Raw genomic sequence first — 112,810 nt, 5'->3', positions numbered from 1 at the left:
GCCTGAACAATGGCCTTGGCGCGCTTGGCCGGGTCGCCGGATTTGAAGATGCCGGAGCCCACGAACACGCCGTCGCAGCCCAGGTGCATCATCATGGCGGCGTCGGCCGGGGTGGCGATGCCGCCGGCGGCGAAGTTGACCACAGGCAGGCGGCCTTCCTTGCGCACGGCGTAACAGACTTCCAGGGGCGCGCCGATCTCTTTGGCGAAGTTGGCCACTTCAGCCTCGGGCAGGGCACACAGGGCGCGGATTTCATCCATAACCTGGCGGCAGTGGCGCACGGCCTCCACCACATTGCCGGTGCCGGGCTCGCCCTTGGTGCGGATCATGGCCGCGCCTTCGGCGATGCGGCGCAGGGCTTCGCCCAGGTTGCGGCAGCCGCAGACAAAGGGCACGGTAAAGTCGCGCTTGTCGATGTGGTATTTGTCGTCGGCGGGGGTGAGCACTTCGCTTTCGTCGATGTAGTCCACGCCCAGGGCCTCAAGGATGCGGGCCTCCACAAAGTGGCCGATGCGGGCCTTGGCCATGACGGGGATGCTCACCACTTCCATGATTTTTTTGACGATGGTGGGATCAGCCATACGGGCCACGCCGCCCGCGGCGCGGATGTCGGCGGGCACGCGCTCCAGGGCCATGACGGCGCAGGCGCCCGCGTCTTCGGCGATCTTGGCCTGTTCGGGCGTAGTGACGTCCATGATCACACCGCCTTTGAGCATTTCCGCAAGGCCTGTCTTCAGGCGGATGGTGCCCTGTTCCATGATGCTTACTCCTTGTTGTGCCGGAAACCGGCCGGGCTTGCCCCGCCTGCCGGAACGGCAACGGGGCTGGCGTGTATATATGCAAATACGCCGCGCCTGACAATACTGCGCCTTGCGCTTCCTGCCGCCTCCGGCTATGCTGCGGTACAAAGGGGGAAGGATGCACGCCGAAGATGCAGCTTTGCGCCATACTGCCCGCCGCATGCGGCGGGGTTTTGAGGCCGGGTCATGAGCGCCCGGCTTTTTCCGCACGGGCTCGCCGGGGTCATTTTTGACTGCGACGGCGTGCTGCTGGATTCGCGCGAATCCAACGCCATCTTTTACAATAAGGTACTCTCTGTCTTCGGGCTGCCGCCCATGACGCCGGAGCAGGAAGAATACTGCTTCATGGCCACGGCGGGGCAGGCTCTGCGGCACATTGTGCCGCCCGATCTGCACCACCGCATTGAAGAGGTCGTTAGCCGCGATGTGGTTTATGACCGCGATATCGTGCCCTTACTGCGGCTGCAGGAGGGCTTCCGCCCTTTTGCGGATGACCTGCGCGCCCGCGGGGTGCGCATGGCCGTGCACACCAACCGCCGCCTGCACGGCATCCAAAGGGTTCTGGACATTTTTGCCCTGCCCTCCTATTTTGATCCTGTGGTCGCGGCGGATACAGCCGCGCCCAAGCCCTCGCCGGAAGGGGCGCAACGCATCTGCGCCGCCTGGGGCTGCAATCCGGCGGACGTGCTTTTTGTGGGCGACAGCGAGCACGACAAAACCACCGCGGAAGGGGCCGGGGTGGTTTTTGCCGCCTTTACCACCGGCCCCCTGCGCGGACGGATTACGGCGGCGGACTTTGCCGCGCTGCACGCCGCCCTCGCCGATGCCCTGCCCCGCAAGGCCGGGCGCTGAACGGACCGCCGCCCCGGGGCCGCGGCCCCGTGTTGTTTGCGGCTACACAAGACAACTACGCTGGAGGGCGCATGATTGTTCTTGCCAATACCCTGAGCGCCGTTGCCCTGGTGCTGGGGGGGCTTCTGAACCTCTATTTCTGGATTGTCATCATTGCGGCCGTGCTCACCTGGGTGCGGCCCGACCCGTACAATCCCATTGTACGCACCTTGCGCGCGCTGACAGAACCGGTCTTTTACCGGGTGCGCAAGTGGCTGCCCTTTACCTATACGGGCGGCATGGATTTTTCCCCGGTAGTGGTGCTGCTGGCCATTGAGCTTTTTAACCGCATTGTGGTTGCCTCGCTCGCCCAGTACGCCATGACCCTCAACTAGCCGCCGCGGCGGCCGAACCACGGTTTCACGCGCGGGGCAACCCGCGCACGAACACTATAACACGGGAGCGTTCGTATGGATCAGCACGAACTGGAAATGCTAGAAACCTATGCGGCTACTGATCCGGAGCTGAAATCCCTTTGGGAAGACCACGTACTCTACGAAAAGCAGGTGGAAAAACTGGAACACAAGGCTTTTCGTACCCCCACCGAGGAACAAACCCTCAAGCAGCTCAAAAAGCAGAAACTTGAGGGCAAAACCCAGCTTATGGCCATCCTTGACCGTCTGAAAAAGCAAGGATAGCCGGGCTGCTGTAAGGAGCCGGTTATGGAATGTACAGGTGCGCAGATTCTCCTCGAGTCCCTGAAGAGAGAAGGCGTGGACGTGCTGTTCGGGTATCCCGGCGGCGCGGTCATTGACATTTACGACGAGCTGCCGCGGCACCCTGAACTGCACCATGTGCTGGTACGGCACGAACAGGGTGCCGTACATGCGGCCGATGGCTACGCCCGCGCCTCCGGCAAGGCAGGCGTGTGTCTGGTGACCTCCGGCCCCGGAGCCACCAACACGGTAACGGGCATTGCCACGGCCTATGCCGACTCCATCCCGCTAGTGGTATTCACCGGCCAGGTACCCACGCAGCTCATCGGCAATGACGCCTTTCAGGAAGTGGACATCGTAGGCATTACGCGCCCCTGCACCAAGCATAACTTCCTGGTCAAGGACGTGCGCAAGCTGGCCGCGACCATCCGCCAGGCCTTCTTCCTGGCGCGGTCGGGCCGCCCCGGCCCCGTCCTGGTAGATCTGCCCAAGGACGTCATGCAGGCCAGGGCGGACTTCGTCTGGCCTGAAGCCGTCTCCATGCGCAGCTACAACCCCACCTACAAGCCCAACCTGAACCAGTTGCGCCGCACGGTGGAAGAGCTGGCCCGCGCGGAGCGCCCGGTCATCCTGGCCGGCGGCGGCGTGGTTATGGCCAATGCCGGCCAGGCCCTGACCAGCCTCGCCCGCAAGCTGCAGATTCCCGTCACCTGCACGCTTATGGGGCTGGGCTCCTTCCCCGCCACCGATCCCCTCTGGCTCGGTATGGTGGGCATGCACGGCACCTACGCGGCCAACCTGGCCATCAACAACGCCGACGTGCTCATGTGCGTGGGCGCGCGCTTTGACGACCGCGTTACCGGCAAACTGGCGGCTTTTGCGCCCAAGGCCCGCATTGTTCATATTGATATAGACCCCACCTCCATCCGCAAAAACGTGGAAGTGGAAGTGCCCGTGGTGGGCGACTGCCGCCTGGCCCTGGAAGGCATTGCCGAAATCTGCGAGGCCAAACAGCAGGGCCGGGACTGGGCCGGGCAGCACGCCGCCTGGCTTGCCGCCGTGGACCGCTGGAAGGAAAGCAAGCCCCTGGGCTACCAGAAAAACGGCCACCTCAAACCCCAGGAAGTGATCGAAACCCTCTACGATCTCACCGGGGGCGACGCCATTATTACGACCGAAGTGGGCCAGCACCAGATGTGGGTGGCCCAGTTCTATACCTTTACCAAGCCCCGCACCCTGCTCACCAGCGGCGGCCTGGGCACCATGGGCTACGGCTTCCCCGCCGCGGTGGGGGCGCAGTTCGCCTTCCCGCAAAAAAAAGTCATTACTGTGGCGGGCGACGCCTCGCTGCAGATGAATATCCAGGAGCTGGCCACCGTGGTGGCCAACAGGCTGCCCATCAAGGTCATCATCCTTAACAACCGCTACCTCGGCATGGTGCGCCAATGGCAGGACCTCTTTTACAACCACAACTACAGCTCCACCAACATGGAGGCCCAGCCGGACTTTGTAAAACTGGCCGAAGCCTACGGAGCTGAAGGCTACCGCATCACCAGCACGGCGGACCTGCGCCCCGTGCTGGAAAAGGCCCTGGGCACGCCCAACCCCGCCTTCATCGACGTGGTGGTGGAGCGGGAGGAAAACGTGTACCCCATCGTGCCCGCAGGCGCGGCGCTCGACGAAATGTTGCTGGTGTAAGGGAGGCGGCTATGCAACGACATGTGCTTTCCGTGCTGGTGGAGAACGAACCCGGCGTGCTCTCGCGCGTGGTGGGGCTGTTCAGCGGGCGCGGCTTCAATATCCATTCGCTCAATGTGGCCCCTTCCCTTGAAGAGGGCGTTTCACACATGACCATCACTACCGACAGCGACAGCCTGATTCTGGAGCAGATCATGAAGCAGCTCCACAAAATCGTCTCTGTCATCAAGGTGGTGGACTTTGCGGACATCCCCGCCGTGACGCGCGAAATGATGTTCGTCAAGGTTCAGGCCGAAGGCCCGGCCCGCGGCGAAATCCTGCGCACGGTGGAAATCTTCCGCTGCAAGGTGGTGGACGTAAGCCACAATGAGATGACCATCGAGGCTACGGGCGACCAGGAAAAACTGGACGCCATCCTGGGCCTGCTGCAACGCTTCGGCATTAAGGAAGTGGCCCGCACCGGGGCCGTGGCCATGCGCCGCTCCAAAAAAACCGATTGACGTTGCCCCCCTTCCGGGGGCATGCCCAAAAGACGCGCACACGGTCCCCCCCCCCACGGGGGGGGACTTACGGCCCCGGCTTTGGGCGTCGGGTTTCAAGCCGCTGCTCCTCCACGCGCGGGCGGGGAGGAACCCTTTTTTAACCGTGAGTACTCAGAGGAAGTTCAGATGAAAGTTTACTACGATCAGGATGCGGACCTCAGTTGCCTCAAAAACAAGACCGTGGCCATCATCGGCTACGGCAGCCAGGGCCATGCCCACGCCCAGAACCTGCGCGACTCCGGCGTCAAGGTTGTGGTGGGCCAGCGCCCCGGCGGCCCCAACTACGCGCTGGCCAAAGAACACGGCTTTACCCCCGTCTCCGCCGCCGAAGCCGCCGCCCAGGCCGACCTGATCATGATCCTCCTGCCTGACGAAGTGCAGGCCGCCGTGTACGAAAGCGACATCAAGCCCCACCTGACCAAGGGCAAGGCCCTGCTCTTCGCCCACGGCTTCAACATCCACTTCAGCCAGATCCTGCCGCCCAAGGACGTGGACGTCTTCCTCATCGCGCCCAAAGGCCCCGGCCACCTGGTGCGCCGCACCTTCACCGAAGGCGGGGGCGTGCCCTGCCTGGTGGCCATTGAGCAGGACGCCACCGGCTCCGCCCTCAAGACGGCCCTGGCCTATGCCAAAGGCATCGGCGGCACCCGCTCCGGCGTCATCGAAACCACCTTCCGCGAAGAAACCGAAACCGACCTCTTCGGCGAGCAGGCCGTGCTCTGCGGCGGCCTCTCCGCCCTGATCAAGGCCGGCTTTGAAACCCTGGTGGAAGCCGGCTACCAGCCGGAAATGGCCTTCTTTGAATGCATGCACGAAATGAAGCTCATCGTGGACCTCATCTACGAGGGCGGCCTCTCCCGCATGCGCTACTCCATCAGCAATACCGCTGAATACGGCGACTACGTCTCCGGCCCGCGCCTGATCAACGAAAATGTGAAGAAGGAAATGAAGGCCGTGCTCAAAGACATCCAGTCCGGCGTTTTCGCCCGCGACTTCATCCTCGAAGCCCGCGCCCGCTACCCCATGTTCCTCACCACCCGCCGCAACGAATCCGAGCACCAGATCGAAAAGGTGGGCAAAGAACTGCGCGGCATGATGTCCTGGCTCAAAAAAGACAAGGTTGACTAGCCTTCCGGATAAAGCCCACAGCTGCAAATGCTGCCTTCAGCGGCCCCTGTCCACGGACAGGGGCCGCTTTGTTGCAGAAAAAGCAAAGCGCGCCGCCGTCACATCCCCCACGCCGGACTGCTCCCCTCCGATGCATGCAACCGCAGTCCCCTTTTATCCACAACAGCAAAGCGGCGGTCCAGTTTCCCGAACCCACCGCTTCTGTTGCGCCTTTGCGGCGGGCAGCCGCATGTGCGGGCGTCAATGCAATTTATTGGGGCTGTTAAATGCCGGAACGAGTCTGCCGTAAACTTTGAAATGCCTCTTCGCAGCGGCAGTCTGCGCTACAAAAAAACTACCCTCGCAGCAGGAGCAGGCCGTCCAGGATAGTCCAGGGATTGGGCGGACAGCCGGGGATGAAAAGGTCCACAGGCAGCAGCTCCGAGACGCCGTTGCAGCACTGCGGCGCGTCGCGAAACAGGCCTCCGGAAATGGCGCACGCGCCCACGGCCAGCACCAGGCGCGGCTCCGGCACGGCATGGTAGGCATCCAGCAGGGCCAGGCGCATGTTTTCCGTCACCGGGCCCGTGACGGCAAGGCCGTCCGCATGCCGCGGCGAAGCCACAAAGTCGATGCCGAAGCGGCCCAGGTCATAGACCAGGGTGGTGAGCACGTTGCAGTCCGCCTCGCAGGCGTTGCAGCCTCCGGCGCTGACCTGGCGCAGCTTGAGGGAGCGGCGAAAAAGGGCGAACTTCTCCCGCGCGGCCTGCGGCGCGGTCCGGGCTTTTTCCGTCGGCGCCGCCAGCGGTCCGGGGCGCACCAGCAGGTCTTCGCGGGCAAAGACGGCCAGGCGGTGTTCGCCCGTGAAGGCAATGGCCCCCTTGGGGCAGACGGCGCGGCAGGCCCCGCAAAAGGTGCAGCGCCCCATATCCAGGGTGGGGGTGCCGTCTTCGGCCCCCGGCGTGGGCAGCAACGCGCCTGTGGGGCAGGCGTCCAGGCAGGCCCGGCACGCGCCGCAGGCCACCTGCGCGAGCTCGGGCCGCCCCAGAAAGCGGGGCGAAAGCGCGGGCTGCCGCCGGGGGTAGTCCAGCGTGCGGTATTTCTGGTGCAGACGTTCCCGAATGATGCGCAACATGGCAAGGCCTCACAAATCGTGGCCGCAGTAAGAAAGGTTGAAGCTCTTATTGCAGAGCGGAAAGTCCGAAATCTGATTGCCGCGCAGGGCCACGGCCAGCCCCGGCCAGTTGCGGAAGGAAGGATCCACGACCTTGTAGACCAGCAGCCCGCCCTCCGGATCGGTCACGGCCAGGTGACAGATCTCGCCCCGCCAGCCCTCCACCTGCGCCACGCCCAGCGTGTCGGGCGGCAAAGGGGCGCAGTCCTCCGCTTCGGGCGCGGCCGCATTGCCGGGCATGGCCGCCAGGGCGGCCAGGTCCAGCTCCAGCAGGCGCAAGGCGTCGTCCAGCTCCGCGCTGCGCGTCAGGGTGCGGGCCAGCACGTCGCCGCCCTCCGCAACGCGCACTGCGCAGCCGACGCTGGGCAGATCCGCCAGGGGAAAGTGGAAGCGCGCGTCCAGCGCAAGCCCGCAGGCCCGCGCCGCCGGGCCCACCAGGCCCAGCGCCCGCGCCGTTGCCGCGTCCACCGCCCCGGTACCCGCAAGGCGCTCCAGCACGCTCTGGCTGTGCAGCATAACGTCCACGGCCCCGCGCGCGTCGCGCCCGGCTTCCCGCACGCGCGCCAGCAGGTCGGCGCACTGCTCCGGGGCAAGGTCGCAGGCCACGCCGCCGGGGCGCAGCAGTCCGCGCCCGAAACGATTGCCGCACAGGCTGGCCGTAAGGTTGAGAAAATCGCCGCGGATGCGTCCGTTCCAGGAGGACGTGGGCAGAAAGCCCGTGTCGCCCGCAATGGCCCCCAGGTCGCCCACATGGTTGGCCAGGCGCTCCAGCTCCAGGCCGATGCGCCGCAGCCTCTGGGCGCGCGGGGCGGCCACCCGGCCCGCCAGGCGCTCCAGCAGCACGCAGTGGGCCGTGGCGTGGCCCACGGTCGTGTCGCCCGCCGCGCACTCCAGCAGCGGCAGGCGGCGGCGCGCCGCCCCCTCCAGCAGCAGCTTCTCCAGACCCCGGTGCTGATAACCCAGGGCTATTTCCAGATGGAGCACGTTTTCGCCGTAGCACTGAAAGCGGAAGTGCCCCGGCTCAATGACCCCGGCGTGCACCGGCCCCACGGCCACCTCGTGGATTTCTTCGCCCCGCACCCGATAGAAGGGATAGGGGGCGGCACGGCCGGCGGCGGATGCGGCATCGGGGCCGCCTGCCGCCCTGGTCCTGGCCTGGGCCTGGGCTGCGTCGGGAATGCGGCGCACGGGCTTGAGCCAGGGATGGCCCAAGGGCTCCACACCCCACTGCTCAAAAATTTCGCGCTCAAAGAGCTGCGCTTGCGGACAGGCGGCGGCAAGGGAAGGAAAGCCGCGCAGCGGCGGCGTGCGCAGGGCCTCCAGGTAGTGCGAGCTGTCCTGGGCCAGCACGCAGCACAGGCCGATGTTGCCGCTCAAATCTCTGGGGGCGTCCGCCTCCGGCAGGCCGAACAAAGCCAGCAGCCGCCAGCCTTCGGCCAGGCGGGCGCGGATATGGTCGCGCAGATCCTCCACGGAAACCGGCGGCATGCCCGCCAGGGGCACGGTATCGCGGTAGTCGAACAGCATACGTCTCACCTGCGCGCCGGGGGCGCAAAAAGCGGTTAGGCCGCGCCGTCAGCCGCCGATGAGGGCGGCGGCGCGGGTCAGAAAATCCCAAAGCCCGTCGGGCACCCACAGGCCCAGGGTCAGCACGGCCAGGCCCAGGGCCAGGGGCGGCAGCACGCTGCACAGCGCCTCCCGGCGGACGGCGGGCATATCCGTAGGCCGGTTGCCCTGCACCATGCGCAGCACCGCCACGGAAAGCCCCACAAAAATCACGGCCAGCAACAGCAGGTAGGCGGCGGCAATCCAGGGCCGGTCCGCCGCCAGCATGCCCTTAAAGATGAGCAGCTCGCTGACGAAGATCCCAAAAGGCGGCGAGCCCGCCACGGCCAGGAAGCCCGCGGTCCAGAGGGCGGCGGTAAAGGGCATGGTCCAGCGCATGCCGCGCACGTCGTAGCTGGAATAGGTGTGGTAGCGGGCCAGAATGTTGCCGGAAAGCAAAAAAAGCATGCACTTGACCAGGGAATGACAGACAGCGTGCAGCATGGCCCCGGAAACGGCCAGGCCGCCCACGCCCACCCCCAGGGCCAGAATGCCCATGTGCTCCACGCTGGAATAGGCCAGCATGCGCTTGTAGTGCCCCTGCCCCACGATGAAGACGGCGGCTGTCAGAAGCGAAAGCAGCCCCAGAACCGTGAGCATACCGCCGGAAAGCCCGCCCAGCCCCGCGGCCAGCATAATCTGGTGGCCGCGCAGCATGCCCAGCATGGCGCAGTTGAGCAGGGCCCCCGAGAGCAGGGCCGAAACCAGCGAAGGGGCCTGGCTGTGGGCGTCGGGCAGCCAGTTGTGCAAGGGGGCGAGGCCCATCTTGGTGCCGTAGCCCACCAGCAAAAAAACAAAGGCCGCCTTGAGCCAGGTGGGTTCCGCCTGGGCGGCGTGGCGCACAAACCAGCCCGCCTGGTCCAGGCCCGCGGCGTCCCCCGCCGCTGACGCGCCGTGAAAGGCCACGGCCAGCAGAATGTTGCCCAGCAGGGCCAGGGCAATGCCCACGGAGCAGATGATCAAATACTTCCAGGTGGCTTCCAGCGAGCTTTTGTGGCGGTGAAAATAGATCAGCGGCGCGCTGGAAAGGGTGGTGGCTTCAATGCCCACCCACTGCGCGCCCAGATGCGGGGTGACGGTCACCAGGGTCATGGAGGCCAGAAAAAAGCACAGGCAGGCCGTAAAGCGGCGTTCGGGCGCGTTGGTGAAGCGCCCGTGGTCCAGGATATTGGTGTGCTCGCCGATGCGTTCTTCTTCGCGCAGGTAGTGCACGGCGTAGACCGAGGCCGCCAGAAAAAGCAGGCTGGCCAGGGCCAGAAAAAGCGCGCCCAGGGCGTCCGGGGCCAGCAGGCCGCCCAGGGCCGTGGGCGTCTCCCCTTGCGCCACGCGCGCGGCCACGGCGCAGGCCAGCACGGCATGGATCAGGGCCGTAAGGGGCAACCCCGCCCGGCAAACCCCGGCGCGGCCCCAGAGCAGCATGGCGCAGCCCACGGCCAAGGGCAGAAAAAGCAGGGTCGTCAGCATGGGCGCGTTCCACGGAGCGCGGCTCCGGCAAAGAGGTGTCGTGTCTTCATGCCGTATGCCTTCTGCACGGGCTAATCCCGCAGGCTGCGGAACCCCGCCACGTCAATGGAGGCGAAGGAATCGCTGATGTGGTTGATGGCAATGCCCATAACAAATACGGCCACAAACACGTCCAGAAGCAAGGCCAGCTCAAACCAGACCGTGCCTGCAGTCATAAGGGGCATGCCCAGCAGAAAAATGCCGTTTTCCGCCACCAGGTAGCCCATAACCTGGGTGATGGCCTTGATGCGGCCCACAATGAGGATAAGCCCGCAGAACAGGGTGGTCAGCCCAGCGGGCAGGAGCATGGGCGGAAACAGCCCCGGCGGCATGACCAGCCTGCCGTCCAGCCAGATGGCAAAGGCCAGCCCGGCCATGCCCGCCAGCGCGCCCAGGCCCACGCGGCGGGCCGGACAGATCAGCGCGGCCGCAGGCAGCCGACGCTGGGTGCGCCAGAGCAGACCGGGCAGCAGCGCGCCTTTGATGCACAGCACGGCCCCGGCCAGCAGCCCGTGGTCCAGGCTGAGCAGCAACGCCGCCAGCAGCAGGCCCTGCAGGGCCGTGAGGCGGGTCATGCCGGCCACGCGCCGCGTGCCCAGCAAAAGGACGTCGCTGAGGACCAGCAAAAAAAGACAGGATTGCAGCAGCGTGGTCATCATCACCTCGCCTGAAGCAGGATAAGAGCCAGGGTGGCCATGATCCCCGCGCCGCCCAGCAGCCAGGGCACCCGCTCCAGGCGCAGGCGGGCCATGACCGATTCCACCACGCCCACGGCCACGGCCAGCAGCAGCACCAGCAGGAGCCGCAGCCCGGCCTGCTGCCACACGGGCAGGGCCGGGGCCAGCAGGCCCGCCGTGAGCGCGGCAAAAAACCAGAGCTTAAGGGCCGCGCCGTACACGATGCAGGCCAGATTAGGGCCCGAGTGGTCCAGAACCATGACCTCATGGATCATGGTCAGTTCCAGATGGGTATTGGGATCGTCCACCGGGATGCGGCAGTTCTCCACCAGCAGCAGGATGAAGAAGATGACGGGCAGCAGAAGCAGCGCCCCGTTGCCGCGCAGCCACGCCCCGGCCGTCTGGCCGCCGAACATGGCGGAGAGCGTGAAGGCCGTGTCCGTGCCCCGGCCCAGATCCAGACAAAGACTGGTCAAGGCCATGAGCGCCAGAAAAAGGACCGGCTCCGCCAGAGCGGAAAACGCGGCTTCACGGCTGGCCCCCATGCCTTCAAAGGCGGAGCCCGTGTCCAGGGCCGCCAGCATGAGGGCAAAGCGCCCCAGGCCCAGCAGGTAGGCCGCCAGCACCGCATCGCCCGTAAATGCCAGGGGCGAGACCGCGCCGCCCAGCGGCAGCAGCGCCAGGGCGCAGAGCGCGCCCGCCAGGCCTATGGCGGGCGCAACGGCAAAAACCCAGGTGGTGGTGCGGCTGCGCGCCTCGCCCTTGCGCAGCAGCTTGGCCAGGTCGTAGTAGGTCTGCAGCAGGGGCTTGCCGTGGCGTCCGGCAAATTTGGCCTTGACCCTGTTGATGATTCCGGGCAGGAGCGGAGCCAGAATCAGGGCCAGGGCGAACTGGAAAAGATAGACCGCGGAGGCCCCGTTCATGACCGCAGCCCCCAGACCAGCAGCCCCACAAGCGCGGCCAGAATATACAGGATATAGAGATGGATTTTGCCGTGCTGGATGACCTTGCAGGCATTGCAGAGGCGTTCCACGGCCGCGAACAGGGGGGCGAACAGGCCGCTGCGCAGGCGGTCCGGCGCGCTGACGTGCAGCTCCCCCGGCTGCGGGAACAGGCCGGAGTCCAGCTCCAGCCGGACTTTCAGGCCCATGACCGGCGCGAAAATTCTGGCCGTGGGCTCGGTAAAGCCCGCGTCAGTGTACTGAATGCGCGGCGAAGCGTCCTGAAAGCCGCACCCCCAGGTGGGCACGGAAGCCGTGACGCGCTTTTTGAGCAGCAGGCGGCGCGTCAGCAGCAAAAGCAGAACCAGAACCAGCCCCGCGCCGCCCACCTGCGCCACGGCAACCAGGCTTTGGCGCGCCTGAGCCAGATCGGCCCGGCCGGCGTCCGCCAGGTGCGGCGGCAGGGGCAAGGCCGCCTGGGCGGCTGCGGCGGCCAGGTCCAACAGCCAGGGCCCGGCCAGGCCACCGCCGCAACAGACTGCGGCGGGCAGGGCCAGGGGCCAGAGCGTCCGCCAGGAGGCCGGATGCGCCGCGGCCGCAAAGGGGGAACGCGGCTCCCCCAGAAACGTGATGCCGTAGGCCTTGGCATAAAGGGCCGCCGCCAGGCCGCTGATGGCCGCCAGCCCGGCCAGGGCCAGAAGCAGGCCCATCTGCCGCTCCACGCCGTTCAGGGCCGGAGCGTCCAGCAGGGAAAGGGCCAGGGCAAGCTCGCCCGTAAAGCCGTTGAACGGCGGCAGACAGGCGATGGCCGCCGCGCCCGCGGCAAAGGCCGCGCCCAGCAGGGGCAGCCGCCGCTGCAGACCGCCCAGCAGGGGCATGCGCACCGTGCCCGCGGCGTGCAGCACTTCGCCTGCGCAGAGAAAAAGCAGCCCCTTGAAGGCCGCATGGTTGCTCATGTGCAGCAGCGCGCCCGCGCAGCCCAGCACGGCGATCCAGGCGTTGCCGTTGGCCTGCCCCACCAGCCCCGCGCCCAGGCCCAGGACCATGAGGCCCATATTCTCCACGCTGGAATAGGCCAGCAGGCGTTTGAGGTTGCTCTGCGCGGCGGCCTTGAGAATGCTCATAAGCCCGGTGGTCAGGCCCAGGAGCAAGAGCGTCCAGCCCCACCACTCCGGGGCCGCGCCCGCTGGGGCCAGCAGGCCGGGCACGCGCATCAGCCCATATAGCCCGGCATTGATCATGGCTCCGGAAAGCAGGGCGGAAACATGGCTCGGCGCGGCGGGGTGCGCCTCAGGCAGCCAGATGTGCAGCGGCGCAAGCCCGGCCTTGGCGCCGAAGCCCAGCACGGCGAGGACAAAAAGGGCCGTGAGCGTGCCGGGCCCGGCCTGGCCCGGAGTCAGGGGCAGCCCCTCCCCCGGCAGCAGCAGGGTGCTGCCTGAGACCTGCCAGAGCAGGGCAAAAAAGGCCAGCAGAGCCACGGCCCCCAGGTGGGCCGCCACCAGGTAGATCCAGGAGGCGTCGCGCACCTGGCTGTCGCCGTCATTGAAATCAATGAGAAAAAAGGGCGCAAGGGACATGAGCTCCCAGGCCAGCAGAAAAAGCACGGCGTCCCGCGCGGCCATGACCAGGGCCAGCCCCAGCAGAAGCATGAGGAAGAAAAACCAGTGCGCCCCCAGGTTGTGGTGTTTGGGGTTCTCGTGCCGCAAGGCCAGGCCCCCGGCGGCAGCGCAGGCCAGCCCCAGGCCGAAGACGGGCAGCAGGAACAGACGGCTCAGGGCGTCCAGCCCCAGAACGCATGCGCCCACGGGCAGGCCCAGGGGCAGCTGCAGGCTGAGCGCGGCGGACCACGGCCCTGCGCCCACGGCGCACAAGCCCGTAAGACAGGCGGCCCCGGCCCCGCACGCGCCCGCCAGATTGGCCGCGCGGCCCACAGCCCTGGAGGGCCGGCGCACGGCCATCAGGGCGCAGAAGGCGGCGGCCGCCGCAAGCAGGCAGAGAGCCAGAATAAAAAGAAACATAGCGGCGCGCCTAGACCGGCACGCGGCGGGCGATAAGGCGCGCGCCGGGGCGGAACGGCCCGTTCAGGGCCGGAACACAATTGCGGACAGACATGCTTCCCCCAGAGAAAGGCGGTTGCCGCCGGGCAACCGCAAGCCGAGGCACCATAGCCCTAATGCGCGGCCAAAGCAATGGCGTTACGGTAAACTTTGACTGTGGGCCTGTGTCCCTGCGGGCACGGCGGCGTATCTTTTAGGGCATTTCAAAGTTGAAATGCCCTAATTCCAGATATGGTGCAGCAGCTTATAGGCAATGTAGCCCACGCTGCCGGCGGCGGGGAGGGTGAGCACCCAGGCGGTGATGAGGTCGCAGGCCACGTTCCAGCGCACGGCGGAAAGGCGCTTGGTGGAGCCCACGCCGAAGATGCAGGCGGTGATGGTGTGGGTGGTGCTGACGGGCGCGCCCAGAAGAGAAGCGCTGGTGATGACCAGCGCGGCGGAGCTTTCCGCGGCGAAGCCGTGGACGGGTTCCAGTTTGAAGATGCGGTGGCCCATGGTGCGGACGATTTTCCAGCCGCCCACGGCGGTGCCCAGGGCCATGGCCCCGGCGCAGCCCAGCTTGACCCAAAGGGGCACCTCCAGGGAATCGGACTTGCCGAAGATGTAAAGGGCCAGGGCGATGATGCCCATGGTTTTCTGGGCGTCGTTGAGGCCGTGGCTGGTGGCCATGAAGGCGGCGGAGAGGAGCTGCAGCCGCCTGAAGGCGGCGTTGACCTTGCGGCGGTGGATGTGCCCGCAAATCCAGTAGATGATCCACATGCTCACAAAGCCCACGGCGTAGCCGGCCAGGGGGGAGCCCACCAGGGGGATGAGCACCTTGTCCACAATGCCGCGGCCGTTAAGGGCGTCAAAGCCCACGTCGGCCACAGCCGCGCCTATAAGGCCGCCGATAAGGGCGTGGGAGGAGGAGGACGGAATGCCGAAATACCAGGTGATGCAGTTCCAGCTGATGGCCCCCACCAGGGCGGCCAGCACCAGCACATGGCTGCCCTCCACCACTTCGGGCAGCACGATGCCGCTGCCCAGGGTTCTGGCTACCTCCGTGCCCAGCAGCGCGCCGCCCAGGTTGAGCAAGGCGGCCGCGCCCACGGCAAAGCGGGGGGTCACCACCTTGGTGGAGACTACGGTGGCGATGGCGTTGGCGCAGTCGTGCGCGCCGTTGGTGAAATCAAAGAGCAGGGCCACCAGCACGATGAGGGCCAGCAGCACGGGGATGTCAAACATTTTTCAGCACCGCTTCCTCAATGGTTTCGGCCAGGGCGTTGACCTGCTCCAGCAGCATGCCCGTGCGTTCGTAGGCCTGGCTCCACTTGAGCACCTGCATGAGGGTGGAAGGGGAAAGCTCCTGATGCTCGTCCATAAGCTCAGCCAGACCCACGGCCAGCAGCATGTCGCATTCGCCGCGCAGGTTGCGGAAGGCGCGGGTTTTGTGGCAGTCGCGCCGGTTGGCCAGGCCTTCCAGCATGAGGCGGGTGAGGTCGATCATGGAGCCGATGGTGCGCACCATCTGCAGCGCGGGGAAGCGGATGCGGGTGAATTCAAAGATGTGCAGGCGCGTGCTCAGGCTGTGCAGGCAGTCCATGCACTCCTCCTGCTCCTGATTGATGCGCAGAATGTCCTCACGATCGATGGGCGTGATAAAGGTCTGGGAAAGCGCGCGGATAATTTTGCCGTGCAGGATGTCCGCCGCTTCTTCCTGAAAAGCGATCTCCTTGTGGATGTCGTCCATGCGGGAGACGTCCTCCAGCATTTCCACCAGCATGCCGGCCATGCGGCGCAGGAGGCCGTTCTGCTCTTCCAGCATGGCGAAAAACGGTGCGGATTTGGGCAATAGTGCGGGAAACATTGATACTCCCTGACCCTGCGCGGGCAAAAGGCCGCCCTGGGGCGGCATTCACTGTTTTTGCCTGCCGAATGTATCCGGCGCGGCGGGCTGTGCCAAGGGGGAGACCCCCCGAAGAACCAAACTTTTTCCGACGGTTCAAAAAACTTCTGTGGTTGCGGGCGGGTGAAAAAAATCTTTTTCCGGCCGGAACCAGGCCTCCACGGCCGCTGCCGCCTGGGGGGGCAAAGGCCAGGGCGGCGGCAGGGCGCAGGCCGCAGCGGGCAGGATCAGCCCCCCGTGGTGGAGCCAGAAGACGCCTTCCCCCGTGCCGCCGTAAAGGCTGTCCCCCCACAGGGGGTGGCCCAGAAAGGCCGCGTGGGCGCGGATCTGGTGTCGGGCCCCGCAATGGATGCGGCAGGCGGCCAGGGTCAGCCCCCGGGGCGCGGCTGGCGGCGCGGCCAGGGCCTGCGCCTTCCCTGTTGCGGCTGGAGCGGATGCGGCCAGACCAGCTGCAGCCAGGACGCCGGGGGCAAAAAAAGCCGCCGTCAGGGCAAAAACCCTGTCCGGCGGCCAATAGCGCAAAGGGAAAAACTCCGTGCCGCGCACCTGGTCCTGGCAGCCGGGCAGTACCCGGCTGCGGCGGCGGTCGGCCGTGTCCAGGGCCGCCTGGGTTGCTGCAGGCGCGGCGAGATGCCCTTCCAGCAAGGCTACATAACGCTTGTCGCAGCGGCCGTGCGCCTCGGCCTGGCGAAAGGCCTGGGCCGCCTCCGGGCGCAGGGCCGCGCAGACCAGGCCGGAGGTTCCGCAGTCCAGACGCTGGAGCAATTGACAGAAACCAACTGGCTCGGCGTGCCAATGGACGCGGGGGAGGCCTTCGGGCGCGGCGGCCGCAGTGGGGTCCGCCAGAGCTGCCGTAAGCCTGGGCAGCAGGCTTTCCAGGCTTGGTGCGGCGTCGCCCGCCAGGGCCGCCGTGTGCAGCCCGGCCGGTTTGAAGAAAAAGCAGTAATCCCCCTGGCGGGAAACCAGCCGTGCCCCCTCAGCCTCCGGGCCGGGCAGCGCAGGCTCCGGCCGCGGCGTCAGGCCGAGCACATCGCCGGGGACAAGCCTGCGGGCCGGGGAGGCGGGCCGCCCGTTGAGCAATGCGCCGCCACGCTCCAGGCAGCGGCGACGGCCGCGCAGCCCCATGCCGGGCAAGAGCGCGGCCAGGGCCTGGTCGCAGCGCAGGCCCACCAGCCCGGCGGCCGCGGCATCCACAGCGGCGACGGCCGCGGAGGGGCCAGGGGCCGCCGCAGCGCCCGCCGGGGAAGCAAGAGCGGCAAGCGCGCCGGGGCTGGCCTGGCCAGTCATACGCCCACCGCCGCCTGCTGCGGCACCAGGGCCAGAAGCGCCGCGGCCGTGCGCTCCGGGTCGTGCCGCGCGGGGTCGTCGGCGCAGACCATGTCCGCGTCCACCACCTCCAGGCCAAGGCCAGTCAGGGCCGCGAGTTCCTTGCGGTCCAGCCCGCCGGCGTACCGGCCGTGGCGGCTGTCCACCAGCACATAGCGCAACAGATCCTGGGCGGCCGCGTCCGGGGCGTCCTCGCGCAGCTGGCGCAGCAGAACAGCGGCCTGGCCGGAGAGGGTCAACCCGCGGGCCTCGGCGTCCCGGCCGGAATTGGGGATGTAGATCTTGGGGCAAGGCGCGGCGGCCACGGCCCGGCCCACGCCCTGGGGCAACAGGTTGGCCAGCACGCTGGTGTAGAAGCTGCCCATGGGGTAGCAGATGGCCCCGGCCGCGCGCAGATAGCTGGCGGCCGTAGGCGAAAGGGGCGGTCGGCAGGGCGTGCGGGGCGAGGCCGTTGCGCCTGCCGCGCGGTCCGGCTCGTGGACCGTGAGGAACAGACGGCGCACCGGCGCGGGCAGGCATTTGAACAAATGCTGCCCCACCAGGGCCGTACCGTCCGTAAGCTCCGCCGCCAGGTGCAGGCTTTCGCTGACAATGGGCAAGACCACGCCCCGCACCTGCAAAAGACGGCTGAAAAAGGCCAGCACCGGCCCGAAGGAGCGTTTGTGCTGCAAATACCCCCCGGCCAGCACCAGATTGCCCAGACAGGCGTGGAAAGGATCAAAATCCTCAGGCATGCGCTGGAGAAAAAAATTGAGGTGCAGGCGCAGGGCGTCGCTGAAAAGCGTGGGCATGCCCAGCCAGACAGGATGTTCCGGACGCCCCAGGGCCGTCAGCTCGCGGCGCAGGGCCGGGGCGTCCCCCTGGGCGGGCAGCCGGCGCGCGCAGAATTCCAGCACCGCGGCGGGCACCACCGTGCCGTCGGCCAGGGCCAGCAGCCGGTTGCGCAGGTCGCCCACGGCGGGCATGGCAAAGGCCCGACGCAGGGCGGCGGAACTGCCGCCCGAATCAAAGGTGGTGACCAAGTGGACGGAATTGTGGGTGCAGTCGGCAAGGCAGCGGCTCAGGTCGCGCAGGGCCGTGCCGCCGGTAAAAAAAACCAGGCGGGGCCCCAGGGAGGGAAACTGCGGGGGCGTGGGCTTCAAACCGCGCCCCCCTCCGCCGCCGGATTCAGGTAAAAGGGCATGCGGGAAGACGGAATGAGCCCCAGCTCGCGCATGCGCAAAAAAATCAGCCGTCCTATCCAGGCGTCGGTGGCGGCGTAAACGATCTGGCGCGAGCTCAGTTCCTTAAGGCTCCAGTTGGAGCACTGCGAACCCTTGGAGATGCGCCAGCCAAAAAAATTGGCCGCCAGGGTGCGCAGGCCCTGGCTGGAAAGACGGTGCGCGCGGGCCACGCCCCCCAGGTCCACCAGTCCGGCCGGTTCAAAGGCGTGCAGCCGGGCCAGGTCGCGCATGTCGTCGCCTATGCCCACCCCGGCTTTGACCTGGGAGGGATTGGCGAGAATTTCCACCACCGGCGCGCCAAAGGGCAGCTTGGCAAGCTGCACCAGGTACACGGCCTGGGCCGTGGCCAGCTGGATGAGTGCCGGGGCGTTGCGCCGCCCTTTGCGGAACGAAGGGCGCGTCTCCGTATCAAAGCCCAGCAGGCCCTCGTCCCGCAGGTCCGGCAGGGCCTGCTCCCAATCCTCCAGGCAGCGGATAACGTGCACGGGCCCTGTATAGTGGTACAGGGGCATGGCGTTGATTTCATCGCTGCTCAGTCGGCGACGCAGAAAATCCATATCCATAACAGCTACTTGCCAATGCAGAATTGGTCAAAAATGGCGTTCAGCACCTGGGCGGGGGTGGAAAGGCCCGTCACTTCCCCCAGGCGGGCGGCGGCCGTATCCAGGCGCGCCGCGCAGCAATCGTAAGGAGCGGCGGCCAGGATGTCCTGCGCAAGCAGATCCAGCTCCTCCAGGGCCGCTTCCAGGGCCAGGGCCTGCCGCCGGTTGGGCGCAAGCTCCCCGGCGTCGGCGGCCGCAGCCGTCCCCAACAGCAGGGAGCGCAGGGCGGCGGCCAGCGCCTCCATATGTGTACCGGAAAGGGCGCTCACTGCGCAACAGGGGCGTTGCCCCAGCCAGCGGGGCGGGAAAACGCGGGGCAGGCACAGATCACACTTGTTCCAGACCGCCAGCAGCGGCGTTGCCCCCACAGCGGCCAGCACCTCCGCCGCGGCCGGGTCAGGGCACGCGGCAGCGGCGGCCCCGGCTTCGCCCAGGCGCGCGCCGTCCAGCACCAGCACCACGGCGTCGGCCTCGGCCAGCTTTTCCCGGCTGCGGGCCACGCCCAGGGCCTCCACGGCTCCGGCCGCCTCCCGCAGGCCCGCCGTATCCGTCAGGCGCACGGGCAGGCCCTCCAGGTCGCAGCTTTCTTCCAGAAAATCGCGGGTGGTGCCGGGGATATCCGTAACCAAGGCCCGATTGCGGCCCAACAGAGCGTTGAGCAGGCTGGACTTGCCCGCATTGACGGCCCCGGCCAGCACCACCAGCGCCCCTTGCTGCATAAGCCGCGCGCGGCGCTGCCCGGCCAGCAGGGCCCGCACGGCCGCGGCCACCTGCGCCACGGAGGCGGCAAAGTTCCCGCGCGGCAGATCTTCCACCTCGTCTTCAGGGAAATCCACGGCCAGACAGACCTGGGCGCGCAGGGCCTCAAGCTCCCGGCGCAGGTCGGCCGTACGGCGGCCCAGCAGGCCGTCCAGGCGGTTCAGGCCGTAGCGCAGGGCCTCGCGCGAGGGCGCGGCAATGAGCTCGGCCACGGCCTCGGCCTGGCTCAGGTCCATGCGGCCATTGCAGAAGGCCCGGCGGGAAAACTCCCCCCGCGCCGCCTGGCGCGCGCCGTGGCGCAGCGCGCTCTCCAGCAGGGCCTGCACCACCAGGGGGCCGCCGTGGCACTGAATTTCGGCCATGTCCTCGCCCGTAAAGGTGCGCGGGCCGGGCATGAACACGGCCAGAACGTCGTCCAGGGGCGCACCCTCGGCGTCCAGCGCCCGGCCCCGGTGCAGCACCCAGGGCTGAAAATCTTTGAATGACGCCGCAGCGGGGCGGAACAGCCGCCCCAGCACTGCCCTGGCTTCGGGACCGGACAAGCGCACAATGCCGATGGCCCCCGCGCCGGAGGCCGTAGCTATGGCCGCAATGGTTGCCCCTTGCGCCGCCGCTTCGGCGGACGGCGCGCCCGCGGCAGCGCTGGCCGGATCGGCGGCGGCAGCGCCGCCTTGGGCCGCAGAGTTCATGACCGCGGGGTTCATGGCGTCTTCAGGCCTTTTCACCCTTCCTGCGCATGATGACTACCCGCTTCAGGGGGCCATCGCCGCTGCTGCGGGTCTGCACGTCGCTCAGCTCCTGCAGGCAGACGTGCACCACCCGGCGGTGGTAGGAAGACAGGGGACGGGTGGAAAGCGAACGGCCGGTCTGGCGCACTTTTTCCGCCAGGGCCAGGGCCATTTCGCGCAGTTTTTCTTCCTGCCGCTGGCGGTACGCGCCCGCGTCCAGCTGCACGCGCACAGCGGCATTCATGCCGCGGGAAACAATGCGCGAAACCATGTACTGCAAAGCCGCCAGGGTCTGGCCTTCCCGCCCGATGAGCAGGCCGGGATCCGCATCGCAGTCCACGCCCACAAAAACGCGGCCGTCGTCCACGCGCACGTCTATCCGGGCCTCGCCGCCCACAATGGGGCGCACCAGGTTGCCCACGGCCTCGCGGGCAAGGGCCTCCAGCCGGGCCAGATCCAACTGCTCCAGCGGGGTCAGGGGCAGGCCTGCGTCGGCAAAATCCTCTTCCAGGCTCTCGCCGGAGGCAGAGGCCTCGGCAGCCGCGCCTGCGGCGGGAGCAGGCCGGGATGCCGCCGCAGCGGCCTGGCCGCGCCTGCGGCTCTGGCAGGCGGCGCGGCCGTCGCCCGACGCGGATTCCGCTGCGGCGCAAGCCTCTTTGCCGGGTTGCACGCCCCGGCGACGCCGTCCCTCAGGGGCGGGCTGCGGGGCGTCGGAACCTTCCGGCGCGGGCCTGACAGGGGCCGCAATTTTGTCCTGAGTCTGTTCCGGCGCGGCGGCTGCGGGGGCCTGGGCCGCGCTCCGGCACGCGGGGCGCGCCGCAGGGCGCGCCTGGGGCGCAGCTGCGGCGGGGGGCTCTGCCTCGCCCGGCCGTGGCGCGGGTTTATCGCCATGCCGTGAGGCCGCCTCCGCCGTTTCGCGGGGTTCCCGCGGCGCGTCGCGCCCGGCCTCGCGCGGGGCACGGCCCGCGGCCGCCCCGTTTTTGCCCAGGATGCTGGCCACGGCCTCGCGCAGCTCCACGCGCCGGGCGCGGACCTTGGCCTTACGCGCGCCCACGATGCCGAAGATGCCGGACTTGGCGTCCTGCACAATTTCGATTTCCAGTTTTTCGCGCGCCGTATTGAAGTACTCGCAGGCTTCCCGGATGGCGTCGTCCAGATCCTTGCCCTGGAATTCTTTGAACCCTTCCATGTCTACCTCTATGGGTCCCCAGGGTCGCTGGCTTATTTGCCGTCGGCCAGGGTCTTGAATTTTTTGGCCATCATCTTCTGCTGCGCAATGGACAGAATGTTGTTGACCAGCCAGTAGACCACCAGGCCCGCGGGAAAGCCCAAAAAGAGCACGGTAAAGATCAGCGGCAGGAACATCATGATTTTCTGCTGCGTGGGGTCGGTGGCCGGGGGGCTCAGCCTTTGCTGCACGAACATGGTCACGCCCATGATGATGGGGGTGATGTAATACGGATCTTTGGCGGAAAGGTCCGCCAGCCAGATGAGGTCTGTGCCCGGCAGAGTGCTGATAAAGGAGGCGTGCCGCAGCTCAATGGAGGTGAGCAGCGCCTGGTACAGACCGAAGAAGACGGGCATCTGGATGAGGATGGGCACGCAGCCGCTGGCGGGGTTGACGCCGTAGGTCTTATACAGCGCCATGACCTCCTTGTTCATCATTTCCTTGTCGTTCTTATACTTCTCACGGATATTGCCCATCAGGGGCTGGAGCTTCTTCATCTTTTCCATGGAAGCGTAGCTCTTGGCCGTGAGCGGCCAGAACACGGCCTTGATGAGCACCGTCAGCAGAATGATGGCCACGCCCCAGTTGTGGACGTATTTCTGGAAGAATTCCAGCAGCCAGAGCAAGCCCTTGGCAATGAGGTGGAACATGCCGAGGTCGATGCTTTTGACCAGCTCGCCGGAGACGGCGGCCAGATCGCTGCGCACCTTGGGCCCCAGCCAGTAGGAGACGCGCAGCTCCCGCTGTTCGCCGGGGGCGAGCACGGTTTCGGGCTCCTCCACGGCGGCGCGGTAGGTGCCCTGCTGCAGGCGGCCCTTAACCGTCAGGTTAGCCGCCTCGCCGGGCAGCACGGCCGAGAGAAAATAAGTGCTCATGGCCCCGGCCCAGTAGATCTTGCCCGTGGCCTGCACGCCCGATTCCTCCAGGGTCTTGGCGGAGGATTCCTCGCTCAGGCTGCCGTCGTTGTCCCAGGCCACGCGCATGAGGTCGTAGCGGCTGCCTGAGGAGTTGCTGCCGTCGGCGGCCACGGTGTAGCTCAGGCGCACGCTGCGGGCCTGATCCGTCTGGTTGGCCAGGCGCACGGTTTCGCGGATAAGATAGGTGTCCGCGCTGAAGGTGAGCTCGCGCACCACGGTAAGGCCGTCCACCTGTCCCACCAGGCGCAGCACGCCCTGCTGGCCTTTCTCCAGGCTGAGGCCCTCCTTGCCGGCGTCCACGCTCCATTGGCCCGTGCTCCAGGAGGGCTGGCTGTTGATGACCAGGCCCAGGGGCGCCACCCGCGCGGTCTGGGGATCCACCATATTGACCTGGGGCGCGTCCCTGGCGATGGTGGTGTGATAATTGTGGAGTTTGAAGGAGCGCAACGCGCCGCCGCCGCTGTAGAGCACCGCCTCATAGAGCGGCGAACGCACCGTGATGTCCTGCCCCGAAGAAGGCGTGAAAGCAGGCACGGCCAGGGTTTCCTGCCGGGCCGCCTCCTGGGCCTGCCGCTGCGCCTCCGCCTGCTGGGCCTGCTGCTCGCGGGCCAGTTGCTGCTGGGCCACGACGGCCGGATCCGGCTTCTGCACCCAGCCCATATATTCGGCCAGATAACTCCAGCCCACGATGACGACCAAGCAGAGAACAATGGCAATGACCAGATTTTTTCCGTCTTGCATGGGGGCCTTTACTCCTGGGACAATGGCGGCGTATGGCGGCGACGCCGCGGTGGTGGTACGGGATCATAGCCCGATCCGCCCCAGGGGTGACAGCGGGCCAGGCGCTTGAGCGCCAGCCAGCCGCCCCGCAGCACGCCGTGGGTCATGACGGCCTCTACGGCATAGGCGGAACAGGTGGGGGTAAAACGGCAGGCGGGGGGAAGTACCGGCGAAATGCAATACTGGTAGATGCGGATGGGAAAAACGCACAACTGGCGCAGTATGCGGCTCATGGCTGTCCTTCCGGCGCCGGCCGGCCCGGCGCGCGCCGGGCCAGACGCCGGAGCGGCGGCAAAAGCTCGGCGGTCACGCCGGTCAGATCCAGTGCGACCTGTCCGGCGTGCTTTTTGGCAACGGCAACAATGTGGACGCCCACAGGCAGTTCCTCACGGTGCAGGCGAAAAAACTCCCGCAGCAGCCGTTTGACGCGGTTGCGCGTCACAGCCTTGCCCACTTTGCGGGAAACGGCCATGCCCGTGCGCGCGCTGGCTTCAGGCTGCGCGCCCGACAGCACGAAAACGAGGAAATGTTCCGTATGGAAGCGCCTGCCCCGCTCGTAACAGGCCGTATATTCCGCCCGACGGCGGATCCGGAGCTGCCGGGGCAGCGCGTGGGGGCGCATGGATGCTTCCGACAGGACGGGCTGCCCCGCCCCGTCAGCCTCAGGCGCTGAGACGCTTGCGGCCCTTGGCGCGACGGCGGCGCAGCACGGCGCGGCCCGCGGGCGTGGCCATGCGGGCACGGAAGCCGTGGGTGCGCGCCCTTCTGATCTTGCTCGGCTGGTAGGTTCTTTTCATGACGCTCTCCTTAAAATTTCCGGCGGGCAACCCGCCTGGCGGCACGCCGGGCGACGCGGTTTCCGGGGCCGCCCAGGTCTTTGAGACGCGGGAATGACGGCCAGGCCCTGGCGTTGAATATGGAAGAAGCTACATACACGCCCGTCCGCTCCGCGTCAAGCGTCCGCGGCGGAGCAAAAGCCCGACGCCCCGGCTCCTGCCCCCGCCAGGGGGCCGTTGCGGCCCGGCCTCAGCGCGCGCCGAAGCCGGGCACATGGCAGCGGCGCTCCAGCCAGCGCAGCAGAAAGGTGGCCAGGGTGACCAGGGCCAGATAATACGCGCCCACGGTCAAAAAAACTTCCGTAAACCGAAAGGTGTCCGAGGCCACCACCTTGCCCTCGCCCATAAGCTCCATACAGGTGACCAGGTAGGCCAGGGAGCTGTATTTGATGAGGTAGACGACCTCGTTGCCGCAGCCGGGCAGGGCGCGCCGCGCCGCCTGGGGCACCACAATCCAGGCCACGGTCTGCCAGGTGCTGAAGCCCAGGGCCTGGGCCGCCCTGATCTGCCCCTGCCGGATGGAGAGCAGCGCCCCCCGGATGTATTCCGACTGGTAGGCCGCCGTGCAGAGAATAAAACTGGTCAGGGCTGCCCCATACGGCGGGAAAAAGATGCCCAGCTTGGGCAGGGCGTAGTAAATGAGCATAAGCTGCACGGCCAGCGGCACGCCCCGCACCAGAGAGGTGTAGCCGTTGCCCAGGCGGCGCAGCCAGCGCGGCCCGAAAGCCCGCGCGCAGCCCAGCAGCACCCCGCCCGCAAAGCCCAGGCTGGCCGCCGGCACGATGAGCGCCAGAGAGACCATAAGCCCCCGGTTGAGAGCGGGCAAAAGGTCGTGGGCAAAAAAGGCCGTGTCCAGCACCTAGGCCCCCATCTCCAGCAGGCGCTGGCAAAAATCCCGCGTGCGGGTATTGGCCCCTGCGGCCAGAAGGTCCTGGGGCGCGCCCTGCTCAATAAGCCTGCCGTGCTCCATAAAGACGATTTCCGTGGCCAGGGCGCGGGCAAAATCCATCTGGTGGGTGGCCATGACCATGGTCATGCCGCCGTCGGCAAGATCGCGGATCACGGCCAGCACCTCGCCCACCAGCTCCGGGTCCAGGGCTGAGGTGGGCTCGTCCAGCAGAATAACCTTGGGGTCCATAGCCAGAGCACGGGCAATGGCCACCCGCTGCTTCTGCCCGCCGGAAAGCTGGGCCGGATAGAGCAGCGCCCGCCGGGCCAGGCCCACGCGGGCCAGCTCTTCCTGGGCCCGCGCCTTGGCCGCCGCGGCGGACATGCCGCGCACCTTGCGCAGGGCTATGGCCACGTTGTCCTCAGCGGTAAGGTGGTCAAAGAGGTTGAAATCCTGAAAAATCATGCCCACCTGCGCGCGAAAGGCGCAGAGCGCGGGCTTGCTGGCGCGGTTCAGCGGCTTTCCCTCCAGGCGGATCTCGCCCGCGTCCGGCGGGATAAGGCAGTTGATGCACTGCAAAAACGTGCTCTTGCCCGCGCCCGAAGGCCCGATGAGCACCTTAAGCTCGCCCCGGCGCACGGCGAGGGAACAATCGTCCAGAATGGTCTTGCCGCCCAGGGCCTTGGAGATATGCTCCACCTGCAGCACAGCCTGAGAATCCGCGTTCATCTTACCCCATCTCCATGCCGTCCAGGCCCGAGCCCGCAGCGTAGCCCGGCACCTGAACTTTTTCTTCCAGACGGCGCAAAAAGCGCAGCACCACCAGGGTCAGCAGGCAGTACAGGGCGCCCGCCGCCGCGTACAGGGCCAGATGTTCGTGCGTGCGGGCCGCGGCAAAGGACGTGCGGGCCATGATGTCCTGGGTGCCCAGCACATAGCAGATGGCCGAATCCTTCAGCAGGATGGAAAATTCGTTGGCCCAGCCGGGGATGGAAAGGCGCAGGGCCTGCGGCAGCACAATGCAGCAGATGCCCGTGCGCTCGCCCATGCCCAGAGCCAGGGCGGCGTTGAGCTGCCCGCGCGGCAGGCTTTCCATGGCCCCGCGGAAAATCTGGGACTGGTAGGCCGTGCTGGTGCAGCCCAGCACCAGACAGCAGGCAATGAATGGATCCACGGGCAGGCCCAGGCTCATGAACAGGCCGTAGCACAAAAACAGCAGCACCAAGATGGGCACGCCGCGGAAAAACCAGACGTAGAGCGCGGCCAGCCGCCGCAGCCAGGGCCCGCCATAGACCTGCCCCACGGCCAGCGGCACGCCCAGCGCAAGCCCCATGCCCAGCGACACGGCCACGTTGCCCATGGTAACCAGGCTGCCCGCCAGCATGGAGGGCAGGGCATTATAAACAACCAGCAGTGCGTGCATAGGCAATGGGGCGGAAAGGTGGGGGCGCGGGCCGCCCTTGCGACGGTCCGCGCCCGTAAAAAGGCCGCCGGAGCGGCTTACTTGTTCAGATACTTCTTCTGGAGTTCTTTCCAGTAGGGATCGGCCATGAGCTTTTTGTAGCCCTCGTTGACCAGTTTGTGGAGCTCTTTGTCGTCCTTGCGCATGGCCACGCCGAACTGATCCGGCACGCCGTGGGTTCCGGCCTTTTTCACGGCGCGGCCGTGGGCGATGGCGTCGTCCGCGGGCAGCTCGTCCATGAGGGCGGCCTGGATGCGGCCGTTAAGCAGGTCTTCCACAGCCAGCGGGGCGGAGTCGTAGAAGCGCAGCTCAAAGGGATAGCCCTTGGCTTCCTGCTCCTTTTTGATGGCGTTGGCTTCAGAGGTGCCGCGCTGCACGCCCAGTTTGATCTTCTGGCTCAGAATGTCCTTGGGGGTCAGCTTGGAATCGGCGGGCACCACAAAGACGCGCGAAACCGTCCAGTACGGCTCGGAAAACTGCACCATCTTGGCCCGTTCCGGGGTGATGCTCATGCCGGAATCCACCATGTCGATCTGCTTGGCCAGCAGCGCGGGGATGATGCCGTCCCAGGCCAGGGGCTTGTGGGTCACTTCAAAGCCCATGTGCTTGGCAATCCAGGTCATGGAGTCCACGTCAAAGCCGGCGGGCTGACCGGTTTTTTCATCCACATAGGCAAAGGGCGGATAGTTGGGGTCAATGCCGTTAACATAGGTTTTTTTGGCAAAGGCGGGCACGGCGGCCAGCACGGCGGCCAGCGCCACGCAGACAAAAAATCTCTTCATACTCGGTTCCCCCTGGCAAAAAATATGGACGAACACGGCGGCGCACGCCCGCCGTCATACCCCGTGCCGCACAAACGGCGGCAAAACAAGGAATCAGCCTACCAGAAGCCAGCGACAGTGGCAAGGACTCTGGCTTCGGGCGAGGCCCCGCGCCCCCGGCGGCGCGCAAGGCGTTCCGCAGGGCTGTCCGCATCCGCAGGCCTTTTGCCCGCAAGGGCCTGCAAGGGGCCGCACAAGGGGATAACAGGCGGCGGCCCGGCGGCGCGCAAGGCGGCGCGTCCGCGGCCCGGGCGGACGTTGCCGTCACGCCCTGTTCAGTGTATGCTGGAAGGCGTTGTCGCGCCTGCGCGCCCTGCACCAACCAACCAACAAGCCGTCCCGTCATGCACTATCCGCCTTTCTGGGTCCGCGCCCTGCGCTTTTTGGGCTTCGCGCCGCAAAACGCCCTACTCTGCCTGGCAGACCTGCTGGCCCTTACCGGCACGGCCATGGCCGTCTTTTTGCTGCGCGCCGCCTTCGGCGGCGTGGACCCCGTGCTCTACCAATGGGTGCTGCCCCTGCTGCTGGTGCTGGGGCCGCTCCTGGCCGGGGGCCTGGGGCTTTACCCCAGCGTCAGCCTGCCGCCGCACCGCGAGGTGCGCGCCCTGTTCCAGCTCGATTGCCTGCTCTACGGCTGCATTGTGGCGGCCCTGTTCCTTTCCAAAACGGGCGACGTTTACTCGCGCATCGTGCTTACGGGCAGCTGGGCCTGCAGCGCCTTTACCCTGCCCTGGGCGCGCAGCCTGTGCCGCCGCCGGTTCGCGCGCAGCCGGTGGTGGGGCAGCCCGCTGATCATTTTTGACTGCGGCCAGGACGGCCGCGAATTCTGGCACTACCTCAAGCGCCATCCGGAACGCGACCTCAAGCCCGTGGCCATCCGGGCCCTGCCGCAGGATCCGGCCGCCCTGCGCGCGCTGTTCGCCACTGCGGCGGCCCGCCACCCTGAGGCCATTGCCCTGTTCCTGCAAGCCACCGGCCAGGAGCAGCCGCAGGACTACATCACCGAGGCCAGCCGCCATTTTCAGCGCATCCTGGTGGTGCCTATTTTCGGCGACGGCTTCCGGGTGCACTGGCTTACCCCGCGTGACCTGGGCCAGGCCGTGGGCCTGTTGGTGCGCCAGAACCTGCGCGACAAACGCCGCCTGCGCTTCAAGCGCGGCATGGACCTGCTGCTCTGCCTCCTGGGGTCTCTGGTGCTGCTGCCGCTGGGGCTTTTTCTGGCCCTCTGCATCCGGCTGGACAGCCGCGGCCCCATCTTTTTCCGCCAGAGCCGCGTGGGACGCGGCGGACGGGAGATCCGCATTTTCAAATTCCGCACCATGGTCGACCGTGCGGACGCAGTGCTGCAGGATCTGCTGCGCGCAGACCCCGCCCTGCACGAGGAATGGCTCAGAGACCAGAAGCTGAAAAACGATCCCCGCATCACCCGTGTGGGGCGCGTGCTGCGCAAGCTGAGTCTGGATGAGCTACCCCAGCTGCTTAACGTGGTCGCAGGCGATATGAGCCTGGTGGGGCCGCGCCCCATCGTCGCCAACGAAAAAGAAAAATACGGCCCCGTGTACGAAGAGTACTGTCTGGTCCGCCCCGGCATCACCGGCCTGTGGCAGGTTTCCGGCCGCAATGACACTTCCTATGCGGAGCGGGTGTCTTACGACCATTACTATATCAGCAACTGGTCCGTGTGGATGGATCTCTGGATTCTGGCCAGAACCGTGCCGGTGGTGCTTACCGGCTATGGAGCCTACTGATGGCTGAACGCAGCAATGCCCTGCTCCGCGCCCTGGACCGCTGGGCGGGCGTGCCCCTGGCCGCGGTCAGCGCTCTGTGGCGCGCGGGCCGCGGCCAGGGCGCGGAACCACCGCAACGGGTGGGCTTTCTCTGCCTGGGGGCCATTGGCGATCTGCTGCTGTTTTCCGCCTGCATTGCCGCCCTGCGGGAGCGCCTGCCCCAGGCGACCTTTGTGCTGCTGACCTCGCGCGCCAACGCCCAGGCCGCCGCGTTAACGCCCGGCCTGGACGTCACGGCGGCCTTCGGCATCCGGCAGGTGCCGGCCATGGCCCGCTGGCTGCGCAGCCAGCGGCTGGACCTGCTGATGGACGCCAGCCAGTGGGCGCGGCTGGGGGCCATCCTGTGCAATTTTTCCCGCGCAAAACAAACTGTGGGGTTTGCCACGCCGGGGCAGTGCCGGGCCTGGGGCTACGACCGCACGGCGTGCCACAGCAACCGCCGCCACGAAGTGGAAAATTTTCTGGCCCTGGGCCGGACCCTTTACCCCGATCTTACGGGCGCGCCCCGGCTGCTTCTGCCCCCCGACACGGCGGCGAGCGCCGCGGCTTTCCTGGCCCGGGCCGGCGTGTCGGCCCCGCCTGAGCGCTGTGTCTGCCTGCACATGTGGCCTTCGGGCACGCAATCCTGGCTCAAGGAATGGCCCGCCGCCCACTGGGAGGCGCTGAGCCGCCGCCTGGCGGAACGCGGCTTCCAGGTCTGCCTCACGGGCGGGCCCGGAGACGCGGCGCGCACGGCGGCCTTCTTGCGGGAGCGTCCGGACTGCCCGGCGGCGTCGCTGGCGGGCGCGGGCAGCCTGAGCGATCTGGCCTGCCTGTTCGCCCATGCGGCCGCTGTGGCGGCGGTCAATACGGGCACCATGCACTTGGCGGCTCTGGCGGGCGCGCCCACGGTGGCGCTCAACGGGCCCACAAACCCTCTGCGCTGGGGCCCCGTGGGACCGCATACGCGCAGCCTGCTGCCGCACCGCGGACCCTACGCCTACCTGAATCTGGGCTTCGAGTACCCCAGGCCGCCCCAGGCCTGCCTGGATTCGCTGCCCGTGGAGGACGTGCTGGACGCCCTGCACAGCCTGGACGTGCTGTAACGGCCGCAGGGACCGACAGCGGCGTGGGGCGCTGCCGGTCCCTGCACCCTGGGACGCCCTGTTCTCGCGGTACAATTTGTCCTGAAACGCCAGTCAGATCTTTCCCTCACCCCACACCCCTGGAGCCGTTATGAAGTTGTTGGAAAAAGCCCACGCCGCCGGTTGAGCGGCCAAGCTGGCTCCAGGGGCCCTGGAGCGTCTTTTAGCCGCGCTGCCCGCCTCCGGGCGGCCGGATCTGGAAGCCCGCGTGCTGGCCGGACGCGCCCGCAACGAGGACGCGGCCGTGCTGCGCGTGCCGCCGGGCCGCGCCCTGGTGCAAAGCGCGGACGTGCTGACGCCCATTGTGAACGACCCCTTTGCCTTTGGGCGCATTGCGGCGGCCAACGCCCTTTCGGACATCTACGCCATGGGCGGCGAGCCGTGGAGCGCCATGAACCTGGCTTTCTTTCCCCCGGCCCTGGCGGAGGACGACCCCGAAGGCGTGCTGGCGGCCGTGCTGCGGGGCGGCCTGGCGGCCCTGAACGAGGCCGGGGCCGTGCTGGCCGGCGGGCACACTGTGCAGGACGAAGAGCTCAAATACGGCCTGGCCGTGACCGGCGTCATCGACCCCGCGCGCATTGCCCGCAACGACGGCCTTGCGCCCGGTCAGATCCTGCTGCTGACCAAGCCCCTGGGCACGGGGGTGCTTTCCACGGCAGTCAAGGCCGGGTGGGAGGAGGCGGCGGCCAGCGAGGCCGAGCTTGCGCGCTGGTGCGGCCGGCTCAACGCCGTGGGCGGCGCGGTCATCCGCGAGCTGGGCCTGACGGCGGCTACGGATATTACGGGCTTCGGCCTGGGCGGGCACACGCTGGAAATGGCCCTGGCCTCCAATGTTTGCGTGCGCCTTTCCACCGCGGCCCTGCCCCTGCTGCCCCGCGCCCTGGAGTACGCCCGCGACGGGCTTATCCCCGCAGGCAGCCACCTGAACCGCAGGCACTGCGCCTGCCGCACGCTGACGGCGCAGGGCGTGGACGAAGCGCTGGAAAGCCTGGTTTTTGACGCCCAGACCTCCGGCGGGCTGCTGCTGGCCGTACCGCCGGAGGCCGTGGCGACGGCGCGGGCGCAACTGCTGGCGGGCGGAGATCTGGCCGCCGAGGTGGGCGAGGTTATGCCCGCCCGCACCGACGGCGTGGCCCTGTTGCTGGAATAGCGCACGGCGCGGACGGTTGGCGGCGGGTCGCGTCGGCAATCCGGCCCGGCGGCATGCGAGAGCCCTTGCCGCGTTGCACGGGCCGCGGCTCTGCGTCTTGCGGCCCGCCCGGCCGTATGGTATGCAGACCCGCTTTTTGCGAGAGTGGCGGAATAGGCAGACGCACTGGACTTAGAATCCAGCACCACAGGTATGGGGGTTCAAGTCCCCCCTCTCGCACCAAAGGCTATAACCGCTTGATATGCAAGCGAAACATAAAGCCCCTCATGCGTTTTTCAGGAGGGGCTTTTATAAGGATGCCGCAAAAGTCCGGCTTGCTGCGCAGCGCCTGGGTTCTTGCGGCGTCTCTTCCCTCCTTCCCCGTTGCGGTCTTTCCCGCTATGCTGCGCCCTGCCGCCAGCGTTTGTTCTGGCGGCAGTTCTGAAATCCCTTAAAGCGGGAGAGCGCATGTTGACGATATATGTGGCGGCCTCGTTCAAACACAAGCACGGGGTGCGGCTGCTGGGGCGCGAGCTGCGGGCCCTGGGCTGCAGCCTGCTGGACTGGACGGAAAAAGCCGCGCCCCCGCCGGGGCTCACGCCCCTGGAACGGCGCATCTGGATGGATACGGATCAGGACGGCGGGCAGATCTACGCCTTTTGCCGGGACGCCTGCCTCACGGCGGATCTGGTCATTTATTACGGCGCGTCCGGGCAGGATGCCGGCGTGGAGGTGGGCCTGGCCGCCGGGGCCGGCGTGCCCGTGCTGGGCATTCGCGGGCCGCTGGAGGGCGCGGGGCTCATGCTGCATGGGGCGGTAAGCGCCTGGGTGGACAGTGTGGAGGAAGCCCTGGACGCGCTGGCCCGCGTGGCGGATCACGCCGCCGCCCACTGGCGAAATGCGGAGACCGAACCCGACCCCGTGGCCCGTCGCCTGGCCCTGCTGCTGCGCGCCCGGGAAAGCGCATAACCCCCGGCAAGCCCCCCACAAAAACCGCTCTCCTCTCCGCGTCTATGCCGGCTTATGGGCCTCTACGGAAAGGCTGACGACATAGTCGGCCAGGGACGCGCCTTCCGGCAAGGCCTGGGCGACGTCGCGGTAGAGGGGATCGTTCCAGTCCTGCATATGGCGCACATAGTCGGGCTTGGGCCGCAAGACCACGTTGGTAAAGCCCGCATCCTCCACCAGGCGGCGCACTTCGTCCACCAGAACGGCTCCGGCCACGCAGCCCACCAGGGCCGCGGCCATGGCACGCACGCCTTCGGGCAAAGGCTGGAGCAGGGCCAGATCTGAGACAGCCGCCTTGCCGCCGGGCCGCAGCACGCGAAAAACTTCGCGCCAGACCTGGGGCTTGTCCGGGGAAAGGTTGATGACGCAGTTGGAAAGCACCACGTCGATGCTGGCGTCGGCCACGGGCAGGTGCTCGATCTCCCCCAGGCGGAACTCCACGTTGTCCAGACCGGAATCCTGCCGGTAGGCAACCAGGTTACGGCGGGCTTTGGCCAGCATTTCCGGGGTCATGTCCACGCCGATGACCCGGCCTGCGGCCTTGACGCGCGGCCCGGCCTGAAAAACGTCAAACCCGCCGCCGCAACCCAGATCCAGCACCCGCTGCCCCTCCTGCAGGGCCGCCATGGCCACAGGATTGCCGCAGGAAAGGCCCATGTTGGCTCCTTCAGGCAGGTTGGCCAGGCTCGCCGCGTCGTAGCCCATGGCCTGGGCCAGACGCTGGGGGTCGTCCTGCCCGCTGCGGCGGCTGGAGCAGCAGCAGCGCTGCCCCGTGGCGATGGCCGCGTAGCCGGTGCGCACGATTTCCCGCACTTGCTGCGGATTTTGAGAACTGTTTTCCGTTGCCATGTTCCGCTCCTTCATTATGACTATTCAAGACATATTGACATATTATCGCGCACGCCGCCCATCAGGGGGCGCTACGCCCGCCCATGGGGGACGCTGGGCTGTGCGCGGCCCGGCGTCTGCCGCCGCCAGCCAGGCCTCTCCATCCCAATCTGCCGGCCGGGCCTTCCCGCTCCCGCGCTGCTGCAGACGCCCGCCGCGAAGGTGTAAGCGCAATTTATCTGCGCTGTTAAGCGCCGTAGCAAGCGTGTCGTAAACTTTGAGAATGCCTGTTCTCAACGTTGATCTGCTCTAGCCGCTGCGCCGTGGGCCGGACGCAGGGCCTGATCCGGGTTCCGTCCCACGGCCTGAGGCGTTCACCCCTGGCCGTTCACCCCAGGCAGGTCGGGCAGCACGCCCTGGGGCACGGGGCTGGCCGCGCGGAAGCGGCGGCAGAGCTCCGGATGGCCGGCGCAGCATTGATCCGTGAGGTAGGCCACGGTTTCGAGCATGAGGGGGATATCGGCCCGGTAGCGTACGCAACGGCCTTCTTTTTCCCGCGTGATAAGGCCCACATGGACCAGCTCCTTAAGGTGAAAAGAGAGGTTTGTGTGGGTCTGCCCCAGGTGCGCGGCGATTTCGCCGGCCACGAGGCCTTCCGGCGCGTGGCGGACCAGAAGCCGGAAGAGGGGCAGGCGCACGTCTGAGGCCAGGGCGTTGAAGACGTCGATGGCTTGCTGGCTTGTCATGGCGTATATTTCAACAACTCTTGAAATGTGTCAAGCAGCCGCGGCCAGAAGGTGCGCCGGCTTACCCTGCGGCGGCGCGGGCGGCCTCATCGGGGTAGAGGGCGGCGATGCGGGCCAGGTAGTCGTTGTAGCGGTTCTGGAGGATGGCCTCGCGCGCGCCGCGGACCAGATCCATAAAATAGGTAAGGTTGTGCAGGGAATTGAGGCGGAAGGCGAGCAGCTCCTGGCTGGCGAAGAGGTGGCGCAGGTAGGCGCGGGTAAAGGTGCGGCAGGTGTAACAGCGGCAGCAGGGGTCCAGGGGGCGGTCGTCTTCGGCGTATTCGCGCCGCTTGATGTTGACCTTGCCGTGAGAGGTGTAGAGGGTGCCGTTGCGGGCATTGCGGGTGGGCAGCACGCAGTCGAACATGTCCACCCCGGCGTGGATGCCGGTAACGATGTCCAGGGGCGTGCCCACGCCCATGAGGTAACGGGGTTTTTCGCGCGGCAGGAGGGGAGCGGTATGGTAGAGCAGATCGTACATCTGCGGCTTGGGTTCGCCCACGGAGAGACCGCCGATGGCGAAGCCGTCAAAATCCAGGGCGCAGATTTCCTCGGCCGAACGTTGGCGCAGATCCTTAAAAAAGCCCCCCTGCACGATGCCGAAAAGCAGGTTGCGGGCCGTGCCCGCGGGGTAGGCGGCCCGCGCCCGGCGCGCCCAGCGGCCGGTCAGGGCCAGGGAGCGCTCGGTATAGGCGTAGTCCGCGCCGAAAGGCACGCACTCGTCCAGCACCATCATGACGTCGGAATGCAGCGCGCGCTGGATTTCCAGCACGCTTTCGGGGGTGAAGAGGTGGCGGGAGCCGTCCAGATGGGAGCGGAACTCCACGCCTTCTTCCCGGATTTTGCGCAGGGAGCTGAGACTGAAGACCTGGAAGCCGCCGCTGTCCGTAAGGATAGCGCCGGGCCAGGCGGCAAAGTTGTGCAGGCCGCCACGCCGGGCCACCAGCTCGTGGCCGGGCCGCAGGTACAGATGGTAGGTATTGCCCAGGATGATGGGCGCGCCGATGGCCAGCAGATCGTCCGGCGCCAGGGCTTTGACGGAGCCCACGGTGCCCACGGGCATGAAGACGGGGGTGGGCACCGGGCCGTGGGCCGTGCGCAGGGTCCCGGCGCGGGCCGCGCCGTCCGTGTGTTCCAGGGTGAAGGTGAGGTGCGTCATGGCGCGAGGGTAGCCGCAAAGGGCGGGGCCTGGCAAGAGCGGCTTCTTGTGCCCGTGCAACAATGGGGGTAAACTTCCGCTCCACGTTAGGGCATTTCAGCTTTGAAATGCCCTGGCGGCTGCGTGAGCAGACGCCCGCTGTGGAGGCGTAAACGCAATTTATTTGCGCTGTTAAACGCGAAACGAGCGTGTTTTAAACGTTGAGAATGCATATTCTCAACGCTAATCTGCTCTAGGCGGGGGGCCCTGGCCGCCCCGGCTTCGCGGCCCTGGGCCGCGCAACATCTTTTTCCGGCGCAGTGCGGCCGGCAGGTGTCAAGGAACAGTTTATGAGCGAGTGTACCTTTTCCCCTTCCGTGTGCCATGTGGACCTGGGAGCCCTGCGGCGCAACTTTGCCCGTCTGGGCGCGCCCGCCGCGCTCATGCCGGTCATCAAATCAGACGCTTACGGCCATGGGCTGGTGCCTGTGGCCCGCACCCTGGCCGAGGCCGGGGCCCGGCGCTTTGCCGTGGGCACGGTGGCCGAGGGCATGGCCCTGCGCGACGCCGGGCTGCGCCAGAAGATCGTGGTCCTGCTGGGGGCTTTGGACGATGTGGACTGGCAGGGGGCCGCGGCGCAGGATCTGATCCCCGTGGTGGGCAGTTTTACAGCTTTGGAAAAGGCCGCCGCCCACTGCCACGCGGGCCGCACCCTGCATGTGGCTGTCAAGTGCGAGACGGGCATGGGCCGCCTGGGCTTTACGCAGGAGGAACTGCCCCAGGCCGTGGAACGGCTGCGGGGCATCCAGGGGCTGGAGCCGGTTATGGCGCTTTCGCACCTTTCCTGCGCCGATACGCCGGGGCAGGAGGCCTACACTCGCGGGCAGATGGAGCGCTTTGCGGCCATGACGGCCACGCTGCGCGACGCTTTTCCGGGGCTGGAGCGCTCCCTGGCCAATTCGGCGGCCACCATTGCCTGGCCGGAGGCGCATTACGACGTGTGCCGCCCCGGCATTGCCCTTTACGGCGGCAACCCCTTTGCGGGCACGGCCTGGGAAGGCAAAGGCGCGGCCCTGGGCCTGGAATGGGCCATGAGCGTAAGCGCGCCGGTCATCCAGGTGCGGCGGCTTGCGGCCGGGCAGAGCGTTTCTTACGGCCGCCTGTTCACGGCGGAAGCGCCCGCCACGGTGGCCGTGGTGGGCATCGGCTACGCCACGGGCTACGCGCGGGCGCTTTCCACGCGCGCGGTCCTGCTGATCAACGGCCGCCGCGCGCCGCAGGTGGGCCGGATCTGCATGGGCATGATCATGGCCGACGTGACCGGCCTGCCGCCGGTGCGCGAGGGCGACGCGGCCTGGCTTGTGGGCGGCCCGGCCCAGCCGGGCGAACGGCCCGTGACGGCGCAGGACCTGGCCGACACCCTAGGCACCATCTCGTATGAAGTGCTCTGCCTGCTGGGGGCCACCAATCCCCGCCTGTACGGCTGATGCGGCGACGGGCCCTTGACACCGGAACCGGAAGGGTTGTACAGAGTCCGTTCCTTGCTCGCGCCCTGCGGCGCGGGCTGTCAATCCATAAGGAGAACGACCATGCGGAAATTTGAAACCCTGCTGCTCCTTTCGCCGGAGCTTTCCGCCGAAAACCGCGAGGGCGTGCTCAGCGCGCTGACCGCGGTGGTGGAGCGCCAGGAGGGCGTCGTCACGGCTGTGGACCACTGGGGCATGCGCGACCTGGCCTACCCCGTGCACAAGCTCATGCGCGGCTACTATGTGCGCCTGGAGTATGAAGGCCCCGCCGCCCTGGTGGCGGAGCTGGAACGCAATGTGCGCATTACCGACGGCATCTTCAAATTCGTGACCGTCAAGCTGGCCGACGAAGAGGCCGGGGAGGTTGCCTAAATGGCTTTTAAAAAGAGATTCGCCCCGCGCCGCAAGTTCTGCCGCTTCTGCGCCGATAAGGAACTGCCCCTGGACTACAAGCGCCCCGACATCCTGCGCGACTTCATTACGGAGCGCGGCAAGATCATCGCCCGGCGCATTACGGGCACCTGCGCCCACCATCAGCGTCTGCTGACCCGCGAAATCAAGCGCGCCCGCCAGATGGCCATGCTCATCTACACCGCCACGCACGATTCCAGCGTCAAGAAAAAGAGCACCATTTAAGGAGGCGCCCATGAAACTCATCCTTCGCGCCGACGTGGAAAATCTCGGCACCCTTGGCGATGTGGTTGAGGTCAAGCCCGGCTACGGGCGCAACTTCCTGTTGCCCCAGGGGCTGGCCATGGTGGCCTCCCCGGCCAACCTCAAAGTGTTTGAGCAGGAGCGTAAAAAGCTCCAGGCCCGCATGGACGCCCTGCGCGCCGAAGCCCAGGGCCTGCAGGCCCGGCTGGAAGCGCTGGACGTGGTCATTCCCATGCATGTGGGCGACAACGACAAGCTCTACGGCTCGGTGACCTCCACCATCATCGGCGACGCTCTGGCCGCCCTGGGAGTGGAAGTGGACCGCCGCCGCATCCTTATGGACGCCCCCATCCGCACCCTGGGCGAACACCCCGTGCGCGTGCGCCTGCACGCCAGCGTGGTGGCCGTGGTGCCGGTGAAGGTCATCTCCGACCACCAGCCCGTGGTGGAGGAAGAACCCGCCGAAACCGCCGCCGAAGCTCCTGCCGACGCTTCCGCGGAAGCCTCTGTGGACGCTTCCGCCGCCCAATAAGGGTGCGGCGTGTCCGGCTCCCATGATATGAACAACGCCCCCGGCCGCGAGGCCGGGGGCGTGCCGTCGGGAGGGCCGACTCAGGCTCCCGGCCGCGTCAACCGCACGGTGGAGCGCGCCCAGCAGGACTTGGTGCGCCGCGTGCCGCCCCACAGCGTGGAAGCGGAACAGGCCGTGCTGGGCGGCATTCTGCTGCGGCCGCAGCTTCTGCACATTCTGGTAGGTCAGCTGGCCCCCGAAGACTTCTACCTGCCGGCGCACGCCGTTATTTTTCAAGCCATCCTCGATCTGTACGGCAAATCCGCGCCCATTGACCTCCTTTCCATCGCAGAGCAGCTCAAAAGCGGCAACCGCCTGGAAGAGGCCGGCGGGGCCGTGTACCTGGGCGAGCTGGCCCAGGCCGTGGTCTCCGGAGCCAATGCGGAATACTACGCCACCATCGTGCGGGACAAAGCCTTGCAGCGCGGGCTCATCGAGGCCTGCTCCCGCATCATTGCCAACTGCTACGACGCCTCCCGCGAGGTGAGCGACCTGCTGGATTCCTCGGAGCAGGCGGTCTTTGCCATTTCCCAGCGCACCGTGGGGCGCGACTTCACCCCCACGCGCGAGCTGCTGGACAAAGTTTTTGACAACCTCTCCAAACTGGCCGACGCCCGCGACGTCATCACCGGCGTCACCACGGGCTACACCCGCCTGGACAAGCTCACGGCGGGGCTCCAGCCTTCAGACCTGATCATCGTGGCGGCCCGGCCCAGCATGGGCAAGACGGCCTTTTCCATGTGCATGGCCCTGCACGCCGCCGTGCGCCAGGGCGTGCCCGTGGCCGTGTTCTCCCTGGAAATGAGCAAGGAGCAGCTCATCCAGCGCATGCTGGCCGTGTGGGGCAAGGTGGATCTCTCCAAGCTGCGGCGGCCTTCCCTGCTCACGGACGAGGACTGGCAGCGCCTCTACGAGGCGGCGGACGTGGTGGCCCGCGCGCCCATCTATATTGACGACACCCCGGCCCTGAGCACCCTGGAGCTGCGCGCCCGCGCCCGCCGCCTGAAAGCGGAAAAGGGCCTGGGCCTTATTGTGGTGGATTATCTCCAACTCATGCGCACCAGCCGCCGCACGGATTCGCGCGAGCTGGAAATCTCGGACATTTCCCGCTCCCTGAAAGGCCTTGCCAAGGAGCTCAACCTCCCAGTGGTGGCCCTGGCCCAGCTCAACCGCAAGGTGGAAGAACGCGGGGACAAACGCCCCATGCTCTCAGACCTGCGCGAATCCGGGGCCATTGAGCAGGATGCGGACGTGATCATGTTCGTATACCGCGACGACGTGTACAAATTTCAGAAGCCCGCCGAGCGGCCGCCCCAGGGCCTGGCCGAAATCATCATCGGCAAGCAGCGCAACGGCCCGGTGGGCGTGGCCGAGCTCATGTACATCTCCCCCTACACCTCTTTTGAGGACATCTCGCCGGACTGGACCCCGCCGCCTTCCGAGGGCGGGGCGTAAAGCGCCGTCCCACCACAGCTGCAGGCACAGTTTCCCCCTTGGCCTGCTGCAGGGAAGCCCCAGGCCGCGCCCCGACGGATGGGATCAGCTGTTCCTATCGCCCTTGCTGACGGGCGTTTGCAACGCAAGCCTCCTTGTCCGCAAAACCCTGCGGCGCAAAGCCGACAATCCTTCCGTGTGCCGCACTGCGCCGCCTTCCAGTGCAGTATGGCTGTCCAGCCGCTGAATTGAATATTCAAACACTCTAGTAGCACTTATATATTCTGAGCTAAAAGCTCTGTTTTTCTGCAACAAAGTGGTAACACTTTTTGCGGCTCGCCGCGCTTTTGGGCGCGTAATTCCGTCAACCCCTATGAATCTAAGCACTTAATCTCTTCAGGCCCGGTCAGGCGCACTCCCGGCGGGCAGCGCCGTACCGCGCAAAAAAGCGCGCAATGCTAACTTTTTTTGTGCTTTTATTGACAAGCTCGGCAAAGCGTGTTTCTGTTGCACCAAGGGCCGCGTGCCGGCGATACGTTTTGCCGGAATGAAGCGCGGGAAGATTGTTTTTTTTGCGAGGGTGTTTCATGTCCAAGTCCATCTATGTCGGGAACCTTCCCTGGTCCGCCACTGAAGAACAGGTTCAGGATCTTTTTGCCGAATACGGCAGCGTCCTGTCCGTCAAACTCATCAGCGACAGGGATACCGGCCGTGCCCGCGGCTTTGGTTTTGTGGAAATGGAAGACGGCGAAGCCGATTCCGCCATTGAAGCTCTGGACAACTTCAGCTTCGGCGGTCGTACGCTGCGCGTCAACGAAGCCAAACCCAGGGCGCCCCGCCAGCCCCGCTACTAGAACCCGCAACAGACAAGCCGACGCCCTCGTCGTGGGGGCGTTTTTTGTCGCGTTGCGCCCCCCGCAGGCAAGCGCCTGCACAGCACTTTGACCGCGGCGGGCAGGCTACTGAAGGAACGTTGCATCCCGATTGTCGCCAGCCCGCCTCATCTTGGCATTCCTGCCGCCCCTGCTCCTCCTGCTCTGATTTTATGTGCACGGCTCCCCTGCGCCATGGGCGCGCCGCTTGTTGCGCCATGGGCGCGCCGTCGGCTCCGGCCGCCCCAGCCGTTGCGTTGCGCCGACGAAGAAGCGTTTTCCGCCGCGCGCCGCCTTGCCCAAGGGCGCATTTTTTGCGAAGATGCCTGCATACGTTTTTACCGCGCCCGTCCGGGCCGGCACAACCACCCTCCGAGGAGGCCCGCATGCTCAACCCCAAACAATGTGTGCTCTACAGCGGCGGCGCCGCGGGCACCGAACAGTTTTTCGGCGCTCTGGCCGAAAGCTGGGGCATGGAAGAGGTGAACTACAGCTTTGAAGGCCACCAGATCGAACGCAACCGCGGCGTGCGCGTGCTGACCTCTGAAGAACTGGCCCTCAAGGACGTGAGCCTGACCTACGTTTCCCGCCTCATGAACCGCGAGTACACGCGCGCCCCCCTGTTCCGCAAGGTGCTCCAGTCCATCTGCTGGCAGGTGAGCAGCGGCGACCAGATCGTAGTGGTGGGCGCGGTGCAGCCCGACGGCACCGTTAAGGGCGGCACGGGCTGGGGGGCGGAATTCGCCAAAATCTGCAACAAGCCTCTGCTGGTTTTTGATCAGCCCAAAAACGCCTGGTTCGTCTGGCAAAAGGACCACTGGGCAGACATTGTGGACCCGGTCGTCAACTGCGCCCACTTTGCCGCCACAGGCACCCGCTTTCTGGAAGACAACGGCCGGGTGGCCATCCAGAACCTGTTTGCCCGTTCGTTTTCCCGCTAGGGCGCTGCACCTTGGCGCGGCTTTGACGCCTGCGCGCGGGGGCGTCGCCGCAACGGCGCAAATGCCGCCGACGGTGCGGGCAGGCAAGCCGTGCGCGCCCTGCGTGCCTGCAACGGCTTTTCCTGGCGCTTTGCGTGCAGGACCAAGTGCGCCGACAACGGCCGCCAACGGGGCCGTTGTCGGCGCGCGGCAAAACCTTTATCAACCAGCGAGGGACGGAGGCGACCATGCCCCAACAGTTCAGCCCGGCGGAATACAGCGTGCTGCGCATCGTGCAGGCCGACCTGCCGGAGAGCCTCACCCCCTATGCCGACATGGGCCGCGAGGCAGGCCTGAGCGAGGCGGCCGTGCTGGAGCTGCTGACCCGGCTGAAAAAAAGCGGGGCCATCCGTCGCTTCGGGGCCAGCATCAAGCACCAGAAGACCGGCTGGACCCACAACGCCATGGTGGCCTGGAAGGTGCGGCCCGAAGAAGCGGAGGACTGCGGCCGGGCCGCGGCCCGGCATCCGCACGTCTCCCACGCCTACTACCGCCCCAGCGCCGCGCCCGACTGGCCCTATGAACTCTACACCATGGTTCACGGCCGCAGCGAGGCCGAGTGCCTGGGCGTGGTGGAAGAGATCATGCGCGACACCCCCCTGCGGGAGCACGCCATCCTGCGCAGCCTTAAAGAGCTCAAAAAAATTTCCATGACCTATTTCGCCTGAAGGAACCTTCCATGGACCAACGCTCCCAAGCATTGTGGCGGCGCGCCTGCGCCGTCATCCCCGGTGGGGTCAACAGCCCCGTGCGGGCCTGCCACAACGTGGACAGCCTGCCCCTGTTCATTGCCGAAGCCCACGGCTGCCGCCTGACCGACGCGGACGGCCGCGAGTATGTCGATTTTGTGCTCTCCTGGGGCCCCATGATTCTGGGGCACGACGAGCCCTCGGTCACGGCGGCCGTGTGCGCCGCAGCCGCGCGCGGCACCAGCTACGGCGCGCCCTGCCCGGACGAGGTGCTGCTGGCCGAGGAAGTGACCGCCGCCATGCCCAGTCTGGAAATGGTGCGCATGGTCAATTCCGGCACCGAGGCCACCATGAGCGCCCTGCGCCTGGCCCGGGCCGTTACCGGGCGGGACAAAGTTCTCAAGTTCATCGGCTGCTACCACGGCCACGCGGACCCCTTCCTGGCCGCCGCAGGCTCCGGCGTGGCCACCTTTGCCATCCCCGGCACGCCCGGCGTGCCCGCCGCCGTGGTTGCCGATACCCTGCTGGCCCCCTACAACGACCTGGCCGCCGCGGAAGCCTGCTTCGCCGCCCACGGCCCGCAGATCGCCGCCGTCATTGTGGAGCCCGTGGCCGCCAACATGGGCCTGGTTCTGCCCAGGCCCGGCTTTCTGGAGGGCCTGCGCGCGCTGACCCGCAAGCACGGCAGTCTGCTCATCCTGGACGAGGTCATCACCGGCTTCCGTCTGGCTTACGGCGGGGCGCAGGCCCGCTTTCATCTGGACCCGGATCTGACCACCTTCGGCAAAATCATCGGCGGCGGTCTGCCCGTGGGGGCCTTTGGCGGCAAGCGCGCGTATATGGAAAAGATCGCGCCCAGCGGCGGCGTGTACCAGGCGGGCACGCTTTCCGGCAATCCCCTGGCCATGGCCGCCGGTCTGGCCACCCTGCGCCGCCTCAAAACCGCCGACTACGCTGCCCTGGAGGCCCGCACCGCCGCCTTCGCCCGCGAGCTGCACGACATCCTGGCCGCCAAGGGCGTGCCCATCCAGGTGCCCACCATTGCTTCCATGTTTACCCCGTATTTCAGCGAAGGCCCGGTAACCTGCTTTGCCGAGGCGCAGGCCTGCGACCAGAGCCTGTTCACCGCCTTCTATAAGCAGATGCGCGCCCAGGGCATCTATCTGGCCCCTTCGGGCTTTGAGACGGGCATGGTCTCCTTTGCCCACACGGAGGCGGACTTCGCCAAGGCGCTGGACGCCGCCCGCGCCGTGCGCTTCTGACCCCGCGGGGGCCGTGCATGAAGTGGATCACCCACGAGGCCACGGCCGTCATGGCGGCCGTGGCCCTGCATTTTCCCCTGCCTGGGGTGGCGGCCGCCTGCGTCGGGGCCGTGCTGCCCGACGTGCTGGACCAGCGCCTGGCCCGGCTGGCCCCCACCCGGCGGGGGCGGCAGAGGATCTTCAACGCCATACACCGCGGCACGACCCACTGGCTGGGCTGGTGGCTGCTGTGCTGCGCGGCGGCTTTGGTCCCTTCCGGGCTGCCGGCGCTGCCGCCGCCGTTGCGCCCCGTGCTGCTGGGCCTGGGTTTCGGCGGTCTGAGCCATGTGCTGCTGGACATGCTCACCCCGGCGGGCGTGCCGCTGACGCCCTTTTCGCGCAAGCGCAAACTCTCCTTCAAGCTCTGCGCCACGGGCAGTCTGGGGGAATACGTTTTTCTGGCCGGCGTGCTGGCCGCCGGGTGGCTGTTCTGGGGGGAGGAGCTGCGGCGTCTCTGGCCATAAGACGGCGCGGCGGAGGATACGGGAAGGGCGGACAGTGCCCTGCGGGCATAGCGGCGTGTTTTTTATTTTGTTTGGGCCGCCGTACCTTCCCTGTTCAGGGCAGCCCGCCCAGGATACGGCGCCCTGCGCCCCCCCCCCTTCCCCCCACAAAAAAACGCTTCCCCAGGAGCCCGCATGCTGCTCAAAATGCTGCTTACGCCCTTGCTCATTCTGCTCTGCGCGGCCATAGCGCGGCGCTGGGGGGCGTTTGTGGGCGGGGCCGTGGCCGGGCTGCCGCTTATTTCTGGGCCCGTGTCGTTTTTTCTGACTCTGGAGCAGGGCCCGGCTTTTGCGGCGGCGGCTTCGTACAACACGCTGCTGGGGGTAGTGGCCTGCGCGGCCACGGCCCTGGCCTATCCCTGGCTGGCCGTGCGCGGGCTGCCCTGGTTTGGGGCCCTGCCGCTTTCGCTGGCGGGGTATTTTGTCACGGGCTGGGCCGTGCAGGGGCTGCCGCACGCGCCGTGGCTGGCCCTGGGCCTGGCGCTGGCCATGCCGCTGGGCATTCTGGCCCTGCTGCCCCCTGTGCCGCAAGAGCGCCCTGGGCCGTCGCATCCGCTGCCGGTCCGGCTGCGGCTGCCCCTGCAAATGGCCTGGGGGGCGGCGCTGGTTCTGGGCGTCACCACGGCCGCGCAACGGCTGGGGCCGGGCTGGAGCGGCGTGCTCATGTTCTTTCCGGTCATGATCTGCGCCATCATGCCTTTTGTGCACGCGGCCGGGGGCGCGGGGGCCGTGGTGTGCGCCATGCGCGGCTTTATGGCGGGCTGGTTCGGCTGCATCGCCTTTGCCGTGGCGATCATGACCGGGGTGGAGCGTCTGCCGCTCTGGCCTTGCTACGCCCTGGCCACGGCTGCGGCGCTGCTCACGGGCGCGGGCGTAACCCTGCTGGAGGAGCGGCGCTTCGCAGCCAGAGCGCAGCGCGGGAAAAGGCGCTGACGGCCCTTGCCCGCGCCCTGGCAAAATGGGGCAACAGGGGCCCGGCTACTCCAGCACTTCGGCTTTTTTAACGACCACGGTCTGCACGGGCACGTCGTCGTAATACCCCTTGTGCCCGGTGGCCACGGCGGCGATCTTGTCCACCACGTCCTGGCCTTTGACGACCTTGCCGAACACGGCGTAGCCCCAGCCCTGGGGGGTCTGGTTTTTGAAGTCCAGGAAGGCGTTGTCCTTCACGTTAATGAAAAACTGCGCCGTGGCCGAGTGGGGTTCGCTGGTGCGGGCCATGGCAATGGTGTACTTTTTGTTTTTCAGGCCGTTGTCCGCCTCGTTGCGGATGGGCGTGCGGGTTTCTTTCTGTTTCAGATCCGGGGTGAGCCCACCGCCCTGGATCATGAAGTTTTTGATGACGCGGTGGAAGACGGTGCCGTCATAAAAGCCGGACTTCACATACTGCACAAAATTGGCCGTGCTGATGGGGGCCTTGCGGGCGTCCAGGCGCAGCACAATCTCGCCCAGGCTGGTTTCCAGCCGCACCGTGGGGTCCGGGGCCGCCGCGCGGACGCCGCCCGCGCCCGCCAGCAGGCCCGCGCCCGCCGCCAGCAGGGAAAAACACAGGGCCATGACCGTACGACGCAAGCCTGCGCCGAAAAATAGCTTATACATATCCGCTCCTTGGTGTGTGCGTGCGTGCAGATCGCCCGCGCGGACGGCAAGCCCGCCGGGCCTGCCCCCTGGGTAGCACGGGGCCGCCGCCCCCGCAAGCCGGGCGCGCGGCGGCACGCCGCGCCAAAGGCGCAAAACTGTCGCCGCGCCGCGGGGGATCGTCCGCGCCCCCCTTGCTAATTGTGCCGCAGGTCATATATACTCACCATGAAACCCTACGGAATCGCCCCGCCGCTTCGGACCTCCCGCTCGCGGCGCAGCGGCCTCCGGCCCGCGTTTCCAACCGTTTTCGGAGGATATGATGCCCATCACTACCCGCAGTGTCGCCCAGAGCGGCGTCAGCAGCGTTGCTTCCCTCTACATGCGTCAGGTCTACCAGTGGATGACCGCCGGTCTGGCTCTGACCACAGTGGTGGCCTATGCGGTCGCCACCTCGCCGTCGGTGCAGGCGGCGATTTTCGGCAACACGCTGATCATGATCCTGCTGCTGGTGGCCCAGTTCGGTCTTGTCATCGCCCTTTCGGCGGCAGTGCACAAAATGTCCGCCGGCACGGCTACGGGCCTGTTCCTGCTTTATTCGGCAGTGACCGGGGCTACCCTTTCGTCCATCTTTGTGGTTTACCCCATCGCGTCCATTGCCAACGCCTTTCTGGTGACCACTGGCACCTTCCTGGCCATGAGCGTTTACGGCACCGTGACCAAACGCGACCTCACCTCCATGGGCAGCTTCTTGTTCATGGGGCTCATCGGCCTGGTCATCGCCATGCTGGTCAATCTTTTTCTGCGCAGCACCATGATGGATCTGATCATCAGCTGCATCGGCGTACTGATCTTTACCGGCCTTACGGCCTATGACACGCAGAAGCTGCGCCGGTTCGGCGCGGCCGCGCCCCTGGAGGACGGCACCGCCGTGCGCCGGGGGGCCATTCTGGGCGCGCTGACCCTGTACCTGGACTTCATCAACCTTTTCCTTATGATGTTGCGCCTCTTCGGCGGCAACCGCGAGTGAGCGCAGCCCGCGCCTTTCATTGTCTTGCCACGGGGGTAAAGGGCCTGGCCTTTTGCCCCCGTTTCGCGCTCTGACGGATCCTTCATGAAAAAAAACTCCTCCAAACGCGGCCTCCCGGCAGCGACGCTGCCCGATCCCGCCGGTCTGGAGCAGACCTTTGCCGCCCAGGCGCGTCCCATGCGCCTGGACGACCTGCTGCGCGTACTGCATTTGCCCCGCCGCGCCAAAAAATCTCTGCTGGACGCCCTGGAAAACCTCGCCGCAGAGGGCCGGCTGGCCCGCCTGCCCGGCGGCCTCTGGGCGCGGCCCCAGAGCCTGCGCGCCGTGCTCGGCCGCTTCAGCGCCCTACGCAACGGCGGCGGGCTGGTCAGCCTCCGGCGCGACGCCCCCGGCGGCCGCCTGCCATCCGAAATCTACATCCCCCCCGAAGCCACGGCCGGAGCCTGGCACCAGGACACGGTGCGCGTGGTTCTCACCCCCGGCAATGCCCGCGGCGGCACGGGGCGCGTGCTGGAAGTGGTGGAACGCGGCCTGACGGAAGTGCCCGCCCATGTGCGCTGGCGATCGGGCCGCCGCCTGCTCTGCAGCCCGGCCGACGCCCGCCTGCCCGTGGAATTCAGCGTGGAGCTGCCCCAGGACGCCGCGCCCCCGGCCACGGGCACGCTGGTGCTGCTGGCCCCGCAGGAACAGCTGGCCGCCGACCTCTGGTCCGCGCGGCTGCTGGGGAATTACGGCCAGGAAGACACCGTGGCCGTGCAGGAAGCCCTGGTCAAAATCAACCACCAGGCCCCGCGCGAGTTTCCGCCCGCCGCCCTGGACGAGGCCGCCGCCCTGCCCGCCGGGCCCACGGCGCAGGACCTGGAGGGCCGCGAAGACCTCCGCCCCCTGCCCTTGGTGACCATTGACGGCGCAGACGCCCGCGACTTTGACGACGCCGTGCAGGTGGAGGCCAGGCCCGGCGGCGGCTGGCTGCTGCGCGTGGCCATTGCCGACGTAAGCCACTATGTCCGCCCGCGCGGCCGCGGCCTGCCGGGCGCGCTGGACGCCGAGGCCTTGGCGCGGGGCAATTCCTGGTACTTTCCCCAGTCCGTGGAGCCCATGCTGCCCCCGGCCCTCTGCGACGGATTGTGCAGCCTGCGCCCCGGCCAGGACCGCCTGGCCGTGCTGGCCGAGATTCCCTTTTCGCCCGCAGGTGCGCCGGGCAAGGCCCGTTTTGCCCTGGCGGTCATGCGCTCCGCCGCGCGCCTGACCTACGATCAGGTCAAGGCCTGCCTGCTGGACCAGGACGCGGCCGCCCGCGCCGCCCTGGAGGCCCAGCCGCGCGGCCCGGAAGTGCTGGCCATGCTAAAGACGGCCTTTGCGCTCTATGCCGTGCTGCGCGCGGCGCGCGAAGCGCGCGGCAGCCTGGACTTCGACCTCCCCGAAGCCGACAGCCGCCAGGACGCGGCGGGCCGGGTAGTCTGGCTGGGCCACCGCCAGCGCCACGACGCCCACAGGCTGATCGAAGAATTTATGATCGCCGCCAACGAGGCCGTGGCCCGGCATTTGCGCGATGCGGGCCTGCCCTTCCTCTACCGCGTGCACCCGCAGCCGGATCCGGAGCGCCTGGAGAGCCTTTTCGACACCCTGACGGCCACAGGTCTGCCCCTGCCGCCGCAGCCCACGGCGGCCTCTCTGCAGGGCATTTTGCGGGCCGCCCACGGTACGGAGCAGGAATTTCTGGTCAACCGGCTCTGCCTGCGGGCCATGCCCCAGGCGCGTTATCAGCCGGTGAACGAAGGGCACTTCGGCCTGGCCTCGACGGCCTACTGCCACTTTACCTCGCCCATCCGCCGCTACGCCGACCTGCTGGTGCACCGGGCGCTCAAATATTCTCTGGGCCATGATGTGGGCCGCCTGCCCGCCGGGCAAAAACTGCTGCGCATCGGCGACCAGCTCAACCGCAACGAGCGCGCGGCCCTGGCCTGCGAGCGCGAAATGGAACGCCGCCTGGGCTGCCTGGCCCTGCTGCCCCGCGTGGGCGAACGCTTCAGCGGCGTGGTGGCCGGGCTCAATGAACACGGCCTGTTTGTGGAGCTGGGCGACATGCCCGTGGAAGGCATGATTCGGGTGGAAGACCTGGGCGGGGACTGGTACCAGTTTGACGCCCGCCGCATGGCCCTGGCGGGCGAACACAGCGGCGCGCTCTGGCGCATGGGCCAGAAGGTGGAGGTAGCCTTGAGCGAGGTGAACCTGGGGCGCCTGGAAATCCGCCTTCTGCCCCTGGAGCTGCCCAAAGGCCTGAGCGGACGGCGCGGCCGCGCCCCTGCCCGCGGCAAAGACCGGGGCGGCGCACGCCGCGCTCGCGGCGGCAAACCCCGCACTGCGGGCCCGTCAGCCGAAGCCCCGCGCGCCAGAAAATCCGGCCGCCGCACAGGCGGCGCAACCACCACTGCCGGCCGCACCCGGCCGAGGAAGCGTCCGTGAGCCGTCTGGGCGCGCAGCAGCGCATGGGCGCGGCGGCTATCCTCCTGGCCGGGGCCAGCATCCTCTCCCGGATCATGGGCCTGGTGCGGGACAAGGTCATTTCCTGGCAGTTCGGCGCGGGCGGCGAGTCGGACATGTATTTTGCCGCCTTTGTGGTGCCGGACATCATCAATTACCTGCTGGCCGGCGGGTTTATGTCCATCACCATCATTCCCTTGTTTACCCGGCGGCTGCACGAGGACGCAGACGACGCCTGGCGTTTTTTTTCCTGTGTTTTCTGCTGGCTGGCCGCGGCGGCCGCCGTGCTGACCGTGGGGGGCATACTGGCCGCCGGATCCCTGGCCCGGCTGGTGGCCCCCGGCTTTGACCCGGAGCAGATCGAACGCCTGGCCTTTTTTATGCGCATTGTCCTGCCGGCGCAGATTTTTTTCCTTTGCGGGGCCTGTTTCACCGCCCTGCTGTTTATCCGGCGGCAGTTCCGCGTGCCCGCCCTGGCCCCGCTCATCTACAACCTCTGCATCATCGCCTGCGGCGTGCTGCTGCCGCGCCTGGCCCAGCTCGACCTGCTGCGCGCCCTGTTCTCTCCGGACTTTCTTGCGCAGCTGGGCGGTATGGCGGGCTTTTGCCTGGGAGCCACGGTTGGGGCTTTTATCGGCGCGTTTCTGCTTCCCCTGCTGGTGGCCCGCGAAGACGGCCTGCACCTGCATATGCGCTGGCGGCATCCCCTTATGGGCCGCTTTCTGCTCACGGCCCTGCCCCTCATGCTGGGGCAGACCGTCATTATGCTGGACGAGCAGTTTCTGCGCGTGTTTGGCAGCCTGGCCGGCGACGGCGTCGTCAGCCTGCTGAGCTACGCCAGGCGCATCTCTCAGGTGCCCGTGGGGCTCATGGGGCAGACCGCCGCCGTGGCCTCCTATCCTTTTCTGGTCAATCTTCTGTCGGCGGGCGACACGGCAGGCTTCCACCATACCCTGCGCAAAGCCCTGCGCGCCGGGCTGAGCCTGATTCTTCCCTGTGCCCTGTGCCTGGCGGCCCTGGCCTGGCCTGTCCTGACCATCATCTTCCAGGGCGGCCGTTTCAGCCCGGAAGACACCATGGCCGCCCTGCCCCTTACCCGGCTCATGCTGGCCGCCACGCCCTTCTGGCTTGTCTACGCCATTTTGGTGCGCGGCTACTACGCCCAGGGCGATACCCTGACCCCCGCCATCAGCGGCACCATCATGACCCTTGTCTGCCTGCCCATCTATCGCTACTGGGCCGTGCCCCACGGCGGCCTGGGCATCGCCGCGCTTTCCTGCATCAGCGTCAGCCTGTATGTGCTGCTGCTCATGGGCGTCTGGACGCGGCGCAACGGTTCCGAAGCTCTCGGCGGGCTTCCGCGCCTGGCCCTGCGCGTGCTGGGCTGTTCCCTGCCGGCCGCGGCGGCCGCCTGGCTCTGCGCCGAAGCCGTGCAGAGCCGCCTGCCCCTGCATCCCTTCCTGGCGGCCTGTGCGGCCCTGGCCGCAGGCGGCTGCGCCTTCGCCCTTGTTTTTCTGCCCCTGGCTTGGCGCGCCGCCCCTTCTGTAGTGGAAAACATCCGCGCCCGCCTGCGCCGCCGCAGAAACCAGAGCGCATAGCCTTTGCGCAGGCCTCTTCCCGGCGACAGGCAAGGCGCCTGCTGCGGCGCGCAACCGCGCAGTCGGCTTCCGTTGCGCCTTGCGGCGGAGTGCCGACGTGCGCCGTCAGTCGCCAAAGCCCTTCAAGCGTAAAACGCGCTGTCCCAACCGGCGTTGCGAAGACCGACGCAGCGCTTCGGGAAGGCCCGGAGCGGCTTCTTGGGCGCAAAAACTCCCTCCCGCCGCAACGCTTCCCCCCGCTTACTCCTTGCGTCCCACTGCGGACAGAACAAAAAAACAGAACGCGGCGGCGCAGAATCCCACGCCAAGCGGAAGCAGCCCCCTGACCCCGCCCTGAACGGCCAGGACAGCGCCGAAAGCCACAGGGCCAAGCGTCTGCCCCAAGCGTTCGCAGATGCGGCAGGCGCCGCCCACCAGACCGGCGTCCAGACTGCGGGCCGCAGGCAGGCTCAGAACAAAAACCAGCAGGCTGGAGGCCAGCAGGCATTGCGAAATGCCGGTGAGCACTACGGCCAAGGCAAAGCCGGGGTAGCCGGGCAGCAGAGAGGCGCAGAGCAGGGCCAGCCCGGCGCAAAGGCCGGTGGCGGCCACAAACGGCCTCTGGCTGCGGCATTTGTCGGCCAGTGCGGCAATGCCCGGCCCCAGGCAGACAAAGCAAAAGCCGTAGAGCATGAACAGGCGGCCGATGTCGGACTGGGCCACGCCGCCGCGCTGGAGCAAGGTGGGCACAGCCAGATAGAGAAAACCCGTAAGGCACATGGAAGCGGGCAGCGATACGCAGAGCACGGGCAGAAGAAAACCGGGGGCCGCGGCGAGGCGGGCGAGCGTTTTCCATGCGCTGCCCGCAGCGGGCGCCGGGCAGGCCGCGTTCTGCGGCAGGGGCTGCGCGGGCGGCGTCCGCGGCGGCAGGAGGCGCAGCAGACAGGGCGGCAGCAGGAGAAGCGCGGCGGAGACCTTAAACGTAAGGGCCGCGTCAAAGAGCTGGCAAAGCATGGCCCCGCTGGCGCTGCCGCAGATGCTGCCGGCAAAAACTGCGGCATAGAGCCCGGCCAGGGCGGCCGCCCGGCCGCGGGCCGATTCCAGCGCGCCCAGTTGCCCGGCCATGAGGGCCATGCCGAAGCCCACGCCAGAGAGCAGCCTGCCCAGGGTAAACAGGGCGATGTGCTGGGCCAGGGCGCAGAGCAACGCGCCGGCCACGGCGCAGGCGAAGGCCGGTCTGCAGCAGGCCCGCCAACCGGAACGGGCGTTGCGCAGGCCCACGACGGCCAGCCCCAGCCCGGCAGCCGCCGCTTCCACCGAGATGGGCAGGGCGTTGCGCAGTTCCGGCGGCACAAAGGGGATGCTTCCCGGCAGGGACGCGGCAGCCAGCGGGATAAAGGAAAGCACCATGTCGTAGCCCAGAAAAAAGAAAAAAGTCATGGCCCGGATGACCACCTCGCGCCGGGACGCGGCAGCAGCGTCGGCTATGCCGGTTGCGGCGGGGGTACGGGCAGGCGGGCCTGCGCCCTGCGGGGCGGCCCTTTGCGCGGCGCTCCCCAGCCCGATTGCCCCCAGAAAGGACGCCAGCTCGTGGAGCAAAAGCAGAGAGACGGCCAAGGCCGTGCCCAGGTCCAGGGCGGCTTCGCGCACAGCTCGGCGGATAAAGGCGCTGTCGGGCCAGAGCAGCAGGGCCGCAGCCTCAGTTCTGCGCACATTGGCCGAGGGCCAGTAACGCCAGACCGGGATGCGCAAAGGGCGCGCGGCCGTAGGCGCGCCCCAGGCGGCCAGGGTCCGGCCCTGTTCTTCCAGGGCCGCGGCGCCCAGCTCCGGGGCGGCTTCCACCCGACGCCGCAGCAGGTCTTCCCACGGGGTCAGGCCTTCCAGGCGCACGCCCTTATGGACCAGATTTTCCAGATCCGCCGCCAGCACGCCGCCGGAAACGGACAGGGCCCGCTGCACAGAAACGTCCAGAAAATGCTGCAGGGCAAAGAGTGCGGCCACAGTAAGCACAACCTGCGCGCCGCCCACAATGCAGAGCATCCGGCGGCGCAGCACGCGAGACAGGTCTTGCCGGTCCTGACGATCCGCCAGGCGGCCCATCCAGCCCATGAGGGCGAAGCAGGCGGTCAGCCCCAGGAACAGCAGCGCCGCCACAGCGGCCTGGACAAAGGTCCGGCTCTGGCCAGAGATCTGGGAGTCGCTCACAGAAGCCAGCAAGCGCCCGGCGGGGCGGCCCCCCACGCCCACGAGTTCATAGCCGCGCGTCCAGACGTCGCCTTCCAGCCGCCAGCCCAGAAGGGTTCTGGCCTTCGGGGCCGCCGCTTCGCCCGCCTGCTCCAGAGACCGCTCCGGGGCGGCGGAGGGCTGCTTGGGGGCCGCAGCCGCCGCTGCGGAAAGGGGCGTTCCCTGGGCGGCGTCCTGTGCTGTCACCACCCGCCCCGCAGGGTCCAGCACGGTCAGGCGGCGCAGGCCCGGAGCCGTGTCCATGGCATTGACCAGCTTGTCGGTCAGGGCCGGGGAAGGGGCCATAGGCCGACCAAAGCGGAGCTCCCGCGCCACGGCGTCGGCCAGTTGCCCGCTTGCCAGGCCGTAGGCCCGCAACAGGCTTTCACTGGTAAAGGCCCGCAGCAGGGAGGCGGCGAGCAGCAGGCTGAACAGCATGCTCACCGTGAACAAAGCCAGGGAAAGCCCCCCTGCCCGCAGAAGGGGGGCCTCCTCCGAAATTTTTTGTCTGAATGCGGCCGTGTCGATGTGGATGGGCATGATCGTGGCGCGCCCCCCTGAGGCTGCGGACGCGGCGCAACCGCCTGGTGCTGTTTTTCCGGGACGTAGTGCCGGGCCGGGGCCGCGCCCTGGCCAGAGGCCAGCCGCAAAGGTGGCCGCTTGCCGTGGCGCGCGCCCGCGTCCCCGCCAGGTTGCCGCCCGCGCAACGGCAGTGCAGGGCTTACAGTATTGCAGCGCTATGCATAGATGAAGAATGCATAAAAGACAACTGACGCGCCGCCCTGCAGATGTGAGGATGCGACAAAAAAGCCGCCGATGTCCGGCAATCCGGACATCGGCGGCTTTTGTCCGCGCCTGGCGGCAGGGCGCTTACACGACGCCGTGCTCGCCGGGGCGCACATACTGCCCCTTCTTCTGCACCAGGCCGACGTAAAACGCCGTATCGCCCAGGGCCAGCAGCACAGCCGACGAAATGTAGACGGAGGAGGCCGTGCCCACCACCACGCCGATGAGCATGGTCAGGGCAAAGTCGTGGATAACGCCGCCGCCCAGCAGGAAGAGGGAAAGCGTGGCCAGAAAGGTGGTGCCGCTGGTGAGGATGGTGCGCGAAAGCGTCTGGTTGACGCTGCGGTTGATGAGCGCCGCCATGTCCATGTGCGGGTCGGCGCGCAGATTTTCGCGCAGGCGGTCGTAGACGATAATGGTATCGTTGAGGGAATAGCCCACCAGGGTCAGCAGGGCGGCCATGACGTTGAGGTCAACTTCCACCCCCATGAGGGCCAGCAGGCCCACGGTGATCAGCACGTCGTGCAGCAGGCCCACCACGGCGCCCAGGGCGAAGTTGAGGCGCAGCACCAGGCAGACCGCCAGGGTGATGCCCAGAGAGAGCAGCACCAGCCAGCCCATGCCCAGCCCCGTAAGGCCCACCAGGTACATGCCGCCCCAGAGGGCGGCGGCCATGGCCGCGCCCGCCATCCAGCGCTGCTCAAACCGGCCGGAAATGTACACGGCAATGAGCAGGATAGAATAGTAAAGGGCGCTCAGGGCCTTGTTGGTCAGATCCGCGCCCACCTTGGGGCCCACGATCTCCAGGCGGACGATTTCCGCCGGGTTGTCGGGGAAAGCCGCGGCCAGGGTTTCGTTCACCGTGCTGCGCAGCTGGGTGGCGTCGGCGTTTTCCGCCTTGGAGAACCGCAGCAGGTAATCGCGGCCGCTTTCACCGTAGCGCTGGGTGGTGATGCCGGGCAAGGCCGGCACGTCCAGGCTGGCCTTGAGGTCTTCGTCGCTCACCGGCTTTTCAAACTGCAGCTGCACAATAACGCCGCCCGCGAAGTCGATGCCCATCCTGAGGCCGTTGCCCCACACGGCGGCAATAAGCCCCACCAGGATGAGCAGGGCGGAAATGCCGTAGGCCCAGTGGCGAAAGCCGATAAAATCAATCTTGGTGTCGTGCTTGATAAAACTCAGGCCCATGACGCTGCCTCCCCGGCGCTAGATGCTGATGCCTTTGGGGCCGCAGTGGCGCGCCCATTCTTCAAAAATGGACCGTGAGACAAAGATGGCCGTGAACATGGAGGCCATGATGCCCAGGCCCAGGGTGACGGCAAAGCCCCGGATGGGACCGGTGCCGAACTGGTACAGGATGACGGTCACGATGATGGACGTAAGGTTGGAGTCCGTGATGGAGATGGCCGCGCGGTCAAAACCGGCGCGCACCGCCGCCAGCGGCGTGAGCCCCAGGCGCAGCTCCTCGCGGATGCGCTCGTAAATGAGCACGTTGGCGTCCACGGCCATGCCGATGGTCAGCACGATGCCCGCAATGCCGGGCAGGGTGAGGGTGGCCCCGAAGGCCCCCATGCCCGCCATGACGATGAGCATGGTGAAGCAGAGCATGAGATCCGCGATGAGGCCGCTCAGGCCGTAGTAGACGGCGATGAACAGCACCACCGCCGCCGCGCCCACCGCTGCCGCGCGCATGCCGCTGTCAATGGCCTCCTGCCCCAGGGAGGGGCCCACGGTGCGCTCTTCCAGCACGGAGACCGGGGCGGGCAGGGAGCCCGCGCGCAGCACAATGGCCAGATCCTGGGCCTCGGCTGTGGTGAAGCTGCCGGAAATGCTGGCCCGGCCGCCGCCGATGCGCTCCCGGATGACCGGGGCGGAATAGACCTTGCCGTCCAGCACAATGGCCATGCGCCGCCCCACGCTCTCGCCCGTGACGCGCTCAAAAATGCGGCCGCCGCGGGCGTTGAAGGTCAGGGTCACATAGGATTGGTTCATATTGTCAAAGGCGGGGCGGGCGTCGGCCACATCCTCGCCCGTGAGCATGGCGTCCTTTTCCACGGCGATGCGCGCCTCGCGCTGCTGGCCCTGACCGGGGTTCTTTTCCAGCAGGGGCAGCGCCACCACGCCGGGGGGCAGCACGGCTTTGCCGGGGTCCACGTCGTCGCGCACCAGGTGGAATTCCAGGTGCGCGGTCTGGCCGATGATCTGCACGGCGCGGCGCGGGTCCGAAATGCCGGGCAGCTGCACCTGAATGCGGTTGCCCTCCTGCTTGCGGATATCCGGCTCGGCCACGCCGAACTGATCAATGCGGTTGCGGATGGTGCGCAGGGCCTGATCCAGGGCCAGGCCTTCCAGGCGCTTCACTTCCGCATCCGTAAAGCGGGCCACATAACGCAGCTGCCCGGCGTCGCCCTTCTGGGGCTCGCCCACATGCAGCTGCGGAAACTGCTTGGCCAGAAGCTCGCGCAGGGCGGGCTCGTTTTCCGCCCTGGGCAGCAGAAATTCCAGGGAGGTGCCGCCCACCACCCGGGGCCGCAGCACCACGATTTTTTCGTCCTGGGCCACGCGGCGCAGATCCTGGCCGGCCAGGGCCAGGGAATTGCTCACGGCCTTGGCCACGTCCACGCCCAGGGTCAGGTGGATGCCGCCTTTGAGGTCAAGACCCAGATTGATTTTGCTCTTGGGCAGCACACCCTGCAGGGCAGGCCCCACCACGGGCACGCTGGGCAGGGTGTAGACCAGGGCGAGGACAAATACCAGGATGGACAGGGACAATCGCCAACGCAGACCCATCGTTCACCTTCCGCTGAAACGTTGCGCCAGGAGCGCTCAACGCGCTCATGGGCGTGCTGGCCGCGGCCGCGCCGGGCGCGCCAACGGCAAAAGCCCCTGAACCGGACCGTCCGGTCCGGCCCACGGGCTCCACATGCGCGCTGCCGCGCGCGGCCGCAACAACCGCCCCGCAAAGGGGGCGGCAGGGCCGCGAGAGACCGGCGCCGCAGTGCGGTTTACTTCTTTTCTTCTTTTACGGCGTCTTTATTGCCGCCCTTGCCGGGCAGAAGACCGCCGACGGCCCCGCGCGAAACGCGCAGTTTGGCCTCGCCGCATTCCAGCAGCACCTGCTCGTCGTCGATTTCAAGGATGCGCCCCAACAGGCCGCTGGAGGTCACCACATGGTCGCCGCGCTTGAGCTCCGCGAGCATCTGCTTGTGGGCCTTGGCCCGCTTCTGCTGCGGACGGATGAGCAGGAACCAGAAAATGGCGAACATGATGATGAGCGGCAAAAACTGCATCAGCATATCCGTACCGCTGGCGGGAGCGCCGCCGGCCTGGGGCGTGCCCATGGCATACGCTAGGGATTCAAACAAAACGCACCTCCAAAATCGGTGGACGGGCACAAGGCCCGAAGGACTGCCGCACCCGCGAGGGCGGCAAGGCCCGGCGCGGTCTGCGCGTTATACCAGCGCATTTCTATATACGCTGCAAGGCAATCTGGCAAGCCCCGCAAGCGCGCTTTCCGCGCAAAGGCCGGCCCGATGCGGCAGGGCGCGGCAACGGCGGGATAGCGTGGCGCGCTTTACGCGCAAGGGGCTGCGCTGCCGGGCCCGCCGCTCAGGGAACGGGCAAACTCCACGGCCAGAGCCGCGACGGTTTCCCGGCTTTCCCTGTGGCTTATGGGCAAGTGCCCGCCGTGGGGGCTGCGCACCGGCAAAAGATGCAGGCGCGTGGGCGCGGCGGCCGCGCGGCGCGCCAGATACCAGGCGTTGTAAGGATGGCAGCTGGCGTCGCTCCACAACTGGATAACGCAGAGCGGCGCGCGGAGCAGCCCCAGGCCCCGGCGCACCCTGGCCTGCGCCTGCGCCATCTGACGCAGATGGCGCAAGGAGCAAACCGTCTCAAAGCCCCGCCAGGGCGCGACGGCACGGGAGGCCGCCGAACGCGGCGGCAGGCGCAGCACCGGGGTCAGGCGACTCCAGAGCGGCAGGGCCAGGCAGCGCCAGCCCACGGTAAAAAAAGGCCGCCAGTGGTGCAGAAACAGGGGCGTCGCCACGGCCAGCAGCCCAGCAGGCGCAGGCAGCTCCTCCCCGTGCGCCGGGGCTTGCGCCGCGGCCTCCACGGCCAGGTCCAGAGCCAGCAGCCCGCCCAGGGAATACCCGCCCAGCAGCGTGGGCCCCTGCGCCGCGCAGGCCGCATAGGCCGCGCGGGCCGCCGCCCGCCACTGCCCATACGCGCTGGCCAGCCAGGCCGCTTCGCTCGCGCCGTGGCCCGGCAGCAGAGGCGTGCTCACGCGCAGGCCCGCCGCCGCAAGGCGCTGCGCCAGCGGCGTCAGCTCATCGGGCGTGCCCCCCAGCCCATGCAGCAACAAGCATTCCATGCAAAAACCGCCTTGTTCCAAGCGCGCCGGCACCCCCGGACGCCCCTTGCCAGCCCGGCGGGCAGCCGCTAAACTGCGCCCCGGCGGGTCGGACGCCCCAGCGCGCCGCGCTTTCCCGCAGCGCGCCCTGCAACAATCCTGCGCAAAGGAGATCCCATGCGCCAGTGCGACATTCTGCTCCATGCGGCCGTCATTGTCACCCAGGACGCCCAGCGCCGGGTTCTGGAGGATGCCTCCCTGGCCGTGGAGCGCGGCCTGGTGGCGGAGGTGGGCCCGCGCGCGGACCTGACCGCCCGCTGGCGGCCGACGCGGGAGCTGGACCTGGGTCGGGCTCTCCTCCTGCCCGGCCTTGTCAACGCCCACACCCATGCGGCCATGACCCTGCTGCGCGGCCTGGCGGACGACATGCCCCTTATGGACTGGCTTAACCAGCGCATCTTCCCCGTGGAGCAAAAGCTCACGCCTGAGATGGTTCGCCTGGGCTGCCTCCTGGGCTACGCGGAAATGCTGCGCACGGGCACTACGGCCTGCATGGATATGTACCTTTTTGAAGAAAGCGTGCTCCAGGCCGCCCAAGAGGCCGGGCTGCGCTGCACCGGCGGCGAAGCCGTGTTCGCCTTTCCCTCGGCGGCCTGCGCAGGCCCCGAAGCCGCCCTGGAGGCCACGCGCGCCCTGGCCGCAGCCTGCGAAGGCCAGGACCGCCTGCGCGCGGCCGTAAACCCGCACAGCGTCTACACCACCACGCCGGAAATCCTCGCGGCCTGCCGCGACCTGGCGGCGGAGCTGCACCTGCCCCTGCACATCCACCTGGCCGAAACCCCCACCGAAACCCAGCTCTGCGTGGGCGCGCAGGGCCTGCGCCCCGTGGCCTACTGCGAGCGCCTGGGCCTGCTGGACCTGCCCTGCACCCTGGCCCATGTGGTGGACGTCACCCCCCGCGAGCTGGACCTCCTGGCCCGCAAAGGGGCAGCCGTGGCCCACAACCCTTCCTCCAACATGAAGCTGGCCTCCGGCGCGGCCCCCGTGGCCGCCATGCTGGAGCGCGGCATGGCCGTGGGCCTGGGCACGGACGGCGCGGCCAGCAACAACCGACTGAATATGTTTACGGAAATGGGCCGGGCCGCCCTGCTGCACAAACTTACCGGGCACGACCCCACCCTGCTGCCCGCCGGGCAGGCCCTGGATATGGCCACCCTGGGCGGGGCCGCGGCCCTGCACGACCCGCGCCTGGGCGCACTGGCCCCCGGCATGGCCGCAGACTGCGTGGCCCTGGACCTGGACGCCCCCAACCTGCTGCCCCTCTACAACCCCGTCTCCCAGCTGGTCTACGCCGCCACGGGCATGGAAACCCGCCTGACCATGGTGGGCGGCGAAATCCTGTACCAGGACGGCCGCTTCACCCGCTTCGATTACCCCGCCCTCTGCGCCGCCGTGCGCGACATGCGCCGCCACATCCTCCGCGCCGCCGGAATATAGGGGGAAGTTTTTGTGGGAGAAGACGGTGTGGTGGGGGAAGGGGGAACTTTTGAGCGCTGCTGTCTTCGCCCGTAACTAGCGCTGCTGTCTTCGCCCGTAACTTCCTTCGTCGTAACGGGCCAAGCTCCTTCGTCGTAACGGGCCAAGCTCCTTCGTCGTAACGGGCTAAGCGGACCAAAAGCTCCCCACGCCCCCCATCCCCTTCAAAAAACGCTTCTCCCCTCAGAGCAGATTAACTTTGAGAATAGGCATCCTCAAAGTTTAAGGCACGCTCGTTTCGGCGCTTAACAGCGCAAATAAATTGCGCTTACGCCTCCACAGCGGGCGTCTGCTCACGCAGCCGTCAGGGCATTTCAAAGTTAAAATGCCCTGGTGGCGCGACAGGCGCATCCTGAAGGACGGATTTGCACAATTGAAGGGCCGCCTGCGGCGGGCCGTCAATATTCATGGTAAGGACGTTCTTCGCTCAGGGGCAGGCCCAGCCGCCGGGCGTCCGCCTCCAGAGCGGGATCCACCCAGAAGGCCTTCTGCTGCACAAAGCTCAGCACCTCAAACTCCGGCGTGTCCACCGGGCGGGAGTAGTAGTAGCCCTGGGCGCAGTTGCAGCCGCAGTTGAGCAGAAAGCGGGCATGTTCCATGGTTTCCACGCCTTCGGCCACTACTTTCATCTGCAGGTCGCGGGCCAGGGCAATGGTGTTGCGGGCCACGATCTGCCCGCGTTCGTTGTCCGTGCCGTCGCTGATGAAGGTGCGGTCCAGCTTGACGATGTTGAAAGGCAGGTCGCGCATGGTGCTCAAAGAGGAATAGCCCGTGCCGAAATCGTCCATGGAGAAAACAAAACCCGCCGCCTGCAGCTCGTACATAAGGCGGATCAGGGCAGTTTCATTGGCAAAAAAGGCGCTTTCGGTCAGCTCCAGCTCCAGCAGGTGCCGGGGCAGGCGGTAGGCGTCCACCAGGTTGATGAGCTTGCCCGGCAGCTCCACATCGTTGAAATGCAGGCGCGAGACGTTGACCGAAACGGGCATGGGCTGGTAGCCCTTGTCCAGCCAGCTGCGCAGGGTGCGGCAGGTCTGATCCCAGATGTATTCGTCCAGCCGCACGATAAAGCCGTTGCGCTCAAACAGGGGCACAAAGCGCCCCGGCAGGATGAGCCCGTCCGTGGGGTGTTCCCAGCGCACCAGGGCCTCGGCCCCCACAATGCGGCCGCTGGAAATCTCCACCTTGGGCTGCAGATAGAGTTTGAACTGCCGTTTTTCCAGAGCGGCGTACATCTGATCGGTAATGTAGCTTTCGTCGTGCAGGCGCTTGCGCAGGGCGTCGTCATAGAAGGCGAAGTTGCTGAGGTCGCTGCCTTTGACCGTTTTCTGGGCCAGATAGGCCCAGTCGCAGAGCACATGGGCCGGGGTGCGGCGGTTTTCCACCTGGCAGACGCCAAAAAAGAGCTTGACCCGGAAGGTCTCCGAATAGTGCTCCAGCCGACGGGACAAAGACTGCATGAAGCGCAGCAGCCGCTCCGTGTCGCCCGCAAGGCAGACGGCAAACACGTCCGCCGTAAGCCGGGCAAAGACCTCCCGCCCCGGATCCAGGCGCTGGCGCACCAGCCGGGCAATGACCCGCAGCAGCCGGTTGCCTTCCTCCAGCCCGAAACCTTCGTTCAGGGCCTTGAAACCCGCCACGTCAAACCGCAGCACGGCATAGGGCTGGTCAGGGCTTTTTTTGAGAAGGGTTTCCACCTTTTCAAAAAACGTCTGCGTGTTGTAGGCTCCGGTCAAGGGATCCAGCTCCGCGCGCTGGCGCAGGGCCTGCTCCGAGCGGGTGATGGCGTCCACATCGTTGAGCGTGCCGATAAAGCGGTCTCCGGGTTCGCCGTCGGCCAGGGCCGTATAGGTCACCTTGCACCAGATGAACTGGCCGTCGCGCCGCCGCAGGCGCACGGTGGTCTCGCCGGATTTGATGCCCAGGGCCAGGCGCGAAAGGCAGGCGTCCAGGGCTGGGCTGTCGCCGGCAAAGAGCACGCCGTCCTCCTGCCAGACGTCAAAGGGGATGCGGCCGTCGTAGTTGCCCGCCAGCAGCTCCGGGATGCGGTGGCTCAGGTAGTTGAGCTCCGCGCCGCGCCACTCAAAAACCAGGGTGCGGGTGTGGTCCACCACAGCCTTGTAGCGCAGGCTGTCCAGCTTCTGCCGCTGCAGCATCTCGTTCTCGCGCTGCAGCACGACGGCCCGCTTGCGCTCCTCCACATCCTCCACCCCCATCAGGTACAAAGGCTGCGCCTCGTGGGGCGGCTGGAGGCGAAAAACCATAACCCTGGCCCAGCGGTATCCGCCGGCAGCGCACTTCTTGCGCACGTCGGCGCTGACAAAGCCGCGTTTTTCGTCCATGTCGGCCAGGGCTGCGGGATTGAGCAGGGCGTCAAAGGCGGCGCGGTCTTCGGGGTGGACGTAGTTGGCTCCCACATCCTTCAGCAGGGCGGCAAGCCCCCGGTCAATAGTCGGCGTAACAAAGACGTCGCTGCTGCGGTAGAGCTCCCGGCACTGGTCGCGGGCGAAGTCCAGAACAAAAATTTCATCGTACACGCTGCGCAACACGCCGGCGTAGCAGTGCGACGTCATGTTCTGGACGGAAAGGCAGGGCATGTTCGGCCCTGCGCTGCCGCAAGGGATGGGTTCGTCAGCCGTGTGTTTCATGCTGCGGGTTCACCTTTTTGCAAGACCGCGCCGGAAAGTGCAGAAACGAAAAAACGCCGACGGCAAAAAGAAACCCTGCGCCCGCCCCGCCGGGCCGACGGCGCGCAACAATTCCCCGGCAACGTCAGCATGGGAATCAAAGTACCCTAACACCAAGCGCTTCCCTTGGCAAACCGCCTTCGCGCCACGGGGTGACAAGGGCGCGCGCGCTCTGTACAGTGCCCCCATGACCACACATTTTCGTCCTTCTCGTCCGTTGCAGGTCTGGTCCCTGAGCTTGGGATGCCCCAAAAACAGGGTGGACAGCGAACGCCTGCTGGGGTCGCTGGGCGTGCCCATCGCCCAGGCCGCGCACCTGGGCCGCGCGCGTCTTGTCTTCATCAACACCTGCGGCTTCATTGCCCCGGCCGTGCGCGAATCCGTACGCGCCGTGCTGGACGCCGCCCAGCACCTGAAACGCTGCAAAAACAAACCCTTGCTGGCAGTGGGCGGCTGTCTGGTGGGCCGCTACGGCGCGGCGGAGCTGGCCAGAGAGCTTCCGGAAGTGGACCTCTGGCTGCCCACGGCGGATCTGCCCCGCTGGCCCGCCCTGCTGGCCCAGGCCCTGCGCCTGCCGCCGCCTCCGGCGAATCCGCCCCACGCAGGGCGGCTGCTCTCCACCGGGCCCTCCTACGCCTGGCTCAAAATCGGGGAGGGCTGTCGCCACCGTTGCGCCTTCTGCACCATCCCGTCCATCCGCGGCGGGCTCAAATCGCTGCCGGCGGAGCGCATTGAAGCCGAGGCCCGCGCCCTGCTGGCCCAAGGCGTGCGGGAGCTCGACCTGGTGGCGCAGGATCTGACCTCCTGGGGGCTGGACCTGGGCCTCAAGGAGGGCCTGCCCCGGCTGCTGGAGCGCCTGGCCGGTCTGGAGGGCCTGGCCTGGCTGCGCCTGCTCTACCTTTACCCCACGGGGGTAACGCGCGACCTGCTGCGCCTGCTGCGGGAGTGGGGCGCGCCCCTGCTGCCCTATCTGGATATTCCCCTGCAGCACGCCCACCCTGAGGTGCTGGCGCGCATGGGCCGCCCCTTTGCCCAGGATCCGCAGCGCGTGCTGGACCTGGTGCGGGAAGAGCTGCCCCAGGCCGCGCTGCGCACGACCTTCATTGTGGGCTACCCCGGCGAGACCCCGGCGCAGTTTGCAGCCTTGTGCCGATTTGTGGAAAAAAACCGCCTGCAGCATGTGGGGGTCTTTGCCTATCAGGCGGAAGAAGGCACCCCGGCCGCGGCCCTGCCGGACCAGGTTCCCACGGCCCTGCGCGAGGAACGCCGCGCGGCGCTTATGGAAATTCAGGCCGACATCAGCGAGGAGCTGCTGGCCGCCCAGGTGGGCGCGCGCCTGCCCGTGCTGGTGGACGCCCCCCACCCGGAGTGGCCGGGCCTGCACCAGGGCCGGGTCTGGTTTCAGGCGCCGGAGGTGGACGGCATCACCTATGTGAGCGGCCCCGGCGTTGCGCCGGGCGCCATGCCGGAATGCGATATTGTGGAGAATACGGCCTACGACCTCACGGCCCTGGCCTGACGGCATATCCCCGAAGGGCGGAAGCCTTCGGGGATATGTGAGGTCGCGTGCGGCGTGCGTCCTCAGCCCGCCAGGAGCCGTCATGTCCCGAAGGACACGGCCGTTTAGCCGCTGATGAGCTGCATGGCCATCTGCGGCATGCTGTTGGCCTGCGAAAGCATGGCCACCGCGGACTGGGTGAGGATCTGATTACGCACGAAGTTCGTCATTTCCGTAGCCACGTCCACATCGGAAATGCGCGATTCCGCCGCCTGCAGGTTTTCCGCCTGCGTAGTCAGGTTGCTGATGGTGTTTTCCAGCCGGTTCTGCAAAGCGCCCAGGTGCGCGCGGATATTATCCTTGGAGACCACGGCGTTGTTAATGCCCACCAGGGCGCTCTGCGCGGCCTGCTGGGTGGAAACCGTGTACGCCAGGGAATCGGTGCCCGCGCTGTTGCCCACACCCAGGGCCGAGGCCGTGCTCGTGCCAATCTGGATGTAGTAGTAGTCCTCGGCCGAGTCGTTCATGGTCCCGAAGTGGATCTTCATCTTGCCTGTAGAGGAGAGGCCTGAGCCGTCGTGGTCCTCGCCGGACAGGTTGCCGTTGAGCAGATGAATCCCATTGAAGTCCGTGGCGTTGGCAATACGGGTGATTTCCGAAGCCATGGCCTGGTACTCCGAATCGATCATGAGCCGCTGGGTGGAGTCGTACGTGCCGGTGGCCGCCTGCTCCGCCAGCTCCTTCATCCGGGTCAGCTTTTCGTCGATGACGCCCAAGGCACCGTCGGCGGTCTGGATGAGGGAAATGGCGTCGTTGGCGTTGCGCACGCCCTGCTGCAAGGCGGAGATGTCCGTCCGCATGAGCTCGCGGATGGCAAGGCCCGCGGCGTCGTCCGCCGCAGAGTTGATGCGCAGGCCTGTGGACAGACGCTGGGTTGAGGTTTGCAGATTACTGTAGTGGTCCGTCAGCGTATTGGCCACGTTGGTGGCCATCTGGTTGTTATTAATATACATAACATTCCTCCTTGAATGTGCTGTCAGCCCGGCGGCGCACTGCGCGCGTCCGCTTCCGTGCGGACTGCCGCCGTTGTGGCCCGCCTGCGGCGGGCCCCTCCCTCCGGGAGCCGGGTCGCACTGCCCGCGCCGCGCCGGTTCCGCTGCCGGCCGCGCCAGGCGCGCTCCCCCATTAAGGGCGATGGACGCTCCGTTCGTGGCCCCGGAACGGCAAGTTTTGCCCCCAAACCTGCATGTTGGACTTAGCAGAATCCGTGCCAGATTCCTCCCCTTTCCCTGCGGCATCCCGCTCGGCGGCCTTGCCCGCCCCGCGCCCGGCAATGCGCGCCAAGGCCCTGCGGCTTCCCCCCCCCGCCTGGGCCCGCACCGCGCAAGGGCAGCGTCAAGAAGCCGGCGGCCGCACACAAAACTTTTCCACAACCACTTGACGAAGATAAAGCATGTTTTATCTATTGGATAGCAAGATTTACACAGGAGGTTGGTCATGATGGCTAACACAATGCATCTTCCCCGTCGTTGGTTCGCGCCGCGTGAGCCCGCAGCCCCGGCAGCGCCTTTCAGGGACGATATGGACAGAATTTTTCAGGCCATGTTCAACGGCATGGCGGCCCCGTGGGACGCCATGAACGACATGCTGCCCTTCTGGCGGCACCAGAAGGCGGAAACCGCCCTCTTGCCCGATATGGATCTGACCAGTGACGACAAGGCCTACACGCTGCGCATGGAACTGCCCGGCGTGGAGCCGGAAAACGTTACTGTGGAGGTGCGCGACAACGCGCTGGTCGTTTCCGGTGAAAAAAAGCGGGACAGCGAGGAAGAGAAAAAGAACCAGCATGTGATGGAACGGGTTTACGGTTCCTTCCAGCGGGTACTGGCCCTGCCCGACGATGCGGATGTGGCGGGCATTGCCGCCACGCACAAAAACGGCGTGCTGAGCGTGAGCATTCCGCGCAAAGCGCCGGCTGCGGCCGAACGCAAAACTATTGAAATTACCAGGGCCTGAGCGCCCCCGGCAGCCTGCCGCCAGGCCGCCGGGGGTTCTTTGCAGCCCCCTGGAGCAGAACGCCTTTGAGCATATGCCTTCGCAAAGATTGCGGCACGCTCGTTCCGGCGCTTAGCAGCGCGAATAAATTGCGCTCACGCCTGCACGGCGGGCGTCTGCTCCCGCAGCCGCCCGCCGGCTTTTATGACAGAACCGCCTTGACAAAAAACAGATTCCCGGCCCGCAAAACGGGCCGGGAATCTGTTTGCCGCGCGCCTTTCCCGGCGGCGAGGCCTTGGGCGGGCTTGCGCCCGCCGCCGCGCGCGCCGCGCTTAACTGATGAGCGAAAGCGCCATCTGCGGCATGCTGTTAGCCTGCGAAAGCATGGCCACAGCGGACTGGGTGAGGATCTGATTGCGCACGAAGTTCGTCATTTCCGTAGCCACGTCCACATCGGAAATGCGCGATTCCGCCGCCTGCAGGTTTTCCGCCTGCGTGGTCAGGTTGCTGATGGTGTTTTCCAGCCGGTTCTGCAAAGCGCCCAGGTGCGCCCGGATGGCGTCCTTGGAGACCACGGCGTTGTTAATGCCCACCAGGGCGCTCTGCGCGGCCTGCTGGGTGGAAACCGTGTACGCCAGGGAGCTGGTGCCCGCGCTGTTGCCCACACCCAGAGCCGAGGCCGTGCTCGTGCCGATCTGAATGTAGTAGTAGTCCTCGGCCGAGTCGTTCATGGTCCCGAAGTGAACCTTCATCTTACCCTTGGAGACCACGCCTGAACCGTCGTGGTCGTCGCCGGAAAGATCGCCGTTGAGCAGGTGGATGCCGTTGAAGTCCGTGGCGTTGGCAATACGGGTGATTTCCGAAGCCATGGCCTGGTACTCCGAATCGATCATCAGCCGCTGGGTGGAGTCGTAGGTGCCGGTGGCCGCCTGCTCCGCCAGTTCCTTCATTCGGGTCAGCTTTTCGTCGATGACGCCCAAAGCGCCGTCGGCGGTCTGGATGAGGGAGATGGCGTCGTTGGCGTTGCGCACGCCCTGCTGCAGGGCGGCAATATCCGTGCGCATGAGCTCGCGGATGGCGAGGCCCGCGGCGTCGTCCGCCGCGGAGTTGATGCGCAGGCCTGAAGACAGACGCTGGGTTGAGGTTTGCAGGTTGCTGTAGTGGCTTGTCAGCGTATTGGCCACGTTGGTGGCCATCTGGTTATTATTGATATACATACATTCCTCCCTGAATGCTGCATGTGCCGGGCGGCGCGAAATGCCGACGCGTCCTTGCGTGCTACCGCCTCTTGCAGTCTTATCGGCACGGCCACGCCGGGGTTTAGCCGCGGGGCGGAAATTTTTGCCCGCCCGCCTTGCCGCCCCTGCCCGGACGTCCGGCGGGGCGGCGTTTTTTTCCGCCGCCCGCCAAGCCGCCAACGGCAAGGATATTCAAGGCACTGGACAAGCGGCGCGCTTTCTGCTTCCGTGGCGGCGGATCCCCGGCGCGGGCCCATTTTCGGCCGAAGACACTTGAAAGGACGGTGCCCCATGCGCACAAGCCTGCACGCTTTTCTCACCCGGCTTTTTCCCATCTGCCGGAGCATCACCGGCAACGGCGTCCGGGAGACGCTGCGCATCATTCAGGAGGAGCTCCCCCAGCTCCGCATCCACGAAATTCCTTCGGGCGCCAAGGTCTTTGACTGGACCGTGCCCGAGGAATGGAACATCAGAGGCGCGCGGCTCACCGGCCCCGACGGCGAAGTGGTGGCCGATTTTGCGGACAGCAACCTGCACGTGGTGGGTTATTCCGAACCGGTGGACGCAGTGCTGGACCTGGAAGAGCTGCAGGAGCACCTCCACTCCCTGCCGGAGCAGCCCGATGCCATCCCCTACGTCACGTCCTACTATGTGCGGCGCTGGGGCTTCTGTCTGCGGCACAGCCAGCGGCAGCGCCTGCGCCCCGGCAAATACCACGCCGTCATTGACGCGCGCCTGGCCCCCGGCTCGCTCACCTATGCGGATCTGATCCTCCCCGGCCGCAGCCGGCGGGAGGTGCTGCTCTCCACCTACGTCTGCCACCCCTCCATGGCCAATAACGAGCTTTCCGGCCCTGTGGTGGCCACGGCTCTGGCCCAGTGGCTGGCCTCGCGGCCCCGCCGCTACACCTACCGCTTCGTCTTCGCGCCTGAGACCATCGGGGCCATCGCCTACCTGAGCGGCCACCACCAGGTCCTGCGGCGCAACGTGGCGGCGGCCTTCAACCTCAACTGCATGGGCGACGAACGGGCTTGGTCCTTTGTGCCCAGCCGCAAGGGCGACACCCTGGCGGACAAGGCGGCCCTGCATGTGCTCCACCACTTTGCGCCGGGCTTCAACCGTTATTCCTTCCTGGATCGCTGCAGCGACGAGCGCCAGTACTGCGCCCCAGGCATAGACCTGCCCATGTGCAGCGTTATGCGCAGCAAGTACCACGCCTACCCGGAGTACCACACCTCCCTGGACGATCTGAACCTGGTGACGGAAAAAGGCCTGCAGGAAAGCCTGGCCATGATGCAGAAAATTCTGGAAGCCCTGGAGGAAAACCTGGTCTACAAAAACCAGGTGCTCTGCGAGCCGCAGCTGGGCCGCCGGGGCCTCTACCCCACGCTGAGCACGGCTTCCTCCTGTACCGAGGAGGTCAACCTTATGATGGATCTGCTGGCCTATGCCGACGGCCGCCTGAGCCTGCTGGAAGAGGCTGACCTGGTGGGCAGAGACATTTTCCGTTGCGCCGCGATCATGCGCCGCCTGAAGGAAAACGGCCTGCTGAGCGTCTGTCCCGCACAGCCCCGGCGGCCGCGCGCCGCCCAGGCCGCCCCCGCGTCGGAACTGCAGTCCGCCTAGGGCATTCCAATTTTGCGCTGCCCTGGCGGCTGCGTGGGCAGGTGCCCGCCGCGCAGGCGCAAGGATTTGCGCTGGCAAACGCCGGAACGAGCGTGCCGTAACCGTTGAGAATGCATATTCTCAACGGTAATCTGCTCTAAGCATGCCTGTTCTCAAAGGCGATCTGCGCTAAAAACGGGCAGCGGCAGAGCGCCGCCAACAATGCGTAACGCCGCCCTGATCCCTCCGGGGGCATCAGGGCGGCGTTTTTTGCGGGGAACTGCGGCGACGGCGCGGGTTCGGCCGGGGCCTTCGGCGCGGCGCGGGGCCGCCGTTGCCGCCTACTGCTTCATTTTATGGATCAGGTCGGCCAGCCGATGGGCCTGGCCGGCCAGCTCCGTGACGGCTTTAGCGGCCTGGTCCATGGCTTCGGCGGTCTGGCGGGACATGTCGTTGACGGTTTCGATGGAGCGGTTGATCTCCTCGCTGGCGGCGGACTGCTGCTCGCTGGCGGCGGCAATGGCGTTGACCTGATCCACGGTGCTTTCCACCTTCTCCACAATGCCGTCCAGGGCCTGACCGGACTGGTTGGCCAGATCCGTAGCCTGGTCCACGTTGTTTACGGCCTCTTCCATGGCTGCCACGCTTTTAGCCGTGCTTTCCTGAATGGCCGCAATGGCCTTGCCCACATCGTTGGTGGAGGCCATGGTCTTTTCGGCCAGCTTGCGCACCTCGTCGGCCACCACGGCAAAGCCGCGCCCGGCGTCGCCCGCGCGGGCGGCCTCAATGGCGGCGTTCAGGGCCAGCAGGTTGGTCTGGTCCGCAATGTCCGAAATAACGCCCATGATCTGGCTGATGGACTGGGCGTGGGCGTTGAGCTGGCTCATGTCGTTCTTAAGTTTGAGGGAAACCGCGTGCACCTGCCCGATGCTGAGCACGGATTTTTCCACAATGTCCGCGCCGGAGCGGGCTTGCTCCCGCGTTTCCGCCGAGGCTGCGGAAGCCTCCGCCGCGTTGCGGGCCACTTCCTGCACGGTGGCGTTCATTTCATTCATGGCCGTAGCGGCCTCGGCCAGGCGCTGGGCCGATTCCACCGCGCCGCGGTCGGCCTGCTCAATCTGGGCCGAAAGCTGGGTGGAGGCGGTGCTCACCACATGGGCCACCTCTTCCAGATGGTTGGCGGCCTCCAGCAGGGCAGCGCTGCGGGAGCGGGCCGCCTCGCCTGCCTGTTCGGCCGCGGCCTGCGCCGTATGGGCCGCCTGGACCGCGGCGGCGGCCTCCGCGCTTTTTTGCTGCGCTTCGGCGATCAGATTTTTGAGCTTGCCCACCATGTCGCGCAGGCCCGCCTCCAGCACGGAAACCTCGTCCCGGCCCGTGGGCTGGATGTCCACTTCCAGGTTGCCGCCGGCCACGGCGCGGGCATGGCCCGTCACCTGGGCCAGGGGCCGGGTAATGGAGCGCAGCAGGGCCAGGGAGAAGGGGATGACCACCACCAGCAGCACGGCCAGGAAACCCAGCCCGTAGGTGCGCACTGTGCCGTTGAACAGGGTGCTCATGGCCGTACGCAACCGGGCGGCCTCCTTATCCACATTGTCGATGTACACGCCGGTGCCGATCCAGTAGGGCGTGCCAGGGATGGTTTCAGCGTAGCCCAGCTTGAAGACGTCGCCCGCGCCGGGCTTGGGGAAGACAAAGTCCACATAATCCCCGCCCTTGGCGGCGGCCTTGTCCAGTTCGCGCACGTAGTAGACGCCGCGCTTGTCCTTGGTGTTGCCGAGGTCCGTGCCGATAAGCTGCTTCTGGGTGGGATGGGCCGCGTTGATCGTGCCCTTGTAGACGTAGAAGTAGCCGGAGCCGTCGTCTTCAAAGCGGGATTTTTCCACAAAGTCGGCGATGACGCGCAGCTGGGCCGCTTCCGGCAGGCCCTGCGTCAGGGAGGCCAGCCCCAGGGCCGCGGAGTGGGTCACATCCTTGATGCGGGCGCGCTGCGCGTGCAGCAGCTGCTCGCGCCCCAGGCTCGTGCCTTCCCCGATGACGGCCTGGGTCATCTGGTAGGAAAGCCCGGCCATACCGAGAAGGAAGAGGAAGGTCATGCCCACAAGGCAGGCGATGCGACAGGAGATGGTGAAGTTTCGCAACATGGAGGCAGTCCTTGGCGTGCGGGGGGTTGGGGGGAGCGGCGGCAGCCGCGCGTTCCGCACTGGGATATCAGGACATTTTGTCCGCCTGGCGTCGTTTGCGCCGCAAAACGGCCGCGGCGTGCGGCCAGGGGGGGCGGCGATCAGGCCGAGGTGCGGCCAGGGCCGGGCAGAGCAAAAGCCCAGGGGGAAAGCCATGCCCGCGGGACTGCGGCACCCCGCCCGCGAAGGGCGGTGCATGGCCCGGCATGAAGCCGGCAACGACGCCGAAGCGCCGGATTCTGTACAGGCGCGGGGCAAGGCCGCCCCGCGCCCTCAAGTTGTTATAAGTTTTACTTCACAATGGCAACATGGTTCTGAACCGCAACCCACCGGCCCTAGAGCAGATTACCTTTGAGAATATGCATTCAAAAGTTTACGGCACGCTCGTTTCGGCGCTTAACAGCGCAAATAACTTGCGTTTACGCCTCCACAGCGGGCGTCTGCCCACGCAGCCGCCAGGGCATTTCAAAGTTGAAATGCCTAGCCCTGGCGCATGCCGGCAATGAGCTCCGTCAGGCGCTGGGCCTGGGCGGCCAGATCGCTCACGGCCTTGGCGGCTTCGCTCATGGCTTCGGCGGTCTGCTGGGACATGTCGTTGACCTGGGTGATGGTGTGGTTGATTTCCTCGCTGGCGGCGGACTGTTCCTCACTGGCCGTGGCGATGGCGTTGACCTGATCCGCCGTGGATTCCACAGTGGTGACAATTTCCTGCAGGGCCGTGCCGGACTGGTTGGCGTAGTCCGTAGCGCGGTTAACCTGCTCCACGGCTTTGTCCATGCTGTCCAGGCTCTTGGCCGTGCTTTCCTGGATGGATTTGATGGCGCTGCCCACGTCGTTGGTGGAGGCCATGGTTTTTTCGGCCAGCTTGCGCACTTCGTCGGCCACCACGGCAAAGCCGCGTCCGGCCTCGCCTGCGCGGGCGGCCTCAATGGCGGCGTTCAGGGCCAGCAGGTTGGTCTGGTCCGCAATGTCCGAGATGACGCCCATGATGCGGTTGATGGCCTGGGCGTGCTCGTTGAGTTCCGTCATGTCGTCCTTGAGCTCCAGGGAAACCTGGTGCACGGCATTGATGCTTTCCAGCGAATTCTGGACAATGGACGCGCCCGCTTCGGCCTTGGCCTTGGTTTCGGCCGAGGCGCTGGAGGCCGCGCCCGCATTTTTGGCCACTTCCTGCACGGTGGCGTTCATTTCGTTCATGGCCGTGGCGGCTTCGCCCAGACGCTGGGAAGTTTCGTGCGCACTGCGGTCGGATTGCTCAATCTGGGCGGAAAGCTGGGTGGAGGCGGAGCTCACCACCTGGGCCACCTGTTCCAGCTGCGTGGCGGCGTGGAGCATGGCTTCGGTCTTGGCCTGGGCATCGGCCCCGGCGGCCTCGGCCCGGCGCATGGCCTCCGTGGCTTTTTCGGACTGCTCCCGGGCCTTTTCCGATTCCAGCCGGGCCTGCTCAATATGCTCCTTCAGGGCGTGGACCATCTCTACAATGGCGGCGTACACGCCGCGTTTGGCGCTGCCGTCGTCCACGTTATAGTCGCCCTGCACCACGCGCTGGGCGATCTGCTGGAGCTCGCCGGGGTCTTTGCCCAGCTGCGCGCCCACGCTTCTGGTCAACAGCCAGGTGATCACAATGCTGATGGCGATGGCCGCCAGAGACAGAACCACGGCCGTGATCTTGGCGCTGTTGCCCGCGCTGACGGCCCTTTCCACCAGTTTTTTGGTGCTGCCCGTGGTCTGGGCCACTATTTCAGCATACACCGGGATCATTTCATTGAAGAGGGGGCGGTACTGGTCGGCAAACATTCTGTAAGCGCCGTCAAAATCTCCGCTTCTGGCCACGTCGGTCAGCTTTTTGCGCGCAACGCCCATTTTGTCGGACGTGGCGTTGATTTTGTCCAGCAGGGCTTTGGCATTGGCCGCTTCCTGCGGGGGGAAGGCGTCCAGGGTATCCAGGAAGGATTCACCCCCCTTTTTGATCTGGGCCAGGATGTCCGTCATGCGCTTCTCGTATTCGCCCACCCGGCTCACGTCCCGCGCCAGCAGCATGGCGGAAAGGTTTGACCGGATGGACCAGAAGTTCACCTGCATGCCCTGCACTGCCACTACAGAAGGCATGATGTCCGTATCCACTGAAGTCACGCTGGCGTTCATGCCGGAAACGCTTTTGAAGGAAACGCCGGACATGAGCAGCAGCAGAGCGATAATCCCAGCAAAAGACAGCACCAGTTTTGTTGTTAACCGCATCTTTCCTCCCCCGGTTACTACGCTGTTATACCCCAAAAAGTTCTGTTCCCCAAAACCGCTTTGTCCCTTTGACATGCGCCCGCAAAGGGGCCACAAAGGGTCCGAAGCCGCTTCGGCATGCCGAAGGGCGAGGTTCGCATGTGGGGGGGGCCTTGTCGCGTTGCCGAAGCCTCGGCCCGTTGCGAACAATTGCTTGGTTTTTTATCGGATTTGTAACTGCAATCATTAGGGCTGACTATCAATTTTACGCTTAAAATCGACAAAGATATTATACCGTCACTTTTAACGGCATAACGTAAATTATTTCATTTTTTTCAGGGAAGGCGGCCAGGGCGAGGAATGCCGCAACCGCGGCTTGTCAGCCGCCGGTCTTGCTGGCAGTATCGGCGCGACGGCGTCTGTCGTTGCGCCTTATGGAGACAGGAAGGGAATCATGAGCGAGGAAGTGCTGGATTGGAAGGACGGTGTGGCCCGCGTGCTTAACAAGCGCGAGCTGTACACGCGCCTGTTGGGCAAATTTATTGAAAACGAAAAAGACACCCCGGCCAAGGTGGCGGCGGCCCTGAAGAACGGCCAGACCGAGGAAGCCCGCATGCTGGTGCACAGCACCAAGGGCGCGGCGGCCAACCTGGGGGCCAAGGCCCTGGCGGCGGCGGCCCTGGATCTGGAAATGGCCATCAAGGCCGGGGCCGACCCCCAGCGCGTCCTGAACCATTTCGACGCCGCAGTCATGGACACCCTGGTGACCATGCACGCCTTCATCACGCAATAGGCCTTTACATAACGCCGGGCGACCGCGCGGTCGCCCGCAAGACGGCCTTACCACTCCGGCAGAAAGACGCGGCAGGCATAGTGCTGCGGAATGCGCATAAGTTCGCCCAGGGGCAGGGCCAGATAGTGGGCGAGCAGGCAGCGGATGACCCCGGCGTGGCTGACCAGCAGCAACGGCCCTTCAGGGCAGCGCTTGCGCCAGCGGCGCAGGGCCCTGAGGGCGCGGGCCTGCACCTGGGCGAAGCTCTCCCCGTCGGGGGGCGCGTAACCGGCCATCCGGGCCCCGCGGGCTTCCCACGCGCCGGGGAAGCGGGCGGCAATTTCGGCCTGGGTAAGGCCTTCCCAGGCGCCCAGGCAGATTTCCCGCAAATCCGGTTCCGGATGCAAGGGCGGCGGCCCGGCGGGCCAGACGGCGGCCGCCATGAGCAAAGCCGCGCTTTCGCGGCAACGCCGCAAATCCGAGCAAATTACGGCCCGCAGGGATCGCGCCAGGGCGGGCGGCAATTCGCGCCCCAGGGCCGCAGCCTGCGCCCGGCCCAAGGGGCTCAGGGGAATGTCGCGCGCGCCCACCATGCGCCGTTCCGGATTGGGGGGCAGGGCGCCGTGGCGCGCCAGCCAGACGCCGCCCGCGCCGGAGGCGCTCATGCCCGGTTCTCCCCGGCTGTTTTGTCCCGCGCCGCGCCGAAAGCCTGTGCAGAGGCCTCCGCGCGGCCGCTGCCCTCCGTTGCGGGCCCTGCCGCTCCGCCGCAGCCGGGCATGGCCTTCCCCAACCTCGCCAGCGTCTCCTGCGCAATGGCCGCCGGGGCGCGGCCCAGCTCACGGGCCAGTCTGGCTTCCAGGGCCTGGGCGCGGCCCAGCCGGCCCCGGATGGCCGCGCAGGCCGCAGCATCCCCGGCAAAGGCCTCCAGCTTCTGACCAAAACGTTGCGCTACGGGCACAAATTGCCCGCCCCAGCAATATTTGTCCGCCAGATAGACCAGTTCCCGCTCCGTTACGGGCTGGGCGTCGGGCAGGCTCAGGTCGCGGTGGTCCCGCACCAGGGCAGCCAGGTCCGGCAGGTCCAGGGATTCCAGCAAAGCGGCCCCGGCGGCTTCGTGACGGGCCTGGCCTTTGGCTATGTCGTGCGCCAGGCCGCCGGCCAGGGCCAGGTCCGGGCGCAGGGCTGCGCCCGCAGTGGGCGCAGCCCTGCGGGCGGCCAGCAAAGCCTCGGCCAGGGCGCAGGCCACCTGCCCCACAGCGCGGGCGTGGCGCAGGCCTTTTTCCGGCACGGCGCGCAGCCGCAGCAGCTCCCAGGTTTCCTCCGGGCTCAGGGCCGCGCGCAGGGGGGCCAGCGCCCGCAGGCGGGCGTAGTCCTGGGGGGTGTCCATATCTTCCAGCATGGCGGCGTCGGGCACGGGCACGCGGCGGCACGGCAGGGCGGCCAACGCGCCGCGCAGGCCGTCCGGCCCCGCATAGGCCGCCAGCGCGGGCAGCGCGGCGGCGGGAATGCAAGGCGGATGCCCCTCCTTCCCGGCAAAAGTGGGCAGGTGCACGGCCTCCGGGCTCTGGGCGGCGGCGGTCAGCAGGGCCCGCAGGGTCAGGGGCCGCACCAGGGGCACGTCCACAGGGATGACCAGGACAGGGCCCGCGCCCCCTGCGGCCAGCAAGGCCCGCAGGCCCGTCTGTACGGAAGAGAACATGCCTTGTTCCGGCGCGGGGTTGCGCGCCACGGCCAGGCCCAGGGTTCGGGCGGCGGGCTCCACGCTAGCCGCGTGTCGGCCCGTGACCACGGTGACATCCGCAACGCCCGCCTGGCGGAAGGTTGCGGCCAGCAGGGCCAGGGGACTCGCTGCGCCGCCTTCTCGCCCCGCCTCTCCAGCCAGCGGCAAGGGCAAAAGCGCCTTGACCCGCCCCATGCGGCTGGCCTCGCCCGCGGCCAGGATGAGGCCCCGCGCCGCCAGTTCAGTTTCTTTCATACCGCCCCGCCTCCACTGTGCGCGGCCCTTGCCGGCTGCGCGCAACCCTCGCAAACCCGACAGCCGCAACCTGCCAGAATCCCGCAAGCGCCGGCCTTTGCGCCCCCAAAGGTTCGCCCTCGCGTCCTTGCGCCAAAGACCATCTCCTTACCCCCGCAGGGCAAAGAGCGCGGCGATGTTGCGCGCGGCGAAGCGCAGGTTGGCCGCGCCTTCGCGCAGGGCGTCCTCCAGGCCGCAGGGGCGGCAGAGGACGCTGAACACGGCGTCGATGCCGCGGCTGTACACGGCGGTCACATCGGGCAGAAGGCAGCCGGCAATGCCGATGACGGGGCAGCCGTGGCGTTTGGCCACCCTGGCCACGCCCACGGGGGTTTTGCCAAACGCGGTCTGGCCGTCCATGCGGCCTTCGCCGGTGACGACCAGATCCGCGTCGCGCACGGCTTCTTCCAGGTTCACGGCTTCCATGACGATATCCACGCCGGGGCGCAAGCGGGCGCGCAGCACGCCCAGCATGGCCGCGCCCATGCCCCCGGCCGCGCCCGCGCCGGGCAGCTGGGCCACGTCCGCGCCCAGGTCGCGGCGCAGGATGCGGGCAAAGCGCTCCAGGTTGGCGTCCAGCCGGGCCACCATCTCCTGGTCCGCGCCTTTCTGAGGGCCGAATACGGCGGCGGCCCCGCGTGGGCCGCAGAGGGGGTTGTCCACATCGCAGGCCACGTCCAGAGTCGCCCGGGCCAGACGGGGGTCCAGGCCGCTCGCGTCCAGTCGGTCCAGAAGAGCCAGGCCCGCGCCCGTGCCTGCTATGTCTTTGCCTGCGGCGTCCAGCAGGCGCACGCCCAGGGCCTGGAGCATGCCCGCGCCGCCGTCGGTGGTGGCGCTGCCGCCGATGCCCAGGATAAGACGGCGTGCGCCGCTTTCCAGGGCCGCGGCGATGAGTTGCCCTGTGCCGTAGGTAGTGGTGCGCAAGGGGTTGCGCTGCGCGGGCGGCACCAGGGCCAGACCGCTGGCGGCGGCCATTTCCACTACGGCCGTCTGGCCGTCGCCGCTGAGGCCGAAAAAGGCCTCTACTTCTTCTCCCAAGGGTCCGGTTACGGCCACGGGAATTTTGCGGCCCCCGGTGGCGGCGATGAGGGCGTCCACCGTGCCTTCGCCGCCGTCGGCCATGGGCAGCAGCACATAGCGGGCCAGAGGCAGAACCTGACGGAAGCCTTCGGCAACAGCCTCCGCCGCCTGCTGGGCCGAGAGGCTTTCTTTGTAGGAATCGGGCGCGATGACGATCTTCATGGAACCTGCCTGGGTGAAAGGGTCTGGGTACGGTGTTTTTTGTAGCCGCCGGCCGCCCGTTTTGTCCACAGCCCCTGCGCCGCGCGGCTGTGCAGGCCGCAGGCTGGTCTGCCCTGCGGGCATGGCGACCCAGGGTACGCCCGGCGCCTTGCCTGAGGAGGGAAAAGTTTACGCAGACACCCCCTACTCCCCTCCAGCGCCTTTCTGGGGGCGCACCACGCAGACGCGGCCCTGGCGGCGCTCCAGGCGGCCGCGCACATGGCCCAGGCGAGGCAGGGGGCTGCCGCAGGCGCAGGGCCCGGGCAGCAGGCAGGCCAGGTCGCCCGTGCGGTAGCGGATAAGGGGCATGGCCTCGCGCTGGAGGGTGGTGAGGACGATTTCGCCTTCTTCGCCCAGGGGCAGGACGTCCGTGCCGCAGGGGTCCACAATTTCCACGAGAAGGTCCAGGGAGCGGAGGTGGCAGCCGTTGTGGGCCGGGCATTCCACTGCGCCGCCGTAAGCCGTTTCCGTAAGGCCGTAGTGGTCCAGCACCTCGCACTGCCAGACCGTGCGCAGCAAATGGCGCAGCACGGGGTCCAGGGGTTCGGCGCTGGAGAGCACGCCGCGCAGGCCGGGCGGCCCGCCTTGCGAAAATCTGTGCAGCAGGGCGGCAAGCTGGCCGGGCATGGCGATGAGGGCGTGGGCGCGTTGCGCGCCGAGCCAGCGGGCCAGGCCTTCGGCGGCCGCCCAGGGGCCGGAGGCCCCGGCCAGGAGGTCTGCCGGCGGGGTGCGCACGTCCACAGCCGGGGCCAGGGCCTGCCGCATGACGTCGGCCACGCCGTCGGGGCGGTCCGCGCCGGGCAGCAGCACGGCCAGGCGTTCCCCGGACCGGATCAGCTGGCGCATGCCCACGGCGAAAAATTCCCGCGTGCGGTCAAGATCGCCCCTGGTGAAGGCCAGGCGTTTGGGCGCGCCCGTGGTGCCTGAAGTGCGCAGGGTGACCATGCGCTGCACCGCGCCCAGCGAGACACAGAGAAAATCCTCCCAGCGCCGCAGATCCGCCGGGGTGGTGAAGGGCAGGCGGGGCAGATCGTCCGCGGTCAGCGCGTCCGGATCCAGACCCGCCAGGCGTGGGCCGTAAAAAGCCGAACGCCGGGCCTGGGCCAGCTGACGGCGCAGGGCGCTATCCTGGGCCGCGCGCAGGGCCCGGGGCAGCTCGGCCAGGCTGCGGGCGCCGCAAGCCGCGGCCAGCCAGGCGTCCAGAGGACAGGCCGTAGCCGGGAGGCCGCCTGGGGTCAGGGACGGCGCGGGCCCGTTGCTCACGGCCCCACCTTGTAGAGGCGCGTGCCGTCGGCCGCCGTGAGGTTGTGCAGGCAGAAGGGGATCATGCGGCCGTCGGGGCGCAGAACGTGGATGCAGCAGCCGCGCACCCGGGCCACATCCAGGCTGAGGGCGTCCTGAAAGGCCATGCTGGAGAGCGTGAAACGCTGCTCCACCCCAGCCTGGGCCAGGAAGCGGCTGAAGGAATCCTGCGCGAGGGCGGCGCGGCCCGCGTCCGGGTTGTGCGGCGCGGGGATTTGCGGCGCGGCGGCAGCCGGTTGGCCCGCAACGGCGGCGGCCGGGGCTCCTGCCCCTTTCCAGTGCAAGGCCACGAACTGTTTGGCTTTGCGCGCGCCTTCCTCCGCTGACGGGGGCACGAACGGCAGCGCCTTCGGCGAAACGGCGGGGGCGGACTCGGCGGAGGAAGCGCCCGCCGCAGCAGGCGTGCAGCAGGAACCGCCCTGTCCCAGCCATTGCAGGCCGGGGCGGCCGTCGGGGTCGGCGCTGCGGCGGTATACGGCGCTGCAGGAGCAGAGCTCGTTTTCGCAGCCAGGGGGATGGAACTGCGCGGCGTTGACCAGCTCCGGGGCCTGGGCGGCCAGGGCAGCCATGACTTCGGGCAGGGTGCAGCGCGGGGCTGCGCCCAGGGACCAGGGGTAGCGGCCGAAAAAGGCCGCGGGCTGCACGTGCAGGCCGCGCACCGTGGGGCCCAGCGCCAGGGCCAGGCGCAGCAGGTCGCCCAGCTCGGCATCGTTGACGCCGCGCACCACTGTGGCCACCAGCACCACGCCCAGGCCCGCCGCGCCGCAGGCCCGCACGGCCGCGCGCTTGAACTCCAGGCAGTCCCGGCCGCGCAGGGTGCGGAAGGTTGCTTCGCTCACGCCGTCCCACTGGAGGTAAACGGAATCCAGGCCCGCCTCCTGCAGGCGCTGGGCATAGCCTGGTTCTGCCAGGCGCAGGCCGTTGGTGTTGAGCTGCACCAGGCCGAAGCCGCGCGCGCGGGCCAGGGCCACGATGGCGGGCAGATCCTCCCGCACGGTGGGCTCGCCGCCGGAAAGCTGCACGTTGCAGGGGCCGGAGGCCCTAGCCAGCACGTCCAGCTGGGCGGCCAGACAGGCCAGATCGGGGTCCGGCGGGGCCGTGGCCGTGCCGCCGTCGGCATAGCACACGGGGCAGGCCAGGTTGCAGCGCAGGGTCACTTCCAGCAGGCCCGTGCAGGTGTGCTGGGCGTGCTCCGGGCAGAGGCCGCAGTCAAAGGGGCAGCCGTAGACCGTGGGCGTGCGCGGCGCGCGCGGATAGGAGGGGCTCTTGGGCCTGGTCCAGGTTTCAAAGACGGGCAGGGCGCTGCCTGCGGCGCCCTGTCGGCGCGGCCCGCCGTCCCGCCAGACGGGCACGCGGAAGAGGCCGTGCTCCGGGCAGGTCTTTTCCAGCAGCACCGCTTCCGGGGCGGCTTCGGGGCGCACATAGGCCGCGTCCAGCCGTCGCAGGCATACGGGGCAGAGGCTCTGGGTACGGCGCAGGATCATGGAATGGGGGTCAGGTCCAGTTCGTAGCTCTGGACCAGCTCCAGGATTTTTTCCCAGCATTCGGCCATAAGGTCGCCGCAGGCCACGGGATTGGGCGTTTCGCCCGGCGCGCCAGAGGCCGCGCCCAGCCCGGCGGCGATCTGGCCGCAGCGCTGACCGCCGTAAGGATTGGTGCGCTCGTAAAACCAGGAGGCGTAGTCATTGAGCAAGGGCGTGAGCATGGGGTGGGCGGTTTCCGCATCCGCGCCTTTGCCCGCCACCAGGGCCAGGGCGCAGGCCCCGCCCGTGAGCAGGCCGCAGGGGCCGTCGGACTGGCCGATGCCGTGGCAGAGGCCCTGGGCCGCGCGCACCACATCGGGGTTCTGCTGCCCGCGGGCCTCCAGCATGAGCAGCAGGAGCAGCTGGCTGCAACAGTAGCCCTGGCGCACCAGGGGCAGCAATTCCAGCATCATGGGATTCATGGGCCCTCCTTTTTTTGGGGGTACGGAACGCGGCTGCCGGGGCCTGATTGTGCCGCGCTTTGCACCGGGGTGGCACGCCGCGGCCCGGATCCAGACTGTTTACACGCCCCGCCGTTCGGCCGGGGCGTCCTTGCGGGCAATCCACAGGCCGTAGCCCAGGGGTCCGGCGGCCGGGCCCGACGCGCCGCAGGCGCAGGATCGCGGGGCCGCGCCGTACCAGGCCAGCCGGGCCGCCAGCTCCGCCAGGGCGCGGCAGTGGTCCTCATACACTTCCACCCGCAGCCCGGCCGCCGCGAGCATGGCCTGCCAGACGCCTGCCGGTCGGGCCCCCGCGCGGCAGGAGCGGGGGGCAGCAGCGGCAGGACGCGGCCCCGCGCTTGCGGCGGCCTGCGCCGCACCGGCGACCGCCACGGCGTTTTCTCCAACACGCGAACTGAAGTCCGGCCCGCAGCCTGGCCCGGCATCGGGGGCCGGCTGCGCCGCACCGTTGCGCACGGTCAGATCGCTCAGGAGCAGCAGGCCGCCGGGGCGCAGCAGGCGCGTCCAGGCGCGCAGGGCCGCGGCGGGGTCCGGCAGCAGAGAGAGCACGCATTCGCAGAGCACGGCGTCCAGCACGGCGGCCGCCAGCGGAGGGCGGGCCGCGTCGGCCAGGAACAGGCGGCCCGTGGCCGCAGCCCCGGGCTGGGGCGTGCGGTCCAGGCCCCAGGCCCGGTAGCCTTCGCGCAGCAAAAGCCGCAGGCTCGCGCCTTGGCCGCAGCCCAGGTCCAGCACCAGCGCGCCGGGCGCAAGGCCGCAGCGCGTGCGGCAGAGGGCAAGCCCCCGCCGGGTGAGCGCCTCCCCGCCGGGCCGCCAGGCCCCCTCCGTGACGCGACGAAAATCCTCGCGCTCCCACAGGGCGCTCATTTGTCTTCCAGCAGGGCTTCCACTTCCAGCATTTTGCCCTGGGCCAGGGACTTGGGAATCATGGTCAGCCCGCACTGAGGGCAACGCGGCAGCACCACGTCAAAGGCGCTGTTGAGATAGAAGACGGAAACCTTGCTCTGCTCCAGGGGCAGGTTGCAGCGGCCACAGACCCACTCCCCGCCGTCCGGGCCGTAATTGAGATCCGCCATGCTCATGACTGTCCTCCCCGGCTGCCGTCCGTGCAGCACTGGTGCCGGTTGATGACCTCCGCCGCTTCCTGGCCGCCGGAGCCGGGCACCGCCATGCGGTGGCACCAGGCGTCGTGCAGCGCAAAGCCCTCCCCTTCGGGCGTGTATTCCACCCAGAAGGTCACCTGCCTGGGCCGCCAGGAACCGAGCCAATGGCCGTTTTCCAGATTTTTAAAGCGGTGACCGCTGGCCTCGGCTCCGGCCACGGCGGCCTCCACGTCCTCAAGCAGAATGTGGCGGGCCTCCAGCCGGGCCAGCAGTTCCGGCCCCACCCGCACCTTGCCCTCCGGCGGCCGGGCCGCCGCCTCGCCCCGATAGTCGTGCAGCAGACGCCGCCGCAATGCGGCGCGGTTGGCCCGCCGGGCAGAGAGGCCGGGGCCGCTCCGCCCGCCGGAAGGTTCAGCCAGATCGGGAAAAAGCAGGTCCAGCAGGTGCCAGCATTCCTTGCCGCCGGCGGCCAGCCTGTCCCGGCACATGATGCAGGAGGCCAGCCCGGCATGGGGCAGCTCCGCCGCGCGGTGGGCGCTCATGGCGTCCGCCGTGTCGGGCTGGGCGCACCAGACCAGGCCGCCGTAGCCGCAGCAGGCCGTGGCCGGGCCGGAAAGGCGCGGCTCCTCCAGGGTTACGCCCGCTTTGCGGGCCAGACTACGCACGGCCGCAAGCCAGGCCGCGTCGTGCCGGGCCGTGCAGGGATCCTGCACGGAAAGGACGGCGGGCAGATCCGGCGGCAGCGGCCCGGAAGCGGGCAGGTCCAGCCCGTCCAGCACTTCCCACACGGATACGGCCCGCGCTTCGGGCAGCACCTCGCGCAGCACCACAAGACAGGAGGAACAGGCCGCCATAAGGCGCGGCCTGCCCAGGCTTTCCCAGGAAGCGCGCAGGCCCGCCGCGTGTTCCCGGTACAGTTTCGTCCGCCCTGCCCAGCGGGCCGGGACGCCGCAGCAGGAGAGCATGAGCCCCAGCCCCGGCGTGGGGCCGGAGGCCAGCGCCATCTTCAGGCGCGCATAAAGGGCGGCCACCTGCTCCCCGCGCGAGGCCGCCAGCTGGCAGCCGGGAAAAAGCGCCCAGGCCGGGGCCGCGCCCTGAGGCAGGGAGGTATCCGGCAGGGTCAGGGCGCATTCTGGCCCTGAGGCGTTTTCCATGTCCTCCAGCGCAAATTCGTGGGCCGAAGGCGGCATGAAGCCGCGCTCCACCATGTCCTCACGGGCGGCCAGGCACATTTCGGCCATGGAGAAATTTTCCGGGCAGAGCTCCTCACACTGGCCGCAGAGGGCGCAACCGTTGATCATGGCGTTGGCCGTGTGCAGGCCTTTGACAATGGAGGCGTTGTTGTGCGCCTGGCGGGCGTAGACGCGCGGATAGCCCTTGTACTTCTGCAGATAGACGCACTCTTTGACGCAGATCAGACACTGGCACTGCAGGCAGCGCGCGGCCTCCCGCGCGGCTTCTTCCGCCGTGTGGACGACGCCTGCGGGCTCTTGCCGCGGGAGGGGCGCGATGCCCGCCACGTCCGTATGCAGCGGGCCCTGCGCTTTTTCCCGCGCGGCCGTGAGGGAAACGCCGCTTACCAGGCGCTCCAGGGTCTGGGCCGCCCGGCGGCCCTGCCCGGCCTGGGCCGAGGGCGAGGCGTAGGCGTGGCCGGTGGGCGTGCGCTCCTTCCAGCCCGCACAGCAGATGTTGTCGCGCCAGAGCAGGGTCTCCGCGTCCACGGCTTCCCAGGCCGGGACCAGATCGGGCGCGGCGTCCGCATCCAGCAGCAGGCCGTCGTACTCGGCGGCCAGGCGCGCCGTAAGGGTCGCGTCCAGGGCAACGGCCTCAAACCGCACTTTCTGCCGCAGCAGCACGGCCATGTCTTCCGCCAGAAAGTCCTTGCCCAGGCCCACTTCCGCCAGCACGGGATAGGCGGCCAGCAGAGCGGCCTCAGGCGCGCCCGCATGGCAGACCGTGACCGGATAGCCCTTGCGCGAAAGATCCCAGGCCGCCGTAAGCCCGGCCAGGCCCGCGCCCGCCACGGCCAGGCGCTTTTTTTTGGGCGGCATGGGCAGCGGGCGGCTCTGCGGCCCGGCCGCGAGCATACAGGAAAGCTCCAGCCCGTGCATGGCCAGACTGCCGCCCAGGTCGCGGCGCAGGCAGACTTCCTCGCAGGGATGGTCGCAGAGCCGGGCCAGCACGCCCGGCAGGGGCAGGTGCCGCTCCAGCAGTTTGCGGGCCTCGCCCGCGCGGCCGGCCGCCATGTGGGTCATGAAGGCGCGCACGTCCAGGTCAAAGGGGCAGGCCGCCCGGCAGCGCGGCGGACTTTCCTGGGTGCAGCGGGCTTCCATTTCGTGCAAATGCTTCTGATCCATCATGGCGGACACTCGCTTGAAAAAGGGGAAAAATGTGGGGGAAGCAGCGCCCGATACTGAAAGCGCCCCCTCCCCCACACGGCATCCAATGTAAAAAACACGTTCCTTCGCCTGCGGCGTCGTGAGGGCGCCGCGTGCGCCGACAGGTTCACGGCGTCCGGGGAGGGAGCCCGCAAAGGCCCCTCCCCATTGCCTTCAGACGTACCGGAAGCCTACCTTACTTGGGCATGGCCTCCAAGACCTTTTCGGGCCGCGCCGGCAGGTGCCGCACGCGCGCGCCGCAGGCGTTGTAGATGGCGTTGATGATGGCCGGATGCGGCGCGGTAAGGGGCATCTCGCCCACGCCGGAAGCGCCGAAGGGGCCGTCCTTGCGCGGGGTCTGCACATAGACGATTTCCATGTCGTCCGGCACCATCTTGATGGAAGGCACGCCCGCGCCCGCCAGGGTGCTGTGCTTCTTGATGTCCTCATAGTCCTCGGAGAGGGCCAGGCCCACGCCCTGGGCAAGACCGCCGTAGATCTGGCCGTCCACGATGAGCTTGTTGCAGAGCGTGCCGATGTCGGCCACGCAGACGAGCTTTTCCACCGCGGTTTTGCCGGTGGCCACTTCCACGGCCACTTCGGCCAGGAACAGGCCGTACATGTAGCAGGCGAAAGGTTCGCCCTGGCCTTTGCCGTCGCAGTCCTTGGCCGGGGCGGTCCACTTGCCGTCATAGTGCACGGGGCGGCCTTCGGCCTTCATTTCCGCATAGGTGAAGAAGCCGCCGCCGCCGGGTTTGCGCATGCCCTCCAGGAGCATCTCGCAGGCCACGCGGGTGGCGTTGCCCGTGACCACCTGCGACCGCGAACCGCCGGCCGGGCCGGAGTTGGGGGTCTTGCTGGTGTCGTTCATGACCAGATGGATCTGGTCCGGGGTAAGGCCCAGGGGCCGCAGGGCTTCGTGGGCCGTTCCCAGGGTGCCGGAATCCGCGCCCTGGCCGTGGTCCTCCCAGGAGTTGCCTACGGTCACCGTGCCGTCTGCGTTAAGCTCCGCCCAGGCTTCGGAGGTGTCCGGGCCGTCCAGGCCCGCGCCGTACACGCCCAGGGCCACGCCCACGCCGCGTTTGACCGCAGCAGTGGAGTTGGCCTTGACGCGCTTTTTGGCTTCCTCGTAGTAGGGGCGCATTTTCTTGAACATTTCGGGCAGGCTCATGACCTCAGGCACCTGGCCGGAGGGGTTGGTGTCCCCTTCCCGGTAGCAGTTGAGCTCGCGCAGGTCGAAGGGGTCCATGCCCAGCTTTTCGGCCAGCTCGTCCATGAGCACTTCAGAGGGGAATTCGGATTCCGGCGCGCCGTAGCCGCGGAAGGCCGCGCCCCAGCAGTGGTTGGTGGCCACGGTGCGGCCCTGACCGCGGATGTTGGCGATGCCGTAGCCCGCACCGATGTACTGGGCCCCGCGCAGGGTGAGCAGGTCGCCAAATTCGGAGTAGGGACCGTGGTCCACGGTCCAGTCCGTTTCCATGGCCAGGATCTTGCCCTGCTTGTTGGCGGCCATGCGCACGGTGGTCCAGAAGGGCGAGCGCTTGCCCGTATACCACTGCTGCTGCTCATAGTTGTAGTGCAGGTGGCAGGGGCGGCCCGTGGCCATGACAGCCACGCCCAGCAGGGCTTCCATGGTGGGGCTGAACTTGTAGCCGAAGGTGCCGCCCGTGGTGTTCTGCACCAGGACCAGATCCTTGGGGAATTCCAGGCCCAGGCCGGGGGCGATCATCATGGCGTGCAGGTGGATGGCCACGGACTTGGAGTGGATGACCACCTGGCCTTTGTCGTTGATGTAGCCGTAGCCCACGTCGGGCTCGATGGGCAGGTGGGGCTGGCGCTGGGTGTAGTATTCGCCCTCGGCCACCACGTTGCCGGAATCCTTGAAGAAGGGGGCCGTATCCGCGCCTTTTTCCTCAAACTGGTCGTAGTAAATGTTGGGGGTGCCGGGGTGGATCTCAATGGCGTCCGGGGCCATGGCTTCGGGGGCGCTCATGTATTCGGGCAGCAGCTCCAGGTCAAACTTGACCTTTTCGGCCGCGGCGCGGGCATGGGCCTCGGTATCGGCGCAGACGATGGCCAGGGCGTCGCCGTACTGGAAGATCTTGGTGTCGTTAAGGATGGGCCGTTCCCAGCCGTCGCCCTTGTTGGTGGGGAAGGTGATGAGGCCCGTGATGCGGTTTTTGCCCTTCACGTCCTTATGGGTCAGCACCTTGAAGACGCCGGGCATTTTTTCGGCCTCGGAGGTGTCAATGCCCTTGATGTTGGCGTGGGAGACCTTGGCCTGGGCCAGGGCCAGGTGCAGGGTGTCCGCCGGCAGGCGGTAGGCGGCGTCCGCGCCGAATTCCGCAGTGCCCGTCACCTTGGCCACGGCGCTGGGCCGGGGGATGGTGGAGCCCCAGATGCGGCCGTCCGCCGGCATCTTGAAGGTGATGTCCTCCACGGTCTTTTCGCCGCGCATAATGGCGGCGGCGTCCATAACGGCGTCCACCAGGGGCTTGTAGCCCGTGCAGCGGCAGATGTTGTGGTGCTTCTGGAACCAGTCGCGCACATCCTCGCGGCTGGGGTTGGGGTTCGCGTCCAGAAGGCCCTTGGCGGAAACGATGAAGCCCGGCGTGCAGAAGCCGCACTGCGCCGCGCCGTGGTAGATCCACGACTGCTGCAGCGGGTGCAGGCAGGAAGGCGTGCCGATGCCCTCCAGCGTGGTAACGGCGGCGTTTTCCGGCACGCGGCTCATCTTGGTGATGCAGGCGCGCGCCACCTTGCCGTCCAGAATGACGGAGCAGGCGCCACACTGGCCTTTGCCGCAGCCCACCTTCACGCTGGTGATCTGCAGCTGCCCGCGCAGCACATCCGCCAGCGTGTCTTCAGGGTTGATCAGCAGCCTGCGGGGGATGCCGTTAATAACAAGCGTTTTTGTCTCCATGCGCGACTCCTTGGGATTAAACCTGTGAAGGGTATGCCGGCGCGGCCGTGCCGCGCTCGGGGCCGTTGCCTGCCCCTCTTCCGCCGTCCGCGACGACGGAAATCCTGTTGCGGCGGCGCACAGTGCGCCGCTTGCCGCGAGAAGCCGCCTGCGCCCCGCACAGCCGCGAAGCCTGGCGGCGGGCCCTCCCGCGCCGAGGGCGATTCCTGACGAAATCGCTCTCATATTGATACCAGCACGCCTACGCCATGGCGTGCGCCCCTTGCGGGGCCCGGACGCGCGGACGCTTGCGGCCCGCGCGTTTTCCCCTGCCGCGCATTGGGGCGCAGCACGGGGGCCGACTGTCCTTGCCAGGGCTGTGCGCCCTACTTGCCAAAAGGACAGACGGGGTAATGGCATTCCGGGCACTGGGAACAGAAGCCCCCGTGCCCCAGGGCCGCCACGTCGGCGGCCGTGACCGTAAGCCCCGCCAGAAGGCGCGGCACGATGAGATCAAAAATACTGGCCCGGTGGTACATGACGCAGCCGGGCAGCCCCAGCACGGGCACCCGCCCGGCAGCCCCGGCGGCGTAGCCCAGCAGGAACATGGCCCCCGGATAGACGGGCGCGCCGTAGCTCGCCACCTCCACCCCCGCAGCGCGGATGGCGCTGGGCGTGCGGTCGTCCGGGTCCACGGACATGCCGCCCGTGACCACAATGAGATCCGCCCCCTGCTGGAGATAATCCGCAATGGCCCCGGCGGTCATGGGCACTTCGTCGCTGGTGAGGGTCTGGCCCATGACGGCGCTGCCCAGGGCCGCGAACTTCTTGCGCAGCACAGGGCCGAAGGCGTCCTGGATGCGGCCGTAGTACACCTCGCTGCCCGTGGTGACGATGCCCACCCTGGCCCGGCGCAGGGGCAGCACCTCAATGATGGGGGCCTGCACCAGGGCTTCCAGACGGCGGAGCTTTTCGTCCTCAATAAGCAGCGGCACCACCCGCGTGCCCGCCACGGCGCGCCCCTTGCGTACCCACTGCAGGCTGTGGATGGTGGCCACGGAAATTTCGCCCAGAGAATTGACGCTGTTGAGCGTGGGCACGTCAATGCGCAACAGCCCGTCACAGGCGGCCGCAAGATCTATGCGGCCCTCGTGCGGCTCGGCGGCGGCAAGGTTTTTTCCGGCCACCACGCGCACAATGCGGGCCGCGGCGTCGTTTTCATGCACCATGCCCGGCAGGGCCTCAAAAACGTACAAGTGCTCCTTGCCCACATTGAGCAGAACCTCGATATCCTCCGGACGCACCACATGGCCTTTGCGGAAGACGGGGCCCTTCTCCTTCCCCGGCACAATGCGAGTAATATCGTGGCACAACACACTGCCCACGGCGTCCTGCACGTGGATGGTTTTCATGGACGGTTTCGGCATATTTTCTCCGATTCTGCTGTGGAGATTGTGCGGATAATAGCATGCTCGCAATAAAATGCAAAATAAAATGCGGGTTTTATAAAGTGTGGACACGATAAGATCACGGTTTTAAAAAAAATCGGTCACAAATTTCCCCCTTTTTACAAAAAGCGTGATTATCGTGTCGCCCCCGGCAGCCCGCCCGGCGCGCGGCCATTGACAGCCGGGGGCTTCTCTGCCAAGGGGAAGAGGAGAAAACAAAGGCCCCGGCAGGTTTTCCGGCGCGGCTGGCGCGCGGCAACGGCCCGCGGCCGGGGGCCGCGCGTTTTTTGCGGCGGCCCCTGGCGGCTGCGTGAGCAGACGCCAGCTGTGGAGGCGTAAACGCAATGTATTTGCGTTGTTACGCGCCGAAACGAGCGTGCCGCAAACTTTGAGCATGCATATTCTCAAAGTTAATCTGCTATAGTGGAGGAAACGGTTCATGAAAAAATTGCCTGCGCACACGGTGGCCCCGGCCCTGCATCTGGGCGGCCGCGTTCGGCTGTCGGCCCTGCTGGCGGCGCTGACGGCCCTGGCCCTGTACGGCTGCGGTTTCGGCAGCGCGCCGGAGCAGCCGGAAACCCCGCCCGGACCGGTGATGGCCTATATGATCGGCGCGGCCCCAGGGGCCAGCACCACGCTGGACGACCCTGAATTCGGCAAAAACGTGCGCCTGAGCATGGGCGAGAGCTTTATTTCGGCCAAGGGCGAAGAATGCAAGCGCGGCACGGCGCTTTCCGGCCAGCGCGAGGCTGAGGTGGTGGTCATCTGCCGCGACGCGCAGGGGCGCTGGAGCATGGCGCCGAGGGTATGGGGGGCCGGCCTCTCCCAATAGCGCGGCGCGGGCGTCTTTTGCCCTCTGGCGGCGTCAGAAATCGGATTCGGACCGGGCCTGTACCAAGGCGTACTATGCCCGTCCCGAATCCGTTTTCTTCCTTGCCAGAGAACAAAATCCATCCCGCGCCGGGGGCAAGGAGACGCCCGCGCCGGGGGCAGGGCCGACGCCGGAACGTGCGAAGGGGACGCTTCCCCCGACAACAGGGCAGACGCCGGACCGGCCGAAGTGAAAGCCGCCCCCCGACAACGGGGCACAAGACACCCGCGCCGGGGCAGGGCCGACATCAGGCCAGTCATCCTACAAGCAGAAAATTGCGTGCGGCCACGGCCCTTCCGCCGGGCAGAAAGCCAACGCCGGAGCCGCCCCCGCCGCAGTGCAGGTCTTCCGCCGGGAGCCCCCTTTTCCCCCTGGCAAAATCCGGCAAAGAAGATTATGAATCAGACGCGCGGCAAACGGTTGTCGCGCGTTTTTCGCGGCGTCACGCCCGGCACCTTCTGGGGGCCATGCAAGCCCATAATCCATTGCATTGTAAGCGCCATGTCCCATAAACTTTGTTCCGTCCTGCTGGCGGCCCTGTGGCTCCTCGCTCTGGTCGGCCCCCTCCGCGCGGCCGACGCGCCCCAGCCCTATGCCGCCAACCTGTTTCAGGGGCATTTTTCCCAGGCCAAGGAGTCCAAGGACGCCACCGTCATCATGCCCGGCGACCGCGTGGTGCTGCGCCTCTGGGGCGGCGACCTCACCGTGGACCAGACCTTGACGGTGGCCGACGACGGCCACCTGGACGTGCCCCAGGTGGGGGCCATCCCCGTGGCGGGCCTGGGCTACGACAAGCTGGCCGAGGCTCTGCGCAGCAAGCTGGCGGCCTCCGGCCGCACCGCAGTGCAGATCTATGCCGCCCCCCTGGACGCCCGGCCCGTGGCCGTGTTCGTCACCGGCGGCGTGCAGCGCCCCGGCCGCTACACCGGCACGCCCGGCGACCCGCTGCTGAGCTTTCTGGACAAGGCCGGCGGCCTGGACCCCGTGCGCGGCAGCTACCGCGACATCCGCCTGGTGCGCAACGGCGCTACAGTGGCCACGCTGGACCTCTACCCCTTTGCCCGCAAGGGCGTACTGCCCGCCGTGCGCGTGCAGGAAGGCGACACCCTGGTGGTGGGCGACAAAGGCCCCAGCGTGGCGGCCGTGGGGGCCGTGCGCAACGCGGCGCTTTTTGAATTTCCCAAGGGCAAGGCCACGGGCGCGGCCCTCATGGAGCTGGCCGAGCCCCAGGGCAGCGCCTCGCACATCGCCCTTTCCGGCACGCGCAACGGCGCGCCCTACAGCACCTACCTGCCCATCCGCGAGCTGCGCAGCCTGAAGCTGGAAGACGGCGACCAGGTGCAGTTTATTGCCGACGCCCCGGGCAACACCATCATGGTGGAGGTGCAGGGGGCCGTGCGCGGGGCCTCGCGCTTCCCCGTGCGGCGGGGCGCGCGCCTGGCGGAGGTAAAGAACTTCATTGCCGTGGAGCCGGGCCGGGCCAACCTTGACGCCATGTACATCAAGCGCAAAAGCGTGGCCGCCCGGCAAAAGAAGGCCATTGCCGATTCCCTGCGCCGCCTGGAAGAAACGGCCCTCACCGCTTCCTCCTCCAGCACGGACGAAGCGCAGATCCGCGCCAAGGAGGCCGAAATGGTCTCCAAATTTGTGGAGCGCGCCAAAGCCGTGGAGCCCGAAGGCGTGGTGGTGCTGGACGGCGGGCCGGACAAGGCCGACCTTACCCTGGAGGACGGCGACGTCATCGTCATCCCCACCAAGAGCGACGTGGTGCTGGTGAGCGGCGAGGTTATGATGCCCCAGGCCCTGCTCTGGAGCAAAAAGAAGGACGCGGCGGACTACATCAAAGGCGCGGGCGGCTACACCAACCGGGCCGACCGCGACAAGGCGCTGGTGCTGCACCAGAACGGCGCAGTAACCCAGGACGACGACGATATCCGCCCCGGCGATCAGATCATGGTCCTGCCCAAGGTGGAATCCAAGAGCATGCAGGCCGTCAAGGATATTTCGCAGGTCATCATGCAGGTGGTGGTTTCCGCCAGGATGCTTCTGGGCATGCCCTCGCTGTAGGGGCCTGCAGCCGCATCTTCCGGATGCCATCCGGGCCTGAAAAGCCGGACGCGCCCTGGCCAACGGCGCGTCCGGCTTGACGTTCCCGCCTTCCGGCGGGCATAGTGGGGGACGTCTGTTCCTATTTTCGCAAGGAGATTTCCATGCACCAAGCCCTCAAGGACGCCATAACCATTTGCAAAACCCTCTTGCGCAACGGCTATGACGCGCACGTGATCAACGCCCCCCTGCAGGAGCACCTGCTGCGCCAGGGCGGGGCCCCGGCTGTGGACATCGCCTGTGAACCGGACCTGGACACCCTGGTGCGCCTCTTCCCCGCGGCCGTGCCCGAACGGGAAAAACGCGCCCTGGCCGTTATGGAGCAGGACGGCGTCACCTACCGCTTCTACCCCCTGGAGGTTGCCGCCGCCGGGCACCCGGAGCTCTCCCTGCTGCGCGTCACGCCCACCATGATCGAACGCATGAGCCGGGAAGAAAAACTCGACCTGCGCCTCACGGGCTTCGGCAGCCCTGAAGCCTCCGGCGACGCCTACGCGGGCTTCGCGGACCTCAAAGGCGGGGCCATCCGCCTCACGGGCCTGCCGGACGAAACCCTGCGCCACGACTACCTGCTGGCCGTGCGCGCCCTGCGCTTCGCCGCCAATTTTGATCTGCCCATTGAGCCCAACACCTGGCTGGCCATTGTGCGGGCTTCCGCCCGCGTGCTGGACTATGTGCCCGCTACGGACATCATGGACGAATGGCGCAAGGTGGCCGCCGAATCCATGTACCGCTTCGTGCGCCTGCTCTACGAGGCCCACATCCTCCAGGGGCTTATTCCTGAGGTGGCCGCCCTCTCCTGCCTTACCCAGATGCGCAACAAGGAAGGGGATACGGAAAACGTCTTTGAGCACACCCTGGCCTGCATGCGCCACTACCCCGAAGAAGATTTCCACTACGACTGGCTGGGCACCATGGCCATGCTCTTCCACGACGTGGGCAAACTCTACACCGGCGAATTTTTCGACGGCCAGTGGACCTACTACCAGCACCACCGCGTGGGGGCCAAAGTCACCCGCAAAATCCTGCGCCGTCTGCACTTCGCCCAGGAGGACATTGACCTGCTCTGCCACCTGGTGCGCCACCACATGCGCTTCCACTTCATGATGACGGACAGGGGCATCCGCCGCTTCAAAGCCCTGGACGAATACCCCCGGCTCATCGCCATGGCCCGGGCGGACCTCAAGGCCCGCGACGGCATCCTCACCTCCTTCAACCACAATATGAAGTACCTGGACCGGGCCGAAACCCCGGAACAGATGCTGGAGCCCCTGCTCAACGGCAATGAAATCATGAACGAAACCAGGCTGGCCCCCGGCCCCCTGGTGGGCGTCATCCGCGACGCCCTGCTCCAGGCTCAGATCGCCGGCGAAGTCACGAACGTGGATTCGGCCGTGCGCTTTGTGCGCGAGTATGCCCGCAAGGCCGTAGGGTAGCGCCGCCCCATGCGCGACATCCTCAACCTGACCCTGCCCGAACTGGAAGCCTGGATGACCACGGAGCTGGGCGAGCCCCGCTTCCGCGCCGTGCAGGTCTGGCAATGGCTGTGGCAGAAAATGGCCCGCAGTTTTGACGCCATGACGGACGTCTCCAAAGCCTGTCGGGAGCGCCTGACCGCCGCGGCCGTCATCGTCTGGCCCACGGTGGACGCCGTGGAACAGAGCGCCGACGGCACCACCAAGTTCCTCCTGCGCCTGGCCGACGGCGCGCAGGTGGAAACCGTGCTCATCCCCTCCGATTCCCGCGAGGGCGCGCGCCGCTGGACCCAATGCCTCTCCTGCCAGGTGGGCTGCGCCATGGGCTGCACCTTCTGCGCCACGGGCCGCATGGGCCTGGAACGCAACATGACCATGGGCGAAATTCTCGGCCAGATCCTGGTGGCCCGCAACTATCTGGGCGACACCCGCCCGGACTGGCCCGTGCTGCGCAACCTGGTCTTTATGGGCATGGGCGAGCCCCTCGGCAACCCGCGCGAAGTGCTGCGCGCCCTCCAAAGCCTCAACCACGACAAAGGCCTCAATTTCTCTCCCCGGCGCATTACCGTCTCCACCTGCGGGGTCGAAAAAGGCCTGCGCGAACTGGGCGAAAGCGGCCTGGCCTACCTGGCCGTCTCTCTGCACGCCCCCACCCAGGAGCTGCGCGCCCGCCTCATGCCCAAGGCCGCCCGCTGGCCCCTGCCGGATTTGCTGGCCGCCCTCAGATCCTACCCCCTCAAAACCCGCGAGCGCATTACCTTTGAATACCTGCTCCTGGGCGGCGTCAATGACGGTCAGGAACACGCCCGCCAGCTGGTCCGCCTGCTGGGCGACCTCAAAGCCAAGCTCAACCTCATCGTCTACAACCCCACCGAAGGTTCCCCTTACGCCGCCCCCAGCCCGGAACGGGTCCTGGCTTTTGAACAATACCTCTGGGACCGCCACATCACCGCCATCATCCGCAAAAGCAAAGGTCAGGACATCAAGGCCGCCTGCGGCCAGCTGAAAACCGCCTGTTCGGAGTAAGGAGCAAAAGCGGGGAAGTTCAGGGGACGCGACAGGCATACCCCTTGGAGAACGCAGCGGCGAGGGACTTGATCAGAATACTCCCGCAATTTTCCAGGAACAATTGCAAGCGAGCCTGCGCAGATTCATTTTAAGGATATTCTCAAAGTTTGGTCACGCCCGTTCCGACGCTCAACAGCGCAGATAAACTGCCCTTACGCTTCACGGCGGGCGTCTGCTCACGCAGCGGTCACGGGGTAATCCTCCCAACATGGGCACTGGCGGCATAACCCCCGCCATGAAGCTCGCACAGGTGTCTTAGGCGCTACTTGTAAGTGCTCCTAAAAATGGGAGGATTACCTTTCTATCCCCCCTACCAGCAGGCACGGGGGCAAGGGAATGCTTGAAGTAAGAAGCCTGATGAACCGCCTTGACTTAATATCACAAAGTAATATCATGTTCACATGAAGCGCAAACATGCCGCTACCCTCACTCAGATTTTTACACGGCCAGTTCCCGGCGGCGTCCGTTGGGCAGATATTGAAGCGCTATTCATTGCTCTGGGGGCTGAAATCAACGCGAGGGAAGGCTCCAGGGTAAGCGTGTTTCTGTTTGGTGAAGTCAAAATCTTCCACCGCCCCCACCCTGCGCCAACCACGGACAAAGGGGCTGTTGCCAGCATCAGGCGCTGGCTGGAAGAACACGGAGTGAAGCCATGAAGAACGTAATGAACATTGAAGGCTATAAGGCCGTTATTGCCTATGACCCGGAAATAGAGATGTTTCGCGGTGAGTTTGTGGGGCTGAACGGCGGCGCGGATTTTTATGCAACAGACCTCCCCGGCTTGCGCCTTGAAGGAACAGCGTCCTTACACGCCTTTCTTGACGAGTGCGCCAAGCATGGTGTTGAACCGCGAAAGCAGAGCCGGGGCAACTTTGCCTTGCGTCTTGATCCAGAAGTATATCACCAGGCCAGTATCGCAGCTGCGGCAGAAGGCAAGTCGCTGAATGCTTTTATTGCCGATACAGTGAAGCAGGCCGTAGCTCAGCAGTAAAATTGAAGGCCGGGTAACCCCGGCCTTCTTCGTTTCATGGCAGGTTGCGGCAAGGGGGGACCATCCTTCGGGGTGGCCTTTTTGTTGGGCGGCCTACATAATCGGACAAAACTGACCTTACCCCATTGCGTTTTTCATGCTATCGTTGCTCATTATGCCATCCTTTCTCCTGTGGGGACTGCTTAGGGCGGTTTATGCGCCAGAAAGTAATGATGATGACATCAAAGACCTGATTAAAACAATCAAGGCAACGCATCCGGCAAGCAATGTCGGCAGCAATATAGTCTAAGCCCGCTTCGGCGTGGTTTGAGACCTTGGGGTTCGTCCGCAAGGCCGCAGCGAGCCAACGGAATGCAACCCTTCGCGGGGTCAGAGAAGTTAAGGCCGCCCACAGAACGTGCTGCCAGCGGCCCCTTTGGCAATTCCTTGCCGAGATGACACGGGAATTTTACTCCAGCCCACACCGGTTGTCTATCTGTCTACACCCCAAGCATCATTGCCATGCAAATATTGCTGTTCAGGGCAGCTATTGCCACCGACCGGAATTCCTCGTTGCGGCTGTCGGGGTGGTTGGCCTGCAAACCTCTTGCCTGATTTGGTGCAATTTGGTGCGAAAAAAGCCCTCACGATTACCGTAAGGGCTTAAATTTACTGGTGCCGAGGGACAGAATTGAACTGCCGACACGGGGATTTTCAGTCCCCTGCTCTACCAACTGAGCTACCTCGGCCCATGGGGCCTGCCGCACGCCTGCGAACGTCCGGCGGCTGGAGAAGTCTTGTACCCGCTTGCGCACCCTTTGGCAAGTGTTTTCCGCCAGTTTTTTTTGCCAACAGCTTGAAAAGCCCTCGACTTCCGGCCATACTGCCCCTGTTGCCCACTTATGCCAAGGAAGATTTTGTGCCTTTTCTCGCCCCCATACCGCCCACCCTCCGCGATCTGCAGGCCCTGCGCAACCTGAGCGTGCGGCGGGTCGCCGCCCAGGCCGTACTCACCGGCGGCGTCACCGGGGCCGTCATCGGCCTGTTCCGCGCGGCCTATGACTGGATCAGCGGGCTGGCCGTCGCCCTGCTGCGCGCCCACGACCCCCGCGACCCGCTGGCTATGGCCCTGATCTGGGGCAGCCTGGCGGCCCTGGCGGCCCTGGCCTTGCTGGCCCTGCGCCTGGAACCCCTGGTGGGCGGCAGCGGCATCCCGCAGGTGGAGCTCATGGTGCGCGGCAAGGCCCGCATGTGTTGGTGGCGGGTGTTGTTGACCAAATTCTGGGGCACGCTGGTTTCCCTGACCGGCGGCCTCTCCGTAGGGCGGGAAGGCCCTTGCATTATGATGGGCGCCGCCGTGGGCGAAGGCGTAGGCCGCCTGTGGCGCGAAGGCGACGCCCGGCATATGCCCCGCTACCTGGTGGGCGGGGCCGTGGCCGGCATGACGGCCGCCTTCGGCGCGCCCCTGGCGGGCATGTGCTTCGCCTTTGAGGAAATGAAAACCATCCTCAGCGTGCCGCTGCTCCTGTTTACCGGCCTGTGCGCCCTTTCGGCCTGGTACATGATTGACGGGCTGTTCGGCTTCGGCCTGGTCTTTCCCTTTCAGACCCTCGCGCCCTTGCGCTGGAACCAGTGGTGGCTCATCCCCGCCATGGGGCTGAGCATGGGCCTTCTGGGCGCATTCTATAATGTTGTGCTGCTGGGGCTGACCCGCTTTCAGGACCGCTGCCGCCTGCTGCCGCGGCCCCTCAGGGTGTTGCTGCCCTTTGCCTGCGCCGGGGCCCTGCTCTATGGCTACCCCCAGGTACTCGCCGGGGTGGGCCTGAGCGCCACGGCGCTGGAGCGGCTGCCCCTCCCGCTGGAGGGTCTGCTGCTCCTGCTGGCGGTGAAAATAGCGTTTTCCTGGCTCAGCTTCGCTTCCAGCGTTTCCGGCGGGCTGCTCATGCCCCTGCTGCTCATGGGTTCGCTGGCCGGGGCCTGCGCCACGGCCCTCTGCAACCTGGCCCTGCCCGTGCCGCCGGAGCAGACCGCCACGGTGCTGACCCTGGGCATGGCCGGGCTGTTTGCGGCCTCGGTGCGCGCGCCCCTTACGGGCGCGGCCCTGCTGCTGGAAATGACCGGGGCCTTCCACAACGCGCCAGTGGTTGTGCTGACAGCCTATGTGGCCGCCTTTACGGCCAACGCCCTGCATGTGGAGCCCGTATACGACAGCCTGCGCCGCCGTTGCCTGGAGCTGGCCGGTCCCCCCGGCAGCGCCTGAGCACCGACATGGAAGGCCTTGCCGCACCTGCTGGTCCCCACGGGCGCATGCCGACATCCCATTGAAATAACTTGTTTTTATAAAAAATGCTTGCGCTTTAACTTTTGAATGGCTATGGTGTCCGTTTATAAAGCCAACCTGGCTACCGTGGAGTAGGTATGACCCGTAAAGACCGCACCGAAGGCATTTTCAGCCGTCGCGAAGTGCTGGACGAGAGCGAACGCCGCCAGTACTGCCTGATCCAGCTCAAGGATCTGCTCGCCTATGCGTACCGGTATTCCGAAGACGTCAAAAAGCGCTTTGACCGCGCGCAGTTCAACGTGGAGAAGTTCAAGACGCTTTCAGACATCAAGCACATTCCCATTCTGAAGAAGAAGGAGCTCATCTTCCTGCAGTCCATGGGGCCGCGTCTGGGCGGACTGTTGACCAAGGACATCGGGGAGCTCAAGCGCGTCTTTCTTTCGCCAGGGCCCATCTTTGACCCGGAAGACCGCGGGGAGGACTACTGGGGCTATACGGAGGCCTTCTACTCCGTGGGCTTCCGACCCGGCGACGCGGTGCAGAACACCTTCAACTACCAGCTCACCCCGGCGGGGCTCATGTTTGAGGAACCCTTGCGCAATCTGGGCTGCGCGGTGATTCCGGCCGGCCCCTCGGACGCGGCCACGCAGCTGGACATTATGCAGAAGCTGCGTATCTCCGGCTATGTGGGCACGCCCAGTTTTCTCATGCACCTGGCGCAGAAGGCCGAGGAAAAAGGCCTCAACCTGCGCAAGGATCTTTTCCTGGAGGTGGCCTTTGTCACCGGTGAGCGCCTGTCTGAAAAAACGCGCTCGCAGATGGAAAAAAAGTACGACCTGGTCATGCGCCAGGGCTACGGCACGGCGGACGTGGGCTGCATCGGCTACGAATGCTACCACAGAACGGGCCTGCACATCGCCAACCGCTGCTATGTGGAAATCTGCCATCCGGATACGGGCATTCCGCTCAAGGACGGCGAGGTGGGCGAAATTGTGGTCACGGCCTTCAACAAGACGTACCCGCTCATCCGCCTGGCCACGGGCGACCTCTCCTACATTGACCGCAGCCCCTGCGCCTGCGGCCGCACCAGCCCGCGCCTGGGCAGCATTGTGGGCCGGGTGGACACCACCGCCCGCATCATGGGCATGTTTGTTTATCCGCACCAGGTGGAGCAGGTCATGAGCCGGTTTGAGGAAATCAAACGCTGGCAGATTGAGGTCACCAACCCCGGCGGCATTGACGAAATGACCCTCTATGTGGAAACCAGCGGCTTCAAGCGCGAGGAAGAGCTCCTGCACCAGTTCCGCGAGAAGATCAAGCTGCGTCCTGATCTGCGCGTGCTGGCGCCCGGCAGCCTGCCCCCGCAGATCCGTCCCATTGAGGACAAGCGGCACTGGGACTAGAGCAGATTACCTTTAAAAACGCTGCACTCGGCGTGGTCGGCGAAAATGAATTTTGCCTACGCCACACTGGCGCGGATGGCAGCGCAGCTTTGAAAAATGCAGATTCTCAGAGGCACGCTGCTCCGCGTAGGGCTGTAGTGCCCGCCACGGCAGCAAACCGCCACGGCATTGCAACGTTGCAATGCCGTGGCGGTTTGCGCAAGCAGACGCCCGCCGTGCAGGCGTAAGCGCAATGTATTTGGTCTGTTAAACGCCGAAACGCGCGTGCCGTAAACTTTGAGGAATGCCTGTTCTCAAAGTTACTCTGCGCTAGGACACGGCTTCCAGCGCGGCCACGGCGGGTAGGATTTTGCCTTCCAGAAGCTCCAGGGACGCGCCGCCGCCGGTGGAAATATAGCCCATCTTGTCGGCCAGGCCGTATTTTTCCACAGCCGCCACAGAGTCGCCGCCGCCCACCACCACAAAGGCCTTGCCGCCAGCCAGGAAATTGGCCAGCGCCTTGGTGCCCTGCCCGAAGGGATCAGTCTCAAAGGCCCCCACGGGGCCGTTCCAGACCACGGTGGCGGCCTTGGCGAGCAGCTTTTCATACGCGGCCACGGTTTCCGGCCCGATATCCAGAATCATCTGGTCCGGGGGCACGTCGCCCACGGCATGGGCGCTGGCCCGCTGGCCTGGGGCCAGATCCTCGGCCGTAACCACGTCCACAGGCAGGGGGAACTCTTTGTTCAGGGTCTTGGCCTGCTCCATGATTTTTTTGGCCTCAGGCACCAGGTCTTCCTCGCACAGGCTTTTGCCCACCATGTACCCGGCTGCGGCCAGGAAGGTATTGGCAATGCCGCCGCCCACCATGAGCACGTCCACCGTATTGAGCAGATTTTCCAGCAGGCCCAGCTTGGAGGAAACCTTGGATCCGCCAATAATGGCCACCAGAGGGCGGGCGGGGTTATCCAGCACCTTGCCGAAGGCTTCCAGCTCCGCCTGCAGCAAGGGCCCGGCGCAGGCCTTTTTGGCCGCGCGCACAGCGCCTTCAGTGGAGGCGTGGGCCCGGTGGGCCGCGCCAAAGGCGTCCATGACGTAGACCTCGCCCAGGCCCGCCAGGCGGGCGGCCAGGTCCGGGTCGTTCTTTTTCTCGCCCTTAAGAAAACGCACGTTCTCCAGCAGGGTCACCGCGCCCGGCGCGGCCTTGGCTTCCGCAAAGGTGGGGGCCAGGGTCACGGGCCGCCCCAGCAGCTCGCCCAGGCGCGCCGCCACGGGCTTGAGGGAAAACTGCTCCTCAAACTGCCCTTCCGTGGGCCGGCCCAGGTGCGAAAGCACAATAACGCCCGCGCCCTGTTCCAGGGCCAGATTGATGGTGGGCAGGGCCGCGCGGATGCGCTTATCGTTGCTCACGGCCCCGTCCTTCATGGGCACATTGAGATCCTCGCGAATGACCACGGTTTTGCCCGCCAGGTCCACGTCCTGCATTTTCCTGATCGGCATCTGCGCCCTCCCTGTCCGTACTGTTAAAGATTATGGGCTATGCGGCCGCCGGGCACTTCCTGCCGGAAGCCGCCCTGGAGCAGAGTACCTTTGAGAACAGGCATTTTCTCAAAGTTTACGGCACGCGCGTTTAGGCGCTTACCAGCGCAAATAACTTGCGCTTACGCCCCCCACAGCGGGCGTCTGCTCACGCAGCCGTCAGGGCATTTCAAAGCTGCAACGCCCTAGGCCAGCAACGCTTGCGCCAGCTCCAGCACATGCGGTACAGTGAAGCCCAAGCGCTCAAAAACCACCTTGCCCGGCGCGGACGCGCCGAAGCGCTCCATGCCCAGCACCGCGCCGTCCAGGCCCACATACTTGCGCCACCAATCCACGGCTGCCGCTTCTATGGCAATGCGGGCGCGCACCGCGCGGGGCAGCACGCTTTCCCTATAGGCGGCGTCCTGGACGTCAAAAAGCTCCGTACAGGGCATGGAAACCACGCGCACCCGGCGGCCTTCCGCGCCAAGCTGTTCCGCCGCCGCCAGGGCCAGGCCCACTTCCGAGCCCGTGGCCAGCAAAATAAGCTCCGGCGTGCCCGCGCAATCCTGCAGCACATAACCGCCGCGGGCGATGGCCGCCGTCTGCGCCGCATCCCGCGGGCAGAAGGGCAGGGTCTGGCGCGAGAGAGAAAGCACGCTGGGGCAGGTACTTTCCAGGGCGCAGCGCCAGGCCGCGGCGGTTTCCACCGTATCGCAAGGCCGCCAGACGCGCAGGCCCGGAGTGGCGCGCAGCATGTTGAGCTGCTCCACGGGCTGGTGGGTGGGGCCGTCCTCTCCCACGCCGATGGAATCGTGGGTAAACACCCACACGGCCCGCACGCCCATGAGCGCCGCCAGGCGCAGGGCGTTCTTGGCCTGATCCGCAAACGAAAGGAACGTGCCCGCATAGGGAATGAAGCCGCCGTGCAGGGCCAGGCCGTTCATGACGGCGCTCATGCCAAATTCCCGCACGCCGTAGGAAATGTAGTTGCCCGTATGCGTTCTGGGGTCCAGCCGCACGGACGCGGCCGTGAGCGTGCCCACGGAGCCCGTGAGATCGGCGGAGCCGCCCAGCAGCTCCGGCAGGCGCGTTGTCAGCGTTTCCAGCGTCTTGCGCGAGGCCACGCGGGTGGCCAGGTCTTCCCGCGCGTTCAGGGCGTCCTCCACGATCTGGCGGGCCGTGGCGGCCCAGTCGTCGGGCAGTTCCCCGCGCATGCGGCGTTCAAATTCGGCGGCCAGGTCGGGGTGGGCCGCGCGGTAGGCGTCAAAGGCGCGCTGCCAGGCAGCCTCAAGAGCGCGACCGCGCGCGTGCGCGTCCCAGGCGGCGCGGATGTCCTCTGGGATGACAAAGGGCGGTTCTGTCCAGCCCAGGGCCGTGCGCGTGGCGGCCACGCCTTCTGGCCCCAGGGGTGAGCCGTGGCAGGAGGCGGAATCCGCCTTGGGCGAACCGAAGCCGATGTGCGTATGGCAGATGATCAGGCTGGGTTTGCCTTCTTCCGCCTGGGCAGCGGCCAGGGCCGCGTCCAGCGCGGCGGCGTCGTGCCCGTCCACCGGGCCCAGCACCTGCCAGCCGCAGGCCGTGAAACGCCCGGCCACGTCCTCCGTGAACCAGCCCTCCACCTTGCCGTCAATGGAAATGCCGTTGGCGTCGTACAGCACAATGAGCCGCCCCAGGCCCCAGGTGCCCGCCAGGGAGCAGGCCTCATAGGACACGCCCTCCATGAGGCAGCCGTCGCCGGCAAAGACGTAGGTACGGTGGTCCACCACCGTGTGCTCCGGCGTGTTGTAGCGCGCGGCCAGCAGGCGTTCGGCCAGGGCCATGCCCACGGCCGAGGCCAGCCCCTGACCCAGCGGGCCGGTGGTCATCTCCACGCCCATATCCGGATCGTATTCCGGATGCCCCGCCGCCTTGGAGCCCCACTGGCGGAAGTTTTCAATTTCCTCCAGCGGCAGGTCATAGCCGGAAAGGTGCAGCAAGCCGTAGAGCAGCATGGAGGCGTGCCCGTTGGAGAGCACAAAGCGGTCCCGGTCGTGCCAGCGAGGATTGGCGGGATTGTGCCGGAGCACATGCCGCCAGAGGGCTTCGGCCATGTCGGCCATGCCCAGCGGCGCGCCGGGATGCCCGGAACGGGCCTTTTCTATGGCGTCCACGGCCAGAATGCGGAGGGCGTTGGCGCACTGTCTGCGGGTAGGCATGCAACTCTTCCTTTACTTCCAGCCCGTCGCGGCCTTAAGGGCGGGGCGGGGTTCGCGTCCGGCGCAGGCGGCGGCAAAGGCCGCCAGGCGCGTTTTGTAGGGTTTATGGCCGAAAAAGGCCGAGCCGGAAACCAGTACGTCGGCCCCGGCGTCCTGCAGGGCGGCGGCGTTTTCGGGGCAGACCCCGCCGTCCACCTGGATGAGGACGTTTTCGCCGCCGTTTTCGTCCAGCAGCCTGCGGGCCGCGCGGAGCTTGGCGAAGCTCGCCGGGATGAAGGCCTGGCCGGAAAAGCCGGGGTTCACGCTCATGACAAGCAGCATGTCCATATCCGCGGCCAGCCAGCGCACGGCGCTCACGTCCGTGCCGGGGTTTAGGGCCACGCCCGCCTTGCAGCCCAGCTCGCGTATGGCGCAGAGGGTACGCTGGGGATGGCGGTCGGCCTCGGCGTGGACGACCAGCATATCCGCCCCGGCGGCGGCAAAGGCGGCCAGGTGGCGGGCGGGGTCTTCCACCATAAGATGGACGTCAAAAAAAAGCCCGCTCAGGGGCCTCAGGGCTTTGATGAGCGGGGGACCGAAGGTGATGTTGGGCACAAAGGCCCCGTCCATGACGTCCAGGTGCAGCCAAGCTACGCCCGCGGCTTCCAGCGCGGCCAGCTCCTCGGCCAGGCGGGCGAAATCCGCGGACAACAGGGAAGGTGAAAGGATCATTCCTTGGTTCTCCGCCTTGCGCGCAGCGCGCAACAGCCGCGCCCGCGGGGGGGGTTATTGCCCGCTGAGCAGGCGGCGCAGGGACAACAGCTGGCGCTTGAGCCCGCGCATAAATTCCGGGTCCGGCACAGCGGCCAGACGCTGGGGCAGGGTTTCGTCCACCACGGCGCTGCCTTGCAGCACGCGCCGCGCGCCCTCAATGGTCATGCCCTGCTCGTGCAGCAATTGCTGGATGCGCCGCAGCAGGGCCAGGTGCTCCTCGGTATACAGGCGCTGGCCCTTGTCCGTGCGGATGGGGTCCAGCTGGGGGAATTCCGTTTCCCAGAAGCGCAGCACATGGGTTTTGAGGTGGAGCAATTCCGCCGCTTCGCCGATGCGGTAGGTCTTTCCGGTCGTCTTTGCCTCCATCTGCTCCCCCGGACGCCGGCAACGCCGCACCCCAGCCGTCCGCGCGGAGTCAGGAACGCGCGAAGGCGGGATGCGACTGCAGGATTAAACGCGCACGCCCAGCGCGCGCTCCAGCGATTCTGCCACGTTTGCCCGCTCTTTGTCTACTTCAGAATCCTTAAGGGTGCGTTGCGCATGGCGGAACGTCAGGCGGAAGGTAAGGTTGCGCACAGGTTCCGCCCCGGCGGCTGCGGGCGGTTCAAAAAGGTCCACCAGGGCCACGTCCTCCAGCAGGGGCAGCCTGAGGCCCCGAATATGCTCAAGCACGGCGGCCACCGCAAGGCCGGGGCCCGCGGCCACCGTGATGTCCCGCCGCACGGGGGGAAACACGGGCAAGGCCGTAAAGCGCAGACGCACCGCATCGTGCAGGCGGCGCAGTTCCTCCAGGTCGATCTCGGCCAGCCAGACGTCTTTGCGGGCGTGGTATTCCGCCGCCATGGCGGGCCTGACCCGGCCCATGACGCCCAGGGCCGCGCCCTCCACGCTCAGGTTGACGCAAGGCAGCAGGAAGGGGTGATCCTCCCGCAGGGTGCAGACCGGCGCGGGCAGGTGCAGATGGTGCAGCAGATGCTCCACTACGCCCTTGAGGTCCGTGTAATCCAGATCGCCTTCGGGCTGGGGCCAGGCGGCATCGTAGCGCGCCCCGTAAAGCAGCAGGCCCAGCGCGCCCGTTTCGCACGCCGTGGTCTCCGAAGCCGCGTCCGCCGCAAATACCGTGGCCAGCTCAAACAGCCGCAAGCCCGCCGCGCCCTGGGCCAGGTTGTTGCGCAGGGTATTGAGCAGGCCGGGGGCCAGGGCCGTGCGCAGGGCGTCCTGCTCTGCCGAAAGGGGATTCATGATGGAGATGCGCCCCTCCTGCGGCAGGTGCAGGCGGTCCAGATCCTTGTGGCCCACAAAACTGTAGTTGACCGCCTCGTTGAGGCCCAGGCCCGCGCCCCAGTGCTTGATGCGGGACCAGAAGCCGAAGCGCGATTCCGGCTCACCGGCGTGCGCGAGGTTGCGCTCCACCCGCGGCAGGGCCGGGGCAATGGCGTCCAGGCCGTGCATGCGGCCCACTTCTTCAATGAGGTCGGCCTCGCGGGTAAGGTCCGGCCGCCAGGAGGGCTGGCTGACCGCCCACTGTTCGGGATTACTGTTGTCCACGGCGCAACCCAGGCCTGAGAGGGTGGCGGCGTCGAAATCCGCGCCCAGATGCACGCCCAGCAGGGCGTCGGCCCGGGCCGGGCGGAAGGGAATGCGCGCGGGCGCAAAGGGCCGGGGCTCGTTGGCGCAGAGGTTGGCGCAGACCTTGCCGCCGCTCAGGGCGGCCATCATGGCGCAGGCCCGGTTAAGGGACCAGACCGAGCGCTGCTGGTCGATGCCGCGCTCAAAACGGTAGGAAGCCTCGGAAGAAAGCCCCAGGCGGCGCGAGGTTTTGCGGATAGTGGCCGGGCGGAACACGGCGCTCTCCAGAAACACGCGGGCGCTGGCGGCCCCGATTTCAGAATTGAGGCCGCCCATGACGCCCGCCAGAGCCACGGGGCGCTCGCCGTCGCAGATGCAAAGGTCCTGGGCGTTGAGCACGCGCTCCTGGCCGTCCAGGGTGGTGAAGCGCTCCCCCTCCCCGGCGCGGCGCACCACGATGCGGCCTCCGCGCAGATTGTCCAGATCAAAAGAATGCAGGGGCTGGCCGCACTCCAGCAGAATGTAGTTGGTCACGTCCACGATATTGGAGATGGGGCGCACGTCGTGGGCGTGCAGGCGGTGGCGCAGGCGCATGGGCGAGGGCCCCACGCGCACGTCCGTGAGCGCCCGGCCCGCGTAGAGCCAGCAGAGCTCCGGATCCTCAATGGCGATGGGCACCTCCAGGGCCGGCGCAAGCGTTGCGGGCAGGGGCACGTCAGGGACGCTCAGGGGCAGGTTGAAGGCCAGGGCCGTTTCCCGCGCCAGCCCCAGAACGGAAAGGCAGTCCGCCCGGTTGGGGGTGATGGAGATGTCCAGCACCTCGCGGTCCAGATCCAGCTGCTCCACCAGCGGCTTGCCCACCACGAAATTTTCCGGCAGGACCATGATGCCCGAATGGTCCTCGGTAAGGCCCAGCTCCCGCTCGGAGCAGATCATACCGTGCGAGGGCGCGCCGCGCAGCTTGGCTTTTTTGATGACCATGCCGTCGGGCATGCGCGTGCCCACCAGAGCCACGGGCACCAGCTGCCCCGCCGCCACATTGGGCGCGCCGCAGACGATCTCCAGCAGCTCCCCCTGGCCCGCATCCACCGTGCAGCAGTGCAGGTGATCGGATTGCGGATGGTTCTCGCAGGTCACCACCCGCCCCACCACGATGGAGGCGATGCCCGCGTAAGGCCGCCGGATGTCTTCCAGCTCCAGACCCAGCATGGTCAGCCGGTCGCCCAGGGCCTCGGCCGTGCCATCATAAGGCGTGAACTCACGCAGCCAAGAAAGAGAGAGCAGCATAGCGAATCGATCCTTTGCCGCGCGGGCCTCTCCCGTTGGGGAATTTGCCGCGCGGGCGGTGCGGTTAGCGAAAATTCCAGACCGGCGTCTGATCCCGCGGTTCGGGGTCGGGCAAAGGGCGTTCGTCCTTTGCCTGCCGCGTCGCGCCGTAGGCGCCGGGGTTCAGGCGTTTGCGGGCCTTGGGGGCCTCCGGCTCGCGGGGCGTGACCGTATTGCCGTAGGCGTCCGTATGGCCCATGCCGCCTTCGGCCGTGCGGCTTGCGCTCTGGCCGGGCAGGGTTTCCGTGGCCCGGGGGCCGCCAGGGGGCTCCAGCCCCGACTGCCGGGGGCTGTAGGCCGAGGCCGCCAGGGCCGTGCCGCCCGCGCCGGGCAGGCCGCCCAAGGCCACAAAGGCGGCCAGCAGCAGGGCCGAAAAACGCGCCGCCCTGCGGCCCTGGCCGAAAGCCGGGGCCGCAACGGCCCCCGAAAACGGATGACGTGCAGCGGGAGCGGCCATGGGCGTCACCAGGTGAACTGGCTCAGAAAGCGTGTGTCGTTTTCAAAAAACATCCGCAGATCCCCAATGCCGTACTTGAGCATGGTCACGCGCTCCACGCCCATGCCGAAGGCGAAGCCGGTGCTGTCCGCCGGATAGCCCACGGCCTCGAACACGGCCGGGTCCACCATGCCGCAGCCCAGAATCTCCACCCAGCCCGTGGTCTTGCACACCCGGCAAGGCTCGCCGTTCACCTGCCCCTTGCCGCCGCACATGCAGCAGGAGATGTCCACCTCCGCCGAGGGCTCGGTAAAAGGGAAAAAGCTGGGACGGAAGCGCACGTCGGTAGCTGCGCCGAACACGGACCGCACAAAGGCCGTCAGCGTGCCGCGCAAATGGGCCAGGCTCACGCCCTTGCCCACCAGCAGCCCCTCGATCTGATGGAACATGGGGGTGTGGGTGAGGTCGCTGTCCCGCCGGTAGACTTTGCCGGGCACCACCACGGCCACGGGCGGCTTGCGGGCCAGCATGGTGCGCACCTGCACCGGCGAGGTGTGGGTGCGCATGAGCACTTTGTCCGTAATGTACAGGGTATCCTGCATATCGCGGGCCGGGTGCTCCGGCGGCATGTTCAAGGCCTCGAAGTTGTAATAGTCGATCTCCACTTCCGGCCCGGAAGCCACGTCAAAGCCCAGCCCCTTGAACACGTCGCAGATCTCTTCCATCACCAGGGTGGTGGGGTGCAGGCTGCCGCGCCAGGGCGCGCGCCCCGGCACCGAGGGATCAAAGCGCTTCAGGGCCGCAGCCTCGCGCCCGGCCTCCAGCGCCGCCTTGCGCTGCTCAAAGAGCGTATTGCAGCGCTCTTTGACGCTGTTGGCCTTCTGCCCCACCGCGGGCCGCGCCTCAGGCGGCAGGCCCGGCAGCTGGCTCATGACCTGGGCGATGCGGCCTTTGCGGCCCAGAAAGTCCACGCGCAGGGCTTCCAGCGCGTCCAGTTCGGCGGCTTGCGCCAGACCGGCCTCCAGTTCGGGAACCAGGCCCTCCAGTGCAGAAATCAAATCCATGACGGATTCCCCATGCCGTTGCTGCGGCGCTGTTGTTGCACACATCACTGCGCCGGGATGCCTCCCGGACAAAAAAACAGGGCGCGAGGGGCGCTTGCGCACCGCCCGCGCCCAAAAGGCATACCATCCCGCCCGCGCCCCGGCAAGCCGCCGACGGGGAGAGATTTTTTGCGGGGTCGGGGAAACTTTTGCAAACAAAACTTTCCCCGACCCCGCGCCCCCACCCTTTCAGAAAACTTTTTCCCGCTCCGCGTCGCGCCCGGCGCATTTGCACAGGAAGCGCGCCTTTCCGGCCGCAGAAAAAAGGGCTGGGGGCTAACCGCGCTATTTGCTCAGGGCGGCCTTGGCCAGCTCCACCACCTGGGCGAAGTCTTCCTTCTTATACACGGCCAGATCCGCCAGCACCTTGCGGTTGAGGGCAATGCCCGCCACCTTCAGGCCGTGCATGAAGCGGCTGTACGAAAGCCCGCTCAGGCGCGCGCCCGCGTTGATGCGCAGAATCCACAGGCTGCGGAAATCGCGCTTGCGCAGTTTGCGGCCCGTAAAGGAATTTTGCAGCGAACGTTCTACAGCCTCGCGCGCGGTGCGGTACAGACGGCTGCGTCCGCCGCGGAAACCTTTGGCTGCGCTCAGATACTTTTTGTGACGGCGATGCCCGGCAAGACCTCTCTTCACACGCATGCGCGTATCCTCCTTCTCTCCACCAGGCGGAGGAATGCCCGTGGAGATGCGTAAAATTTGTCCGAACCCTCAGCGAGGGACGCGGATTGGACCTCTGTCGCGGCTCCGCATTCGCCGCCGGCGCACAGAGCGCCGTTATGTTTTTGTCAAACCATTGCCGACGCGCCGCACAGGCGGCAGCGCGAACGCAATGCCGCCTGCCGCTCCGTAAAGGAGCCGCGCAGGCCGTTTGTTCGCCCGGCCCGATCCCCCGCCCGAAGGCCGGGATTTGCGCCGGATTCTTGCCGACCCGCAAGGAAACCAAGGGGCGCGCCGAAGCGGCGGACAGCCGCAACTGAAGCGCGCCGCGCAGGTTGCGCAGCCGACAAACAAAAAGTCAAACAAATCAGCCGTTGGGCAGCATCCGGCGCACAGCCTTCATATTGGTCCCATCCACCAGGGTGGCCTGGCCCAGACGCATCTTGCGGCCGGGGGCCTTCTTGGTCAGGATGTGACGCAGGTTCTGGCGACGCCGCTTGAACTTGCCGCTGCCGGTCTGCACAAAGCGCTTGGCCGCGGCACGGCGGGTTTTGATCTTGGGCATGACATACTCCTTGCACTGAATAGAGCCCGGCATGGCCGGGCGGAAACCGGGAAGGGGCATAATGCCCCAAAGCGGGACACGACGCAAGAGCCGCTGTCCCTTTTCCGCCTGGGCGGGCGGCCCCTACGCGACAAACCCGCGTTATTTCTTGGGCACCAGCAGCATTTGCAGCGTGCGCCCTTCGGCGCGGGGCTCCTGGTCCACCTTGGCCACATCGGCCAGGTCCTGCACCACCCGTTCCAGGATGGACAGCCCGCGGTCCTTGTGCACGATCTCGCGGCCACGGAAAAAGACCGTGATCTTGCAGCGGTCTCCGTCCTCCAGAAAGCGGCGGATATGGCGGATCTTGGTTTCGTAATCGTGGTCGTCGGTTTTGGGCCGGACCTTGATTTCCTTGATCTGCACCACGCTCTGACGCTTTTTGGCTTCCTGCTTTTTCTTCTGCTGCTCGTACTTAAACTTGCCGTAGTCCATTATCCGGCAGACGGGCGGTTCGGAAGTGGAGGCCACTTCCACCAGGTCCATGCCGGCCTCCTTGGCCAGGGCAATGGCGTCATTGCGTTGCAGAATTCCAAGCTGTTCGCCATCGGCGGCGATCACGCGCACTTCGCGGGCGCGGATCAACTCGTTGCGGCGCACGCCGTCTTGCGGCATATCGCGCCGGAATCTCATGTTAGGCGAAGCTATAGCGCATTCCTCCTTGTTTGAAGGGCTCTTCGGCGTCCGCGCGCACCAGCGCGGCAATCTCCGCCACGGATTTGAGCCCCAGGTTTTCACCACTGCGCAGGCGAACGTTGGCGCCGCCCTCCTGCGCTTCTTTCTCCCCTACCACCAGAATATACGGCACCTTGGCCAACTGGGCCTCACGCACCTTGAAGCCCAGCTTCTCATTGCGCGTATCAACGGCCACGCGCACGCCCTGGGCGCGCAGGGCGTCGCGCACCGCCAGGGCCGCCGCGTCGCCGACCTCCGTCACCGTCAGCACCCTGGCCTGCTCCGGCGCAAGCCAGGTGGGCAGCGCGCCGGCGTAGTTCTCAATAAGGATGCCGATAAAACGCTCCAGCGAGCCCATAATGGCCCGGTGGACCATGACGGGGCGGTGGCGCTCGCCGTCCTGCCCCACATAGGTGAGGTCAAAGCGCTCCGGCAGGGTAAAGTCCACCTGAATGGTGGAGCACTGCCATTCGCGCCCGATGCAGTCGAGCAGGCGCACGTCGATCTTGGGGCCGTAAAAGGCCCCGTCGCCCGCGTTGATCTCGTAGCTGATGCCGGCCTTTTCCACGGCCTGGATCAGCGCGTTGGTGGCCAGATCCCAGGCTTCGTCCGTGCCGATGCTGTCCTTGGGCCGGGTGGAAATGGCCACCTTATACTGAAAGCCGAACAGGCCCATGAGGTCGCGGATAAGGTGGATGACCTCCAGGATTTCGCCCTCCAGCTGCTCCGGCGCGCAGAGGATGTGCGCATCGTCCTGGGTAAACTGGCGCACCCGCAGCAGCCCGTGCAGCACGCCGCTTTTCTCGTGCCGGTGGACCACGCCCAGCTCAAAGTAACGCTGGGGCAAGTCGCGGTAGCTGCGCAGCTCATTGCCGTAAATAAGCATGTGGGCGATGCAGTTCATGGGCTTGATGCCGTAGGCGTCGTCCTCAATCTTGGTGAAATACATGTTCTCGCGGTAGTGATCGTAGTGGCCGGATTTCTGCCACGTCTCCACCCGCAGCAACTGCGGCCCCTGGACGATGTCGTAGTTGCGCTTGAGGTGCTCCCGCCGCCAGAAGTCCTCCAGAATGGTGCGCACCAGCATGCCCTTGGGCAGCCAGAAAACCATGCCCGGCGCCACATCTTCCTTAAAGGCAAAAAGGTTCAGCTCCCGCCCCAGTTTGCGGTGGTCGCGGCGCTTGGCTTCCTCCACCTGCTTGAGGTAGGCGTTGAGGGCTTTTTCGTCCGCAAAGGCCGTGCCGTAAATGCGCGAGAGCATGCGGTTCTTTTCGTCCCCGCGCCAGTAAGCTCCGGCCACGGAAAGCAGCTTGGCGGCCCTGGCAAAGCCCGTGTGCGGCACATGCGGCCCCCGGCAGAGGTCCGTAAATTCCCCGCAGGTATAGAGGGAAACCGTATCCCCCTCAATGCTCTCCAGCAGCTCCACCTTATATGGCTCGCCTTCGGCCGTGAACAGCGCGGCGGCCTCGGCCTTGGAGACGTCCTTGCGGGCAAAAGGCAGGCGCGCCTCGGCCAGGCGGGCCATTTCGGCCTCAATGGCGGGGAAATCCTCGCTGGAGAAGGGGCGCTCTACGTCAAAATCATAGTAAAAGCCATTCTCAATAGCCGGGCCGATAGTGACCTTGGCCGCCGGGAACAACCGCTTGACCGCCGCGGCCATGACGTGAGCCGTGGAGTGACGCAGAATGCGCAGGCCGTCCGGCTCTTCGGCGAACACGGGCGTAAGCGCCGCACACCCCTGGGGCACGGACGCGGAAAGATCCAGCAGCGTACCTTCCGCCGTGCGCGCGGCCACCACGGATTTGAACTTTTTGCCGCTGAGGGCCTTCTGCAGCGCCGCAGCCACGGCATCGCCGGGCGCGACGGCCACCGCCTGCCCTTCCACCTGCACTTCCATCAATCCGCTCCTTTTCCGCCCGCGCCCTGCGCTCCACGCGCGCCGGCCACGGCTGCCGACAAAAACAAAATGGGGAGGTAAACCTCCCCACTGCGCCGATAACGGTCACCGGGCCGCCTTTGCGGCGGCCCCTGTTATGGGCGGAGCCAAGGTCTTCCGCCATAAAGGGGAAACCATCCCCGGAACTTCGTCTGGTAGGAACGAGCAGACTTGAACTGCTGACCCCTTCCGTGTCAAGGAAGTGCTCTAGCCACCTGAGCTACGCTCCTACTTGAGGCAAGGGGTGTTATAGCGGCCGGGCCGGGCCGCGTCAACATTTTTTTACTGCGAAGGGGAGAAAAGACTACGCCCCCAAGGCGCGCAGCCGCCTGACGCCGCGCTTGCGGCTGGACATGCGCGGCAGGGCGGCTTCCCGGGCAAGCCAGCGCCGCGGCGCAGACGCAGCCTGCCCCTGCAGCTGCGCGACGCAGGGTGCGCAGGGGCGTCGTGCGCGGCCTTGGGATGCGCCCGCCCGCAAAGGCGGCAAGAGGGCCTATGAGGCGTCGTGCGTGTTCCAGAGCCGGATGGCCGCCGATACGCTGACCGACCAGCGCAAGGGGCCGTTGCCGCAGGGGCAGACCACGCGGTAAAGGTCGCGCGTACGGCCGTCGGGGCGAGAAGTCTCAATTTTATCAGGAATAGCGCCGCATTTCATACAGGGGCGGATAGCCGGGAGATTGTCTTTGTTCATTTCCCTTTTATAGTCAATGCCCACAAAATAGTCAAAAGCGCGCTGCCATGTGCAAACAAATACGTTGCTGCAGAGATGCGTTATAACGTAAGGCCGCGGGAGATGCCGCATAAGAGCAGAAATAAACAGCACGCCGCAAGCCTTGAGCCACACGCGCGGGCGGAAAGCCGGCCTCCGCCTGCTTCAAAATTGCCAAAATCTGACTGTCGGAAAAACTTGACGCTTTCATATAAAATCTCCGTTCGGTTCAGCATCGGAAATCCTACCCAGAAATGATAGTTTTTCTGTAGGATTACCGGGGAACTTCCTGGAAAACCTTGTTTAGCTACTAAATATTGCATAGGCTAACATCATTGCTGATGGTTAAGAGCTTTGGCACAAAATCTGTAACAGAGGTTTTTCCATGTACGTTACCGCAAACCAAGCAAAAGCGATCCATGAAGCCTTAGTTATTTTTTTTGAAAAAGATGGTGATCCAATTTCACCATCCGGAGTCAAAGATGTTAACATGCTCGAATCTGCGTTATTTCGGCCACAAACATCAATTGCTGATGTAGAAAAATACAATACTCTCGATGATAAAGCTGCTGCTCTTTTAATATCTCTTATACAAAATCATCCATTTCACAACGGTAATAAAAGAACTGCTCTTGTTTCGACGTTGGTTTTTTACGATATGAATAACTACATGCTCTTATTAGATGAAGATGAAACTTATGAATTTCTCATTGATATTGCCAATGGAGACATTTGTGGTATTGATAAAACAAATGATGAATTTTTGAATGTAGTTTCAAAATGGCTTCGCAGTCACAAATATCCATATTTAGAAAAGTTTAATGATATTAAAACTAAAGATTTTATTCATCAATGCAAAATAAGGGGAGCTTATTGCAAAAAATCAAAGAATGGCGGTAGCCATGTGATTAGCATAAATGGCAAATCAATACGCATATCGCAATCAACAAAAAGGATTTCTTCTGCCGCGATAAAATCCTATTTTTCTGAGTTGCAATTGTCGCAGCAATACAGTGGCCTAAGATTTGACGAACTTGTTAACGGAACATTTGCTTCCTCGGCAACTTTCCAAAAAATCTTGCCGCTGATGAGAAAATTAGCCCTCGTTTAATTTTTCTGATCCTCACACATCACGACGAGAAATTATTAACTATACTAGATAGTCTCGTCACGAGATTGTCTAAAATTTTATTTTGTGGCATAGTTCGCTTGCCTTCAACCACAAACGGAGGGGCGCATGCCACTACCAGCCCATAGACGACACGACATTTCAGATGCTGTTTGGAAGAAGGCTCTTCCGGGTTTTCCGTGGGTAGCTGATCTGCTAATGTCCTTCCCGGAGGGCACCAATGAAGGATACGGACCTATATTTTCGGATTCTCGGGCTGACCGAGCCCTGGTTTGTTGAGGCTGTTGAACTGGACACGGCGGAAGGTCGGGTAGACATCCGCGTGGAGCATGGTCCTGGTGTTCGCTGGTTTTGCCCTACTTGTGGTCGAGAGCTGGCTTGCCGCGACCATGCCGAGCCTCGTGTCTGGCGCCATCTGGACACGTGCCAGTTCAAGACGTTC

At 66.5% G+C, this 112,810-nt stretch carries 99 protein-coding genes and 3 tRNA genes (1 of these 102 cut by a window edge); 40 read left to right on the top strand and 62 right to left on the bottom strand.

The features are described from left to right. Positions 1-758, bottom strand: the 5' portion of a protein-coding gene (gene pdxS / locus BLS55_RS07035; RefSeq protein WP_092153752.1) for a pyridoxal 5'-phosphate synthase lyase subunit PdxS. The gene continues 124 nt to the left of window position 1, outside the view; the window shows 758 of its 882 coding nt (coding positions 1-758); its start codon is at positions 756-758; the stop codon falls past the left edge of the window. 228 nt (positions 759-986) lie between these two features. On the opposite strand from pdxS, the gene BLS55_RS07030 reads away from it, so the two are divergent. The 6 genes from BLS55_RS07030 to ilvC all read left to right on the top strand — a co-directional run bounded on the left by BLS55_RS07030 (position 987) and on the right by ilvC (position 5,715). Continuing rightward, positions 987-1,652 carry an HAD family hydrolase gene (locus BLS55_RS07030; protein ID WP_092153750.1) on the top strand — a complete coding sequence of 222 codons (666 nt, stop codon included), beginning with the start codon at positions 987-989 and terminating at the stop codon, positions 1,650-1,652. Positions 1,653-1,723: 71 nt separating this feature from the next. Further along, a complete protein-coding gene (locus BLS55_RS07025; protein ID WP_092153748.1) occupies positions 1,724-2,026 on the top strand; it encodes a YggT family protein in 303 nt (100 codons plus the stop codon). A 75-nt stretch (positions 2,027-2,101) separates the two neighbouring features. Beyond that, positions 2,102-2,329 (top strand): HP1242/YdcH family protein, encoded by a 228-nt coding sequence (locus BLS55_RS07020; protein WP_092153747.1) that lies wholly within the window; start codon positions 2,102-2,104, stop codon positions 2,327-2,329. A gap of 24 nt (positions 2,330-2,353) precedes the next feature. After that, the gene (gene ilvB, locus BLS55_RS07015) at positions 2,354-4,045 is read left to right on the top strand and encodes a biosynthetic-type acetolactate synthase large subunit (protein ID WP_092153745.1); all 1,692 of its coding nucleotides are present in this window, start codon (positions 2,354-2,356) and stop codon (positions 4,043-4,045) included. 11 nt (positions 4,046-4,056) lie between these two features. Next, entirely contained in the window at positions 4,057-4,545 is a 489-nt protein-coding gene (ilvN, locus tag BLS55_RS07010) for an acetolactate synthase small subunit (protein WP_092153743.1), read from the top strand. Between the two features lie 21 nt (positions 4,546-4,566). Next, positions 4,567-5,715: a ketol-acid reductoisomerase gene (ilvC, locus tag BLS55_RS07005; protein ID WP_257243169.1), complete on the top strand. Its 1,149-nt coding sequence runs from the start codon at positions 4,567-4,569 to the stop codon at positions 5,713-5,715. Between the two features lie 334 nt (positions 5,716-6,049). Here ilvC and BLS55_RS07000 read toward each other — a convergent pair whose 3' ends face one another. The 21 genes from BLS55_RS07000 to BLS55_RS06900 all read right to left on the bottom strand — a co-directional run bounded on the left by BLS55_RS07000 (position 6,050) and on the right by BLS55_RS06900 (position 27,068). After that, the gene (locus tag BLS55_RS07000) at positions 6,050-6,829 is read right to left on the bottom strand and encodes an NADH-quinone oxidoreductase subunit B family protein (RefSeq protein ID WP_092153739.1); all 780 of its coding nucleotides are present in this window, start codon (positions 6,827-6,829) and stop codon (positions 6,050-6,052) included. Positions 6,830-6,838: 9 nt separating this feature from the next. Continuing rightward, positions 6,839-8,395, bottom strand: a complete 1,557-nt coding sequence (locus BLS55_RS06995) for a hydrogenase large subunit (protein WP_092153737.1) — start codon at positions 8,393-8,395, stop codon at positions 6,839-6,841. Between the two features lie 48 nt (positions 8,396-8,443). Further along, entirely contained in the window at positions 8,444-9,937 is a 1,494-nt protein-coding gene (locus BLS55_RS06990) for a proton-conducting transporter transmembrane domain-containing protein (RefSeq protein WP_092153735.1), read from the bottom strand. 71 nt (positions 9,938-10,008) lie between these two features. Beyond that, positions 10,009-10,635, bottom strand: a complete 627-nt coding sequence (locus BLS55_RS06985; protein WP_092153733.1) for a hydrogenase-4 component E — start codon at positions 10,633-10,635, stop codon at positions 10,009-10,011. Further along, positions 10,635-11,576 carry a respiratory chain complex I subunit 1 family protein gene (locus tag BLS55_RS06980; protein ID WP_092153731.1) on the bottom strand — a complete coding sequence of 314 codons (942 nt, stop codon included), beginning with the start codon at positions 11,574-11,576 and terminating at the stop codon, positions 10,635-10,637. Before BLS55_RS06980 ends, BLS55_RS06985 begins: the two co-directional genes overlap by 1 nt. Then, positions 11,573-13,612, bottom strand: a complete 2,040-nt coding sequence (locus BLS55_RS06975) for a proton-conducting transporter transmembrane domain-containing protein (protein ID WP_092153729.1) — start codon at positions 13,610-13,612, stop codon at positions 11,573-11,575. Before BLS55_RS06975 ends, BLS55_RS06980 begins: the two co-directional genes overlap by 4 nt. Positions 13,613-13,870: 258 nt before the next feature. Beyond that, the gene (locus tag BLS55_RS06970; RefSeq protein ID WP_092153727.1) at positions 13,871-14,875 is read right to left on the bottom strand and encodes an inorganic phosphate transporter; all 1,005 of its coding nucleotides are present in this window, start codon (positions 14,873-14,875) and stop codon (positions 13,871-13,873) included. Then, positions 14,868-15,497 (bottom strand): DUF47 domain-containing protein, encoded by a 630-nt coding sequence (locus BLS55_RS06965; protein WP_092153725.1) that lies wholly within the window; start codon positions 15,495-15,497, stop codon positions 14,868-14,870. Before BLS55_RS06965 ends, BLS55_RS06970 begins: the two co-directional genes overlap by 8 nt. Positions 15,498-15,632: 135 nt before the next feature. Then, entirely contained in the window at positions 15,633-16,823 is a 1,191-nt protein-coding gene (locus BLS55_RS06960) for a pseudouridine synthase family protein (protein ID WP_092153723.1), read from the bottom strand. Continuing rightward, positions 16,820-18,004 carry a GAK system CofD-like protein gene (locus BLS55_RS06955; protein ID WP_092153721.1) on the bottom strand — a complete coding sequence of 395 codons (1,185 nt, stop codon included), beginning with the start codon at positions 18,002-18,004 and terminating at the stop codon, positions 16,820-16,822. The genes BLS55_RS06960 and BLS55_RS06955 overlap by 4 nt, the downstream gene beginning before the upstream one ends. Continuing rightward, positions 18,001-18,648 carry a 3'-5' exonuclease gene (locus tag BLS55_RS06950; RefSeq protein ID WP_092153720.1) on the bottom strand — a complete coding sequence of 216 codons (648 nt, stop codon included), beginning with the start codon at positions 18,646-18,648 and terminating at the stop codon, positions 18,001-18,003. The genes BLS55_RS06955 and BLS55_RS06950 overlap by 4 nt, the downstream gene beginning before the upstream one ends. 5 nt (positions 18,649-18,653) lie before the next feature. After that, on the bottom strand, positions 18,654-20,150 hold the full coding sequence (gene mnmE / locus BLS55_RS06945; protein WP_257243168.1) for a tRNA uridine-5-carboxymethylaminomethyl(34) synthesis GTPase MnmE: 1,497 nt from the start codon (positions 20,148-20,150) through the stop codon (positions 18,654-18,656). Between the two features lie 7 nt (positions 20,151-20,157). Continuing rightward, positions 20,158-21,363: an RNA-binding cell elongation regulator Jag/EloR gene (jag, locus tag BLS55_RS06940; RefSeq protein WP_092153718.1), complete on the bottom strand. Its 1,206-nt coding sequence runs from the start codon at positions 21,361-21,363 to the stop codon at positions 20,158-20,160. 32 nt (positions 21,364-21,395) lie between these two features. Continuing rightward, complete coding sequence (yidC, locus tag BLS55_RS06935) at positions 21,396-23,060, bottom strand: membrane protein insertase YidC (protein ID WP_092153716.1); 1,665 nt, start codon at positions 23,058-23,060, stop codon at positions 21,396-21,398. Between the two features lie 8 nt (positions 23,061-23,068). Continuing rightward, a complete protein-coding gene (gene yidD / locus BLS55_RS06930; protein ID WP_092153714.1) occupies positions 23,069-23,332 on the bottom strand; it encodes a membrane protein insertion efficiency factor YidD in 264 nt (87 codons plus the stop codon). Beyond that, complete coding sequence (gene rnpA / locus BLS55_RS06925; protein WP_092153713.1) at positions 23,329-23,721, bottom strand: ribonuclease P protein component; 393 nt, start codon at positions 23,719-23,721, stop codon at positions 23,329-23,331. The genes yidD and rnpA overlap by 4 nt, the downstream gene beginning before the upstream one ends. Before the next feature lie 40 nt (positions 23,722-23,761). Continuing rightward, positions 23,762-23,896, bottom strand: a complete 135-nt coding sequence (rpmH, locus tag BLS55_RS06920) for a 50S ribosomal protein L34 (protein ID WP_092153711.1) — start codon at positions 23,894-23,896, stop codon at positions 23,762-23,764. A 229-nt stretch (positions 23,897-24,125) separates the two neighbouring features. Next, complete coding sequence (locus tag BLS55_RS06915) at positions 24,126-24,794, bottom strand: amino acid ABC transporter permease (protein ID WP_092153709.1); 669 nt, start codon at positions 24,792-24,794, stop codon at positions 24,126-24,128. Next, on the bottom strand, positions 24,795-25,553 hold the full coding sequence (locus tag BLS55_RS06910) for an amino acid ABC transporter ATP-binding protein (RefSeq protein WP_092153707.1): 759 nt from the start codon (positions 25,551-25,553) through the stop codon (positions 24,795-24,797). A 1-nt stretch (position 25,554) separates the two neighbouring features. Further along, entirely contained in the window at positions 25,555-26,247 is a 693-nt protein-coding gene (locus BLS55_RS06905) for an amino acid ABC transporter permease (RefSeq protein WP_092153705.1), read from the bottom strand. Positions 26,248-26,324: 77 nt separating this feature from the next. Next, complete coding sequence (locus BLS55_RS06900) at positions 26,325-27,068, bottom strand: ABC transporter substrate-binding protein (protein WP_092153703.1); 744 nt, start codon at positions 27,066-27,068, stop codon at positions 26,325-26,327. A gap of 383 nt (positions 27,069-27,451) precedes the next feature. On the opposite strand from BLS55_RS06900, the gene wbaP reads away from it, so the two are divergent. The 5 genes from wbaP (at position 27,452) to BLS55_RS06875 (ending at position 32,116) form a co-directional block, all read left to right on the top strand. Beyond that, entirely contained in the window at positions 27,452-28,855 is a 1,404-nt protein-coding gene (gene wbaP / locus BLS55_RS06895) for an undecaprenyl-phosphate galactose phosphotransferase WbaP (RefSeq protein WP_092153701.1), read from the top strand. Next, positions 28,855-29,979 carry a glycosyltransferase family 9 protein gene (locus BLS55_RS06890; protein WP_092153699.1) on the top strand — a complete coding sequence of 375 codons (1,125 nt, stop codon included), beginning with the start codon at positions 28,855-28,857 and terminating at the stop codon, positions 29,977-29,979. The genes wbaP and BLS55_RS06890 overlap by 1 nt, the downstream gene beginning before the upstream one ends. 130 nt (positions 29,980-30,109) lie before the next feature. Continuing rightward, positions 30,110-31,168 carry a selenide, water dikinase SelD gene (selD, locus tag BLS55_RS06885; protein ID WP_092153697.1) on the top strand — a complete coding sequence of 353 codons (1,059 nt, stop codon included), beginning with the start codon at positions 30,110-30,112 and terminating at the stop codon, positions 31,166-31,168. A gap of 138 nt (positions 31,169-31,306) precedes the next feature. Beyond that, a tRNA-Leu gene (locus tag BLS55_RS06880) sits at positions 31,307-31,390 on the top strand. 225 nt (positions 31,391-31,615) lie between these two features. Continuing rightward, positions 31,616-32,116: a translation initiation factor 2 gene (locus BLS55_RS06875; protein ID WP_257243167.1), complete on the top strand. Its 501-nt coding sequence runs from the start codon at positions 31,616-31,618 to the stop codon at positions 32,114-32,116. Positions 32,117-32,158: 42 nt separating this feature from the next. Here the strand turns inward: BLS55_RS06875 and arsM are convergent, their stop codons facing one another. The 3 genes from arsM to tgt form a co-directional block, all read right to left on the bottom strand. Beyond that, the gene (gene arsM / locus BLS55_RS06870; RefSeq protein WP_092153695.1) at positions 32,159-33,004 is read right to left on the bottom strand and encodes an arsenite methyltransferase; all 846 of its coding nucleotides are present in this window, start codon (positions 33,002-33,004) and stop codon (positions 32,159-32,161) included. Between the two features lie 353 nt (positions 33,005-33,357). Continuing rightward, positions 33,358-33,729: an ArsR/SmtB family transcription factor gene (locus BLS55_RS06865; RefSeq protein ID WP_092153693.1), complete on the bottom strand. Its 372-nt coding sequence runs from the start codon at positions 33,727-33,729 to the stop codon at positions 33,358-33,360. Positions 33,730-33,790: 61 nt separating this feature from the next. After that, complete coding sequence (tgt, locus tag BLS55_RS06860) at positions 33,791-34,927, bottom strand: tRNA guanosine(34) transglycosylase Tgt (protein ID WP_092153769.1); 1,137 nt, start codon at positions 34,925-34,927, stop codon at positions 33,791-33,793. A gap of 329 nt (positions 34,928-35,256) precedes the next feature. Between tgt and alr the strand changes: the two genes are divergently transcribed. The 11 genes from alr to BLS55_RS06800 all read left to right on the top strand — a co-directional run bounded on the left by alr (position 35,257) and on the right by BLS55_RS06800 (position 44,369). Then, entirely contained in the window at positions 35,257-36,393 is a 1,137-nt protein-coding gene (gene alr, locus BLS55_RS06855) for an alanine racemase (protein WP_092153691.1), read from the top strand. A gap of 102 nt (positions 36,394-36,495) precedes the next feature. Continuing rightward, complete coding sequence (gene rpsF / locus BLS55_RS06850) at positions 36,496-36,804, top strand: 30S ribosomal protein S6 (RefSeq protein WP_092153690.1); 309 nt, start codon at positions 36,496-36,498, stop codon at positions 36,802-36,804. Next, positions 36,805-37,068, top strand: a complete 264-nt coding sequence (gene rpsR, locus BLS55_RS06845) for a 30S ribosomal protein S18 (protein ID WP_092153688.1) — start codon at positions 36,805-36,807, stop codon at positions 37,066-37,068. It begins immediately after the preceding gene. A gap of 10 nt (positions 37,069-37,078) precedes the next feature. Next, positions 37,079-37,618, top strand: coding sequence for a 50S ribosomal protein L9 (rplI, locus tag BLS55_RS06840; protein ID WP_092153686.1), 540 nt, complete (start codon positions 37,079-37,081; stop codon positions 37,616-37,618). Positions 37,619-37,645: 27 nt separating this feature from the next. Then, positions 37,646-39,112, top strand: a complete 1,467-nt coding sequence (gene dnaB, locus BLS55_RS06835; RefSeq protein WP_092153684.1) for a replicative DNA helicase — start codon at positions 37,646-37,648, stop codon at positions 39,110-39,112. A gap of 566 nt (positions 39,113-39,678) precedes the next feature. Next, a complete protein-coding gene (locus tag BLS55_RS06825; RefSeq protein WP_092153680.1) occupies positions 39,679-39,945 on the top strand; it encodes an RNA recognition motif domain-containing protein in 267 nt (88 codons plus the stop codon). A 404-nt stretch (positions 39,946-40,349) separates the two neighbouring features. Next, positions 40,350-40,904, top strand: a complete 555-nt coding sequence (locus tag BLS55_RS06820; protein ID WP_092153678.1) for a hypothetical protein — start codon at positions 40,350-40,352, stop codon at positions 40,902-40,904. Positions 40,905-41,131: 227 nt separating this feature from the next. After that, positions 41,132-41,611 carry a siroheme decarboxylase subunit beta gene (gene ahbB / locus BLS55_RS06815; RefSeq protein WP_092153676.1) on the top strand — a complete coding sequence of 160 codons (480 nt, stop codon included), beginning with the start codon at positions 41,132-41,134 and terminating at the stop codon, positions 41,609-41,611. A gap of 11 nt (positions 41,612-41,622) precedes the next feature. Continuing rightward, positions 41,623-42,894 carry a glutamate-1-semialdehyde 2,1-aminomutase gene (gene hemL, locus BLS55_RS06810; RefSeq protein ID WP_092153674.1) on the top strand — a complete coding sequence of 424 codons (1,272 nt, stop codon included), beginning with the start codon at positions 41,623-41,625 and terminating at the stop codon, positions 42,892-42,894. Between the two features lie 17 nt (positions 42,895-42,911). After that, entirely contained in the window at positions 42,912-43,397 is a 486-nt protein-coding gene (locus BLS55_RS06805) for a metal-dependent hydrolase (protein ID WP_092153672.1), read from the top strand. A gap of 174 nt (positions 43,398-43,571) precedes the next feature. Next, entirely contained in the window at positions 43,572-44,369 is a 798-nt protein-coding gene (locus tag BLS55_RS06800; RefSeq protein ID WP_092153670.1) for a hypothetical protein, read from the top strand. Between the two features lie 45 nt (positions 44,370-44,414). Here BLS55_RS06800 and BLS55_RS06795 read toward each other — a convergent pair whose 3' ends face one another. Further along, positions 44,415-44,993: a peptidylprolyl isomerase gene (locus BLS55_RS06795; RefSeq protein ID WP_092153767.1), complete on the bottom strand. Its 579-nt coding sequence runs from the start codon at positions 44,991-44,993 to the stop codon at positions 44,415-44,417. A gap of 343 nt (positions 44,994-45,336) precedes the next feature. On the opposite strand from BLS55_RS06795, the gene BLS55_RS06790 reads away from it, so the two are divergent. The 3 genes from BLS55_RS06790 (at position 45,337) to murJ (ending at position 50,126) form a co-directional block, all read left to right on the top strand. Continuing rightward, positions 45,337-46,044, top strand: a complete 708-nt coding sequence (locus BLS55_RS06790) for a Bax inhibitor-1/YccA family protein (protein WP_092153668.1) — start codon at positions 45,337-45,339, stop codon at positions 46,042-46,044. Positions 46,045-46,128: 84 nt separating this feature from the next. After that, on the top strand, positions 46,129-48,510 hold the full coding sequence (locus tag BLS55_RS06785; protein WP_092153667.1) for a ribonuclease R family protein: 2,382 nt from the start codon (positions 46,129-46,131) through the stop codon (positions 48,508-48,510). Further along, positions 48,507-50,126 (top strand): murein biosynthesis integral membrane protein MurJ, encoded by a 1,620-nt coding sequence (gene murJ / locus BLS55_RS06780; protein WP_092153665.1) that lies wholly within the window; start codon positions 48,507-48,509, stop codon positions 50,124-50,126. The genes BLS55_RS06785 and murJ overlap by 4 nt, the downstream gene beginning before the upstream one ends. A 240-nt stretch (positions 50,127-50,366) precedes the next feature. On the opposite strand, the gene BLS55_RS06775 is transcribed toward murJ, so the two are convergent. The 5 genes from BLS55_RS06775 to BLS55_RS06755 form a co-directional block, all read right to left on the bottom strand. Further along, positions 50,367-52,868 (bottom strand): MFS transporter, encoded by a 2,502-nt coding sequence (locus BLS55_RS06775; RefSeq protein WP_092153663.1) that lies wholly within the window; start codon positions 52,866-52,868, stop codon positions 50,367-50,369. 330 nt (positions 52,869-53,198) lie between these two features. Continuing rightward, positions 53,199-54,302 carry a protein translocase subunit SecF gene (gene secF / locus BLS55_RS06770; protein WP_092153661.1) on the bottom strand — a complete coding sequence of 368 codons (1,104 nt, stop codon included), beginning with the start codon at positions 54,300-54,302 and terminating at the stop codon, positions 53,199-53,201. Positions 54,303-54,320: 18 nt separating this feature from the next. Next, positions 54,321-55,904 (bottom strand): protein translocase subunit SecD, encoded by a 1,584-nt coding sequence (gene secD, locus BLS55_RS06765; protein ID WP_092153659.1) that lies wholly within the window; start codon positions 55,902-55,904, stop codon positions 54,321-54,323. A 215-nt stretch (positions 55,905-56,119) separates the two neighbouring features. Beyond that, positions 56,120-56,479: a preprotein translocase subunit YajC gene (yajC, locus tag BLS55_RS06760; RefSeq protein WP_257243165.1), complete on the bottom strand. Its 360-nt coding sequence runs from the start codon at positions 56,477-56,479 to the stop codon at positions 56,120-56,122. Between the two features lie 209 nt (positions 56,480-56,688). After that, positions 56,689-57,486, bottom strand: a complete 798-nt coding sequence (locus BLS55_RS06755; protein ID WP_092153655.1) for an alpha/beta hydrolase — start codon at positions 57,484-57,486, stop codon at positions 56,689-56,691. A gap of 156 nt (positions 57,487-57,642) precedes the next feature. On the opposite strand from BLS55_RS06755, the gene BLS55_RS06750 reads away from it, so the two are divergent. Beyond that, on the top strand, positions 57,643-58,962 hold the full coding sequence (locus tag BLS55_RS06750) for an amidohydrolase family protein (RefSeq protein WP_092153653.1): 1,320 nt from the start codon (positions 57,643-57,645) through the stop codon (positions 58,960-58,962). 437 nt (positions 58,963-59,399) lie between these two features. Here the strand turns inward: BLS55_RS06750 and BLS55_RS06745 are convergent, their stop codons facing one another. Beyond that, on the bottom strand, positions 59,400-61,646 hold the full coding sequence (locus BLS55_RS06745; RefSeq protein WP_257243164.1) for a putative bifunctional diguanylate cyclase/phosphodiesterase: 2,247 nt from the start codon (positions 61,644-61,646) through the stop codon (positions 59,400-59,402). A gap of 226 nt (positions 61,647-61,872) precedes the next feature. On the opposite strand from BLS55_RS06745, the gene rimO reads away from it, so the two are divergent. Continuing rightward, entirely contained in the window at positions 61,873-63,204 is a 1,332-nt protein-coding gene (gene rimO, locus BLS55_RS06740) for a 30S ribosomal protein S12 methylthiotransferase RimO (protein WP_092153651.1), read from the top strand. Positions 63,205-63,308: 104 nt separating this feature from the next. Here rimO and BLS55_RS06735 read toward each other — a convergent pair whose 3' ends face one another. Then, positions 63,309-64,196, bottom strand: coding sequence for a flagellin N-terminal helical domain-containing protein (locus tag BLS55_RS06735; RefSeq protein ID WP_092153649.1), 888 nt, complete (start codon positions 64,194-64,196; stop codon positions 63,309-63,311). A 484-nt stretch (positions 64,197-64,680) separates the two neighbouring features. Between BLS55_RS06735 and BLS55_RS06730 the strand changes: the two genes are divergently transcribed. After that, entirely contained in the window at positions 64,681-65,199 is a 519-nt protein-coding gene (locus tag BLS55_RS06730; protein ID WP_257243163.1) for an Hsp20/alpha crystallin family protein, read from the top strand. 311 nt (positions 65,200-65,510) lie between these two features. Here the strand turns inward: BLS55_RS06730 and BLS55_RS06725 are convergent, their stop codons facing one another. Next, a complete protein-coding gene (locus BLS55_RS06725) occupies positions 65,511-66,395 on the bottom strand; it encodes a flagellin N-terminal helical domain-containing protein (protein ID WP_092153647.1) in 885 nt (294 codons plus the stop codon). 312 nt (positions 66,396-66,707) lie between these two features. Here BLS55_RS06725 and BLS55_RS06720 point away from each other — a divergent pair, with 312 nt between their 5' ends. Next, positions 66,708-68,042, top strand: coding sequence for a DUF4910 domain-containing protein (locus BLS55_RS06720; RefSeq protein ID WP_092153645.1), 1,335 nt, complete (start codon positions 66,708-66,710; stop codon positions 68,040-68,042). Between the two features lie 320 nt (positions 68,043-68,362). On the opposite strand, the gene BLS55_RS06715 is transcribed toward BLS55_RS06720, so the two are convergent. Together BLS55_RS06715 and BLS55_RS06710 are read right to left on the bottom strand one after the other, a co-directional pair. Next, positions 68,363-70,162: a methyl-accepting chemotaxis protein gene (locus tag BLS55_RS06715; protein ID WP_180365416.1), complete on the bottom strand. Its 1,800-nt coding sequence runs from the start codon at positions 70,160-70,162 to the stop codon at positions 68,363-68,365. A 519-nt stretch (positions 70,163-70,681) separates the two neighbouring features. Beyond that, positions 70,682-72,439, bottom strand: a complete 1,758-nt coding sequence (locus tag BLS55_RS06710) for a methyl-accepting chemotaxis protein (protein ID WP_092153641.1) — start codon at positions 72,437-72,439, stop codon at positions 70,682-70,684. A gap of 433 nt (positions 72,440-72,872) precedes the next feature. Here BLS55_RS06710 and BLS55_RS06705 point away from each other — a divergent pair, with 433 nt between their 5' ends. Next, entirely contained in the window at positions 72,873-73,211 is a 339-nt protein-coding gene (locus tag BLS55_RS06705; RefSeq protein ID WP_092153639.1) for an Hpt domain-containing protein, read from the top strand. 47 nt (positions 73,212-73,258) lie between these two features. On the opposite strand, the gene BLS55_RS06700 is transcribed toward BLS55_RS06705, so the two are convergent. The 11 genes from BLS55_RS06700 to BLS55_RS06650 all read right to left on the bottom strand — a co-directional run bounded on the left by BLS55_RS06700 (position 73,259) and on the right by BLS55_RS06650 (position 87,563). Next, positions 73,259-73,855 (bottom strand): histidine phosphatase family protein, encoded by a 597-nt coding sequence (locus BLS55_RS06700; RefSeq protein WP_092153637.1) that lies wholly within the window; start codon positions 73,853-73,855, stop codon positions 73,259-73,261. Next, positions 73,852-75,165: a DVU_1551 family NTP transferase gene (locus tag BLS55_RS06695; RefSeq protein ID WP_257243162.1), complete on the bottom strand. Its 1,314-nt coding sequence runs from the start codon at positions 75,163-75,165 to the stop codon at positions 73,852-73,854. Before BLS55_RS06695 ends, BLS55_RS06700 begins: the two co-directional genes overlap by 4 nt. Before the next feature lie 147 nt (positions 75,166-75,312). Continuing rightward, a complete protein-coding gene (locus tag BLS55_RS06690) occupies positions 75,313-76,446 on the bottom strand; it encodes a glycerate kinase (RefSeq protein WP_092153635.1) in 1,134 nt (377 codons plus the stop codon). A gap of 183 nt (positions 76,447-76,629) precedes the next feature. Next, positions 76,630-77,748 carry a DVU_1553 family AMP-dependent CoA ligase gene (locus BLS55_RS06685; RefSeq protein WP_257243161.1) on the bottom strand — a complete coding sequence of 373 codons (1,119 nt, stop codon included), beginning with the start codon at positions 77,746-77,748 and terminating at the stop codon, positions 76,630-76,632. Then, positions 77,745-79,271, bottom strand: coding sequence for a radical SAM (seleno)protein TrsS (trsS, locus tag BLS55_RS06680; protein ID WP_092153633.1), 1,527 nt, complete (start codon positions 79,269-79,271; stop codon positions 77,745-77,747). Before trsS ends, BLS55_RS06685 begins: the two co-directional genes overlap by 4 nt. Beyond that, the gene (locus tag BLS55_RS06675; RefSeq protein ID WP_092153631.1) at positions 79,268-79,732 is read right to left on the bottom strand and encodes a DVU_1555 family C-GCAxxG-C-C protein; all 465 of its coding nucleotides are present in this window, start codon (positions 79,730-79,732) and stop codon (positions 79,268-79,270) included. The genes trsS and BLS55_RS06675 overlap by 4 nt, the downstream gene beginning before the upstream one ends. Before the next feature lie 99 nt (positions 79,733-79,831). After that, complete coding sequence (gene trsM / locus BLS55_RS06670; RefSeq protein WP_092153629.1) at positions 79,832-80,635, bottom strand: DVU_1556 family methyltransferase; 804 nt, start codon at positions 80,633-80,635, stop codon at positions 79,832-79,834. Further along, positions 80,632-80,850, bottom strand: a complete 219-nt coding sequence (locus BLS55_RS06665) for a DVU_1557 family redox protein (RefSeq protein ID WP_092153628.1) — start codon at positions 80,848-80,850, stop codon at positions 80,632-80,634. The genes trsM and BLS55_RS06665 overlap by 4 nt, the downstream gene beginning before the upstream one ends. Further along, positions 80,847-83,240: a pyridine nucleotide-disulfide oxidoreductase/dicluster-binding protein gene (locus BLS55_RS06660; protein WP_257243160.1), complete on the bottom strand. Its 2,394-nt coding sequence runs from the start codon at positions 83,238-83,240 to the stop codon at positions 80,847-80,849. Before BLS55_RS06660 ends, BLS55_RS06665 begins: the two co-directional genes overlap by 4 nt. A 205-nt stretch (positions 83,241-83,445) precedes the next feature. Next, positions 83,446-86,172, bottom strand: coding sequence for a molybdopterin-dependent aldehyde oxidoreductase (locus tag BLS55_RS06655; RefSeq protein ID WP_092153626.1), 2,727 nt, complete (start codon positions 86,170-86,172; stop codon positions 83,446-83,448). Positions 86,173-86,537: 365 nt separating this feature from the next. Next, positions 86,538-87,563, bottom strand: coding sequence for a molybdopterin-binding protein (locus BLS55_RS06650; protein WP_257243159.1), 1,026 nt, complete (start codon positions 87,561-87,563; stop codon positions 86,538-86,540). A gap of 475 nt (positions 87,564-88,038) precedes the next feature. Here BLS55_RS06650 and BLS55_RS06645 point away from each other — a divergent pair, with 475 nt between their 5' ends. The 6 genes from BLS55_RS06645 to BLS55_RS06620 all read left to right on the top strand — a co-directional run bounded on the left by BLS55_RS06645 (position 88,039) and on the right by BLS55_RS06620 (position 94,110). Further along, a complete protein-coding gene (locus tag BLS55_RS06645; protein ID WP_092153622.1) occupies positions 88,039-88,431 on the top strand; it encodes a DVU3141 family protein in 393 nt (130 codons plus the stop codon). A gap of 540 nt (positions 88,432-88,971) precedes the next feature. Beyond that, positions 88,972-90,537 carry a polysaccharide biosynthesis/export family protein gene (locus BLS55_RS06640; RefSeq protein ID WP_092153756.1) on the top strand — a complete coding sequence of 522 codons (1,566 nt, stop codon included), beginning with the start codon at positions 88,972-88,974 and terminating at the stop codon, positions 90,535-90,537. Between the two features lie 143 nt (positions 90,538-90,680). After that, the gene (locus BLS55_RS06635) at positions 90,681-92,012 is read left to right on the top strand and encodes an HD domain-containing protein (RefSeq protein ID WP_092153620.1); all 1,332 of its coding nucleotides are present in this window, start codon (positions 90,681-90,683) and stop codon (positions 92,010-92,012) included. 9 nt (positions 92,013-92,021) lie between these two features. Beyond that, complete coding sequence (rlmN, locus tag BLS55_RS06630) at positions 92,022-93,077, top strand: dual-specificity RNA methyltransferase RlmN (protein WP_092153618.1); 1,056 nt, start codon at positions 92,022-92,024, stop codon at positions 93,075-93,077. A 443-nt stretch (positions 93,078-93,520) separates the two neighbouring features. Then, positions 93,521-93,775, top strand: a complete 255-nt coding sequence (locus tag BLS55_RS06625) for a type II toxin-antitoxin system HicA family toxin (RefSeq protein WP_092153616.1) — start codon at positions 93,521-93,523, stop codon at positions 93,773-93,775. Then, positions 93,772-94,110 (top strand): type II toxin-antitoxin system HicB family antitoxin, encoded by a 339-nt coding sequence (locus BLS55_RS06620; RefSeq protein WP_092153615.1) that lies wholly within the window; start codon positions 93,772-93,774, stop codon positions 94,108-94,110. The genes BLS55_RS06625 and BLS55_RS06620 overlap by 4 nt, the downstream gene beginning before the upstream one ends. A 652-nt stretch (positions 94,111-94,762) precedes the next feature. Here BLS55_RS06620 and BLS55_RS06615 read toward each other — a convergent pair. After that, positions 94,763-94,838 (bottom strand) — tRNA-Phe (locus tag BLS55_RS06615). A gap of 170 nt (positions 94,839-95,008) precedes the next feature. Between BLS55_RS06615 and BLS55_RS06610 the strand changes: the two genes are divergently transcribed. Together BLS55_RS06610 and BLS55_RS06605 are read left to right on the top strand one after the other, a co-directional pair. Then, on the top strand, positions 95,009-96,349 hold the full coding sequence (locus tag BLS55_RS06610; protein ID WP_180365415.1) for a chloride channel protein: 1,341 nt from the start codon (positions 95,009-95,011) through the stop codon (positions 96,347-96,349). Positions 96,350-96,507: 158 nt separating this feature from the next. Further along, positions 96,508-97,773: a phenylacetate--CoA ligase family protein gene (locus BLS55_RS06605; RefSeq protein WP_092153611.1), complete on the top strand. Its 1,266-nt coding sequence runs from the start codon at positions 96,508-96,510 to the stop codon at positions 97,771-97,773. Positions 97,774-98,082: 309 nt separating this feature from the next. Here BLS55_RS06605 and BLS55_RS06600 read toward each other — a convergent pair whose 3' ends face one another. From BLS55_RS06600 to BLS55_RS11890, 14 genes are all read right to left on the bottom strand, one after another. Then, the gene (locus BLS55_RS06600) at positions 98,083-99,252 is read right to left on the bottom strand and encodes a phosphoglycerate kinase (protein ID WP_092153609.1); all 1,170 of its coding nucleotides are present in this window, start codon (positions 99,250-99,252) and stop codon (positions 98,083-98,085) included. Between the two features lie 224 nt (positions 99,253-99,476). Further along, positions 99,477-101,468: a transketolase gene (tkt, locus tag BLS55_RS06595; RefSeq protein ID WP_092153607.1), complete on the bottom strand. Its 1,992-nt coding sequence runs from the start codon at positions 101,466-101,468 to the stop codon at positions 99,477-99,479. Between the two features lie 12 nt (positions 101,469-101,480). Beyond that, positions 101,481-102,179, bottom strand: coding sequence for a ribulose-phosphate 3-epimerase (gene rpe / locus BLS55_RS06590; protein ID WP_092153606.1), 699 nt, complete (start codon positions 102,177-102,179; stop codon positions 101,481-101,483). A 54-nt stretch (positions 102,180-102,233) separates the two neighbouring features. Beyond that, positions 102,234-102,587 carry a MerR family transcriptional regulator gene (locus tag BLS55_RS06585; RefSeq protein ID WP_092153604.1) on the bottom strand — a complete coding sequence of 118 codons (354 nt, stop codon included), beginning with the start codon at positions 102,585-102,587 and terminating at the stop codon, positions 102,234-102,236. An 84-nt stretch (positions 102,588-102,671) separates the two neighbouring features. Further along, on the bottom strand, positions 102,672-105,077 hold the full coding sequence (gene pheT, locus BLS55_RS06580) for a phenylalanine--tRNA ligase subunit beta (protein ID WP_092153603.1): 2,406 nt from the start codon (positions 105,075-105,077) through the stop codon (positions 102,672-102,674). A 64-nt stretch (positions 105,078-105,141) separates the two neighbouring features. Beyond that, positions 105,142-105,573, bottom strand: coding sequence for a hypothetical protein (locus BLS55_RS06575; protein WP_092153600.1), 432 nt, complete (start codon positions 105,571-105,573; stop codon positions 105,142-105,144). A 5-nt stretch (positions 105,574-105,578) separates the two neighbouring features. Further along, positions 105,579-106,616 carry a phenylalanine--tRNA ligase subunit alpha gene (gene pheS / locus BLS55_RS06570; RefSeq protein WP_092153599.1) on the bottom strand — a complete coding sequence of 346 codons (1,038 nt, stop codon included), beginning with the start codon at positions 106,614-106,616 and terminating at the stop codon, positions 105,579-105,581. A 324-nt stretch (positions 106,617-106,940) separates the two neighbouring features. After that, positions 106,941-107,297, bottom strand: a complete 357-nt coding sequence (rplT, locus tag BLS55_RS06565) for a 50S ribosomal protein L20 (RefSeq protein ID WP_092153597.1) — start codon at positions 107,295-107,297, stop codon at positions 106,941-106,943. Positions 107,298-107,682: 385 nt separating this feature from the next. Continuing rightward, positions 107,683-107,880, bottom strand: a complete 198-nt coding sequence (gene rpmI / locus BLS55_RS06560; protein ID WP_092153596.1) for a 50S ribosomal protein L35 — start codon at positions 107,878-107,880, stop codon at positions 107,683-107,685. A gap of 141 nt (positions 107,881-108,021) precedes the next feature. Then, positions 108,022-108,552 (bottom strand): translation initiation factor IF-3, encoded by a 531-nt coding sequence (gene infC / locus BLS55_RS06555; RefSeq protein WP_092153594.1) that lies wholly within the window; start codon positions 108,550-108,552, stop codon positions 108,022-108,024. Between the two features lies 1 nt (position 108,553). Further along, positions 108,554-110,491, bottom strand: a complete 1,938-nt coding sequence (thrS, locus tag BLS55_RS06550; protein WP_092153592.1) for a threonine--tRNA ligase — start codon at positions 110,489-110,491, stop codon at positions 108,554-108,556. Positions 110,492-110,683: 192 nt separating this feature from the next. After that, positions 110,684-110,760 (bottom strand) — tRNA-Val (locus BLS55_RS06545). Positions 110,761-111,023: 263 nt separating this feature from the next. After that, the gene (locus BLS55_RS12090; protein WP_180365414.1) at positions 111,024-111,185 is read right to left on the bottom strand and encodes a hypothetical protein; all 162 of its coding nucleotides are present in this window, start codon (positions 111,183-111,185) and stop codon (positions 111,024-111,026) included. Between the two features lie 67 nt (positions 111,186-111,252). After that, entirely contained in the window at positions 111,253-111,450 is a 198-nt protein-coding gene (locus BLS55_RS11890) for a hypothetical protein (protein ID WP_143339530.1), read from the bottom strand. Positions 111,451-111,624: 174 nt separating this feature from the next. Here BLS55_RS11890 and BLS55_RS06535 point away from each other — a divergent pair, with 174 nt between their 5' ends. Further along, positions 111,625-112,350 carry a type II toxin-antitoxin system death-on-curing family toxin gene (locus BLS55_RS06535; protein WP_092153588.1) on the top strand — a complete coding sequence of 242 codons (726 nt, stop codon included), beginning with the start codon at positions 111,625-111,627 and terminating at the stop codon, positions 112,348-112,350. A gap of 238 nt (positions 112,351-112,588) precedes the next feature. Next, on the top strand, positions 112,589-112,810 hold a 222-nt coding region (locus BLS55_RS06530; protein ID WP_143339529.1), incomplete at its 3' end, for a transposase family protein.

Origin of the sequence: Desulfovibrio legallii (assembly GCF_900102485.1) — a bacterium.
GTDB classification, from domain to species: Bacteria; Desulfobacterota; Desulfovibrionia; order Desulfovibrionales; family Desulfovibrionaceae; genus Desulfovibrio; species Desulfovibrio legallii_A.
The sequence above is the reverse complement of the archived record's forward strand: the minus strand, read 5'-3'. Positions and strand labels throughout refer to the sequence as shown.

Bases quoted from the DNA above. Each gene is read 5' to 3' on its own strand.
- BLS55_RS07030 (WP_092153750.1), top strand. From the start codon at position 987: ATGAGCGCCCGGCTTTTTCCGCACGGGCTCGCCGGGGTCATTTTTGAC.
- BLS55_RS07025 (WP_092153748.1), top strand. From the start codon at position 1,724: ATGATTGTTCTTGCCAATACCCTGAGCGCCGTTGCCCTGGTGCTGGGG.
- BLS55_RS07020 (WP_092153747.1), top strand. From the start codon at position 2,102: ATGGATCAGCACGAACTGGAAATGCTAGAAACCTATGCGGCTACTGAT.
- ilvB (WP_092153745.1), top strand. From the start codon at position 2,354: ATGGAATGTACAGGTGCGCAGATTCTCCTCGAGTCCCTGAAGAGAGAA.
- ilvN (WP_092153743.1), top strand. From the start codon at position 4,057: ATGCAACGACATGTGCTTTCCGTGCTGGTGGAGAACGAACCCGGCGTG.
- ilvC (WP_257243169.1), top strand. From the start codon at position 4,567: ATGCCCAAAAGACGCGCACACGGTCCCCCCCCCCACGGGGGGGGACTT.
- BLS55_RS07000 (WP_092153739.1), bottom strand. From the start codon at position 6,829: ATGTTGCGCATCATTCGGGAACGTCTGCACCAGAAATACCGCACGCTG.
- BLS55_RS06995 (WP_092153737.1), bottom strand. From the start codon at position 8,395: ATGCTGTTCGACTACCGCGATACCGTGCCCCTGGCGGGCATGCCGCCG.
- BLS55_RS06990 (WP_092153735.1), bottom strand. From the start codon at position 9,937: ATGCTGACGACCCTGCTTTTTCTGCCCTTGGCCGTGGGCTGCGCCATG.
- BLS55_RS06985 (WP_092153733.1), bottom strand. From the start codon at position 10,635: ATGATGACCACGCTGCTGCAATCCTGTCTTTTTTTGCTGGTCCTCAGC.
- BLS55_RS06980 (WP_092153731.1), bottom strand. From the start codon at position 11,576: ATGAACGGGGCCTCCGCGGTCTATCTTTTCCAGTTCGCCCTGGCCCTG.
- BLS55_RS06975 (WP_092153729.1), bottom strand. From the start codon at position 13,612: ATGTTTCTTTTTATTCTGGCTCTCTGCCTGCTTGCGGCGGCCGCCGCC.
- BLS55_RS06970 (WP_092153727.1), bottom strand. From the start codon at position 14,875: ATGTTTGACATCCCCGTGCTGCTGGCCCTCATCGTGCTGGTGGCCCTG.
- BLS55_RS06965 (WP_092153725.1), bottom strand. From the start codon at position 15,497: ATGTTTCCCGCACTATTGCCCAAATCCGCACCGTTTTTCGCCATGCTG.
- BLS55_RS06960 (WP_092153723.1), bottom strand. From the start codon at position 16,823: ATGACTGGCCAGGCCAGCCCCGGCGCGCTTGCCGCTCTTGCTTCCCCG.
- BLS55_RS06950 (WP_092153720.1), bottom strand. From the start codon at position 18,648: ATGGATATGGATTTTCTGCGTCGCCGACTGAGCAGCGATGAAATCAAC.
- mnmE (WP_257243168.1), bottom strand. From the start codon at position 20,150: ATGAACCCCGCGGTCATGAACTCTGCGGCCCAAGGCGGCGCTGCCGCC.
- jag (WP_092153718.1), bottom strand. From the start codon at position 21,363: ATGGAAGGGTTCAAAGAATTCCAGGGCAAGGATCTGGACGACGCCATC.
- yidC (WP_092153716.1), bottom strand. From the start codon at position 23,060: ATGCAAGACGGAAAAAATCTGGTCATTGCCATTGTTCTCTGCTTGGTC.
- yidD (WP_092153714.1), bottom strand. From the start codon at position 23,332: ATGAGCCGCATACTGCGCCAGTTGTGCGTTTTTCCCATCCGCATCTAC.
- rnpA (WP_092153713.1), bottom strand. From the start codon at position 23,721: ATGCGCCCCCACGCGCTGCCCCGGCAGCTCCGGATCCGCCGTCGGGCG.
- rpmH (WP_092153711.1), bottom strand. From the start codon at position 23,896: ATGAAAAGAACCTACCAGCCGAGCAAGATCAGAAGGGCGCGCACCCAC.
- BLS55_RS06910 (WP_092153707.1), bottom strand. From the start codon at position 25,553: ATGAACGCGGATTCTCAGGCTGTGCTGCAGGTGGAGCATATCTCCAAG.
- BLS55_RS06905 (WP_092153705.1), bottom strand. From the start codon at position 26,247: ATGCACGCACTGCTGGTTGTTTATAATGCCCTGCCCTCCATGCTGGCG.
- BLS55_RS06900 (WP_092153703.1), bottom strand. From the start codon at position 27,068: ATGAAGAGATTTTTTGTCTGCGTGGCGCTGGCCGCCGTGCTGGCCGCC.
- wbaP (WP_092153701.1), top strand. From the start codon at position 27,452: ATGCACTATCCGCCTTTCTGGGTCCGCGCCCTGCGCTTTTTGGGCTTC.
- BLS55_RS06890 (WP_092153699.1), top strand. From the start codon at position 28,855: ATGGCTGAACGCAGCAATGCCCTGCTCCGCGCCCTGGACCGCTGGGCG.
- BLS55_RS06875 (WP_257243167.1), top strand. From the start codon at position 31,616: ATGTTGACGATATATGTGGCGGCCTCGTTCAAACACAAGCACGGGGTG.
- arsM (WP_092153695.1), bottom strand. From the start codon at position 33,004: ATGGCAACGGAAAACAGTTCTCAAAATCCGCAGCAAGTGCGGGAAATC.
- BLS55_RS06865 (WP_092153693.1), bottom strand. From the start codon at position 33,729: ATGACAAGCCAGCAAGCCATCGACGTCTTCAACGCCCTGGCCTCAGAC.
- tgt (WP_092153769.1), bottom strand. From the start codon at position 34,927: ATGACGCACCTCACCTTCACCCTGGAACACACGGACGGCGCGGCCCGC.
- alr (WP_092153691.1), top strand. From the start codon at position 35,257: ATGAGCGAGTGTACCTTTTCCCCTTCCGTGTGCCATGTGGACCTGGGA.
- rpsF (WP_092153690.1), top strand. From the start codon at position 36,496: ATGCGGAAATTTGAAACCCTGCTGCTCCTTTCGCCGGAGCTTTCCGCC.
- rpsR (WP_092153688.1), top strand. From the start codon at position 36,805: ATGGCTTTTAAAAAGAGATTCGCCCCGCGCCGCAAGTTCTGCCGCTTC.
- rplI (WP_092153686.1), top strand. From the start codon at position 37,079: ATGAAACTCATCCTTCGCGCCGACGTGGAAAATCTCGGCACCCTTGGC.
- dnaB (WP_092153684.1), top strand. From the start codon at position 37,646: ATGAACAACGCCCCCGGCCGCGAGGCCGGGGGCGTGCCGTCGGGAGGG.
- BLS55_RS06825 (WP_092153680.1), top strand. From the start codon at position 39,679: ATGTCCAAGTCCATCTATGTCGGGAACCTTCCCTGGTCCGCCACTGAA.
- BLS55_RS06820 (WP_092153678.1), top strand. From the start codon at position 40,350: ATGCTCAACCCCAAACAATGTGTGCTCTACAGCGGCGGCGCCGCGGGC.
- ahbB (WP_092153676.1), top strand. From the start codon at position 41,132: ATGCCCCAACAGTTCAGCCCGGCGGAATACAGCGTGCTGCGCATCGTG.
- hemL (WP_092153674.1), top strand. From the start codon at position 41,623: ATGGACCAACGCTCCCAAGCATTGTGGCGGCGCGCCTGCGCCGTCATC.
- BLS55_RS06805 (WP_092153672.1), top strand. From the start codon at position 42,912: ATGAAGTGGATCACCCACGAGGCCACGGCCGTCATGGCGGCCGTGGCC.
- BLS55_RS06800 (WP_092153670.1), top strand. From the start codon at position 43,572: ATGCTGCTCAAAATGCTGCTTACGCCCTTGCTCATTCTGCTCTGCGCG.
- BLS55_RS06795 (WP_092153767.1), bottom strand. From the start codon at position 44,993: ATGGCCCTGTGTTTTTCCCTGCTGGCGGCGGGCGCGGGCCTGCTGGCG.
- BLS55_RS06790 (WP_092153668.1), top strand. From the start codon at position 45,337: ATGCCCATCACTACCCGCAGTGTCGCCCAGAGCGGCGTCAGCAGCGTT.
- BLS55_RS06785 (WP_092153667.1), top strand. From the start codon at position 46,129: ATGAAAAAAAACTCCTCCAAACGCGGCCTCCCGGCAGCGACGCTGCCC.
- BLS55_RS06775 (WP_092153663.1), bottom strand. From the start codon at position 52,868: ATGCCCATCCACATCGACACGGCCGCATTCAGACAAAAAATTTCGGAG.
- secF (WP_092153661.1), bottom strand. From the start codon at position 54,302: ATGGGCCTGAGTTTTATCAAGCACGACACCAAGATTGATTTTATCGGC.
- secD (WP_092153659.1), bottom strand. From the start codon at position 55,904: ATGGGTCTGCGTTGGCGATTGTCCCTGTCCATCCTGGTATTTGTCCTC.
- BLS55_RS06755 (WP_092153655.1), bottom strand. From the start codon at position 57,486: ATGGAATGCTTGTTGCTGCATGGGCTGGGGGGCACGCCCGATGAGCTG.
- BLS55_RS06750 (WP_092153653.1), top strand. From the start codon at position 57,643: ATGCGCCAGTGCGACATTCTGCTCCATGCGGCCGTCATTGTCACCCAG.
- BLS55_RS06745 (WP_257243164.1), bottom strand. From the start codon at position 61,646: ATGAAACACACGGCTGACGAACCCATCCCTTGCGGCAGCGCAGGGCCG.
- rimO (WP_092153651.1), top strand. From the start codon at position 61,873: ATGACCACACATTTTCGTCCTTCTCGTCCGTTGCAGGTCTGGTCCCTG.
- BLS55_RS06735 (WP_092153649.1), bottom strand. From the start codon at position 64,196: ATGTATATTAATAACAACCAGATGGCCACCAACGTGGCCAATACGCTG.
- BLS55_RS06730 (WP_257243163.1), top strand. From the start codon at position 64,681: ATGATGGCTAACACAATGCATCTTCCCCGTCGTTGGTTCGCGCCGCGT.
- BLS55_RS06725 (WP_092153647.1), bottom strand. From the start codon at position 66,395: ATGTATATCAATAATAACCAGATGGCCACCAACGTGGCCAATACGCTG.
- BLS55_RS06720 (WP_092153645.1), top strand. From the start codon at position 66,708: ATGCGCACAAGCCTGCACGCTTTTCTCACCCGGCTTTTTCCCATCTGC.
- BLS55_RS06715 (WP_180365416.1), bottom strand. From the start codon at position 70,162: ATGTTGCGAAACTTCACCATCTCCTGTCGCATCGCCTGCCTTGTGGGC.
- BLS55_RS06710 (WP_092153641.1), bottom strand. From the start codon at position 72,439: ATGCGGTTAACAACAAAACTGGTGCTGTCTTTTGCTGGGATTATCGCT.
- BLS55_RS06705 (WP_092153639.1), top strand. From the start codon at position 72,873: ATGAGCGAGGAAGTGCTGGATTGGAAGGACGGTGTGGCCCGCGTGCTT.
- BLS55_RS06700 (WP_092153637.1), bottom strand. From the start codon at position 73,855: ATGAGCGCCTCCGGCGCGGGCGGCGTCTGGCTGGCGCGCCACGGCGCC.
- BLS55_RS06695 (WP_257243162.1), bottom strand. From the start codon at position 75,165: ATGAAAGAAACTGAACTGGCGGCGCGGGGCCTCATCCTGGCCGCGGGC.
- BLS55_RS06690 (WP_092153635.1), bottom strand. From the start codon at position 76,446: ATGAAGATCGTCATCGCGCCCGATTCCTACAAAGAAAGCCTCTCGGCC.
- trsS (WP_092153633.1), bottom strand. From the start codon at position 79,271: ATGATCCTGCGCCGTACCCAGAGCCTCTGCCCCGTATGCCTGCGACGG.
- BLS55_RS06675 (WP_092153631.1), bottom strand. From the start codon at position 79,732: ATGAATCCCATGATGCTGGAATTGCTGCCCCTGGTGCGCCAGGGCTAC.
- trsM (WP_092153629.1), bottom strand. From the start codon at position 80,635: ATGAGCGCCCTGTGGGAGCGCGAGGATTTTCGTCGCGTCACGGAGGGG.
- BLS55_RS06665 (WP_092153628.1), bottom strand. From the start codon at position 80,850: ATGAGCATGGCGGATCTCAATTACGGCCCGGACGGCGGGGAGTGGGTC.
- BLS55_RS06655 (WP_092153626.1), bottom strand. From the start codon at position 86,172: ATGGAGACAAAAACGCTTGTTATTAACGGCATCCCCCGCAGGCTGCTG.
- BLS55_RS06650 (WP_257243159.1), bottom strand. From the start codon at position 87,563: ATGAAAACCATCCACGTGCAGGACGCCGTGGGCAGTGTGTTGTGCCAC.
- BLS55_RS06645 (WP_092153622.1), top strand. From the start codon at position 88,039: ATGAAAAAATTGCCTGCGCACACGGTGGCCCCGGCCCTGCATCTGGGC.
- BLS55_RS06640 (WP_092153756.1), top strand. From the start codon at position 88,972: ATGTCCCATAAACTTTGTTCCGTCCTGCTGGCGGCCCTGTGGCTCCTC.
- BLS55_RS06635 (WP_092153620.1), top strand. From the start codon at position 90,681: ATGCACCAAGCCCTCAAGGACGCCATAACCATTTGCAAAACCCTCTTG.
- rlmN (WP_092153618.1), top strand. From the start codon at position 92,022: ATGCGCGACATCCTCAACCTGACCCTGCCCGAACTGGAAGCCTGGATG.
- BLS55_RS06625 (WP_092153616.1), top strand. From the start codon at position 93,521: ATGAAGCGCAAACATGCCGCTACCCTCACTCAGATTTTTACACGGCCA.
- BLS55_RS06620 (WP_092153615.1), top strand. From the start codon at position 93,772: ATGAAGAACGTAATGAACATTGAAGGCTATAAGGCCGTTATTGCCTAT.
- BLS55_RS06605 (WP_092153611.1), top strand. From the start codon at position 96,508: ATGACCCGTAAAGACCGCACCGAAGGCATTTTCAGCCGTCGCGAAGTG.
- BLS55_RS06600 (WP_092153609.1), bottom strand. From the start codon at position 99,252: ATGCCGATCAGGAAAATGCAGGACGTGGACCTGGCGGGCAAAACCGTG.
- tkt (WP_092153607.1), bottom strand. From the start codon at position 101,468: ATGCCTACCCGCAGACAGTGCGCCAACGCCCTCCGCATTCTGGCCGTG.
- rpe (WP_092153606.1), bottom strand. From the start codon at position 102,179: ATGATCCTTTCACCTTCCCTGTTGTCCGCGGATTTCGCCCGCCTGGCC.
- BLS55_RS06585 (WP_092153604.1), bottom strand. From the start codon at position 102,587: ATGGAGGCAAAGACGACCGGAAAGACCTACCGCATCGGCGAAGCGGCG.
- pheT (WP_092153603.1), bottom strand. From the start codon at position 105,077: ATGCTGCTCTCTCTTTCTTGGCTGCGTGAGTTCACGCCTTATGATGGC.
- BLS55_RS06575 (WP_092153600.1), bottom strand. From the start codon at position 105,573: ATGGCCGCTCCCGCTGCACGTCATCCGTTTTCGGGGGCCGTTGCGGCC.
- pheS (WP_092153599.1), bottom strand. From the start codon at position 106,616: ATGGATTTGATTTCTGCACTGGAGGGCCTGGTTCCCGAACTGGAGGCC.
- rplT (WP_092153597.1), bottom strand. From the start codon at position 107,297: ATGCGTGTGAAGAGAGGTCTTGCCGGGCATCGCCGTCACAAAAAGTAT.
- rpmI (WP_092153596.1), bottom strand. From the start codon at position 107,880: ATGCCCAAGATCAAAACCCGCCGTGCCGCGGCCAAGCGCTTTGTGCAG.
- infC (WP_092153594.1), bottom strand. From the start codon at position 108,552: ATGAGATTCCGGCGCGATATGCCGCAAGACGGCGTGCGCCGCAACGAG.
- thrS (WP_092153592.1), bottom strand. From the start codon at position 110,491: ATGGAAGTGCAGGTGGAAGGGCAGGCGGTGGCCGTCGCGCCCGGCGAT.
- BLS55_RS12090 (WP_180365414.1), bottom strand. From the start codon at position 111,185: ATGAAATGCGGCGCTATTCCTGATAAAATTGAGACTTCTCGCCCCGAC.
- BLS55_RS11890 (WP_143339530.1), bottom strand. From the start codon at position 111,450: ATGAAAGCGTCAAGTTTTTCCGACAGTCAGATTTTGGCAATTTTGAAG.
- BLS55_RS06535 (WP_092153588.1), top strand. From the start codon at position 111,625: ATGTACGTTACCGCAAACCAAGCAAAAGCGATCCATGAAGCCTTAGTT.